The organism is Marinobacter lutaoensis (assembly GCF_001981305.1).
GTDB lineage: Bacteria > Pseudomonadota > Gammaproteobacteria > Pseudomonadales > Oleiphilaceae > Marinobacter > Marinobacter lutaoensis.
On sequence record NZ_MSCW01000012.1, the window covers coordinates 1 to 113,035 of the forward strand.

Annotated in this window: 100 protein-coding genes and 1 pseudogene (1 of these 101 cut by a window edge); 44 read left to right on the forward strand and 57 right to left on the reverse strand. The window is 65.2% G+C overall.

Features of this window, described 5'->3' with window-relative positions:
• Positions 1–212 precede the first annotated feature (212 nt).
• From BTO32_RS17860 to BTO32_RS16535, 9 genes and pseudogenes are all read left to right on the forward strand, one after another.
• Entirely contained in the window at positions 213–635 is a 423-nt protein-coding gene (locus tag BTO32_RS17860; protein ID WP_139339134.1) for a hypothetical protein, read from the forward strand.
• A gap of 269 nt (positions 636–904) precedes the next feature.
• A pseudogene (locus BTO32_RS16490) lies at positions 905–1,981 on the forward strand (IS3 family transposase).
• A 528-nt stretch (positions 1,982–2,509) separates the two neighbouring features.
• Complete coding sequence (locus BTO32_RS16500) at positions 2,510–2,767, forward strand: type II toxin-antitoxin system Phd/YefM family antitoxin (RefSeq protein ID WP_076725764.1); 258 nt, start codon at positions 2,510–2,512, stop codon at positions 2,765–2,767.
• Positions 2,755–3,057 carry a type II toxin-antitoxin system RelE/ParE family toxin gene (locus tag BTO32_RS16505; RefSeq protein ID WP_076725765.1) on the forward strand — a complete coding sequence of 101 codons (303 nt, stop codon included), beginning with the start codon at positions 2,755–2,757 and terminating at the stop codon, positions 3,055–3,057. Before BTO32_RS16500 ends, BTO32_RS16505 begins: the two co-directional genes overlap by 13 nt.
• A 414-nt stretch (positions 3,058–3,471) precedes the next feature.
• Entirely contained in the window at positions 3,472–4,404 is a 933-nt protein-coding gene (locus BTO32_RS16515; protein WP_076725766.1) for a LysR family transcriptional regulator, read from the forward strand.
• Between the two features lie 88 nt (positions 4,405–4,492).
• The gene (locus tag BTO32_RS16520; protein WP_076725767.1) at positions 4,493–5,521 is read left to right on the forward strand and encodes a TRAP transporter substrate-binding protein; all 1,029 of its coding nucleotides are present in this window, start codon (positions 4,493–4,495) and stop codon (positions 5,519–5,521) included.
• Between the two features lie 46 nt (positions 5,522–5,567).
• Positions 5,568–6,047: a TRAP transporter small permease gene (locus BTO32_RS16525; protein ID WP_139339135.1), complete on the forward strand. Its 480-nt coding sequence runs from the start codon at positions 5,568–5,570 to the stop codon at positions 6,045–6,047.
• 3 nt (positions 6,048–6,050) lie between these two features.
• Positions 6,051–7,331 (forward strand): TRAP transporter large permease, encoded by a 1,281-nt coding sequence (locus BTO32_RS16530; RefSeq protein ID WP_245820375.1) that lies wholly within the window; start codon positions 6,051–6,053, stop codon positions 7,329–7,331.
• 2 nt (positions 7,332–7,333) lie between these two features.
• Positions 7,334–8,104 (forward strand): M15 family metallopeptidase, encoded by a 771-nt coding sequence (locus BTO32_RS16535; RefSeq protein ID WP_076725768.1) that lies wholly within the window; start codon positions 7,334–7,336, stop codon positions 8,102–8,104.
• A 25-nt stretch (positions 8,105–8,129) separates the two neighbouring features.
• Here the strand turns inward: BTO32_RS16535 and BTO32_RS16540 are convergent, their stop codons facing one another.
• The gene (locus BTO32_RS16540; protein ID WP_076725769.1) at positions 8,130–8,627 is read right to left on the reverse strand and encodes an Lrp/AsnC ligand binding domain-containing protein; all 498 of its coding nucleotides are present in this window, start codon (positions 8,625–8,627) and stop codon (positions 8,130–8,132) included.
• A 139-nt stretch (positions 8,628–8,766) separates the two neighbouring features.
• Between BTO32_RS16540 and BTO32_RS16545 the strand changes: the two genes are divergently transcribed.
• The 3 genes from BTO32_RS16545 to BTO32_RS16555 all read left to right on the forward strand — a co-directional run bounded on the left by BTO32_RS16545 (position 8,767) and on the right by BTO32_RS16555 (position 12,558).
• Positions 8,767–10,026: a D-amino acid dehydrogenase gene (locus BTO32_RS16545; protein WP_076725770.1), complete on the forward strand. Its 1,260-nt coding sequence runs from the start codon at positions 8,767–8,769 to the stop codon at positions 10,024–10,026.
• A 33-nt stretch (positions 10,027–10,059) separates the two neighbouring features.
• Positions 10,060–11,136: an alanine racemase gene (alr, locus tag BTO32_RS16550; RefSeq protein WP_076725771.1), complete on the forward strand. Its 1,077-nt coding sequence runs from the start codon at positions 10,060–10,062 to the stop codon at positions 11,134–11,136.
• A 114-nt stretch (positions 11,137–11,250) separates the two neighbouring features.
• Positions 11,251–12,558: a short-chain fatty acid transporter gene (locus tag BTO32_RS16555; RefSeq protein WP_076725772.1), complete on the forward strand. Its 1,308-nt coding sequence runs from the start codon at positions 11,251–11,253 to the stop codon at positions 12,556–12,558.
• A 10-nt stretch (positions 12,559–12,568) separates the two neighbouring features.
• On the opposite strand, the gene BTO32_RS16560 is transcribed toward BTO32_RS16555, so the two are convergent.
• From BTO32_RS16560 to BTO32_RS16570, 3 genes are all read right to left on the reverse strand, one after another.
• Positions 12,569–14,452, reverse strand: coding sequence for a sensor histidine kinase (locus BTO32_RS16560; protein ID WP_076725773.1), 1,884 nt, complete (start codon positions 14,450–14,452; stop codon positions 12,569–12,571).
• The gene (locus BTO32_RS16565; protein ID WP_076725774.1) at positions 14,449–16,608 is read right to left on the reverse strand and encodes an EAL domain-containing protein; all 2,160 of its coding nucleotides are present in this window, start codon (positions 16,606–16,608) and stop codon (positions 14,449–14,451) included. The genes BTO32_RS16560 and BTO32_RS16565 overlap by 4 nt, the downstream gene beginning before the upstream one ends.
• A gap of 183 nt (positions 16,609–16,791) precedes the next feature.
• On the reverse strand, positions 16,792–17,745 hold the full coding sequence (locus BTO32_RS16570; protein WP_076725775.1) for a zinc metalloprotease HtpX: 954 nt from the start codon (positions 17,743–17,745) through the stop codon (positions 16,792–16,794).
• A gap of 178 nt (positions 17,746–17,923) precedes the next feature.
• On the opposite strand from BTO32_RS16570, the gene BTO32_RS16575 reads away from it, so the two are divergent.
• From BTO32_RS16575 to BTO32_RS16585, 3 genes are read left to right on the forward strand one after another with little or no spacing between them, the layout of a single operon-like run.
• Complete coding sequence (locus BTO32_RS16575) at positions 17,924–18,769, forward strand: peptidase associated/transthyretin-like domain-containing protein (RefSeq protein WP_076725776.1); 846 nt, start codon at positions 17,924–17,926, stop codon at positions 18,767–18,769.
• A gap of 11 nt (positions 18,770–18,780) precedes the next feature.
• Entirely contained in the window at positions 18,781–20,265 is a 1,485-nt protein-coding gene (locus BTO32_RS16580) for a lipoprotein N-acyltransferase Lnb domain-containing protein (RefSeq protein ID WP_076725777.1), read from the forward strand.
• Positions 20,265–21,458 carry a hypothetical protein gene (locus BTO32_RS16585; RefSeq protein WP_139339136.1) on the forward strand — a complete coding sequence of 398 codons (1,194 nt, stop codon included), beginning with the start codon at positions 20,265–20,267 and terminating at the stop codon, positions 21,456–21,458. The genes BTO32_RS16580 and BTO32_RS16585 overlap by 1 nt, the downstream gene beginning before the upstream one ends.
• Before the next feature lie 18 nt (positions 21,459–21,476).
• On the opposite strand, the gene BTO32_RS16590 is transcribed toward BTO32_RS16585, so the two are convergent.
• Positions 21,477–21,644 carry a DUF2897 family protein gene (locus BTO32_RS16590; RefSeq protein WP_076725779.1) on the reverse strand — a complete coding sequence of 56 codons (168 nt, stop codon included), beginning with the start codon at positions 21,642–21,644 and terminating at the stop codon, positions 21,477–21,479.
• Between the two features lie 11 nt (positions 21,645–21,655).
• Positions 21,656–22,477: a substrate-binding periplasmic protein gene (locus BTO32_RS16595; protein ID WP_084206893.1), complete on the reverse strand. Its 822-nt coding sequence runs from the start codon at positions 22,475–22,477 to the stop codon at positions 21,656–21,658.
• A 314-nt stretch (positions 22,478–22,791) separates the two neighbouring features.
• Between BTO32_RS16595 and ahpC the strand changes: the two genes are divergently transcribed.
• Positions 22,792–23,355, forward strand: coding sequence for an alkyl hydroperoxide reductase subunit C (gene ahpC, locus BTO32_RS16600; RefSeq protein WP_076725780.1), 564 nt, complete (start codon positions 22,792–22,794; stop codon positions 23,353–23,355).
• Between the two features lie 129 nt (positions 23,356–23,484).
• On the opposite strand, the gene BTO32_RS16605 is transcribed toward ahpC, so the two are convergent.
• Positions 23,485–24,192 carry a DUF3581 family protein gene (locus BTO32_RS16605; protein ID WP_076725781.1) on the reverse strand — a complete coding sequence of 236 codons (708 nt, stop codon included), beginning with the start codon at positions 24,190–24,192 and terminating at the stop codon, positions 23,485–23,487.
• A 135-nt stretch (positions 24,193–24,327) separates the two neighbouring features.
• Between BTO32_RS16605 and BTO32_RS16610 the strand changes: the two genes are divergently transcribed.
• Together BTO32_RS16610 and ahpF are read left to right on the forward strand one after the other, a co-directional pair.
• On the forward strand, positions 24,328–27,039 hold the full coding sequence (locus tag BTO32_RS16610) for a cation-transporting P-type ATPase (protein ID WP_076725782.1): 2,712 nt from the start codon (positions 24,328–24,330) through the stop codon (positions 27,037–27,039).
• A 135-nt stretch (positions 27,040–27,174) separates the two neighbouring features.
• A complete protein-coding gene (gene ahpF, locus BTO32_RS16615) occupies positions 27,175–28,743 on the forward strand; it encodes an alkyl hydroperoxide reductase subunit F (RefSeq protein ID WP_076725783.1) in 1,569 nt (522 codons plus the stop codon).
• 78 nt (positions 28,744–28,821) lie between these two features.
• On the opposite strand, the gene BTO32_RS16620 is transcribed toward ahpF, so the two are convergent.
• On the reverse strand, positions 28,822–29,493 hold the full coding sequence (locus tag BTO32_RS16620; protein ID WP_076725784.1) for a transglutaminase-like domain-containing protein: 672 nt from the start codon (positions 29,491–29,493) through the stop codon (positions 28,822–28,824).
• A 95-nt stretch (positions 29,494–29,588) separates the two neighbouring features.
• Positions 29,589–29,732: a hypothetical protein gene (locus tag BTO32_RS17865; RefSeq protein ID WP_175618686.1), complete on the reverse strand. Its 144-nt coding sequence runs from the start codon at positions 29,730–29,732 to the stop codon at positions 29,589–29,591.
• Between the two features lie 155 nt (positions 29,733–29,887).
• Between BTO32_RS17865 and BTO32_RS16625 the strand changes: the two genes are divergently transcribed.
• Both BTO32_RS16625 and BTO32_RS16630 read left to right on the forward strand, forming a co-directional pair.
• Complete coding sequence (locus tag BTO32_RS16625; protein ID WP_076725785.1) at positions 29,888–31,414, forward strand: flavin-containing monooxygenase; 1,527 nt, start codon at positions 29,888–29,890, stop codon at positions 31,412–31,414.
• 89 nt (positions 31,415–31,503) lie between these two features.
• Entirely contained in the window at positions 31,504–32,808 is a 1,305-nt protein-coding gene (locus BTO32_RS16630) for a hypothetical protein (RefSeq protein WP_076725786.1), read from the forward strand.
• Here the strand turns inward: BTO32_RS16630 and BTO32_RS16635 are convergent.
• From BTO32_RS16635 to BTO32_RS16645, 3 genes are all read right to left on the reverse strand, one after another.
• Positions 32,789–33,604 (reverse strand): TlpA family protein disulfide reductase, encoded by an 816-nt coding sequence (locus BTO32_RS16635; RefSeq protein WP_076725787.1) that lies wholly within the window; start codon positions 33,602–33,604, stop codon positions 32,789–32,791. The genes BTO32_RS16630 and BTO32_RS16635 overlap by 20 nt on opposite strands.
• A 197-nt stretch (positions 33,605–33,801) precedes the next feature.
• Positions 33,802–34,533, reverse strand: coding sequence for an OmpW/AlkL family protein (locus BTO32_RS16640; RefSeq protein WP_076725788.1), 732 nt, complete (start codon positions 34,531–34,533; stop codon positions 33,802–33,804).
• Positions 34,534–34,690: 157 nt separating this feature from the next.
• Positions 34,691–35,146, reverse strand: coding sequence for a winged helix-turn-helix transcriptional regulator (locus BTO32_RS16645; protein WP_076725789.1), 456 nt, complete (start codon positions 35,144–35,146; stop codon positions 34,691–34,693).
• A 90-nt stretch (positions 35,147–35,236) separates the two neighbouring features.
• Here BTO32_RS16645 and BTO32_RS16650 point away from each other — a divergent pair, with 90 nt between their 5' ends.
• Together BTO32_RS16650 and bamE are read left to right on the forward strand one after the other, a co-directional pair.
• The gene (locus BTO32_RS16650) at positions 35,237–36,349 is read left to right on the forward strand and encodes an NADH:flavin oxidoreductase (protein WP_076725790.1); all 1,113 of its coding nucleotides are present in this window, start codon (positions 35,237–35,239) and stop codon (positions 36,347–36,349) included.
• A gap of 144 nt (positions 36,350–36,493) precedes the next feature.
• Complete coding sequence (gene bamE, locus BTO32_RS16655; protein ID WP_076725791.1) at positions 36,494–36,805, forward strand: outer membrane protein assembly factor BamE domain-containing protein; 312 nt, start codon at positions 36,494–36,496, stop codon at positions 36,803–36,805.
• Between the two features lie 153 nt (positions 36,806–36,958).
• Here the strand turns inward: bamE and scpC are convergent, their stop codons facing one another.
• Complete coding sequence (scpC, locus tag BTO32_RS16660; protein WP_076725792.1) at positions 36,959–38,470, reverse strand: succinyl-CoA:acetate CoA-transferase ScpC; 1,512 nt, start codon at positions 38,468–38,470, stop codon at positions 36,959–36,961.
• 163 nt (positions 38,471–38,633) lie between these two features.
• On the opposite strand from scpC, the gene BTO32_RS16665 reads away from it, so the two are divergent.
• Positions 38,634–39,269, forward strand: coding sequence for a MarC family protein (locus BTO32_RS16665; protein ID WP_076725793.1), 636 nt, complete (start codon positions 38,634–38,636; stop codon positions 39,267–39,269).
• Between the two features lie 69 nt (positions 39,270–39,338).
• Here BTO32_RS16665 and BTO32_RS16670 read toward each other — a convergent pair whose 3' ends face one another.
• Complete coding sequence (locus BTO32_RS16670) at positions 39,339–40,220, reverse strand: DMT family transporter (RefSeq protein WP_076725794.1); 882 nt, start codon at positions 40,218–40,220, stop codon at positions 39,339–39,341.
• A gap of 142 nt (positions 40,221–40,362) precedes the next feature.
• Between BTO32_RS16670 and BTO32_RS16675 the strand changes: the two genes are divergently transcribed.
• Positions 40,363–41,316: a LysR family transcriptional regulator gene (locus tag BTO32_RS16675; RefSeq protein WP_076725795.1), complete on the forward strand. Its 954-nt coding sequence runs from the start codon at positions 40,363–40,365 to the stop codon at positions 41,314–41,316.
• 71 nt (positions 41,317–41,387) lie between these two features.
• A complete protein-coding gene (locus BTO32_RS16680) occupies positions 41,388–41,699 on the forward strand; it encodes a hypothetical protein (RefSeq protein ID WP_076725796.1) in 312 nt (103 codons plus the stop codon).
• Positions 41,700–41,719: 20 nt separating this feature from the next.
• On the opposite strand, the gene BTO32_RS16685 is transcribed toward BTO32_RS16680, so the two are convergent.
• The 3 genes from BTO32_RS16685 to BTO32_RS16695 form a co-directional block, all read right to left on the reverse strand.
• Positions 41,720–44,221 (reverse strand): acyl-CoA dehydrogenase, encoded by a 2,502-nt coding sequence (locus BTO32_RS16685; RefSeq protein ID WP_076725797.1) that lies wholly within the window; start codon positions 44,219–44,221, stop codon positions 41,720–41,722.
• Between the two features lie 113 nt (positions 44,222–44,334).
• Positions 44,335–45,225 (reverse strand): prenyltransferase, encoded by an 891-nt coding sequence (locus BTO32_RS16690; RefSeq protein WP_076725798.1) that lies wholly within the window; start codon positions 45,223–45,225, stop codon positions 44,335–44,337.
• Positions 45,226–45,235: 10 nt separating this feature from the next.
• Positions 45,236–46,123 (reverse strand): AEC family transporter, encoded by an 888-nt coding sequence (locus BTO32_RS16695; RefSeq protein ID WP_076725799.1) that lies wholly within the window; start codon positions 46,121–46,123, stop codon positions 45,236–45,238.
• 138 nt (positions 46,124–46,261) lie between these two features.
• On the opposite strand from BTO32_RS16695, the gene BTO32_RS16700 reads away from it, so the two are divergent.
• The gene (locus BTO32_RS16700; protein ID WP_076725800.1) at positions 46,262–47,455 is read left to right on the forward strand and encodes a MalY/PatB family protein; all 1,194 of its coding nucleotides are present in this window, start codon (positions 46,262–46,264) and stop codon (positions 47,453–47,455) included.
• On the opposite strand, the gene BTO32_RS16705 is transcribed toward BTO32_RS16700, so the two are convergent.
• The 8 genes from BTO32_RS16705 to BTO32_RS16740 form a co-directional block, all read right to left on the reverse strand.
• Entirely contained in the window at positions 47,367–48,344 is a 978-nt protein-coding gene (locus BTO32_RS16705) for a DMT family transporter (protein ID WP_084206894.1), read from the reverse strand. The genes BTO32_RS16700 and BTO32_RS16705 overlap by 89 nt on opposite strands.
• 50 nt (positions 48,345–48,394) lie before the next feature.
• On the reverse strand, positions 48,395–49,768 hold the full coding sequence (locus tag BTO32_RS16710; RefSeq protein WP_076725802.1) for a succinylglutamate desuccinylase/aspartoacylase family protein: 1,374 nt from the start codon (positions 49,766–49,768) through the stop codon (positions 48,395–48,397).
• A 107-nt stretch (positions 49,769–49,875) separates the two neighbouring features.
• Positions 49,876–51,522 (reverse strand): MBL fold metallo-hydrolase, encoded by a 1,647-nt coding sequence (locus tag BTO32_RS16715; protein WP_076725803.1) that lies wholly within the window; start codon positions 51,520–51,522, stop codon positions 49,876–49,878.
• A 93-nt stretch (positions 51,523–51,615) separates the two neighbouring features.
• Positions 51,616–52,905, reverse strand: coding sequence for an MATE family efflux transporter (locus BTO32_RS16720; RefSeq protein ID WP_076725804.1), 1,290 nt, complete (start codon positions 52,903–52,905; stop codon positions 51,616–51,618).
• Between the two features lie 135 nt (positions 52,906–53,040).
• Positions 53,041–53,538 (reverse strand): thiol peroxidase, encoded by a 498-nt coding sequence (gene tpx / locus BTO32_RS16725; RefSeq protein ID WP_076725805.1) that lies wholly within the window; start codon positions 53,536–53,538, stop codon positions 53,041–53,043.
• Between the two features lie 105 nt (positions 53,539–53,643).
• Positions 53,644–54,873 (reverse strand): multidrug effflux MFS transporter, encoded by a 1,230-nt coding sequence (locus BTO32_RS16730; protein WP_076725806.1) that lies wholly within the window; start codon positions 54,871–54,873, stop codon positions 53,644–53,646.
• A 102-nt stretch (positions 54,874–54,975) separates the two neighbouring features.
• Positions 54,976–55,887 (reverse strand): LysR family transcriptional regulator, encoded by a 912-nt coding sequence (locus tag BTO32_RS16735; protein WP_076725807.1) that lies wholly within the window; start codon positions 55,885–55,887, stop codon positions 54,976–54,978.
• Between the two features lie 44 nt (positions 55,888–55,931).
• A complete protein-coding gene (locus tag BTO32_RS16740) occupies positions 55,932–57,083 on the reverse strand; it encodes an alpha/beta fold hydrolase (protein ID WP_076725808.1) in 1,152 nt (383 codons plus the stop codon).
• A gap of 179 nt (positions 57,084–57,262) precedes the next feature.
• Between BTO32_RS16740 and BTO32_RS16745 the strand changes: the two genes are divergently transcribed.
• Entirely contained in the window at positions 57,263–58,162 is a 900-nt protein-coding gene (locus BTO32_RS16745; RefSeq protein ID WP_076725809.1) for an acyltransferase, read from the forward strand.
• Position 58,163: 1 nt separating this feature from the next.
• Here the strand turns inward: BTO32_RS16745 and BTO32_RS16750 are convergent, their stop codons facing one another.
• The 11 genes from BTO32_RS16750 to folE form a co-directional block, all read right to left on the reverse strand.
• Complete coding sequence (locus BTO32_RS16750; RefSeq protein ID WP_076725810.1) at positions 58,164–60,137, reverse strand: ribonuclease R family protein; 1,974 nt, start codon at positions 60,135–60,137, stop codon at positions 58,164–58,166.
• A 71-nt stretch (positions 60,138–60,208) separates the two neighbouring features.
• Positions 60,209–61,927 carry a GGDEF domain-containing protein gene (locus tag BTO32_RS16755; protein WP_076725811.1) on the reverse strand — a complete coding sequence of 573 codons (1,719 nt, stop codon included), beginning with the start codon at positions 61,925–61,927 and terminating at the stop codon, positions 60,209–60,211.
• Between the two features lie 87 nt (positions 61,928–62,014).
• Positions 62,015–63,757, reverse strand: a complete 1,743-nt coding sequence (gene ycaO / locus BTO32_RS16760; RefSeq protein ID WP_076725812.1) for a 30S ribosomal protein S12 methylthiotransferase accessory factor YcaO — start codon at positions 63,755–63,757, stop codon at positions 62,015–62,017.
• Positions 63,758–63,847: 90 nt separating this feature from the next.
• The gene (locus BTO32_RS16765) at positions 63,848–64,297 is read right to left on the reverse strand and encodes a DUF411 domain-containing protein (protein ID WP_076725813.1); all 450 of its coding nucleotides are present in this window, start codon (positions 64,295–64,297) and stop codon (positions 63,848–63,850) included.
• 128 nt (positions 64,298–64,425) lie between these two features.
• Positions 64,426–66,999, reverse strand: a complete 2,574-nt coding sequence (locus tag BTO32_RS16770) for a heavy metal translocating P-type ATPase (RefSeq protein WP_076725814.1) — start codon at positions 66,997–66,999, stop codon at positions 64,426–64,428.
• Positions 67,000–67,003: 4 nt separating this feature from the next.
• On the reverse strand, positions 67,004–67,432 hold the full coding sequence (locus BTO32_RS16775) for a MerR family transcriptional regulator (protein ID WP_076725815.1): 429 nt from the start codon (positions 67,430–67,432) through the stop codon (positions 67,004–67,006).
• A gap of 120 nt (positions 67,433–67,552) precedes the next feature.
• Complete coding sequence (locus BTO32_RS16780; protein WP_076725816.1) at positions 67,553–67,867, reverse strand: hypothetical protein; 315 nt, start codon at positions 67,865–67,867, stop codon at positions 67,553–67,555.
• 55 nt (positions 67,868–67,922) lie between these two features.
• A complete protein-coding gene (locus BTO32_RS16785) occupies positions 67,923–70,112 on the reverse strand; it encodes a putative bifunctional diguanylate cyclase/phosphodiesterase (protein WP_425435233.1) in 2,190 nt (729 codons plus the stop codon).
• A 67-nt stretch (positions 70,113–70,179) separates the two neighbouring features.
• Positions 70,180–70,605, reverse strand: coding sequence for a CoA-binding protein (locus BTO32_RS16790; protein ID WP_076725817.1), 426 nt, complete (start codon positions 70,603–70,605; stop codon positions 70,180–70,182).
• Between the two features lie 9 nt (positions 70,606–70,614).
• On the reverse strand, positions 70,615–70,998 hold the full coding sequence (gene folX, locus BTO32_RS16795) for a dihydroneopterin triphosphate 2'-epimerase (protein ID WP_076725818.1): 384 nt from the start codon (positions 70,996–70,998) through the stop codon (positions 70,615–70,617).
• A 25-nt stretch (positions 70,999–71,023) separates the two neighbouring features.
• Positions 71,024–71,593: a GTP cyclohydrolase I FolE gene (gene folE, locus BTO32_RS16800; protein WP_076725819.1), complete on the reverse strand. Its 570-nt coding sequence runs from the start codon at positions 71,591–71,593 to the stop codon at positions 71,024–71,026.
• A 179-nt stretch (positions 71,594–71,772) separates the two neighbouring features.
• Here folE and BTO32_RS16805 point away from each other — a divergent pair, with 179 nt between their 5' ends.
• Positions 71,773–72,693, forward strand: coding sequence for an alpha/beta fold hydrolase (locus BTO32_RS16805; protein WP_076725820.1), 921 nt, complete (start codon positions 71,773–71,775; stop codon positions 72,691–72,693).
• Here the strand turns inward: BTO32_RS16805 and BTO32_RS16810 are convergent.
• Positions 72,690–73,760, reverse strand: a complete 1,071-nt coding sequence (locus BTO32_RS16810) for a GGDEF domain-containing protein (protein ID WP_425435234.1) — start codon at positions 73,758–73,760, stop codon at positions 72,690–72,692. The two genes, BTO32_RS16805 and BTO32_RS16810, sit on opposite strands and share 4 nt — an antisense overlap.
• A 189-nt stretch (positions 73,761–73,949) precedes the next feature.
• Here BTO32_RS16810 and BTO32_RS16815 point away from each other — a divergent pair, with 189 nt between their 5' ends.
• The gene (locus BTO32_RS16815) at positions 73,950–75,032 is read left to right on the forward strand and encodes a patatin-like phospholipase domain-containing protein (RefSeq protein ID WP_076725822.1); all 1,083 of its coding nucleotides are present in this window, start codon (positions 73,950–73,952) and stop codon (positions 75,030–75,032) included.
• Positions 75,033–75,084: 52 nt separating this feature from the next.
• Positions 75,085–75,333, forward strand: a complete 249-nt coding sequence (locus BTO32_RS16820; protein WP_076725823.1) for a CDGSH iron-sulfur domain-containing protein — start codon at positions 75,085–75,087, stop codon at positions 75,331–75,333.
• Here BTO32_RS16820 and BTO32_RS16825 read toward each other — a convergent pair.
• The 12 genes from BTO32_RS16825 to pilG form a co-directional block, all read right to left on the reverse strand.
• Positions 75,330–76,322 (reverse strand): PAS domain-containing protein, encoded by a 993-nt coding sequence (locus tag BTO32_RS16825; protein ID WP_076725824.1) that lies wholly within the window; start codon positions 76,320–76,322, stop codon positions 75,330–75,332. The genes BTO32_RS16820 and BTO32_RS16825 overlap by 4 nt on opposite strands.
• A gap of 91 nt (positions 76,323–76,413) precedes the next feature.
• Positions 76,414–77,226, reverse strand: coding sequence for a zinc ABC transporter permease subunit ZnuB (gene znuB, locus BTO32_RS16830; RefSeq protein WP_076725825.1), 813 nt, complete (start codon positions 77,224–77,226; stop codon positions 76,414–76,416).
• Positions 77,213–78,001: a zinc ABC transporter ATP-binding protein ZnuC gene (gene znuC / locus BTO32_RS16835; protein ID WP_076725826.1), complete on the reverse strand. Its 789-nt coding sequence runs from the start codon at positions 77,999–78,001 to the stop codon at positions 77,213–77,215. Before znuC ends, znuB begins: the two co-directional genes overlap by 14 nt.
• Entirely contained in the window at positions 77,994–78,485 is a 492-nt protein-coding gene (locus BTO32_RS16840; protein ID WP_076725827.1) for a Fur family transcriptional regulator, read from the reverse strand. Before BTO32_RS16840 ends, znuC begins: the two co-directional genes overlap by 8 nt.
• Before the next feature lie 77 nt (positions 78,486–78,562).
• Positions 78,563–79,024: a chemotaxis protein CheW gene (locus BTO32_RS16845; RefSeq protein WP_076725828.1), complete on the reverse strand. Its 462-nt coding sequence runs from the start codon at positions 79,022–79,024 to the stop codon at positions 78,563–78,565.
• A gap of 11 nt (positions 79,025–79,035) precedes the next feature.
• The gene (locus BTO32_RS16850; RefSeq protein WP_076725829.1) at positions 79,036–80,088 is read right to left on the reverse strand and encodes a chemotaxis protein CheB; all 1,053 of its coding nucleotides are present in this window, start codon (positions 80,086–80,088) and stop codon (positions 79,036–79,038) included.
• Positions 80,088–87,428, reverse strand: a complete 7,341-nt coding sequence (locus BTO32_RS16855; RefSeq protein WP_076725830.1) for an Hpt domain-containing protein — start codon at positions 87,426–87,428, stop codon at positions 80,088–80,090. Before BTO32_RS16855 ends, BTO32_RS16850 begins: the two co-directional genes overlap by 1 nt.
• A gap of 11 nt (positions 87,429–87,439) precedes the next feature.
• Positions 87,440–88,339, reverse strand: a complete 900-nt coding sequence (locus tag BTO32_RS16860) for a CheR family methyltransferase (RefSeq protein WP_076725831.1) — start codon at positions 88,337–88,339, stop codon at positions 87,440–87,442.
• Positions 88,340–88,369: 30 nt separating this feature from the next.
• Complete coding sequence (locus tag BTO32_RS16865; protein WP_076725832.1) at positions 88,370–90,445, reverse strand: methyl-accepting chemotaxis protein; 2,076 nt, start codon at positions 90,443–90,445, stop codon at positions 88,370–88,372.
• Between the two features lie 89 nt (positions 90,446–90,534).
• A complete protein-coding gene (locus BTO32_RS16870; RefSeq protein WP_076725833.1) occupies positions 90,535–91,080 on the reverse strand; it encodes a chemotaxis protein CheW in 546 nt (181 codons plus the stop codon).
• Between the two features lie 20 nt (positions 91,081–91,100).
• Positions 91,101–91,463 carry a twitching motility response regulator PilH gene (gene pilH / locus BTO32_RS16875; RefSeq protein ID WP_076725834.1) on the reverse strand — a complete coding sequence of 121 codons (363 nt, stop codon included), beginning with the start codon at positions 91,461–91,463 and terminating at the stop codon, positions 91,101–91,103.
• Between the two features lie 32 nt (positions 91,464–91,495).
• Positions 91,496–91,888, reverse strand: coding sequence for a twitching motility response regulator PilG (pilG, locus tag BTO32_RS16880; RefSeq protein ID WP_076725835.1), 393 nt, complete (start codon positions 91,886–91,888; stop codon positions 91,496–91,498).
• A 296-nt stretch (positions 91,889–92,184) separates the two neighbouring features.
• Here pilG and gshB point away from each other — a divergent pair, with 296 nt between their 5' ends.
• The 8 genes from gshB (at position 92,185) to BTO32_RS16920 (ending at position 99,152) form a co-directional block, all read left to right on the forward strand.
• Positions 92,185–93,135 (forward strand): glutathione synthase, encoded by a 951-nt coding sequence (gene gshB / locus BTO32_RS16885; protein WP_076725836.1) that lies wholly within the window; start codon positions 92,185–92,187, stop codon positions 93,133–93,135.
• Between the two features lie 40 nt (positions 93,136–93,175).
• Positions 93,176–94,036: an energy transducer TonB gene (locus BTO32_RS16890; RefSeq protein ID WP_076725837.1), complete on the forward strand. Its 861-nt coding sequence runs from the start codon at positions 93,176–93,178 to the stop codon at positions 94,034–94,036.
• Positions 94,033–94,599, forward strand: a complete 567-nt coding sequence (locus BTO32_RS16895; RefSeq protein ID WP_076725838.1) for a YqgE/AlgH family protein — start codon at positions 94,033–94,035, stop codon at positions 94,597–94,599. The genes BTO32_RS16890 and BTO32_RS16895 overlap by 4 nt, the downstream gene beginning before the upstream one ends.
• The gene (ruvX, locus tag BTO32_RS16900) at positions 94,592–95,035 is read left to right on the forward strand and encodes a Holliday junction resolvase RuvX (RefSeq protein ID WP_076725839.1); all 444 of its coding nucleotides are present in this window, start codon (positions 94,592–94,594) and stop codon (positions 95,033–95,035) included. Before BTO32_RS16895 ends, ruvX begins: the two co-directional genes overlap by 8 nt.
• 27 nt (positions 95,036–95,062) lie before the next feature.
• Positions 95,063–95,572 carry a bifunctional pyr operon transcriptional regulator/uracil phosphoribosyltransferase PyrR gene (pyrR, locus tag BTO32_RS16905; protein WP_076725840.1) on the forward strand — a complete coding sequence of 170 codons (510 nt, stop codon included), beginning with the start codon at positions 95,063–95,065 and terminating at the stop codon, positions 95,570–95,572.
• Positions 95,573–95,600: 28 nt separating this feature from the next.
• Positions 95,601–96,614, forward strand: coding sequence for an aspartate carbamoyltransferase catalytic subunit (locus tag BTO32_RS16910; RefSeq protein WP_076725841.1), 1,014 nt, complete (start codon positions 95,601–95,603; stop codon positions 96,612–96,614).
• A complete protein-coding gene (locus tag BTO32_RS16915; RefSeq protein WP_076725842.1) occupies positions 96,611–97,924 on the forward strand; it encodes a dihydroorotase in 1,314 nt (437 codons plus the stop codon). Before BTO32_RS16910 ends, BTO32_RS16915 begins: the two co-directional genes overlap by 4 nt.
• Positions 97,925–98,120: 196 nt before the next feature.
• Positions 98,121–99,152: a putative solute-binding protein gene (locus BTO32_RS16920; protein ID WP_076725843.1), complete on the forward strand. Its 1,032-nt coding sequence runs from the start codon at positions 98,121–98,123 to the stop codon at positions 99,150–99,152.
• Positions 99,153–99,164: 12 nt separating this feature from the next.
• Here BTO32_RS16920 and BTO32_RS16925 read toward each other — a convergent pair whose 3' ends face one another.
• Positions 99,165–99,437, reverse strand: coding sequence for an HU family DNA-binding protein (locus BTO32_RS16925; protein WP_076725844.1), 273 nt, complete (start codon positions 99,435–99,437; stop codon positions 99,165–99,167).
• A 214-nt stretch (positions 99,438–99,651) separates the two neighbouring features.
• Between BTO32_RS16925 and BTO32_RS16930 the strand changes: the two genes are divergently transcribed.
• Both BTO32_RS16930 and BTO32_RS16935 read left to right on the forward strand, forming a co-directional pair.
• On the forward strand, positions 99,652–100,716 hold the full coding sequence (locus tag BTO32_RS16930; protein WP_175618687.1) for a hypothetical protein: 1,065 nt from the start codon (positions 99,652–99,654) through the stop codon (positions 100,714–100,716).
• A gap of 27 nt (positions 100,717–100,743) precedes the next feature.
• On the forward strand, positions 100,744–102,801 hold the full coding sequence (locus tag BTO32_RS16935) for a TRAP transporter large permease subunit (protein WP_076725884.1): 2,058 nt from the start codon (positions 100,744–100,746) through the stop codon (positions 102,799–102,801).
• 62 nt (positions 102,802–102,863) lie between these two features.
• Here the strand turns inward: BTO32_RS16935 and BTO32_RS16940 are convergent, their stop codons facing one another.
• The 6 genes from BTO32_RS16940 to mutM all read right to left on the reverse strand — a co-directional run bounded on the left by BTO32_RS16940 (position 102,864) and on the right by mutM (position 108,003).
• The gene (locus BTO32_RS16940) at positions 102,864–104,399 is read right to left on the reverse strand and encodes a phosphoenolpyruvate carboxykinase (RefSeq protein ID WP_076725845.1); all 1,536 of its coding nucleotides are present in this window, start codon (positions 104,397–104,399) and stop codon (positions 102,864–102,866) included.
• A gap of 172 nt (positions 104,400–104,571) precedes the next feature.
• Positions 104,572–105,426 (reverse strand): Hsp33 family molecular chaperone HslO, encoded by an 855-nt coding sequence (gene hslO / locus BTO32_RS16945; protein WP_076725846.1) that lies wholly within the window; start codon positions 105,424–105,426, stop codon positions 104,572–104,574.
• 34 nt (positions 105,427–105,460) lie between these two features.
• Positions 105,461–105,868, reverse strand: coding sequence for a ribosome-associated heat shock protein Hsp15 (gene hslR, locus BTO32_RS16950; protein WP_076725847.1), 408 nt, complete (start codon positions 105,866–105,868; stop codon positions 105,461–105,463).
• Positions 105,869–105,909: 41 nt separating this feature from the next.
• Positions 105,910–106,599 (reverse strand): GMP/IMP nucleotidase, encoded by a 690-nt coding sequence (gene yrfG / locus BTO32_RS16955; protein ID WP_076725848.1) that lies wholly within the window; start codon positions 106,597–106,599, stop codon positions 105,910–105,912.
• An 83-nt stretch (positions 106,600–106,682) separates the two neighbouring features.
• On the reverse strand, positions 106,683–107,012 hold the full coding sequence (locus BTO32_RS16960; protein WP_076725849.1) for a hypothetical protein: 330 nt from the start codon (positions 107,010–107,012) through the stop codon (positions 106,683–106,685).
• A gap of 175 nt (positions 107,013–107,187) precedes the next feature.
• On the reverse strand, positions 107,188–108,003 hold the full coding sequence (gene mutM / locus BTO32_RS16965; RefSeq protein WP_076725850.1) for a bifunctional DNA-formamidopyrimidine glycosylase/DNA-(apurinic or apyrimidinic site) lyase: 816 nt from the start codon (positions 108,001–108,003) through the stop codon (positions 107,188–107,190).
• Positions 108,004–108,182: 179 nt separating this feature from the next.
• Here mutM and BTO32_RS16970 point away from each other — a divergent pair, with 179 nt between their 5' ends.
• The gene (locus BTO32_RS16970; RefSeq protein WP_076725851.1) at positions 108,183–109,361 is read left to right on the forward strand and encodes a DesA family fatty acid desaturase; all 1,179 of its coding nucleotides are present in this window, start codon (positions 108,183–108,185) and stop codon (positions 109,359–109,361) included.
• On the opposite strand, the gene rsmD is transcribed toward BTO32_RS16970, so the two are convergent.
• Positions 109,358–110,008 (reverse strand): 16S rRNA (guanine(966)-N(2))-methyltransferase RsmD, encoded by a 651-nt coding sequence (rsmD, locus tag BTO32_RS16975; RefSeq protein ID WP_076725852.1) that lies wholly within the window; start codon positions 110,006–110,008, stop codon positions 109,358–109,360. The genes BTO32_RS16970 and rsmD overlap by 4 nt on opposite strands.
• Before the next feature lie 152 nt (positions 110,009–110,160).
• Here rsmD and ftsY point away from each other — a divergent pair, with 152 nt between their 5' ends.
• The 3 genes in view from ftsY to ftsX are tightly spaced (at most 29 nt apart) and all read left to right on the forward strand, a layout consistent with a single transcriptional unit that may run on beyond the window.
• Positions 110,161–111,333 (forward strand): signal recognition particle-docking protein FtsY, encoded by a 1,173-nt coding sequence (gene ftsY, locus BTO32_RS16980; RefSeq protein ID WP_076725853.1) that lies wholly within the window; start codon positions 110,161–110,163, stop codon positions 111,331–111,333.
• Positions 111,334–111,362: 29 nt separating this feature from the next.
• Entirely contained in the window at positions 111,363–112,052 is a 690-nt protein-coding gene (gene ftsE / locus BTO32_RS16985) for a cell division ATP-binding protein FtsE (RefSeq protein ID WP_076725854.1), read from the forward strand.
• Positions 112,042–113,035, forward strand: the 5' portion of a protein-coding gene (gene ftsX, locus BTO32_RS16990; RefSeq protein WP_076725855.1) for a permease-like cell division protein FtsX. Its footprint extends 11 nt past the window's final position; 994 of the gene's 1,005 nt are visible here — the first part of the coding sequence; its start codon is at positions 112,042–112,044; its stop codon lies off the right edge, out of view. The genes ftsE and ftsX overlap by 11 nt, the downstream gene beginning before the upstream one ends.

Genomic DNA, 113,035 nt, shown 5'->3' on the forward strand with positions numbered 1-113,035 from the left:
TGCTTTTATAACAGCCAACGGCTGCACAGTGGCCTTGGCTACCGAACTCCGATAGAGTTCGAGGGAATTAAATGATGGGGCGTGTCCAATTTATTGGGGGAAGTCCACGCCGCTTCGCGGCGCGGCTTAACTCAGGCGTTAGGCACCGAGTTACCCACGGACAGTAGATACCTTCTATGTTCAGTGCAATGAATCAGCATAAGTATCTCGATATGATTGAGATACAAGAGACCTATAAAGATTGTCTCAGGATAGTGATAGCTGAGGCTTGTGTATCTGGTGCTGCCCCAGCAACATCATCAGAAGACGAGCCAAATGAGGCTCTACGAAAGATATTAAACGAGAGCAAGCCCATAGAGGTGACCGACAGCAGTGCCCACTATGAAATTGTCTTCGATGACTACATAGCATATGCAGTAACGAATGAGAGTTATGCTGGAGGCATGGAAGAAAAATTCGAGGGAAGACTTGCACGGGTTTATTCGGAGTCAGCGTTTCTCAACTATATTAGCCAAGGTACATTCGCTACAGCAGAGTACCCAGGTCCGTTTGTACACTACGGCTTTTGCTGCCTAAACCAAATCATAGATATTGTTTCTGAAAAGCCTCCAACGGTGAAATTAATCAATGCCTAACAAAGGCAGGCATGGCGACGCCCATTACATTGCGCCTTCGGCTCCATTCCATGGGCGCGCATGCTGCAAGCGTTGAGGCTGTAGGAAAACGCCGGCGGTGCTGGGTTGATCGAATTTGATCAATAAATGAACTAAAAAATGGGGCTACTCTTAAAATCTGGAGTACTCGTCATCGAAAATGTACCCAGATTTTACGTAGTGTAATCCCCCCAGATAACAATCGAGGTTTTGAGTAGAGACTTTTACAATGATCGCAAAGGGAGCGACAGATGAAGAAGTCTCGATTCACCGACAGCCAAATCATGGCAATCTTGAAGCAGCACGAAGCCGGAGTTTCGGTGGCTGAGCTGGCACGGGAACACAATGTCAGCACGGCACTGATCTATCAGTGGCGCTCGAAGTTTGGCGGCATGGACGCGTCCATGATGAAGCGTCTGAAGGAACTGGAAGCAGAGAATGCCCGCCTGAAGAAGATGTACGCCGAAGAGAGACTCAAGGCCGAGTTGCGTCAGGAAGCCTTGGAGGGAAAGTTGTAAGGCCATCTCAACGCCGGGAGATGGCCAGGAAGGGCGTAGCCAGGCACGGCATCAGTATCCGGTTGGCCTGCGAGGTGTATGGCATCAGCGAGACCTGTTATCGCTACCGGGCGAAACTCAGTGGCGAGAACGCGCTGGTCGCTGACTGGCTGTTGCGACTTACTCAGACCCACAAACGCTGGGGCTTTGGCCTGTGCTTTCTGTATCTGCGCAATGTGAAGGGCTACAGCTGGAACCATAAGCGCGTGTATCGCATTTATCGGGAATTGGAGCTGAATTTACGCATCAAGCCCCGGCGCCGAATCCAGCGGGATTATCCGGGCGAACGGGATGTTCCAACGGCGCCCAACCAGGTCTGGTCGATGGACTTCATGAGTGATCAGCGGCAAGACGTTCCGGACATTCAATGTGATCGACGACTACAACCGGGAAGGCCTCGGCATTGAAGTCGACCTGTCCTTGCCCGCGCAACGGGTGATTCGTGCACTGGATCAGATCATTGAATGGCGCGGCAAGCCCGCCGCTATTCGTTGTGATAACGGGCCAGAATACATCTCACAATCACTGATCAACTGGGCTAACAGAAACCGGATTACGCTGATCTACATTCAGCCCGGCAAGCCCACTCAGAATGCCTACATTGAGCGCTTCAATCGGACCGCACGGCATGAGTGGCTGGATTTGCATCAGTTCGAAAGCATTGCTCATGCTCAGCTTCTGGCCACTCAGTGGCTTTGGCAGTACAACAACGAACGACCGAATACGGCTATTGGAGGAATACCCCCATCGAGGCTGTTGCAAGTGGCTTAACCTCTACTCTAAAAAGCGGTTAAAAATGGGGGGATTACAGTGCAAGTGTCAAAGAAACCGCTTTCGCTTAATGAACGGGCCTCGAGCCAGCACATAGTCTGATTCAAGCCCTCCAAGTCGGGGGCTGCCGTCTGACGCTTGTGTGATGAGCTGCCACTAAACGAAAAGGGCGATGCGGAAACCGAAGCCGAACTGGACCGCGATATCCGCCGGACCAAAAACACCCTCTCGCGGGATGAATCGCTGAACAAAGTCGACCGTTTCCTAAAGAAGAACCGCCCAAGGATGGGCCGCGGAGTCCGTCAAGGTCGAAGACCTGTTTCTAGTCGAAGCTGATCAATAAATGATCTAAAAATAGGGCCGATTCTTAAAATCTGGAGTATTCATCATTGAAAACACTTCCAGGTTTTGCATAGGCGCGGGATCAGACATTGGGGCGAGAGTTTTTCTACAGCCTCGTTAGCTGTGATTGCCGCACTCGTAAAGTGATACTATAGTGTCACTATCAATTTGGATCAGGGTGAGCCCATGAAAGTTGAGCTTGTCACGAACCTTAAGCGTCAAGCCACAAAGATTCTGGCAGATCTGCATGTGTCTAAAGAGCCGATACTGATCACGGAGCACGGTCAGCCATCCGCATACCTTGTCGATGTGCAAGATTACGAGTTTATGCAGCGCCGACTTGAGCTGCTTGAGGGGCTCTCACGAGGAGAGCGAGCTGTACTTGAGGGAAGAACGTACAGCCAAAGTGAGGCCAGGGAGAAAATGAGTAAGTGGCTGAAGTAATCTGGGCAGAGCCCGCCCTTCAAGAACTGGATGCCATCGCTGAGTACATTGCTCTAGACAATCCTGCTGCCGCAAGCGATCTGGTCCAACAGATTTTCTATAAGACCGAGCGTTTGGAAAACTTTCCTCAATCCGGGCGGATTCCTCCCGAACTCCCCAATTCGGTATACAGGGAGGTAGTGGTTCCACCGTGTCGTATTTTTTATCGTGAGGATGAGAAGCGGGCTCTCATCCTCTATGTCATGCGAGAGGAGCGGCAGCTTCGTGCGTACATGCTTGGAAGCAGCTAACCAGGCGCGTCACTTGGATGCGTTTGTCTCTAAGCCCACTGTAAGGGCAAGGATCATGGAGGTGCAGGAAATTGATTGATAGCTGGTCCATCGTGTTCGGCCTGATATTCGGTTCCATTGGGCTGGGATACTTTATCTACGGTAAGAAGCAATCAAACATCGTGGCGCGTTATAGCGGTATCGCGCTCATGTTCTATCCATATTTTATTGATAACAGGTATGCAGTTTTGATTGTAGGGGTAGTGCTAATGGCCCTGCCAAAATTTATAGAGTCTTAGCAACAGCTGGGTGACGCATGAAGAGGAATCGTGTCGACATGGGTCATGTCGAAGAGAGCCGGTCGGCGGCTCGTTGCTGTCCTCAGCAGGGATCTCGGTGTTGTTGGCCCGGCACCCGGTGTAACGGCGGATCACCATGCGGCAACTGAATCCCCGGGCTCTGGAATACCTCAACGCGCTCTCCCGGTTCGGCAGCCTGCGCAAGGCGGCCGCGCGCCTGAGCGTGGACCCGGCCACAGTCAGTCGGCTGTTGAACCAGCTGGAGCAATCCATAGGGTTGCCGGTCTGGGACCGCAGCAACAGTCGTAAGCCGATTACCGCCGCAGGCCACGAGCTGCTGCTGTACTACCGCCAGATGTGTGCCAACGAGGCGGCGGCTTTGTCTAGAATTCACGATCTGAAAGAGCTGCAGCGGGGCGAGGTCAGTATCGCGATCGGTGAAGGGTTCATCTCCGACCTGATTTCTCACTCATTGCAGAGTTTCCTGGCGTCCTATCCAGGGATCCGTCTCAACATTGAAATGGCTGGGGCCCTGGAGGCGGTACAGCTGTTGGAGGAGGATCAGATTGATTTTGCCGTGACCTATGCGTCCGCGCCCCATCCCAAGCTGCGGACCCATGTGGAAACCCTGCACCCTCTCGATCTGATTGTCCCTCCCGACCATCCCCTGAGCCTCAGGCCGGCTCCCATTGCACTCAATGAGATCGTCGACTACCCACTGGCGTTGATCGACAGCACCACGGGTATGGGGCGCTTGGTCAATCTGGCACAGGAAACCAATCATTTACGTCTTGAGCCGCGCTTGCGGACCAACTCTGTATCGGTTCTGAAGAGCTTTGTCTCGTCTGGCATTGGCATCACGTTCATGCCCGCGCTGACGGTCAGTACAGAGATTGAGGCCGGGCGAATCAAGGCGTTGCCCCTGGCCGACGCGGTATTGGCCAATGCACGTGCCCGGGTGATCAGTATCGCGGACCGGGAGATGACGTTGCCGGCCCAGGCGTTGCTCAACCACCTGCGTAGCCATGCCCACTTTTTGAACTGTGATGTCCCTGCACATTTGCGTTGATTTTTTGGCAACATAAACCGTATTGACTCGTCAACAAAGCAACAGCTACGGTCATCTCAAACGACACATAAGATGTTAAGGAGAGATCATGACCAAACAGCTATCTGTGAAAAATGTCCTGATACTGTTGAAAGGGCTTGTGCTCGGGGCGGGTTTGACGGTGGCCGGCACTCTGCAGGCGCAAACGATCAACCTCAGCTACAACGGTGCTCCGGATCCCGATAAAAATGCAGTACACCTGTTCGCCTCCAATCTGAAAAAGCTGGTGGAGGAGAAAACGGATGGTGATCTGACCTTGAATCTGTATCCCAACAGTATGCTGGGTGAAGAGCAAGAGCGGATGGAACAGGTGATGAACACGCCCAGCCTGAACATTGCCTCTTTCGCCGGCATTGCGCCGCAGTTCCCGGAGATTTTCGTTAGCGCCACGCCTTTCATGTTTGACGGCTTCGACAGTGCCCGCGCATTCTTTGACACGGGTGAATACTGGAAAGCTTCTCAAGAAGAGTTCTACAAGCGCACCGGTACCCGGATCTTGGCGGTTGTCGAAGAGGGCGGATTCCTGGCGTTCACCAACAGCAAGCGACCGATCCACAAACCGGCCGATTTCGAGGGGTTGCGTTTCCGGGCCATGGATAAGAGCCAGGTTGCCCTGTACGAGTCATTCGGCGCGTCCGGTACCCCAATTCCCTGGACCGAGGTCTATATGGCGCTGCGTACGGGCGTGGCTGATGGTCAGATGAACCCGCCCATGTACATCATTCTGGGCAGCCTGTTTGAGGTGCAGAAGTACCTGACACTGGCCAACATCCAATACTCCGACCAGTTTCTGGTCGCCAACGGTGAGTGGTTCGACAATTTGAGCGAGCGCGAACGCAAGGCGCTGGAAGAGGCGGTGGCTGAAGCCAATGCTCTCAACCGGCAAGCCGTCGAGTCCCAGGTCGAGGCGCGTATTCAGTTCCTCGCCGACAAGGGCATGGAGGTGTACCGCCCGACCGCCGAAGAGCTGGATGAGTTTCGTCGTATCAGTCGTCCATCCTATCTCCAGTGGCTGGAAGAGCAGGGCATCGATCAGAAGTGGATCGATCTGGCGCTCAAGGACGCCGGCCTGAAATAACCTTCAGAGTGGGCGGATACCGGGTATCCGCCCCGAGACCCGTCCCATGATTGAGTCCATACGTCGGCGCCTGTCCCAGGGGTTGCTGGTTCTTGCCAGTGCGATGCTGGTCGTCAACCTTCTGGTATTACTCTATGGCGTGTCTGCTCGCTATCTGTTTAATTTTTCACCGATATGGATGGATGAAGGCGCCCGGTATCTGGTCATCGGTAGTGTGATGCTCTGTGCCGGCACGGTTTACCTGGACGATGAGCACATGCGGGTGGCGATCATGCAGCGTTTCTTCAAGGGCCGCTGGGGGCTGCTGGTGTCGTTTTACCACTGGCTGGTCGTGCTGCTGCTGAGTGCTTTCATCACCTGGATCAGTGCGCGCTATGCCCTGTCTATCTCTCGCTTCATGACCCCAGGGCTTGGTATCAGCAAGAGCATTCCACTGTTCAGTCTGCCTATGGGTTTCGGGGCTCTGTGTCTGCTGACACTGCTCCGTGGTCCGGTCCTACACAGCGTGCCCCCAACAGAGAGCTGATCCATGATGTTAGCTGCAATGCTGGCGGCCTTCGTCGTCAATGTACTTCTAGGGCTTCCCCTGTTCGTGTGCTTGCTGCTGGCTGCGTTGACAGGGTTTCTGTTTGTTGACCCGGCGCTGATTCCGCGCATGCTGCCTCAACAGATGTTCGCCGGAATCGATGCGTTTTCGCTCATGGCCATCCCGCTGTTTATCCTGGCGGGCAACTTGATGAACGCCGCTGGACTCACTCCACGGCTGATCGACCTCGCCAAGGCTTTGGTGGGCCATTTGAAAGGGGGACTGGGTTATGTCAATGTCGTGTCCAGCGTATTTTTCGCCGGCGTGAATGGCTCGGCAGTGGCCGACACGTCGGCACTCGGCTCTCTGTTGGTGCCAGCCATGAAAAAAGAGGGCTACTCCAAGGCATACGCAGCCGGCCTGACTGCTGGCAGCTCTCTGATCGGGCCAATCATCCCCCCCAGTATTTTCATGATCCTGTATGCCTCGCTGACCAACACATCGGTTGGCGACCTGTTCCTGGCCGGTGTAATACCCGGGCTGATCCTGGGTTTGGCATTTATGATCATGAACGGAGTGTATGCTCACCGGGCGAACCTCCAAGTAACCGGCCGCAAACCCAGCCTCGGGGGGATTCTGGTTGCCCTGTATCGTTCCGCCCCGGCCCTGATGGCCCCCTTCATCATTGTGGCGGGCATTGTCTTCGGGTTTGTGACACCGACGGAGTCGGGGGCGTTGATCGTGGCCTATGCTGCGATTCTTGGCCTTGTTACCCGGAACCTGAACTGGCAGGGAATTCGACAGGCGGTTGCCGAAACCGTGCGCCTGACCAGCGCTATCTTCATGATCATTGCGGCCTCGGCCGTGGTCAGTTGGTTGCTGGCGTTCGGTCAGGTGCCAAGCCAGTTTTCGGTTCTGCTGGAACCGTTCGCCGATAGCCCGACACTGACGTTGCTGCTGTTGAGCCTGATCACCTTCGTTACCGGCATGTTGATGGAGGAAGTCTCTGCCCTGATGCTGTTAACCCCGGTGTTCGTACCGGTTGCCATGCAGGCGGGGGTCGACCCTGTCCACTTGGGAATTGTCATCACGATGAATATCACCATTGCCCTGATCACACCCCCGATGGGCGCCTGTGTCTTCGTCGCGGCCGCTGTCAGCAAAGTGGAGCTCAGCATGATGTTCCGGTCGATATGGCCGTTCGTGCTGGTTGCGATGTGCACGCTGGTGCTGCTCATCCTGATGCCCCAACTCACCCTGTTTTTACCCAACCTTCTTGAATAACCATGACCAACCCCAAAACCCCACTTGCCGAAGCCCCGATCCCCGATCACCCTCTGCCGGACTGGAGTGCCCTGCGTGACATCCCGATTGTGGAGCGGAACGACCCGCTGTTGCCGACCAGCCTGAGTCCGGGGCTGGCCACCTATCCCGCCTACTACAAGATGGGGGTTCCCCATGCGGTCGACGAGTGCTTTGTCCGCCGCGAGGTGTTTGACCGGCTGATGCTGGCGAGCCAACGGCTGCCCGCCGGCATGCGGCTGGTGGTTCTGGACGGCTGGCGCCCATTCATCGTGCAGCAGTACCTGTTCGATACCCTGATCAACCTGCTCCAGCACGCCCGACCGGACCTGGACGCCGATGCCCGGTATGCGTTCACCCGTACCTTGGTTTCACCCCCGAGTACGGATCCGGAGGCTCCCAGCCCGCACCTGACCGGAGGCTCGGTGGACGTCACCCTGAGTGACGCCGACGGGCGCCTGCTGGATATGGGCACGCTGTTTGATGAAGCCAGCCCGCTGTCCTGGAGCGCGGCCCTCGAAGACCCGGTGCACGACGACCGGTACGGTGAGGCGCGGGTCCATCGGCGCATTCTCTATAACGCAATGACCGGTGCCGGTTTCACCAATCTGCCCAGTGAATGGTGGCATTACGATTTTGGCAACCAGCTCTGGGCCCTGCACCGGGGCGAGCCCCGGGCCATCTACGGCGCCACGCGGCCGCCGGGTGTGGAGCGGCTGTGGCAGCATCAGCTGGGGCTGAAGGGGCACAGCTGACGCGGGTGCCCGGGGCCGCGCCGTGTCATTTCCCGGCCCGGCTGTCATCCAGCGGCAGGGCCAGGCTTTCCTTTACCTCTTCCATCACGATGTAGCTTTTGGAGTTCTTGACGCCGGGCAGGGTCAGCAGCATCTCTCCCAGCAGGGCCCGGTATTCGGAGATGTCGCTGATGCGGGCTTTGATCAGGTAGTCCGAGTCCCCGGACACCAGGTGGCACTCCAGAATGTAGGGCAGTCGCTCGACGGCCTGGCTGAACTCCTGAAAGGAATCCGGAGACTGGTAGGACAGGGAAATTTCCACGAACACCAGCATGTTGTAGCCCAGCAGCTTCGGGTTCAGGCGGGCGTAATAGCCTTCGATGTAGCCTTCCTTTTCCAGCCGCCGTACCCGTTCGATGCAGGGGGTGGAGCTCAGGCCGACCTTGTCGGCGAGGTCCACATAGCTGATCCGGCCATCGTTCTGCAGGGTTCTGAGGATGCGGATGTCCAGTTTGTCCAGGGGGCGTTTCCTGCTGTCGGGCATGAATTTATTTCCACTGTTAATGTGAGTTTGTTTGTTGTTTTAGCCTGATTATTCATGAAAAACAAAATTTTCTTCTGGCAATTTGGTAATACACTGGGGATATCACATGTTTTGATTTCCATTGTCAGGGAGCCGTTTCATGAACGTTCTGGTGATGGGCAGCGGCGTTATCGGAGTGACCACCGCTTGGTATCTGGCCCGGGCGGGGCACGAGGTGACTGTGGTCGACCGGCTGGACACCCCGGCCACGGAAACCAGTTACGCCAACGCCGGTATGCTGTCATTCGACTATTCCACGCCCTGGGGAGCTCCCGGTGTGCCGCTCAAGGCCGTCAAGTGGATGCTGCAGGACATCTCCCCGCTCTACTTCAGCCCGGGGGATCTGGACACCCGGGCCCTTGGCTGGATGCTGAAGATGCTGGGGCAGTGCACCGCCGAGGCCTTCGAGGTGAACAAGGAGCGCATGTTGCGGGTGGCCCGCTACAGTGCCGAGTGCTTCCGGGAATTGAACCGCGAGCTCAGCCTGGACTACGACATGCGCATGAAGGGGACCCTGGAAGTGTTCCGCAGCCACCGGGAACTGGATGCCGCCGCCAAGGACGTGGCGGTTCTGGAACGCTGCAACGTGCCCCATGAGATGGTGGATGTCGCCACCTGTATCCGGCACGAGCCGGCCCTGGCCAACGTGCAGGAAAAAATCGTCGGTGGTCTGTACCTGCCGGGGGATGGCACCGGCGACTGTTTCAAGTTCACCAACGCCCTGGCGAACGAGTGCCGGAAACTGGGCGTGGTCTTCCGGATGAACACGGAGATTCTGTCCATCGACGTTGTCGGGGGGCGGGTCATGTCCGTGACCACCTCCGCCGGTGCGCTCACCGCCGACAAATACGTGGTGGCCCTGGGCACCTACGCGCCGGCGCTGCTGGACAGCATCGGTATCCGCCTGCCGATCTATCCCCTCAAGGGCTACTCCCTGACCATGCCGATTCTGGACGAGCGCCGGGCTCCGGTTTCCACCGTCATGGACCAGAAGTACAAGGTCGCGGTGACCCGGTTCGACGACCGCATCCGGGTCGGTGGCATTGCCGAGATCGCCGGCTTCAACAAGGCCCTGACTCCGAAACGCCGCGGCGCCATCGAGTTTTCCGTCCGGGACCTGTTCCCGGGGGCCGGCGACCTGGAGCGGGCGGAATTCTGGACCGGCCTGCGCCCGATGACGCCGGACAGCGTGCCGATTCTGGGCGAGACCCGCTATGACAACTTGGTCCTCAACAGCGGCCACGGCACCCTGGGCTGGACCATGTCCCTGGGCGCATCCCGGTTCGTCGCGGATGTGGTGACCGGCCGAACGCCGGACATTGATCCGGACGGCCTGTCCGTCGCCCGCTACCACCGCTGATGCCAGAAACGTTCGAGTACGAGGTTCGTCACCATGGCCAGACCGGCAACCGTCACCATCGACCTGGACGCCATCGCCCACAACTACCGGGTCGCCAAATCCCAGGCGCCGGCGCGGAAAGCGCTGGCGGTCGTTAAAGCCAACGCCTATGGTCACGGTGCCATCGACGTCGCCCGGAAACTGGAGACGGAGGCCGACGGCTTTGCCGTTGCCTGCATCGAGGAAGCCTTGGAGTTGCGCGAGGCCGGCATCCGCAACCCGATCCTGCTGCTGGAAGGTTTTTTCCAGGCCGATGAGCTGGCCGACATCGGCCGCCACGATCTCTGGACGGTGGTACACAACCAGGCCCAGCTGGACGCCATCGCGCGGGCGGATCTGTCCGCGCCGCTGAACGTCTGGCTGAAGCTGGACACCGGCATGCACCGGCTGGGTTTCGCGCCGGACGCGTATCGGGCCGCGTACCGGCGCCTGAAGGCCCTGCCGCAGGTGCGTAGCCTGACCCTGATGAGTCATTTCACCTCGGCGGAAGACCCCGCCAGCCCGGCCACCCGGCATCAGCTGGAACGGTTCGAGCGCGTCAGCCGCGACTGCCCGTCGCCCAGAAGCTTTGCCAACTCCGCCGCCACCATGACGTTGCCCGAGGCGCACCACGACTGGCAGCGGCCGGGCATCATCCTGTACGGGGCGTCGCCGTTCGTGGCCGACCCGGAAGTGCAGGCCCAGCTGAAGCCGGCGATGACGCTCACCTCCGAAGTCATTGCCGTGCGTGAGCTGCGGCCCGGGGAGGCCATCGGCTACAACGGCACCTGGGTCTGCGAGGCGCCGACCCGTGTCGGCACGGTGGCCATGGGCTATGCCGACGGCTACCCTCGCCAGGCCCGAAATGGCACGCCGGTGCTGGTGAATGGCCAGCGCAGCCGGCTCCTTGGCCGGGTGTCCATGGATATGCTGATGGTGGACCTGACCGGTCTGGAGGCCGGTGTCGGGTCAAGCGTGGAATTCTGGGGCAGGAACCTCCTGGCCAATGAGGTGGCGCCCTGGTGCGACACCATCGCCTACACCCTGTTCACCGGCATCACCCGCCGGGTACACCGCCGGGTTCTGGGCTGACGGTCTCGGTACACCTCCCGGGCCCGTCGCTGCGACGGAATTGCCCCCTGGCCAAAGAGCAGGGATAATGCAGCCGGCTCTGAAATAACACAAAAACAACCGGAGAGGCTTGCCATGTTGAATCGTGCGTCTCAACCCCTGGTTCGTCTGGTGGAACGCTACCTGCCGGACCCCTACATCTTCGTTCTGATCCTGACCCTGGTGGCCGCCGTTGCCGCGATGCTGGTGGAAGGCCAGTCCCCCGTTGCCGTCATGGACATGTGGGGCAAGGGCTTCTGGGGGCTGCTCACCTTCTCGATGCAGATGCTGCTGGTGCTGGTGACCGGTTTCATGCTGGCCAGCACGCCGCTGGTGAAGGGGATTCTGGACCGGCTGGCCTCGATGGCCCGCAACCCGGGCCAGGCGATCCTGCTGGTGACCTACGTGTCCCTGGTGGCGAGCTGGATCAACTGGGGCTTTGGCCTGGTGGTCGGTGCCCTGTTCGCCAAGGCGCTGGCCCGGCGCATCCAGGTGCATTATCCGCTGCTGATCGCCAGTGCCTACGGCGGTTTCGTGGTCTGGCACGGCGGTCTGGCCGGCTCCATTCCGCTGACCATCGCCACGCCGGGGCACTTCACCGAAAGCCAGATTGGCGTGATCGGCACCGGTGACACCATTTTTGCGTTCTTCAACCTGGCCATTGTGGTGGCCCTGTTCATCGTGGTGCCGCTGATCAACCGGCTGATGCTGCCGCCCCAGGACGAGAGCGTGTTCGCGGACCCGAGCAAGATTCAGGACCCGGAGGTGCCGGAAGTGACACCGTCGCGGCCCGCCGAGCACCTGGAAAACAGTCGCCTGCTGGCCTGGCTGGTGGGCTTCAGCGGTGTGGCCTACGCGGTGTATTACTTTGTCCAGGGCGGTGGCCTGAACCTCAACATCGTCAACTTCATGTTCCTGTTCCTGGCGATCGTGCTGCACCAGACGCCCCACCGCCTGCTGGTCAGCCTCAACGAAGCGGTCAAGGGTGGGGCGGGGATCGTCATCCAGTTTCCGTTCTACGCCGGCATCATGGCGATCATGACCCAGTCCGGCCTGGCCGAGACCATTTCCCAGGGCTTTGTGTCCATCGCCACCGAACAGACCCTGCCGTTCTGGAGCTTCATCAGCGCCGGTGTGGTCAACCTGTTCGTGCCGTCCGGTGGTGGTCAATGGGCGGTGCAGGCCCCGGTGATGCTGCCCGCGGCCCTGGCCCTGGGCGCGGATGTGCCGCGGGTGGCGATGGCGGTGGCCTGGGGCGATGCCTGGACCAACCTGCTGCAACCGTTCTGGGCACTGCCGGTGCTGGCGATCGCCGGTCTCCGGGCCAAGGACATCATGGGCTACTGCCTGGTTCTGCTGATCGTCACCGGTGTGGTGATCAGTCTGGGCCTGAGTTTCCTGTAAGCGGCGACGGCTAGACGTCGACCTTGTCGAGCGCGACCGGCAGGCGCAGGGTGAACCGGGTGCCCCGGTCGTGGTCGCAGGGGGATTGCACGTCAAGGCTGCCCTGCAGCACCTGAGTGACCCACTGGTGCACGAAGTGCAGGCCCAGCCCGGTGTTGCCCTGGCCCCGGCGACTGGTCACGAACGGGTCGAACAACCGGGGCCGGATGCCCGGATCGATGCCGCGGCCGTTGTCTTCCACGGTGATCAGCAACCGCCGTCCCTCCGGCCGCGCTGTCAGGGTAATGGTGCCCGGCTCGGCCGCCTGGAACCCGTGCTCCAGAGCATTGACCAGGAGATTCTGTAACACCTGGGAGAGCACCCCGGGGTAGCCCTGCAGGGTCAGGGTGGGGTCGATCCGGTTGTCGATGGTCACCGAATGCTGCTTCAGTTGCGGCTTCAGGGAATGGATGAGGTCCTCGGCGACCTGCCGCGGCGAAAACTCGACGATGTCCTCGTTGCCCCGGTCAACGGCCAGGCGTTTGAAACTGTGCACCAGCTCGGCGCACCGGGTCAGGTTCTGCCGGATCAGCTCGATTCCCTGTTCGGTGTCCTCAAGGTAGGCCTTGAAGTCCGCGCGTGACAGGCCTTGCTCGAAGCCTTGGCGCAAGCTGTCCAGGTTCTGTTGCTGGCGGGCGGCGGCCAGCATGGCGCCGCCAATCGGCGTGTTCAGCTCATGGGCGACGCCGGCCACCATCATGCCCAGGGACGAAAGCTTGGAGGCCTGCACCAGATCCTGCTGCAACAGCTGCTGCTGGCCGAGCAGTTCCTGTTGGCGCTGGCCAGCCTGTTCCAGAGCGACCTTGTCCTGTGCCAGTTGCCGGTTCAGTTGGAGCATGGTCCGCTGCTGCCGGTATTCCCGCCACAACACCACACCCCCCACCGCCAGCAGGATCGCCGCCACCAGCGACGCCTGCATCAGCGCCCTGGACCGGTAACCCTGAATCAGGGACCGCGGGGTATGGGCCAGCAGGTAGGCGTCCACCTGTCCGGTTTCCGGCCGCAGCCGCAGGGATTGGGCGCTGACCACGCCGGTGTCGAACAGGTCCGTGAGCACCTCATGGGTTTGCAGTGCCTGCCAGAGCGCCGGACGGGTGCGCGCCAGGGTCGCTTCCGGGTGATTCAGCTGCTGCCCCCATTCCTGCGCCGGATCGGGGTGCAGCATCCAATAGCCGTCGGGGTTGGCGAGCCTCAGCTGCACCTGGTCGTCGTTCAGCTGCCGCAGGGCGGCCAGCATCGACGCCAGGTTGTAGTTCAGGATCAGCAGTCCGGGCGGCATCCGGCCGTCCTGGCCGGTTTGCAGGGAGACACGGACCGTCGGTTGGAGAGGAACCACCACCCGGCCCCATTCTTCATTGAGATCGATGGGCGAGAAATAGATGCGGTCCGGTGGGGTCTGGATGCCGGCTTGGAAGTAGTAGCGCTGGCTCTTGTCCTGCAACTGGTGCTCGGGGACCGGATAGGCAACCCGGTTGGCCACATCCACGCGGACTTGTTCCTGGCCGGTCGGGTCCAGCCAGCGAAGCTGGATCAGGTCTTCCACGGCATCGTTAAACGAGACCATGACCGCTTCTGCCCGGGCCCGGTCGATCGGTTCCTGCGACAGCGCCTCGGCCAGCTGCCGGTCGTGGGCCAGCAGGCGCAGGGTGTGGCGCATGTCGCCGAGCCGGCTGTGCACTATCGACAACGCCAGGCCAAGCTTACGGTCGTGCTGCTGTCTCAGGCTGTCCAGGGTGCCGGACATGCGGTCGTGGTAAACGATCGCCGCCACCAACAGCGGCAGCACCAGGACCGCGGCCAGCACCGGCAGGTGGAACAGGACGCGTTTTCTGAGGCCGTCCCGGACGACGCTCATGTCTGGGCCAGCCAGTCGACGACATCGTCAACGGACATGGGCCTGGCGAACAGGAAGCCCTGGCCGATGGCACACCCCATGTTGACCAGGTGTGCCCGCTGCGCTTCGGTCTCGATGCCTTCGGCCACCACCGTGTAGCCAAAGCGCCGGCCGAGGGCGATCACGATTTCGGTGACATGTTCGCCGATGCTGCCCGAGCCAAGTTCCTGCACAAAGGAGCGGTCGATCTTGATGGTATCGGCGGGCAGGGTGGCCAGGTAGGCGAGGGACGAATGCCCGGTGCCGAAGTCGTCGATGCTGACGGCCATGCCGCGCTCGCGCAGGGTAGCCAGCAGAGGGGCCACCTCATGGTAGCCCTGCATGGCCTGGGTCTCGGTGATCTCGATTTCCAGCCGGGCCGGATCGACCTGCCCGGAGTCCAGAATCGACAGCAGCTTGCCGACGTAGTCCGGGTTGCACAGGTCGCTCCAGGTGGCGTTGAAGGAGATCGGCAGCGCATGACCCAGACTGGACAGGTACTGCGTGGCGGCCACCGTCTTGCGCAGGATCTGCAGATCCAGAGCATTCAGCAGGCCGGAAGTCTCGGCCAGGGGCAGGAAGGCGCCCGGGGCAATGAAACTGCCGTCCTCTTGGGGCCAGCGCACCAGGGCTTCGAAGCCGACGACCTGGCGGTTGTTCAGGCGTATCTTGGGCTGCAGGAAGATCGTCAGCCGGTCTTCCTCCAAGGCCTGGATGAGCTGTTGCAGCAGGTCGAAATCATTCTGGATGCGGGTCAGCACCTCCGGACGGTAGACGCCGAGGGGCTGCTTTTCCCGCTTGGCGGTGTACAGCACCGTCTGCGCCAGGTGCAGCACCTCCTCGGCCGGGCATTCCCGTTCCACGTCCGCCAGGTTGAGCCGGGCCAGGGTCAGGCGGACCTTGCGGGTGGCACCCTCCAACGGAATGTCCACCAGCGATAGCCCGCGCAGCGCACCGTCGTCGGGCAACCGGTCGCTGGGGCTGAGGACCCCCAGAGTGTCCAGGCCAATGCGCACGAACGGCGTTCCCGGGGGCAATCGGGTGTTCAGGTGCCGGTACAGCTTGGTCATGAACTGCTCCACCGCGGCATGGCCAAAGGTCAGCGTGCGTTCGGCGTAGTCGTTGAGCGAGAACAGCAGAAGCGTGCCAGCCTGCCACTGGCGGCGGGACAGCCGGCGAAGTTCCCGAATCAGCCAGTTGCGATTGTAGATGTCCAGGGAGGCGTCGAAGTAGGACAGGGCGCGGAGCCGGTCAACCAGCATCAGATTGGTAAAGCCCGTTTTGATGTTTTCGCTGAACACGGACAGCAGGCGGATGGTGCTTTCGCTCAAGGGCCCCGGGGTTTTCAGGAGCACGGTATGGACGATCTCGTCTCCCGGTTCATGGAGCAGGGCATTCTGCGGGAAATACAGCACCACGTAGTTGTCCTGGAACTGGTGCCGGCGCGAGCGCAGGGCCTCGTCGATGGCCGGCGCGAACGTCGCCAGGGTGCCGCTGAGTTCGTCCGGCGACTGCCGGTGGCTGTGCCGGAAGGCTCCGAAGCTGCTCAGGACCCTCACGCCGCCGGCTTGCCGGGGGTTGTGCTCCAGGCACAGAATGCCCTCGCCGCCGGTTTCGCCAAGCCCGATGACCTGGGCAATCTGTTGCAGCACCGTGTCCGAGAAATGCTGCAGATCGTATCGGTCGGCAAGATGCTGGCTGGCTTCCACCACCATCTGCAGGCCCATGTGGGCCTGTTCCAGCTCCGCCATGGTCTGCCAGGTGCGCAGGTTGGTGGTGACGATGGAGGGCAGCCGGTCCTGGAGTTCGGACTTGTTCCAGTACTCGTTGATGTCGTATTCCTGAATCACCCGGGCCCGGGGCGCGACGCCGGGCTGGCCGGTCAGCAGCACGATGCGCACGGTCTGGTTGCCCAGGGTGTTGCGGATGGTCTCCACCAGGCGCAGCCCGGCGTCCTCCTCCTCCATCACCACATCCAGCAGGATCAGGCCGATGTCGGTCTGGTTGGCGAGCAGCACCGCCGCCTCCGTGGCGGAGTTGGCGCTGAGCAGCTCCACCGGCCGGCCCAGCACCGTGAGCCCGCGCAGGCCGTAGGTCAGGGACGCCTGGTACCCCCGGTCGTCCTCGACACTCAGCACTTTCCAGGGGGGGCGCCCTCTGGCCCCGCTCCCCGGTCGCGTCGGGTGGGGCCGTATCCTGTTCGTCGTCGATGAACGAAAACTGCTCGTCAGTGCCCGCCATTCCCTTGCCTTACCTCGCTCCCTGTTTCCTTGCAATTTAGCTGGTGTATACAAAATAGACAATCCCGATGGGTGGGGGGGCTAGCGCCAAATGCCGCCCGGCCGCCAACGGGGGGGCTGGAGGTGTTCCGGTGTGCGCGGCCAGGTGCGGGGGTGGTGCGGCCAGTCTCGGGCCGCGGGGGTGAGGGCCAGCAGGCGTCGGATGCGTTCGCTGGTGGCCGGGTGGGTGCGCAGCCAGGAGGGTTCGGGGTTACCCCAGCCGGGCAGCAGCCAGCCGCGCCAGGACAGGTTGGCCCGCTCGATTTTGGCCAGGGCCGAGGCCAGTCCTTCGGGGTCGCCGGTCAGCCGGGCGGCGGCCAGATCGGCGTCGAACTCCCGGACCCGGGATAGGCCCAGTTGCGCCAGCAACGCCAGCTGCGGAGCCACCGCCAATAGAATCAGAGCGATCCAGGGGATATCCACCGGCATCAGCAGCATCAGGGGCAGCGCCAGAATCAGCAACAGCAGGCCCGCCAGCGACAGCAGGCTGGTGAGGCGGCTGGCGGCATCGGCCAGGGTCATCACGAACAGGTCGCCGTGGGCGATGTGGGACATTTCGTGGGCCAGTACCCCGGTGATCTCCCGGGGCGTCAGGCTGCGCAGCAGACCTTCGGTGACCGCCACCGACGGCTCGTTACGGCTGCCCACCGCGAACGCGTTGATGGTGTGGCTGGGTACCACGTACAGGCGGGGGGTGCGGGGCAGTTCCGCCCGTTCCGCCAACCGCTGCAACAGGGCCCACAGGTCCGGGGCCAGCTGCGGCGGCAGGACGCGTGCCCGGTAGGCGGCCAGGGTCAGCCGTCCCCCGGCTGCCGGGGCGCTCAGCACCGCGATCAGGCCGGCGGCCAGGGCCAGCCAGCGGCCGCTTTCACCAAACAGCAACTCCCCCAACAGCGCCACCAGCCCCAGCAAAAACAGGATCAGCAGAATGCTCTGGATGCGGTTGCGCCAAGCGGAGCGTTGCCAGGTCGACGGTGTCCCTTGGTGTCCGGTCATGGCGTGCCTCGTGCATGGAGTCTCTCTCTCTGGTAGTGGGGGAGGACGCGGGTGTTTTCAACGGAACATGGTCATTCTCTGCCCAACTTACTAAGATGTCATGAACACAGGGTCTTCTCGGCGGTCATGGTGTCGGCGGGCGGGCGCTCTTCCTCACCTGGACTCTCGGGAACCCGATATGAAGTTTTTTGCCTCCCTGCTGTTGGCGGTGGTCACCCCGGCCGCCTACGCCGCCGACTCTTTGGTTCGAATCGACTGCCTGGACGAGACCGATGGGGCTGCCGTCTACCTCGACGGCGAGTACCAGTTCGACTGCGAGCCCTTTGCCAAACGCCCCATCCTGACCCAGGCCGGCGAGCATGAGGTGACGGTGGTCAAACCGCTGGACCGGGAGTACGAACGGGTGTTTACCCAGACCCTTGAGCTCCGTGCCGGTGAGCCGCAACGGGTACGGGTGTCGTTGCCAGCCCGGACCCTGACCGCATACGGCCGTGAGCAGGAGGCCCTGCGCCGTGAGCAGGCCCGGATCGCCGCGGAGAAGGCGGAACAGGAACGCCAGGAACGGGCGCGCCTGGCTGCAGAGGCCGCGGCCCGCGAGGCACTGGAGCAGGATCTGGCCCTGGCGCGCCAGGGCCAGGTGGCGGCGATGCAGCGCATGGCCGAGCGCTACGACAAGGGCGACGGCGTCGAGCAGGACCCGGACCAGGCGAGCCACTGGCGTGAGCAGTACCGGCGACAGCAGGAAATCAACCGGTTGGAAGCGAGCCGGATGGAATACCTCGACATGACCAAGTCGGCGTTGATGGCGATCTACGGGGACGACGGTGAGCCCAGTTTCACGGTGATCATGGTGGCGCCCACCCTTGTCGCGCCGACGTTTTTCGCCGAGGTGCTGTCCTCGCCCGTCACCACCACCCAGAACATGATGGTCGACAGTGACATTGAAGCCCTGCGGCAGCAGGCGCATGCCACCCGCTGGGCCAATCCGCAAGCCCTGGTGGCGAGGGTGGCGGACGGACACTGACGGGGTCGCCGATGTCCTGGTTGCGTGCGTGCTGCCTGCTGGTGCTGGCGGCCTTGACCGGTTGCGCCGGCCTCGGCCCGGTGTCGCCGCCGGCGCCGGACTCGCGGTTTCGCGAACTCGCCCGTTTGGTCGGGACGGATCCGGAGTCCGGCCCGGGGTTTGCCGCTGAGCTGGCCGCCTACCGAGCGGACCCGGCCTACGCCTGCCGTCGTCCCGCCTTTGCCTACTATTTTGCCCACCGGTTCGGCCACACACTGGACTACCGTGCCTGCCCCGCCACGGTGCCGTTCTTCCTGCTGGACCGTGATCGGGGTGGCTATCTGGTGCGGGTGGCGCCATCACGGGTGCGGCGCATTCACATCATGTTCGCCACCGCCGGCGACGGGGTGGCCTCGCGCTTTGGCCACGTATCTCTCCGACTGGTGGTCTGTCCCGACGTGGGAGCCAGCGATCAGGCGTGCGACGAGAACCTGCTTCAGCATGTGGTGCTCGGCTACGTGGCTCGGGTCAACGAGTTTCACCTGAGCCTGGTGAAGGGCGTGCTCGGGGGGTACGACGCCCACCTGAGCGGCTTCTCGTTCATGGAGGCGTACCGTGCCAACACGCTGCTGGCGGACCGGGATATCTATTCCGTGCCGCTGCGGCTGACCTCCGAACAAACCGAGCAGATCGTCCGCGAACTGTCCGAGATCCACTGGAGCTTCCGGGGCGACTACCGCTTCTTCACCAACAACTGCGCCACTCTGCTGCAGGACACGCTGGCCGCCGCACTGGCCGGGGCGGCGGAACCGGAGGCGCTGGCGGCTGGGTATCTGCGGCCGGACGCCTTCTTCTCCGCTTTGCGTGACAGCGATCTGGTGCAGTACGACGTCTTGAACTCGCTGACCGAGGCGGAGCGCCGGGGGTACTTTTTCCGCAGCGCCCGGCCTTACTACCAGCAGGCGTTCGAGACCGTCCGGCAGGCGCCGGGGTGGTCCGGTCCGGATTCCCTTCAGGCGTACCTGGCCACCCCGGCCCGCGAGCGCCGGCTGCAGCTGCTCACATCGGATCGTTTGCTGACCACCTATGCCCGGGACCGGCATGCCTGGGAGGCCCAGGTTCTGCTGGAGGAAAAGGCGCTGATGTCACTGGCCGATGCCCAGCGACACTCGGTGCTGGCGCTGGTCGCCGAAGAGGGCATGGTGGCACGCCTGGAACGCTACGTGTCGTCCCTTCCGGACCACGACGACCGCCAGCTGTTGGCACAGTGCTACCTTCGTCCCCTGGCCCGGTTCCGGCAGCGATTGCCGGTATCCGCGGGTATCCCGGGGCCGGACTTCCTTGACCGCTACCCGGTGCCTTCGGCCACCTGTGCCGACGGGCGCAACCTGCACCGGGCGAGACAGTTGCTGACGGACTGGCTGCCGGCTGACCACCATGCGGTGCAACGGTTGCGGATCATTGACCGGGAACTGGAGCAGACCCACGAGAATCTGGCGCAATTGAGGGCGATGTAATGAACGCACGACACCTATGCATGAGTCTGGTGGCGACCCTGTTGACCCTGTTGGCGGGCGTGCCGGCGGCACAGGCAGAGTCATCGGGAGAGGCGGGCGACATGGCCCGGATGCTGGAACAGCTGGACATGCTGGATCAACTGGACCAGCTGGACCGGCAGGACTTCGAGGCGGCCATCGCCAAGGTTTACGCCTGTTCGGATGCCCGTGACTTCGGATGCGCCGACGGCAGCCTGGCGACGGCCGGGACGCTGGTCTACGACGATGCCTCGCGCCAAGCCCTGGCCGACGCCCGCACATACCGTGGCGATATGCAGCGGATCGCGGAGCAGGAGCAACAGCGGCTGGCGCGGCAGGCGCGGATTCAGGAATGCAGTGACCGGTGCCCCATGCCCGATCAGTTCGAGGACTGCGTCGAGGGTGACCTCAGCCCCCGGTACTGTGATGAGCCCTCCTACGATCCCCCCGCCGGTTCCAACTCGAACGATACCTTCGTGGTGTTGAACCAAGCGTTGCAGGAGTTTCAGCGTCAGGCCGAGAACCAGCTGGCGCAGCGCCAGCAACAGCTGCAGCAGCAACAGCGCCTTTACGAGCAGCAACGGCGCCAGCAGGAGGAGCGGGAGCGCCAGCGTGAGGCCCAGCGCCGGGAGTGGGAACGCCAGCGGGCGCGGCAGGTGGCTGTGGCGGAGCAACAACAGGCGGAACTGGAGGCGATGCGGCAGCAGGCCGACCAGGCCCGCCGTCAGGCTGAGGCACGGCAACGGGCGGCCGAGGAAGCCCGGCGCCAGGAAGCGGCGCGCCGGCAAGCCGAGGAGGCGGCGCGACTGGCGCGGCAACAGGAGACACTGGAACGGCAACGGGCCCGGGAGCGGGAGCAGGCTGAGCGCGAGGCCCGGCGCACGGCGTATCTGGCCAGCCTGCAGCAGGGCATTCAGCTCGGTGGCAAGACCTGCTATGGGGAGAAGCACGTGCTGGGCGTCATTCCCAGGATCCGGCCGGAAGAGGTGGCCTGCATCGACGTCCATTTCAACGTTTATTGCCCAGGGTCGCCCAGCGTTCAGCACCAGGGCGTCATGCACAACATGGTGAGCAATGCCGGCGGCTGCTTTGGCGATACCACCGAAGTGCCCAAGGGCATCGGCTGCACGGCGGAAGAGTTCCGGGTCCGGGTGACCCGGGTCACCGGTTGCTGAGCGGCCACCGGGGCCGGCTCAGTCGTCTTCCTCCGCGTCCCGGGCTTCCATTTCCGCCTGGCGCCGCCGGATCTTTTCCAGCGTCTCCGGGGGCAGGCGGGTGCGGGCGGAGTCGCGCAACAACAACAGGTTGCCGACGATCAGCCCCAGCGCCAGCAGCAGGATGATCCAGCCAATGGTCGGCATGTCTTGGCTCCTCAGTGGTGGGTGTAACGGCTGATGTTTTCCTCGATCAGGGCGTCGATCCTGCCCTGATTCTGCGCCAGCCGCAGCGCGTTGGCGAAGGCCTCGCGCAGGGCCTGGGTGTTGCAGCGAGACCGCTTGGGAAAGGCAAAGTACAGGTTTTCCACGCTGACGACCTGATCCGAGGCGGTGAACTGGTCCTGCCAGTCGTTGCGGCCGAGTTTCACCCGCCCCTGGAGGGCTTCGTAGAGTACATAGTCGACCCGTCCGGCCATGGCCATCCGGAATGATTGTTCAATGGAACGGACCGTTTCCAGGCGCAGGTGATTGGCGGCGTAGTCATCGAACGCCTGGCCGAAGCTGTTGCCGATCAGGGTGGAGCCGACCTTTCCTTCCAGGTCCGACCAGCGGCGGAAGGGGAATTCCCGCCCCCGGGGGAACCAGACCACCGTCGGGATCCGGGTGATCGCCGGGCGCACGTAGTCCAGATAGCCGGCGCGTTCCTCGGTCATGAAGGCGCCGGCCACCAGATCGATGTCGCCGTTGCGGGCCAGCTTCTGGACCCGGGCCCAAGAGCCGATGTGGCGGACGTTGGCTGTCACCTCGAGCCCGTCGAAAATTTCTGTCAGCAGCTGCGGCAGAGCCCCCTTGAGCTCGTTGGAGTCGTCGTTCGGCTGCCAGAGAAAGGGGGGATACTCGGAGTTGCCCGCGATCAGCAGCCGTTCGCAAGGCCAGGGGCTGGCCAGCCCCGCGAGGGGAAGAACCAGGCAGACAGCCAGGAGACCGGGGGCGAGGACCCGGCGGACGCGGCAGGCAATCAAGGCTGGAATCGACATCGTGAACGGTTCCCGGAGCTGCAGGCGAATCGGTATGTTTCAATGTAGCAGGTATGAGCGCCGGGGCGTAAAAAACCCGTAACCTGCCCCTGGCACGCTTGGTTGAAGTTGTCTGGAACGTCCCCATATCAGCCCATGCGGTTTATTCAGGGGGGCGACCCCGGCGGTGGCGGGTTCGTTGGCCGGGTGGGCGGATAGACACTGCCTATCTGCAATTTGGAAATTATCAATTTTAACGAACCTGGAAAAATCCGTATCGTTGTCCCCGTATTGTCTTCACCCAAATACACCAACTGGAAACAGGAGTTTTCGACATGGGTATCATCAACAGCGAGATCAAGCCGTTCAAAGCGACCGCCTTCAAAGAGGGCGAGTTCGTTGAGATCACCGAAGCCGACGTGAAAGGCAAGTGGGCGGTCTTCTTCTTCTACCCGGCGGACTTCACCTTCGTGTGCCCGACCGAGCTGGGCGACCTGGCCGACAAGTACGAAGAGCTGCAGAAGCTGGGCGTTGAAGTGTTCTCCGTGTCCACCGACACGCACTTCACCCACAAAGCATGGCACGACACGTCCGAGACCATCGGCAAGATCAAGTACTACATGGTGGGCGACCAGACCGGCACCATCACCAACAACTTCGGTGTCATGCGTGAAGGTCAGGGCCTGGCCGACCGCGCCACCTTCCTGATCGACCCGGACGGCATCATCCAGGCCGTTGAGATCACTGCCGAAGGCATCGGCCGCGACGCCGACGACCTGCTGCGTAAGGTCAAGGCTGCTCAGTACGTCCGCAACCATCCGGGTGAAGTATGCCCGGCCAAGTGGAAAGAAGGCGAAGCGACCCTGGCTCCGTCCCTGGATCTGGTTGGCAAGATCTAAGCCTTCCTCGAACCACGGAAAACCCCGGTTCGGCCGGGGTTTAAGACGGCTGACGAACCCCGGTTTTCCGGGGTTCGTTGCGTTTGGGGCCCGCGCGCCATGTGAATTCCACGGGGTACCCGCGACGGTTTAGCGGATGCCACGAGCCTTGAGCCGGTAGAATTCCTCGATCACGCCGGCCATTGCCTCTGGGCTGTAGGGCCGCAGGCCGCCGAGCACCAGCTGCTTGGCCATGGTGCCGACCGGCCGCCCGTCGGCGTGCAGATGGTACTCCAGGGTCACGTGACCACGCTTGCCGGCGGCTTCCAGGGTGGCCTGGTGCAGCGTCAGTTCGGGGTTTCGGGCGTCGAGGTCGTCCAGGTTCACGCTCATGCTTTCATACATCACCATCGGCCGTTCTGGGTTGAACATCACGCCGTGGCGTTCCATCAGGGGCTTGAGGGTGTGGGGAAAGTTCTTGCCCGAGGCCGCCACATAGCAGCGGGTCACCGCTTCGAGAACCTCCGGGTCCCGGCTGCAGGCGCCGTTGCGGGTGACGTCCAGGTAGACTTTGCCGGCGTCGTCACACACCTCTATGCTGCCGTCGCCGTTCTCCCGGAAGGTGACCGGCACGCCGTCGCCGAGCAGGTTGCGGAACTTAAAGGTCATGTTGCCGGACAAACCAAAGCGAGACAGCACGAGGGCGAACAGCAGGTCTCCGGGCACGCAGAATCGGCGCGCGTCCGGGTCATGTATCGGGTTGAAGTCGCCGGCGATTTCCTTGGCGAACTGACTGGCCTGGACCGCGGAAATGTGGATGCGTCCATCCCGGACAGAATGAAAACGTTCAAGAAACATAGGCTACCTTTCCCGATGCCAGGTCTGGCGGGCAAGTGAACGGAACAAACCCGGCTATGATAGTGGAGTCGTCCGTTGGCCCCAATGCGCTATTTGTCCTAGTGTCCACGCACTCCAGCCGTCAGGGAACCTGCCATGAATCTTCCCCCCGGTGCCCACTGGCACACACTTCCCGAGCCGGAGGCACTGTCGCTGCTGGCCAGTTCGCCGGCCGGCCTGAGCCAGGCCGAAGCCGACCGCAGGCTGCGGCAGCAGGGGCCCAACCGCTTGCCGACGGCGCCGAAACCCGGTCGCATCCGGCGTTTCCTGGCTCAGTTTCAGAATGTCCTGATCTATGTCCTGCTGGGCGCGGCGGTGATCACCGGGGCCCTCGGCCATGCGGTGGACACCGGTGTGATCCTGGCGGTGGTGCTGGTCAACGCGCTGATCGGCTATCTCCAGGAGGGTCGGGCGGAGCAGGCCATGGCGGCGATCTCCGGGCTGCTGGCACAGCGGGCGGCGGTGTTGCGGGACGGCCACCGCCAGACGTTGCCGGTGGAGCAGCTGGTGCCGGGTGACATCGTGTTGCTGGAGGCCGGTGACAAGGTGCCCGCCGATCTGCGCCTGCTCAAAGCCCATGATCTGCGTATCCAGGAGGCCATCCTCACCGGAGAGTCGGTACCGGTGGAGAAGCAGACCGAACCGGTGCCGGCCGATGCCGCCCTGGGCGATCGCCGCTGCCTGGCCTTCAGCGGCACCTCGGTCAGCCACGGCCAGGGGATGGGGCTGGTGGTGGCCACCGGTACCCGCACGGAAATTGGCCGCATCAGTGGCCTGCTGGCGGGGGTGGAGCCGCTGACCACGCCGCTGGTGGCGCAAACCACCGTGTTCGCCCGCTGGCTGACCGCAGTCATTCTGGTGGTGGCGGCGAGCTTGCTGGCCTATGGCTACGGCGTTGCGAAGATGCCGTTCGACGACCTGTTTATGGCCGTGGTGGGGCTGTCGGTGGCGGCGATCCCGGAGGGGCTGCCGGCGGTGCTGACCATCACCCTGGCGGTCGGGGTCCAGGCCATGGCCCGGCGCAACGCCATTGTCCGCCGGTTGCCGGCGATCGAGACCCTCGGCGCGGTGTCGGTGATCTGTTCGGACAAGACCGGCACCCTGACCCGCAATGAAATGAGCGTGGTCACCGTGGCCCTGCCCGATCAGCAGCTGGTGGTGACGGGTGAGGGGTATGCACCGGAGGGGGCCCTGAGCCGGGACGGCGCGCCGGTGTCGGCCGACGCGATCCCGGGGCTTCAGTGGCTGGCCCGGGTGGCGGCGTTGTGCAACGACGCGGAACTCCAGTACGCGGACGGTCTCTGGCGTACCGAGGGGGATCCCATGGAGGGGGCCCTGCTGGCCCTGGCCGGCCGGGCGGCGCTGCCGCCCGGGGATCTGCGTGCCACGTGGCGGCGTTCGGACGTGATTCCATTCGATACCCGGCACCGGTTCATGGCAACCCTCAACCACGACCATGAGGGGCATGCCGCGATTCTGGTCAAGGGCGCGCCGGAGGCGATGCTGGCCTTGTGCCGGCAGTCGTTCACCGGCGAGGGGGCGGCCGAGCCTCTGGATCGGGAGGCCTGGCGGCGGCGGGCCGAGGCGATCGCCGGCGAAGGGCAGCGGGTTCTGGCGTTTGCCATGAAACCGGTGGCGCCGGAGCAGGTGGTGCTGGAACGCTCGGATCTCGATGACGGGCTGATGTTTCTGGGCATGGTCGGCCTGATGGACCCGCCCCGGCCGGAAGCCGTTGACGCCGTGGCGGAATGCCGGGCGGCGGGCATCCAGGTGAAGATGATCACCGGAGATCATGCCGCCACCGCACTCGCCATCGGTCGCCGGATCGGCCTGGCCGATACCGGCCGGGTCCTGACCGGCGCCGATCTGGACCGGCTGGACGACGCCGCGCTGCAGCAGTCGGCGCTCGAGACCGATGTCTTCGCCCGGACCAGCCCGGAGCACAAGCTGCGTCTGGTGACCGCGCTGCAGGCCCGGGGCCTGATCGTGGCGATGACCGGCGACGGCGTCAACGATGCGCCGGCGCTGAAACGGGCGGATGCCGGCATCGCCATGGGTCGCAACGGCAGCGAGGCGGCCCGGGAGGCGGCGGAGCTGGTACTGGCAGACGACAACTTTGCCTCCATCGTGGCGGCGGTCCGGGAAGGCCGCACCATCGACGACAACATCCGTAAGGTGATCAGCTGGACCCTGCCCACCAGCACCGGAGAAGCGGCGATCATCATTCTGGCCCTGCTGGTGGGTATGGTGCTGCCGGTGACGCCGATCCAGATTCTCTGGGTGAACATGGCGACGGCGGTCACCCTGGGCATTGCCCTGGCCTTTGAGCCGACCGACCCGATGGCCATGGCCCGTCCGCCCAGGCCCAGGTCTCAGCCACTGCTGACGGGCGCCCTGGCGTGGCACATCGTGCTGGTGACCGGGCTGTTCCTGGTGGGCGTGTTTGGGGTTTACCGCTACGCGATGGCGCAGGGGCACTCTCTGGAACTGGCCCGGACCCTGGCCATGAACACCCTGGTGACCATGGAAATCTTTCATTTGCTGTTCATCCGCAACCTGAACAGTGTTGCGCTCCGGTGGTCATCCCTGCGGGGTACGCCGGTGGTCTGGGCGGCGGTGGCGCTCGTGGTCGCCGGGCAGCTGGTGCTGACCTACCTGCCGTCGTTGCAGTCGGTCTTCGGCACCGAGGCGGTGCCGCTGGAGGCGCACCTCTGGCCCCTGGTTGCCGGTGTGCTGCTGTTCGTGCTGGTGGAGTCGGAGAAACAGCTGCGGTTGCGGCTGCGCCGGCAAGAACGTCGGGTTATATAGCAAGGCCCTATTAAACGGTTTGGGTCAATTAATTTGAGCCTTTCCTGGTGAGCCCTTATCGTTAGCGGCATCACACGTTTTTTCACCGAGTTCCACATTCACCGACTAAGACACCGTTTCAGGGGGAAGGACACTATGTTGGATGCCAACATCAAGGAACAACTGAAAGCCTACATGGCCAAGCTGCAGCAGCCGATCGAGCTGGTGGCAGCCTACGATGACAGCCCGAAATCCGCGGAACTGAAGGCGCTGCTCGAAGAGATCGAGCCGATGTCCGACAAGATCGGCCTGCGTACCGAGAGTGACGAGCGCGTTCGCCGCCCGTCCTTCGCCATCCAGCGGGTGGGCACGGACATCAGCGTGCGCTTCGCCGGTATCCCCATGGGCCATGAATTCACCTCGCTGGTACTGGCCCTGCTGCAGGTGGGCGGCCACCCGCCCAAGGTGTCCCAGGAGCTGATCGAGCAGATCCAGTCTCTGGACGGCGACTACGAGTTCGAAACCTACTTCTCGCTGTCCTGCCAGAACTGCCCGGACGTGGTGCAGGCGCTGAACCTGATGAGCGTGCTCAATCCGCGTATCAAGCACACCGCCATCGACGGTGCCCTGTTCCAGGACGAAGTGGAGCGGCGTGAAATCATGGCGGTGCCCAGCGTTTACCTGAACGGCGAGCCCTGGGCTCAGGGCCGGATGACCCTGGAAGAGATCGTGGCCCGGCTGGACACCCGCTCCGAGGAACGGGAAGCCGAGAAGCTGAACCAGAAGAACGCATTCGATGTGCTGGTGATCGGCGGTGGCCCGGCCGGTTCCGCGGCGGCCATCTACGCCGCCCGTAAAGGGATCGCCACCGGTATTGCCGCCGAGCGCTTCGGTGGCCAAGTGGGTGACACCATGGGCATCGAGAACCTGATTTCCGTGCCCTACACCGAGGGCCCGAAACTGGTGGCGGCGATGGAGCAGCACGTCAACGAATACAACGTCGACATCATGAACCTGCAGCGGGCCGAGAAACTGGTGCCGGCCTCCCGGGAAGGCGGTCTGCATGAGGTGCGTCTGGCCAATGGGGCGTCCCTGAAGTCCCGCACCGTCATCCTGGCCACCGGTGCCCGCTGGCGCCAGCTCGGCGTGCCGGGTGAGGCGGAATACCGCAACAAGGGCGTGGCCTACTGCCCGCACTGCGATGGCCCGCTGTTCAAGGGCAAACGCGTGGCGGTGATCGGTGGTGGCAACTCCGGCGTGGAGGCGGCCATCGACCTGGCCGGCATCGTTGGCCATGTCACCCTGATTGAGTTTGGTGCCGAGCTGCGGGCGGACGAAGTGCTGCAGAAAAAACTGCGCAGCCTGAACAACGTGGACATCATCACGTCCGGCCAGACCACCGAAATCACCGGTGAGAACGGCAAGGTGAGCGGCCTGAACTACAAGGACCGCAACACCGGAGAGATGCACCACGTCGCGCTGGAGGGTGTGTTCGTACAGATCGGCCTGGTGCCGAACACCGAGTGGCTGAAGGGCGATATCGAGCTGAGCCAGTACGGCGAGATCATCGTCAACGACCGCAACGAAACCTCCATTCCCGGTGTGTTCGCGGCGGGCGATGCCACCACCGTGCCCTACAAGCAGATTGTCATTTCCATGGGTGAGGGTGCGAAGGCGGCGCTGAGTGCCTTCGACTACCTGATCCGTCATTCAGCCGAGGGCTGAGACCGCGGGCCGGGCCCGCACGCTGACCCCGAACACCGGCGGCCACGGGATGTGGTCGCCGGTTTTTTTTGCCTGACATCAGCGCTGGGCGAGGTCCTGCTCCAGGCTGGCCGATGCCGGTTGTCGGGACTCCCCCTCCGGTGGGAACAGGTGGCCGTAGGCGGCACGGACGCCCGACACGATGAAGGCGTAGGGCAGGTCGTCGAAGGTACCGTGGTCGGCGATGTATTCCATGTGCGCCTGGCCGTCTTCGGTGTACTCCTGAAACAGGGAATCATGCACGCCGTCGAACGCCAGGGGGGCCACCTTCATCTTGTGGCACAGATCGGCGTTGAACGCCGGCGTGGCCTTGACCCAGCGCCCGTTCAGGTACAGCTCGATGTAACCGTGCATGCGGAAAATGTCCGAACGCAGCCATTCGATCAGCTTCGGGCTGGACAGGTGGTTGCGCACGTCAGCCAGGCCCAGCCGGCTGGGGATGCCGATGGCACGGGCGGCGGCGCCCAGCAGCACCGCCTTGGGGATGCAGTAGGTTTCGCCCTGGGCCAGGGCGTGGCTGGCTTTGAAGGTGGCCGGGTCGGTATGGAACACATAGGGGTTGTAGCGGATGCCGTCGCGTACCGCCAAGTACAACGCCCGGATCCGCGTCACCGGATCTTCGGGCAGACCTTCCAGCTGACGCGCCAGCCAGGCCTGCACTGCCGGGGTGTCGTAGTCGAAAAACTCGGTGGCTCGAAGGTAAAGGTCCATGATCTTGATCCGGAATCGGGAAACGAACGTTCATCTTTGCCAATGAGCGGGCCGGGGACAATGGCCGGATCGGTCAATGCCATTGCCCGGAGTGCTCAGGCCGCGCGGTCTTCCCAGGTGCCCTGGGCGATGGAGGTCTCGGCCCGGGAAGGCCGTTCATGGGGCTCGATCAGGATGCCGCCGTCCAGCTCCGTGGTGACGGCGCGCAGGGCGTGATCGGGAGAATACAGGGTTTTCATGGCTCTGCTCTCCTGGTTCCTGGTCTTGGTCATGGGGCACCGGCGGGCCTGACTGGCCGCGAATACCGCCGGCGCGGGTAGGGCGGGCCAATTGCACGCCCCGGGGGCCGGCGTAGGGTAAAACCATAACGACAAGGAACCGGGAGTTCTGAACCATGAGCCAACACCCTTTTGACGTACTGATCATCGGCGCTGGCGTGTCCGGCATCGGCATGGCCTGCCACCTGCGGCGGGCCTGTCCGGGCCGTTCATTCGCCATTCTGGAGCGGCGCCAGGCCATCGGCGGTACCTGGGACCTGTTCCGCTACCCGGGCATCCGCTCCGACTCGGACATGTTCACCTTCGGCTACAACTTCCGGCCCTGGACCGGCGGCAAGGTACTGGCCGATGGCGCCGCCATCAAACAGTACGTTACCGACACCGCCCGCGAACATGGGGTGACGCGGCACATCCGCTTCCAGCGGGCGGTCCAGCGCGCCGAGTGGTCCAGTGCCGATAAATGCTGGACGCTGACCGTCCGCGACGAGGCGTCCGGAAACACCGAAACCTATACCGCCCGGTTCCTGATCGGCTGCACCGGCTACTACAACTATGACCGGGGCTACAAACCCGACTTCCCCGGCGAGGCGGATTTTCGGGGGCAGGTGGTGCATCCGCAGCACTGGCCGGAGGATCTGGACTACAGTGGCAAGCGGGTGGTGGTGATCGGCAGTGGCGCCACCGCCGTCACGCTGGTGCCGACCCTGGCGGAGAAGGCCGCCCACGTGACCATGCTGCAGCGCTCGCCCACCTACCTGATGCCCCTGCCGTCCATCGACAAGGTGACCCTGGCCCTGCAGAAGGTGCTGCCGGAGAAGGTTGCCTATCGGCTGACCCGGGCCCGCAACATCTCCATCGCCCGCCTGCTGTACGAGCGTTCCCGCCGGAGCCCGAAAGCCATGCGCCGATTGCTGCTGGCCATCATCCGGCGGCAGCTCGGCGGCCAGGTGGACATGCGCCATTTCAGCCCCGACTACAACCCCTGGGATCAGCGCCTCTGTGTGGTCAAGGACGGCGACCTGTTCCAGGTGCTCAAGAGCGGCCGGGCCTCGATCGTCACCGATCGCATTGAGCGTTTCACCGAAACCGGTATCCGCCTGGCGTCCGGAACGGAACTGGAGGCCGACCTGATCGTCCCGGCCACCGGGCTGGACCTGCAGATGCTGGGAGGGGTGGCGGTATCGGTGGATGGCGAGCCGGTGGTGATGAAGGACAAGATCATCTACAAGAATGTCTTGGTGGAAGGGGTGCCCAACGCCGGCATGATCTTCGGCTACACCAACATCTCCTGGACCCTCAAGGTGGACATCGCCGCCGAGTACCTGTGCCGCCTGATGAACCTGATGGACCGGCGCGGGCACCAGGTGGTGGTGGCCCGGGACACTGAAAACAGCCGGGGTGAAGAGACCATCCTGGGCTCCCTGGACGCGGGCTACATCAAGCGGGCGGCGGATCGCCTGCCGAGGCAGGGCACCCACGGTCCGTGGAAGTCCAACCAGAACTATCTGGAGGACGTGAAGGTGCTGCGCTTCGAGCCCATCGAGGACGGTTACCTGGAGTTCGATGGGGTCCGCACCCGCGTCGGTCAGGGGCGGGCCGCCGGCGTGCTGGCGCCGCTGCGCTCCGCACTGTTCGGAACCTGAGCTTGGACGGGGCATCCCCATAATTGCGGATGGCCCCGGGTCGATAGCTTCCTTAACATCGGTGCTTCACCGGTTGAGGAAGCACGCCATTGCACGCACTCCGTTCATTCCTGGCCTATCTGGCCCTGTTTGCCGCGGTCCTGGCATTCTGGCCGGGCATGGCCCTGGCCGGTGCCCTGGCGGTTGGCCTGGCCGTGTTGCTGGGCTGGCGCGACATGCGTCGGGTGCCGCGGGTGGTGTTTTCGGTGGCGGGGCTGGCGCTGGTGTTCGCCCTGGGGCGGGATGCCGCCCTGGTGTCCGAGGCGGCGGGCAACATGACGCGCCTGGCGGGCCTGGTGCTGTCGGTGATGCTGCTGTCCTCGGTGCTGGGCCGGTCGCGGGATCTTCAGCGGATCTCCGCCAGCCTGTTCGGTGGCCGCCCCGGCAGCCGCTACCTGAGCCTGGCCTTCGGCACCGCCCTGGTGTCCATTCCCCTGAACTTTGGTGCCGTGGCGGTGGTTGGCAGCCTGGTGTCCGAGCGTCTGCGTCGTGACGGCGATTCGGCGGCGACCCGCAACGCCACCCGGGCGGTGCTGCGGGGCTTCGGGGCGTCCCCCACCTTTTCGCCCTTGTCCATTTCCGTGGTGCTGACCCTGACCCTGCTGCCGGGGCTGAGCAGCCTTCAGCTGCTGTCCCTGGCCATTCCCTTCGCTATCCTGATGGTGTTCGCCGGCCTGGTCTGGCGGGAGCCGGAAACGGAACCGGAGTCCGCGCCCGGGGCGGAAACCGCGGGGCTGGCCAGCTGGCTGCGTTTTGGCGGTCTGGTGCTGGCGATTTGCGCGGGCGTGTTCCTGCTCAGTCACGCCTACCCGATCAGCTACGCCCACGCGGTGACGCTCAGCTGCCTGGCGGTGGTCCTGGGCAGCCGCCTGTGGGCCTGGAGTCGTGGCCACAATCCCCCCCTGGTGAGCATGGCGAACGTGAGCAACGAGCTGGCCATCGTGGGCGGCTCGGCGTTCATCGGCTCGGTGATCAGCGGTGCGGTGCTTGGCCAGATTCAGGGGGGCTTGGTGCTGCCGGACGGGCTCTGGCCGGTGTTGGCGGCGGCGGTACCTTGGGTCTACTTTGTCGCTGGGTTGGGGGGAATCAACCCGATTGTGGCCGGGACGCTCCTGGGCGGCATCCTCGGCTCCCTGTGGCCGGAGAGCGCCCTGATCGGGCTGGGGATCGCGATGGTGACCGGCTGGGGCATCACCGCCTTCGGCACGCCCTTTGCCGCCAACGCCCTGATCATGGAACGGCTGACCGGCTATCGCGCGGTGGATGCCTCGTTCCGCTGGAGCTTGGGGCTGTCGCTGTTCGGGCTGACGCTGGCCAGCCTGCTGGCGGCCGGGCTTACGGCGTGGCTGGCCTGAGCCGCTCCAGGCCCCGGGCCAGGGTGGCCTGGGACAGGGCGCCCATATGGCTGGCCACCTGCTGGCCCCGGGCGTTGTAGAACAGGGTGGTGGGCAGGCCGTGGCTGCCGACCGCCCGGGCCAGTTCGCCCCGGGTGTCCAGGAGCACGTGCTCCAGCCTCAGTCCGTGGTTCTGGAGGAAACGGCGGATGGTTTCCGGGGGCTCTCCCTGATTGACGAACACGAAACGGATCTCCGGGTAGCGCTGCTGGGCCTCGGCCAGCACCGGCATTTCCCGGACACAGGGCGGGCACCAGGTGGCCCAGAGGTTGATCACCATGGGCTGCCCCTGCGCCAAGCCTGACAGCGGCACCGAAGCCTCGGACAGGGTGGGCAGCGACAGGGCAGGGAGTCCCCGTGCCTGCCGTTCGATCAGGGCGACGGTACCGGCGGTGAAGCTCCAGAACAGCAGGCCGGCGCCCGCCGCGAGGGTCAGCGGGCGGCGCACCGCCGGCTGTCGCCAGAGCTTGTAGGCGGTGGTGATGGCGGCACCGGTCAGCCCCCAGACCACATCGAATCCGCCGTCGCGAATGTCGATCACGCCCCATGGCTGGTCGCGGTAGTGTGGCCAATAGGCGATCACGAAGCCGATCCGGGCCAGCAGGATCGCCCCCCAGGCGATGTCCGCCACCTGGCCGGCCACCGGTTGCCGGTAGCGCCGGCCCAGCAGGCCGCCGACCAGCAGGGCCAGGACGAAGGCCAGCAGAACCAGCAGGTGGCCGAGGGCAAGGCTCAGGGGACCGAGGCTGACACTCATCGGGCGGACTCTCCATGGGCAGGGGATGGGACGTCGGAGCGCGGTTACGCGGGGGTAGGACGGGAAATCCGGTCACCGGTTCCGTCGCGATGCCAGGAGAAGGCGCATCCGCCACAAAAAAAGCGGAGCCGAGGCCCCGCACAGGAGAACGCACCCTCCGGCCGCCAACAGACCCAGGCGGCCGGAAGACACGGGGATCAGAAGGTGTAGGTGAAGCCCACCATGTAGACCATCGGGTCCAGCTCCACTTCGAATTCGTCGGTCTCCGCCGCGTAGTTGCCGGCCGCGTCGTACACCTTGACGGTGGCGTCGGTGTTGATGTCCGCCCACCAGATGGCGGCATTCAGGCCGAAGTTGTCGCTCAGCATGTAGTCCATGCCCAGCTCCAGGGCGACGCCGACACTGTCATCCAGTTCCAGCTCGGTGTCGGCTCCGGGGATGCCGTACTGGGTCGCCACCGCGCCGCTGAGCGCCGAGGTGGTCTTCTCTTCGAAAAACACCGTGTAGTTCACCCCGATGCCGGCGTAGGGCTGGAATTGGGAGCTGCTGGCCAGCGGGTAGTACTGCAGGGTCAGGGTCGGAGGCAGGTGCTTGGTTTCGCCCAGTTTCAGATCGCTGGGAAGGTCACCGCCGCCATAGATGTTGTGCCGGAACGGGGTGGCGCCAAGCACGCCCAGGCCCAGATGATCGGTGAACATGTAAGTGGCGCGCAGGCCCAGCTGGGTGTTGCTGTCCACCGTCACCCTGGAGTCAACGCCCGGGCCCAGCAGGGGGGCACCGCCCACGGTGATGGAGTCGCTGGAATCGTCCGGGGCCACGTGCACCGCGCCGGCGCGCACGACAAAGTCACCGGCTTCGAAGGCCTGGGCGGCGGGCGCCGCGGCCATCACGGCGGCGGCAAGGACTCCAAGTTTGAATGAACGGGACATAGCACATCTCCTTGACCATACATTGAATGGCTTCAGGGTAATGACCATGGGGCGGACAAACTTGATTTAGCGCAAGAATCGCCTGGGGCCGGCGGCGCTTTCGCAAGTGGATTGACGCAACTCAAAAAAACGGCGGGACGGTGGCGACTACGGATGGTCAGGCGGTGGGTTCGTTGTCCTCGGGTACGAACACGTCCCGGATGTCCAGGGGCTGGCCGTCGGCGTCGAGTACCTGGACGTCGCGGATCGGGCGGCCGCTGGCCCGGTCGCGGAGATCGAGCGGGCCCTGCTCGGGAGCGGGGTTCCAGCGATCGCCCCACTGCCGCAGCGCCACCACCACCGGGAACAGGTCCCGGCCCTTCTCGGTGAGGCGGTACTCGTAGCGGGAACCGTGCTCGCCCACGTCCACCTTGCGCAGCACGCCGTTATCCACCAGGCGGGTCAGACGGTCGCAGAGGATATTCTTGGCGATGCCCAGCTGCTGCTGAAAGTCCACGAAGCGGCGGGTACCGTACATCGCGTGCAATACGATCAGCAGGGACCACCAATCGCCCACTTCGTTCAGGGCGCGGGCGACGGAGCAGCGGGAGTCATCGAAACGTTTTCTGGCCATGGGCGGATTGTATCGAAAAGGGTTGCATTTTAAAACCAGATTGAATAGGGTTGCTTTACGAAACCAAATTGACGAGGTTGGACACCACATATGAGCATGAACCTGGGACCCTTGTTTGAACCGTTCGAAATCCACAACCTCACCCTGCGCAACCGTGTGGCGATGGCGCCCATGACCCGCAACTTCTCGCCCGGTGGCGTGCCCGGTGATGACGTGGTGGCCTACTATCGCCGTCGCGCCGAGGCCGGGGTCGGCCTGATCATCACCGAGGGCACCACCGTCAACCATCCGGCGGCCAACGGCTACCCCAACGTACCGGCGTTTCACGGCGAGCAGGCCCTGGCTGGCTGGAAGAAGGTGGTGGACGCGGTGCATGAGGCCGGTGGCGCCATCTTCCCGCAACTCTGGCACGTCGGTGCGGTGCGCAAGGAAGGCACCGAACCGGACCCGTCGGTGCCCGGTTACAGCCCGTCCGGCCTGTTCGCATCGGGTAAGCCCAACGGCAAGGCCATGACCAAGGAGGACATCCGGGATGTCATCCAGGCGTTCGGTGACGCCGCCCAGGATGCCAAGGCGTTGGGTTTCGATGGGGTCGAGATCCACGGTGCCCATGGCTACCTGCTGGACCAGTTCCTCTGGGAAGGCACCAACCAGCGGGACGACGAGTACGGCGGCAGCCTGGAAAACCGACTGCGTTTCGTGGTGGAGATCGTCGAGGAAGTGCGGCACCGGGTGGGGCCGGATTTCCCGATCATGCTGCGCTTTTCGCAATGGAAGCAGCAGGACTACGAGGCCCGTCTGGTGCACAGCCCGGATGAGCTTGAGCGGTTCCTGACACCGTTGGTGGCCGCCGGCGTGGACATTTTCCATGCCTCCACCCGCCGATTCTGGGAGCCGGAGTTCGAGGGCTCCCATCTGAACCTGGCCGGCTGGACCCAGAAGCTTTCCGGCAAGCCCACCATGTCCGTGGGCAGCGTCGGCCTGACCGAAGACTTCATCAGCGGCACCTTCGCCAGCACCCAGGCGGCGGTGGAGAAAGCCGGCATCGACGAGCTGGTGGAGCGCATGAACAACCACGAGTTCGAGCTGATCGCCGTGGGTCGCGCCCTGCTGCAGGACCCGGAGTGGCTGGTCAAAGTCCGGGATGGCCGTTTCGACGAAATCGAGGCCTTCGCCCGGAAATCCCTGGAAACCCTGTACTGATCGATCCCCTTCGATCCCACTGTGCCGCAGCACCGTAAGGGCTGCGGCTTTTTTTGTCCGGCGCTAGCTGTCCGCTTTGTAATCGCGGTATCCGCCGTCTTCGTTATCATGGCAAGGACAGTCTCAACGCAACAGGAGCATCCGATGACTGGAAAGCGTTTCCTTCAACCGGCCCTGCTGGCCCTGATGTTGGCGGTCCTGGCGGGCTGCGCCACCGTCGGTCGCGACTTCCCCACCCACAATGTCGACCAGATCCGGATTGGTGAAACCACGCGTGCCGACATCCAGGCCATGTTCGGCGAACCCTGGCGCACCGGCGTCGAGGATGGTCAGCGCACCTGGACCTACGGTAGATACCGCTGGTCGGCCTTCGGAGAGGCGCAGACCACCGATCTGGTGGTTCGTTTCAACGACGATGGCACCGTAGCGTCCTATGTGTTCAACACCACGGAATAGGCGCCCCGGGGCATTTGTCCGGCAACGAACGGGCCCGTCTGGAATTCCCGGCCTCAGCGTTTTTCCAGCCCATGCGGCCCCGCCTCTCCGGACGCCGGGCCCGTTGCCAAACCAACCTGAAGAGTGAGCCATGCGCGCACGCTGTGTTGCCGCTCACATCTGCCCGCTTTCCTCGAACCGCTGATGCCAGCTGAGGGCTTCGCTCAGCAGGTGCGGGGTGTGCATACCACGGCCACTGGCGCAGGCCCGCTCGAAATAGTCGAGCAGCCGGTCCCGGTAGTCCGGATGGGCGCAACGCTCGATGAGGGTGCGGGCCCGCTGCCGGGGGGACAGGCCGCGCAAGTCGGCCAGACCCTGTTCGGTGACGATGATCTGCACGTCGTGTTCGGTGTGGTCCACGTGGGACACCATTGGCACGATGGTGGAGATGGCGCCGCCCTTGGCGGTGGACGGGGTCATGAACACCGAGAGGTAGCCGTTGCGGGCGAAGTCCCCGGAGCCGCCAATGCCGTTCATGATACGGCTGCCCATGACGTGGGTGGAGTTCACGTTGCCATAGATGTCCGCCTCGATCATACCGTTCATGGCGATGACCCCCAGCCGGCGGATGACCTCCGGGTGGTTGCTGATTTCCTGGGGCCGCAGGATGATCCGGCTGCGGTAGAAGTCGATGTGGTCGGCCAGTTCCTGGTTCGCCTCGGGGCTTAGGGAAAAGGCGGTGGCCGAGGCCATGCTCAGTTTGCCCGAGCGCAGCAGGGCGAGCATGCCGTCCTGCAGCACCTCGGTGTAGGCGGTGAGATTCTCGAACGGGCCGTCATTCAGACCGATCATGACGGCGTTGGCGATGTTGCCAACGCCGGACTGCAGCGGCAGCAGGTTGGGGGGCAGTCGCCGTTGCGCCACTTCGTGCTCGAAGAAGTCCAGCAGGTGCCCGGCGATACGCCGCGAGGTTTCATCCGGTTCGCTGAAGCGTGAGTTACGATCCGGGGCGTTGGTTTCCACCACCGCGATCACCTTCTCCGGCGGACAGAACAGGTATTTCTCACCAATGCGGTCTTCCGGGCGGAGGATCTGGATCGGCCGCCGCCGGGGCGGCAGGGCGGTGCCGTAGTAGACATCGTGCATGCCTTCCAGGCCTGCGCTCTGGCCGTAATTCACTTCCAGAATGACCCGATCCGCCTGATCGATCCAGGTCTTGTTGTTGCCGATGGACGACGACGGAATGAGCCGCCCGTCCTCGGCAATGCCCGCCACCTCGATCACCGCGATATCCAGCTTGCCAAAGAAGCCGGACCAAGCGTGCTGGGCCACGTGGGAGAGGTGGATGTCGATGTAGTCCATGCGGCCTTCGTTGATTTTTTGCCGGCAGGTGGGGTCGCTCTGGTAAGGCAGGCGCAACTCGATGCCGTCGGCTTCGGCCAGGGCTCCGTCCAGCTCGGGGGCGGTGGAGGCGCCGGTCCAGATGCTGATGCGATGGCGCCGACCCTGGGCCTGCTGGGTACGGATGTGCTCGGCGAGTGCCTGAGGAACCGCTTTCGGGTAGCCGGCACCGGTGAAGCCGCTCATGCCGACGTTGGCGCCGGCGGGAATCAGGGCGGCGGCTTCGCGTGCGCTCATGATGCGATTCCGCAGTTTGGGGCAGAGAATACGGGTGGCGTTGGTCATGGCGGCTCCGGAAAACTACGTAGACGAGCTGGCAATCGTACCATGACATTAGGAAACTATGCTTAATACTTCTGGCGATACTCCTGGGTACGTTCTGTTGCGTACGGACGCCGTCGCGTGGCCGGACTATGCTTGTGGCTTTTCCTGGCCGGATTTCCCTGAGATGTTCGAAACCTTTTTTAGCACCTACCTCAACAGCACCATCCGCTTTGTGTTCCTGCTGGCTCCGTTCTTCGTCGTCACCATGTTCCTGGCGCTGACGCGCGGGCTGCCCGCGGCCGAGAAAGTGTCCATCATCCACCGGGCCATCGTGTCGGCTCTGGTTCTGGGACTGATTCTGTTCTTCGCCGGCCCGGTGCTGTTCGACGCCATCGGCATTACCCTGAACTCCTTCCGGATCGGTGCCGGCTGTCTGCTGTTCCTGACCGCGGTGAGCCTGGTCAGCAGTGGCACCCGGAGCCATGCCACCGGACTGCCGGAGGAAGAGCGTGACGATGTGGCGGTGGTGCCGCTGGCCATCCCGGTGATGATCGGTCCGGCCACCATCGGTGCCATCATGGTGTACGGGGCCGAGTTGAAATCGGTGCCGGAAGTGGCCGGCGGTTTGCTGGGCTTGGTGTCCGGGCTGCTGATCCTGGCGCTGCTGCTGCACCTGTCCGGGCGCCTGGAAACCCTGCTGGGCAAGACCGGCCTGAACATCATGTCCAAGGTCAGTGGCCTCATTCTGTCGGCGATGGCGGCGGAGATCGTGCTCACCGGCATCGCCGGTTTCCTGGCCACGACCGAAGCCCTGTCCTGAGCCAGCGGGCGCCTTTCGTGCTCGATATCTGAACGGCGGCTTACCTGAGCCTCATGAGGACAGGGGGGCTCAACCATTCGCCGGGTTGGCTTGGCGCACCCGTTGGCTCCGCTGACGGGAACGTAATCCCATCATGATCAGCGGCACCACAATCATGGCACTGCCTACGGCGAAGTAAAGGTCAGGCACCTCATTGAAACCGATCCAGCCGATGGCCACGGCCCAGATCAGGCCGGTGTATTCGGCGCTGGTGACTTGGTTGGCCGCCACTTGCCGGTAGGCCAGTAGCACCGTGACGTTGTAGCCCAGGATGAACAGTGACGAGCCGAAGGCACTGACCAGCAGGCCGCTGTCCCAGGGCGCGTTTTCCCACCATGCCAGGGCCCCAGCGGCCGGCAGGATCAGCAGATAGTTCAGAAACAGCGTGTGCACCGTCGACTGCTGGCCCGGCAGCTTGCGGACCAGCACGGCGTTGATCGCCAGCGCCAGTGCCGATCCCAGTGCCGCCAGCGCGGCCCAGTTCACCGCCACCGGGCGCAGGATCAGGAGGATACCGGCGAAGCCGCTCACCACCGCCACCACGCTCAGGGTGGACAGGGTTTCCCGGAACACCAGCACCGACAACACCATCACCAGGAAGGGGGCGGCGTAAAACACCGCGTTGGCGGTGGCCAGCGGCAGATGTTCCAGCGCCACCACCATGCACAGAATCCCAGCCAGATGGACGTGCGCGCGCAGCGCATGCACCCGGAACCCGGCAAACAGCGCCCGCCGGTTCAGCTGTCCCGCTAGGGGCAGCAACAGCAGCAGGGTGACGAGGCAGCGCAGGAACGCGAACTGAAACACCGGGGTACCCGGCTCCAGCAGCTTGATGAAGACATCGGAGACGATGGCCATGGCGTTGCCGATGACCAGCAGCAGGATGGCACTGTGGACGGTTTTGCCAGACATACCCTTGCACCTCGTTGAATTCCAGCGGGCCCGTTGAAGGCGTTGTGGCCTCCGTGTAGCCGGACCTGAGCAGAGGGAGTCTATGCCCGTCCATTTATCCGATAAAATGATATTTATTCACCAGCCATTAGGAAATTGGATAATGAAGCTGCCCCCCTTGCGGGCCCTGCCGGTGTTCGAGGCCGTAGCCCGGCTCAACAGTTTTTCCCTGGCGGCCGAGGAACTGTCGGTGAGTCAGAGCGCGGTCAGTCACCAGATCAAGCAGTTGGAAACCTATCTGGGAGAGAAACTGTTCTGGCGCCAGGGCCGGACGCTCACCCTTACCGACGAAGGCCGTCAGTATCTGGACGCCGTCGGATCCGCGCTGTTGCAGATTGAGCGGGCCAGCGAGCAGCTGCTGGGGCGCGAGGAGGCGCGCCTGCGACTGTCGGTGTTCAGCTCCTTCGCGGTGCGCTGGCTGGTGCCCCGGCTGCCGGAGCTGCAACGGCTGCACCCCCAGGTGGAGCTGTCGCTGGAAATGAGCACCGAGAACCCGGTGCTGTCGGATCGGGTGGCGGATTGTTTCATCACCATTCATCGCAACTCCCCGGCCTACAGTTACGAGCTGCTGTATGTCGAGCGCCTGTTCCCGGTCTGCAGCCAGGATTACTGGCAGCGTATGTGCCGGGAACTGGGGCGGGCCGAAGGGGAGGATGGTGCGCTGACGCCGGCGGATGTGGCGCGCTTCCCACTGCTGTCCACCCACAGCATTTTCGAGCGGGCGGCGGGGGACTGGCAGGCCTGGTTCCAGGCGGCGGAGCAGGCGTTACCCCCGGATGCGCGCCTCCAGCACTTCAGCCACATGCTGCTGGCGCTGGAGGCGGCCCGCTTCCATCAGGGCATCGCCCTGACCAATGACTACATGCTCTCCAGCCGCAAGGATTCCGAGGACTTCGTGCGCCTGCCCTGCCACCCCGTGGTCACCGGCGACCGTTTCTATTTCGCCTGGAAAACCAGCCGTCGTCGTGAACGGGGAATTCAGATCCTGCGGCGCTGGCTGGTGGACGAAGCCCGCCGCTCGGGGCTGAGAAACGTCGGTATAGACGGCGGTGCCTGAACGAATGGTAAGGAACGGGGGGCTGACGGCCGGCGTGTGATTGGCAAAGTCACTGCCATGCGAGGAAAGAGATGAAGGCTTTGTTGAAACCGGTTCTGTGCGCGATCCTGCTGTTCCCCACCGTTGCCCTGGCACATTCCGGCCACGACGCCGGCCTGCCGCCGGGGTTGCAGAAAAAGGTGCAGCGGGGTGAGCCGCTGCCGCCGGGCTGGCAGAAGAAACTGCATTACCGACGTGGCGACCACCTGGACCGTGAACTGCTCCGCTATGGTCGGGTCATCGACCTGGACGGCCGCCGCCAGCGGGTGGAACTCGAGGACCGGGTTTACACCATTCTCCGGGATACCCGGGAGATCGTGGACATCCTCAACGGTCGCGACTGACCGCCGCCGGCCGCCCGGGCTTATTCCCGGGGCGGTCGTTCCACCACCTTGCGCTTGCCCTTGGCGCACCGGGCCAGGGCCTTGAGGCCGTCGCCGTCGAACGCGTCCACCCGGATCACGTCGTACAGCGCGGTCAGCGCTGCCTCCAGTTTCGGGCACTCGTCCGCCGTCACGATTCCCTGGGCGCAGGCCCAGTCCACCAGTTCCTTGCGTTCGTGCCCCATCAGCAGGGCGATGTTGTCCAGCTCGTCTTCGTTGCGGTTGCGGATGGCTTCGTGCAGGCGTGCCCGCATGTCGGCGGTTTCCCGGGCCAGCCGGTAGGCATTGAGAACGCGGCCCAGCGGGTCGTCCGGCGCGGTGTTGATGTAGGTGCCTCGGCCGATACGCTCGCGCACCGGGGTGTCGTCGACGATGGTCCGGGCCACTTCGGTTCCCAGGCGGTCGTCGGGGCCGTTCAGGCCGGTGGCGCCGAGGGGGAAGACCAGCAGCCGTAGGGGCCAGCGCAACGCCGGTACCGGAAAGTTGAGGATGGCCGCGCGCAGGGACTGCTGCAGGTCGCGCAGGCAGGTTTGCAGGCACCAGGTCACCAGCGGTCGCTGATCCTCGGGATAGCCCTCGTCGTGCCACTGCTTGATCACCGCGCTGGCATAGTACATGTGCACCAGGGCATCTGCCATGCGGCCGGACAGGCGCTGGCGGGCCTTGAGACCGCCGCCGACGGTCAGCAAGGTCACGTCGGTGAGAAAGGCAAAGGCGGCGGAGAATCGAGCCAGCTGGCGATAGCAGCCGGCGATGCCGCCCTGCCGTGGCACCGGCTCCAGCCAGCCCCGGGTCAGGCCCAGCAGGAAGGCGCGCAGGGCGTTGCGGGTGGTGTGGGCCAGGTGCCGGTAGAAGGTGCCGTCGAACTGGCGGACCGCCCGTTCCTCGTCGTCCATGCCGGCCGCCTCGATTTCCTGGACGATGAAGGGGTGGCAGCGGATCGCCCCCTGGCCGAAGATCATCAGGCTGCGGGTCAGGATGTTGGCGCCTTCCACGGTGATGCCGATGGGCACCGCCTGGTAGGCCCGGGCCAGGAAGTTGCGCGGGCCGGTGATCACGCCCCGGCCGGCCACCACGTCCATGGCGTGATTGATCACCTCCCGCATCCGGTCGGTGTTGCGGTATTTCAGCACCGCCGACGGCACCGACGGCCGCACGCCCCGGTCCAGCATGCCACTGGTCAACAGGCGCGCGGCGTCCATCATGTAGGTGTAGCCGGCGATCGGTTCCAGCGCTTCCTGTACTCCCTCGAACTGGCTGATGGAGCGGCCGAACTGTTCCCGTGTGTAGGCATAGGCGCCGGTGGCCAGGCTGGCCAGCTTGCCGGCGCCGGTGCCCAGGGCCGGCAATGAGATGGAGCGGCCGATGGACAGGCACTCCAGCAGCATGGTCCAGCCCTTGCCAAGCATATCCTGGCCACCGATCACCTGGGACATGGGGATGAATACATCGGTGCCCCAGGTCGGTCCGTTCATGAACACCGTATTCATGGGCAGATGCCGGGCGCCGGCGTTGACGCCCTCGGTGTCTCGGGGCACCAGCACGCAGGTTACGCCGATCTCGTCGGTCTCGCCCAGCAGGTGGTCCGGGTCGTACACCTTGATGGCCAGGCCGATCAGGGTCGCCACCGGCGCCAGGGTGATGTAGCGCTTGTTCCAGGTCACCTTCAGACCCAGCACCGCCTCGCCGTTCCAGGTGCCCTTGCACACGATGCCCTTGTCCGGAATGGCGCCGGCATCGGAACCGGCCACCGGTGAGGTCAGGGCGAAGCAGGGGATTTCCTCACCTTTGGCCAGGCGCGGCAGGTAGTGCTGCTTCTGTTCGTCGGTGCCGTAGTGCATCAGCAGCTCGCCGGGACCCAGGGAGTTGGGCACCATCACCGTTACCGCGGTGGAGACGCTGCGGGTGGAGATCTTCATGACGATCTCGGAATGGGCGGTGGCGGAAAAGCCGAGACCGCCATCGGCCTTGGGAATCACCAGCCCGAAGAAGCCGTGCTCGCGGATGTACTTCCAGACCTTGTCCGGCAGGTCATAGTGCTCGTGGGTGATTTTCCAGTCATCGAGCATGGCACAGAGGGTTTCCACCGGCCCGTCCAGAAACGCCTGTTCCTCCTGGGTCAGGTGGGCTGGCTGCGCGTCCAGCAACCGGTTCCAGTCCGGGCGGCCGGAGAACAGCTCACCATCCCAGTCCACCGAGCCGGATTTCAGGGCTTCCCGCTCGGTGTCGGAGAGTTTGGGCAGGCGGCTGCGCACCCAGCCCAGCAGCGGCCGGCTGAGCTTGTTCCGGCGCAGGTCGCCGGGCAGCACCAGGATCAGCGCCAGGGCCAGCAGGACACCGCCGGCGAGAACGCTGAGCAGGTGCCAGTCGTCCTGAATCAGCCCGAGGACCGTGGCGACGGCCATCACCACCGCGGCGACGGTACCGCCGACGCCAAGGTAGATCAGGACCAACGCGCTGAGTAACAGCAGCAGAACACTCATGGGCGAACCTCCCTGTCATGGGTGAGGGAATGCGGGACCGTATGCCCTTACACCATCGGTCAAAGCGCGGGCAGTTGCAAGCCGGGGCCCGGTGGCACCGGGCCAAGCGGGGGTCAGAGACTCAGGCCGAGTGCCAGCAGGGCCAGGGTGGACAGCAGCACCGCCACGTTGGTGCCCAGGACCCGGTGCAGCCGTTCCGGCACCCGCCAGGCGCCGGGCAGCCGTGCCGCCAGCCACAGCGCTGCTGGCAGCGGCAGCAGGGCCAACAGCGTGGTGCCGGGCAGCACGCCGGCGGCAACCCCGGCGATGACCACCAGATAGCCGCCCAGCAACAGCAGGGCCACCACCCGGGCTGCCCGGTCCCGACCCGCCAGGATCACCAGGTGGCGGCGGCCAACCTGGCGGTCCGCCTCGGCGTCGGGGATCTGGTTGATCAGCAGCAGTTCGCTGACCAGCAACAGGGCAACCAGGGCAACCAGCAGGGCCATGGCGTCGATCCGGCCCCCCAGGGCCAGCACCGAGCCAAGCACCATGACCGGGCCGAACCCCAGTCCCGGCGCCAGCAGACACAACAGCGGGTGGCGGGTGAGCCAGCGGGTGTAGGTGAGGATCAGGGCAAGGCCGGCGATTCCGATCACCAGCATGGGCCAGCCGGCGTGCCAGAGAAAATACAGGCCGATGGCGACCACCAGGGCGAGGGTGCCGAGCGCGGCGGCCCGCACGCCGCCGGCCGCTTCCGGCGTTTCCGGCAAGGCACCGCTGCCGCCGGAGAACGGTGTCCGTCGGGTGAGCAGGTCGAGCCCGGAGCGGAAGTCGTCGTATTCATTGAACAGGTTGACCGCGGCGTGGGCCAGCAGGGCGCCGAGCAGTACCAGGCCGAGATCCAGCACGGACAGCGGCACGCCCTGGCGCCAGGCCACGGCAATGCCGCCGGCCGCGCACAGGGGGGCGAGGATCAGAAAGTTGGGACGGAAGGCGCGGACGACGGCAACCGCGTGCTGCATGTCGGATTCCTTACACGTAGCCGGCGGCGAACACCAGGCCGAGGACAATGGGCATCACCACCAAGCTGCCGAGATTGCTCAGCAGGACCAGCGACGCCACCTTATGCGGTTCCTGGCGGTACTGCTCCGCCACCATGTAGTTCAGTACCGCCGGCGGCAGCGCCGCGAACACCCACAGGCAGGCCACCTGCAACCCCGGCAGTTCCATCAGGGCAAGGAAAGGCCAGGCCAGCAGCAGGCCGCTGGCGGGGCAGGCCACGGCCCCCAGCAACCCCAGTTTCCAGTCACTGAAGTCCACATCGAGCATGCGTACGCCCAGGGCGAACAGCATCAGTGGAATGCACACGCCACCGAGCATGTTCAGCGACTCCAGCAGCCAGCCGGGCAGTGCGATCCCGCTGAAGTTTACCGCCAGGCCGGCGAGACTGGCAAAGACAATGGGCAGCTTCAGGCGCTGGACCAGGGACGAATGCGGGTCCAGCATGTACAGGCCGACTGAGAAGTGCAGCAGCATTTCCACGATGAACAGCACGATCGCCGCCGGCAGGGCGGCATCACCGAATGCCAGCACCAGCAGCGGAATCCCCATGTTGCCGGAGTTGTTGAACATCATCGGTGGCAGGAAGGTTTTCAGGTCCAGCTTCAGCCACCGGGCGAGGGGATACAGCAACAGCCCCGAACCCAGCACCACCAGAGTCCCGCCCAGGGCCAGCCAGCCGTAGTCCTGCAACGGCGCCTTCTGGTCCGCCAGCACCGCGAATACCAGCATCGGCACGAACAGCTCCATGTTCAGCAGGTTCAGGCCGCGGATGTCGGGGGTACGGTAGCGGCCGTACAGGGCGCCGCATCCGGCAATGACGAAAACGGGCAACAGGGTCGAGAGAATCTGGCCAATCATCGGGGGATGGCTCCGGCTGGTGTCGGGTCGGGTATCAAAACGGTTAGGTTCGCAAGTATCCGGCCGATTGGCAAATGGCTTGACGGCGCCTTCGACCAAAGGCCAAGGTTGGCCTTGACTCAGGGAGAAACCCGTACCATGTCCAGATTTGACGACCCCATCGACCGAGCGCAGACCGACTCGGTCAAGTACGATGCCCGCGCGGCTGTGTTCGGCCGTGCCGATGTCATCCCGGCCTGGGTGGCCGACATGGATTTCGCCGCGCCGGAGGCGGTGACCCGTGCCCTGCGGCAGCGGGCGGATCACCCCGTTTATGGCTACACCCTGTTCCCGGAGAGCCTGTACCAGGCCATGATCGACTGGTTTCGCGACCGCCATGGCTGGGCCATCGAGCGCGACTGGATACGGATGGCCCCGGGGGTGGTGCCGTCTCTGCACGCCGCCTGCCTGGCCTATGCCGGTGCCGGCGAGGGCGTGATCGTGCAGCCGCCGGTCTACCCGCCGTTCTTCGGCGCGGCACGCCTGACCGGGCGATCCCTGATTGAAAATCCGCTGGTGGCCGACACCGACCGGGACGGCCGGCTGCATTACCGCATGGATCTGGAACACCTGGAGGCCTGCGCCGCCCGGCCGGAGGCGCGGGTGCTGCTGCTGTGTTCCCCCCACAACCCGGTGGGCCGGGTGTGGCGCGAGGAGGAGCTGGCGGCGGTACTGGACATCGCCCGGCGCCACGACCTGGTGGTTCTCAGCGACGAGATTCACTGCGATCTGGTTTACCCGGGCGGCCCCCGCCACCGGATGCTGGCCAGCCTGCCGGGGGCCGCCGAACGGGTGGTCACGGCGGTGGCCCCGAGCAAGACCTTCAACATGCCCGGTCTGGGCCTGTCCGCCCTGGTGGTCCCCGATGCCGGGCTTCGGCGGGCCATCGCCTCGGTGTTTGAAGGCATGCACCTGCCCCAGTGCAACCCCTTCAGCGTGGCCGGCTTCGAGGCGGGCTACCGGCACGGTGGCCCCTGGCTGGACGAGCTGCTGGCTTACCTGCGGGACAACCGGGACTGGCTGGTGTCCCGGGTGAACCGGGACCTGCCGGGGCTGTCGGCGTGTGTGCCGGAGGGTACCTACCTGGTGTGGCTGGACTGCCGCGGACTGGCGCTGGAGGATGCCGCCCTCAAGCGCTTCTTCGTGCAGAACGCGGGTGTGGGCCTGAATCCGGGCGCCAGTTTTGGCGAGCCGGGCCGGGGCTTCATGCGTCTGAACATCGGGTGTCCACGCCGGACTCTGAAGACGGTGCTGCGGCGGATCGAGGCGGCGCTGGCCGGCCGATCCGGGTAGCCAGAACCAGGCCAAGCAGGATCAGGGCGCCGCCGGCCAGGTGATACCAGCTCAGGGACTCGTCCAGAAACAGACCCGCCAGCACCGAGGCGTACACCGGCGTCAGGTACATGAACAGGGCCGTGCTCCGTGGCCCAAGGGTGTGCACACCGTGATTCCAGAAGCCGTAGGCGAGAATGCCCGGAAAAATGGCGAAGTACAGCAGTGGCAGCAGGGTGCGGCCGGACAGCTCGAAGCCGCCACTGATGAACAGCAGGTCCACCAGGTAGACCGGCAGCAGCACCAGGGTACCCAGCAGCACCTGCGCGGTCAGGAAGGTCAGGGCGGGTACCGGCACCGCGTGGCGCCGCAGCAGCACCGAGAACAGGCCCCAGCAGAACACCGCCGCCACCATCAACAGGTCGCCGGCCTGCATCTGCAGACCGCTCAGCACCGACCACTGGCCCCGCGCCACCACCACCAGAATGCCCAGCACCGCGAGGGCGATCCCGAGAGCCTGCAGCGGTCGTGTCCGGTCCCCCAGCAGCAGCCATGCCAGCAGTGCCACGAAAATCGGAATGGTGGCGTTGATCAGGGCGATGTTGGTGGCGCTGGTGGTGATGGCCGCGTAGTACAGCAACGAATTGAAGGCGGCGACGCTGAAGGTGGACAGCACCAGCATGGTGCCGAGGTGTCGGCGCAGCACCGCGCGGTGCCGGAGCAGGCCCGGCAGTCCCGCCGGCAACAGGATGGCCAGGGCGATGACCCAGCGCCAGAACGACATGGACAGCGGCGGCAGCAGCGTGACCGTGCCGCGGGCCAGCACGGCATTGCCGGCCCAGAACAGGGGCGTGACCACCAGTCCGAAATAGGCCAGCCAGAGGGATTGGGTGGTGGTTTTGGATGTCACGGCAATCTCCTGCGAGTGTCAGGGGGTATCGCTGAAAATTGCCTAGGATACTACTCTCCTGGCACTTCCGCCTCTGTACCAATGTGGTAGGCGGCAAAACCGGCCATCACCACCTGGTCCACCGCCATGCCGATGATCCGGCCGTCGGCGGAGGAGCGGATCGGGTACTGGGCGTTGGTGATGGGGTCGGCTACGTAGCCCAGGATTTCACCCGCCGAGACGGTGTCGCCGAGGGCCACCTCGCTGAACAGGATGCCGCCGTGGTCGGCCCGGACCCAGGTGGAGTCGTAGTACACCGGCTCCGGCTCGCCCCAGACAAACATGCGCGAAATCATCCCCTCCTTTTCCATCAGGCTGGTGAGGCTGTTCACGCCGGCCTCGATCTGATGCTCCTGGATGCGGTGAGACTCCCCGGCTTCCAGAGTCACCGCGCGAATGCCGGCGGCCACCGCGGCGGTGCGCAGCATGCCGGGGGTACCGGTGCTGTGCACCACGGCCATGCGGTCGAAACCCCGGGTGAAGGCTGCCACCTCGGGGTTGTTCATGTCCGCCCGGATCTGGGGCAGGTTGGTCCGCTTGAGGGAGCCGGTGTGGATGTCCACCAGCATGTCGCAGTAGCGGATGATGTTTTCGAACAGCGAATGGGCAACACGGTCGGCGAGACTGCCGTCCGGCGAGCCGGGGAAATGCCGGTTCAGGTCGCGGCGGTCGGGCAGGTAGCGGCTGCCCTGGTGAAATCCGGTCAGGTTGACGATGGGGATGCCCACCACCCGCCCCCTCAGTTTCTCCGGATCCAGGTCATACAGGGTGCGGCGGACGATCTCGATGCCATTGAGTTCGTCGCCGTGGACGGCTGCCGTCAGGCACAGGGTGGGGCCGACATGGGCGCCGTTCACCACCAGCACCGGGGTGGTCTGGGACAGGCCGGCGATCTGGATGTTCGGGGTCCAGGCCAGGCGGGTGGATGTGCCCGGCAGCACTTCGTTGCCCAGCAGGGCGAAACGGCCGGCCGCAGCGGGCGGTGGCGGTTCGGCGGCCACCGGCGGGTCCGCCGGTGCCGGTGTTGTGTCGGTTCCGGCCGGCGGGGCGGCGGCCGGCGCCGGTGTCGATTCCGGCGCGGGTGCCGGAGCCACCTCTTTCAGGTCGACATGGGGCGCCACCCTGCGCGCCGGAGGCTCCGCCACCGGTTCGGCTTCGGCGGCGGGTGCCGGGGCATCGGCGGTGGTGTCACCGCCGGCCAGCGGCGCGGAGTGTTCCACGTCCTCGACATTTTCGTCCTCTGCCAGCTCGGCAATGGCCAGCGCCGGTGTCGCGGCGTTGGCCGGAGCACCGGCCTCGGCCCAGGCGCCACCGGTCGTGACCGGCAGCAGCCAGGCCAGCAGCAGCGGGGGTAGGGAGTGGGGGGTGCGGGTCGCATGGGGCATGGGGATTTCACCTCGGGTTGCGTCGGAGGCCAAGGATAGAGGCTTTCCGGCCGAACGGGATACCGCTGTGACAAAGGTTTAATACGACCGTCATGACGGCCCGGGGGCTAGGGTCGGCCCGCCGGCGCCAGATGCTGCCACAGGCCGTCCACTTCCCGGGCCCGGCCATCCGCCTGCAACTTGAGCAGGTGCGCCAGCGCCGAGCGCGCCGCCAAGCCGTGGATGGCGGCCGGGACATCGTCGTAGGCCTGGGCCGTTACGGCCTCGAGGGGAGCGGGCGAGAGTGCCGCCAGGGCCCGGGCGATCTTGTGTTCGCGGGACAGCCGGTGGCTGATCAGGAAATCAATCACCGACTCCGGCTGAGCCATGAGAAAACCATGGGCCGGGGCGAGGGTGCGCAGCGGTTCGGCCAGCAGGTCGTAGAGCGAGTCCAGATACGCCTTCATGTCACCGTCCGGCGGGTTGATCACGACCGTCGAGCCCTGCATGACGTGATCGCCGGAAAACAGCAGGCCCTGTTCGAGCAGCAGGTAGCAAAGGTGATTGGAGGCGTGCCCCGGCGTGTGCAGCACCTTCAGGATACCGGCCTCGGTGGCGATCAGGTCGCCATGCCCGGGCTGGTCGTCCGGCCGGAACCGGGTGTCCTGGGCACTGCCCGGCGGCGCCGGCCAGCCAAACAGGCGGCAACCGGTGCGGGCCTTCAGCGTGGCGGCGGCGGGGGAGTGGTCCCGGTGGGTGTGGGTGACCAGCACCTGATCGATGACGCCGCCGGTCAGTTCAAGGATGCGCGCCACATGGGTCGGGTCGTCCGGCCCCGGATCCAGCACCGTGAAACGGTCGTGGCCGAGCAGGTAGGTGTTGGTGCCGGGGCCGGTCATCAGCCCGGGGTTGGGGGCGGTCAGGCGGAGCACGCCGGCGGCGATGGCCACCGGTTCGCCCGGAAGAATCTCCGCCCGGGTGCTGCCTTCGCCTTCCGGGTCCAACTTGACCGCTTCGTCGTAGGCCGGGGCCCCTGGCTCCAGCAACACCGGCCGGCCCTGCTTTCGGGCCGGCCAGGGCTGGTTCGGGTGCGCCTCCGGTGGATGGGCGTGGGCGTAGCGCAGCAGGGCCTCGGTGCTGTCGAAGTCGCTGAGCAGGCGCAGCGTGCGCAGGGTGGGCAGCCCCAGCAGCCGGTGCCCCTCGCGGTGTTGCGCCAGGGCCTCGGTAGGCCGGATCCAGAGGTGGTCGATGGTCTCGACGCCGTCGTGACTGGCGATCTGGCCCTCCGGGGCACGGGCGACGAAGAAGCGGGTATCGAACCGGCGCGGTGGCCCCGGCGGTGTCACCCAGTGGCTCAGGTAGGCGAGCCGGTCCAGTGGCAGGATCAGGTCATGGCGCCGACACAGGTCGGCGAGGCTGAGGCGGCCCTCGAACAGGGCCTGGCGGTCACCGTGCACCGGGTGGTCGGCGTCGATGAGGCGGCCCCGGCGGTCCACCGCGAGCAGGATACCGGCCTCCTCGAAACACTCCCGTACGGCGGCCAGCATGTAGTCGGCCCCGCCCTCGTCCAAGCTCATGATCTGACTGATCTCGGCGTCGTCTGGGCCCAGGGCATGGGCTCGCCCCCCGGGCTCGTGTTCGTCCACGGCGCCGCCGGGAAATACGAAGTAACCGGGCAGGAACGCGGCGTTCCAGCTGCGTTGCAGTAACAGCACCTCCGGGCCTTCGGCGGTGTCCCGGGTCAGAACCAGCGTGGCGGCAGGGCGGATGTCCATGGTTTCCCCGTCTTTTGGCGATGGCGTGTTGGGTCCACTTCGCACGATACCGGATTTTGCCGGTTTCGTCTTGGCGCGCCCGCCGGGCGTGGCTCAGGCGTCGGCCGCAACCGGCGGCCGACGCAGGTGGGCCATGCCGGCCCGATACAGCCGGTAGGACAGCAGACCGGCGGCCAGGTTGCCCAGCAAAGCGCCGCTCATCAGCCCGGGCATGCCGCCCAGCCAGCCACCCAGCCAGAGCGCCGGCAGGAAGCACAGGAACAGCCGCAGGGCGGAGATGGTCAGTGCCCGCAGCGCCAGGCCCAGAGCGTTGCACACCGACACCATCAGCATGCACACGCCCAGGCCGCTGTAGCTGAGTGGCACCCGCAACAGATAGTCCTGCAGCACCGAGCGCACCGACACGTCGCTGCTGAACAGGTGCGCGGCGACCCCGGACAGCACCAGCCAGAGCAGGCCGATGGCCAGCTGCCAGGCCACCACGAAACGTACCGCGATCCGAACCAGCTGGCGGATGCGCTCGATCTCGCCGGCGCCGAGCATGCGCCCGATCATCGGTGGCATCGACATGGTCAGGGCCAGTACCACCACGATGGAGAAAAACTCCAGCCGGGTGCCCAGGCCCCAGGCGGCCACCGATGCGGACCCGAACCCGGCCACCAGGGCGGTGGCCAGCATCGCCGACACCGGCGGCATCAGCTGGCTGACCATGGCCGGTGCCATGATGCCGGTCAGCTGCCGCAGCGCCTGCCCCAAGTTCAGCCGGGCCAGGTCGAAGCGCAGCCAGTGGCGCCGGGCCAGGGCCGGGTAGATCACCAGCGCGCCGAGGGCGAAGGCGGTGACCGTGGCCCAGCCGGCCCCGGGCAGCCCCCAGCCGAACTCGAAGATGTACAGGTAGTCCAGGCCGATGTTGGCCAGGCTGGTGGCCATCATCAAGTATCCCGGCAGCCGGGTGTTGCCGTGGGAGCGGCAGACACTGTAGCCAAAGTACAGCATGGCGCCGCTCCAGGCCGCCACCAGCCAGGGTAGCCAGTAGCTCCGGACCAGCGGCAACAGCGCGGGCTCGGCGCCCAGGGCCGCCATGATCGGCTGTTGCAGGCACCAGAGTGCAAGGCAGAGCCCGAACACCAGCAGTCCCCCCAGCGCCACCACCAGGCCGCCCAGGCGTTCGGCCCGGAGAGGGTCGCCGGCACCAAGGGTACGGGCGATGATGGCGGTGGTGGCAATGCCCAGCCCCACCTGCAGGCCGATGATCAGCTGCTGCATCGGCAGGGTGAAACCGAGCGCCGCCAGCGGGTCGCGGCCCAGCTGGCCGATGAAGGCGCTGTCCACCAGCTGAAAGGTCATCAGCGACAGGACGCCGAACAGCATTGGCCAAGTCATGGCCGCCAGTTGCCGGCCCAGGCTGTGAGGGGGGTGTGTCGTGCTCAAGGGATGTGGTGTCGGGTCAGACGGTGTGGGGGCGCAGTATACGACGATCGGCACGCCACCGCGAGGCGGGGCGTGCCGGGGGCAGGATCAGAGCACCTGCAGGGCCGCGTCGTAGTCGGGCTCGTTCTTGATTTCGCTGACCAGCTCGCTGTGCAGGACCCGGTCGTTCTCGTCCAGCACCACCACCGCGCGGGCGCACAGGCCGGCGAGAGGGCCGGTCTGGATAGCGACGCCGTAGTCCTGCTGGAAGCTGTAATTGCGGAAGGTGGACAGGGTTTCCACGTTCTTCAGTCCCTCGGCACCACAGAAGCGGGAGGCGGCGAACGGCAGGTCGGCGGAAATCACCAGCACCACGGTGTTGTCCAGGCCTCCGGCCTTTTCATTGAACTTGCGAGTGGAGGTGGCGCAGACGCCGGTGTCAATGCTGGGGATGATGTTGAGGATCTTGCGCTTGCCGGCCCAGTGTTCGAGTTTCACGTCTTCCAGGCCGCTGTTGGTCAGGGTGAAGGGGGGCGCGTTGTCACCGGGCTGCGGGAAGGTGCCGCTCAGCTCGATGGGATTGCCGTCCAGGGTAACCTTGCTCATGGTGGCTCCTTGTTGATTCGGGTTGGCGTTGTGCCGTGCTACTCCCCATAGACTAGTGTGGAAGACGGGCACTGTCATCCCCGCCGTTCAGGGGCGCACGGCCGTTCACAGGGGCGACTGGCCCGGGGCCCGCCGTGGCTCGAAACCGCGCGCCGGGCGGCGCTGGACCAGGAGCATGTGGAAGGCCAGGGCGATGGCGGCGCAGGCGGCGATGATGCTGGCCATCACCAGGGGCGTGCCATCGTGCAGACGGCCCACCAGGGCGCCGGCGCCGGCGGCGACGGCCATCTGGATGAAACCGAACAGCGCCGAGGCGGAGCCGGCCATGGTGGGAAAGTTGGCCAGGGCACCGGCCAGGGCCTGGGGCAGCAGCATGCCGGCACCGATCATGAACAGGGTCTGGGGCAGGATGACCGCCCAGACCGTGTGAACGCCCTGGTACGCCAGAATGGCCATGGCGCCGCCGCCGGTCACTGCCACCAGCAGGCCACGGACCAGAATCTGGTCGGCCAGGAGCTGACGGCTCAGGCGGGCGGAGGCCAGATTGCCGAGAATGTAGCCCACCACCATACAGGCGAAATACAGCCCGAAATGCTGTGGCTCGACCCCGAGAAAATCAATCAGGACGAAGGAAGATCCGGACAGGAACGCGAACAGCCCGCCGTAGATGGCGGCGTTGGTGAGGGTGTAGCCGAGGAACCGGACATCAATGACCAGGGTCCGGTAGTTGCGCAGCAGGTGGCCGGGCCGCAGCGGCTGGCGATAGGCCCGGGGCAGGGGCTCGGGCATGCCCCAGGCGATCAGGCCGGTGACCAGCAGGCCATAGGCGGCCAGGGCCAGGAAGATGGACGGCCAGCCCAGCTGAGCCAGCAGCGCGCCGCCCAGGGTGGGGGCCAGCGCCGGTGCCAGGGCCATCAGGCTGGCCAGGATCGCCAGGATCCGGCCGGCCTCGCGCGGGGTATAGATGTCGCGCACCGCGGCGCGTCCGAGCACGGGCCCGGCGGAGCCACCCACGGCCTGCAGGAACCGGCACAGCTGCAGGGTCTCGATGCTGTCGGCCAGGGCACAGCCGACACTGGCCAGGGCAAAGATCAGAATGCCGCCGATCATGATGGGCTTGCGGCCGAAGCGGTCGGCCAGCGGGCCACACACCAGTTGCGCCAGGGCAAAGCCCACCAGGTACAGGCTCAGGGTCAGCTGCACCTGGTCGGTGCCGCTGTGAAAATCCGCGCCGATCTGCGGCAGCGCCGGCAGGTACATGTCCGTGGCCAGAGGCCCCAGGGCCACGGCGGCGGCGAGCAGCAGGGTTGTCCAGACACTGGTCAGTGCAAACATCGGAGTTCCGGTCGGGTGAGTCATGCGTTGGCAGTTTAGGGGCGGTCGCTGGGGAAAAGAATGGTGGGGCGGCTCATACAACGTATGAGCAAAATTGATTGATTATTCGTTCAGCCCGTTCATGGTGGCCGCCACCGCGTTCACCTGGTTGCGAAGCCAGCGGTGGGCCGGATCGTTCTGGTTGCGGCTGTGCCAAATCATCAGCAGGGTGAAGGGCTTGTGCTCGAACGGCAGCGGCACCCAGGCAAAGTCCCGCAGCAGGTGCCGGCTCATCCGCTCCGGCGCGGTGGCCAGCATATCGGTGCCACGCAGGAACTCGGGCAGGCCGGAGAAGTTGGACACCGTGACCACGTTGCGACGTTCCAGCCCGCGCGCCTTCAGCGCCCCCTCCAGGGCCGGTTTTTCACCGGTGCCGAACACCAGGGCGATGTGATCCGCCTTCAGGTAGTCGGTCAGGTCCCGCGGCGGCGGCCGCCGGGCCGGGTCGTAGAACACCACCATCCGGTCCGCCATCAGCCCCCGTTGCATGATGTCCGTGGCCTCGGGTGCGTGCGGCGAGATGATCAGGTCGCAGATGTCCCGGCGTAGCATCTCGGCGGAGGGAATGCCCGAGGGAATGACGTGCAGGCGGATGCCCGGTGCCTGCTGGCGCAGACTGCGGACCAGGCCCGGCAGCAGCAGGTCGCGCTGGTAGTCGTTGGCGGCGACGGTGAAGGTGAAGTCGGCGGTGGCGGGGCTGAACGGCGGGCCGGCCGGCAGCGCCTGCAGGTCGGCCAGGATCTGGCGGATGTGTGGGCCCACCAGCAAGGCATAGCGGGTGGGCGCGATGCCCCGGCCGGATTTGACGAACAGCGGGTCACCCAGGGCCTGGCGCAGCCGCTCCAGGGTATGGCTGACCGCCGACTGGGTCACGCCCAGGCGCACCGCCGCCCGGGATACGCTGCCTTCGTCCAGAACCGCGAGGAAGGTGCCCAGGGCGCGGAAATCCAGATTCAATGTATCAACAGGGTTCATGGATTGGAGTGTAACCCGCCGCCCGGGAGGCGCCAACCGGAGCGTCAGTCGGAGCGCGCCGCCAGCCAGTCCGCCAGGGCCAGCCAGCTTGCCTGGGGGGCCTTGCGGCCGGCGAGGATGCCCATGTGGCCGCCGGGGACCACCTGGAAGGTCTTGTCGGTGGACCGGACCAGGTCCATCACCCGCCGGGCTGCCGCCGGTGTCACCAGGGTGTCCTCCGAGCCGGCAATCGCCAGCAGGTTGGCGTTGACGTTGTCGAGCCGGGCCAGATCGTCGCCGATCTGGATCTCGCCCCGGGACAGCTGGTTGTCAATCCAGACTCGAACCACGGTGTCCTGAACGATGCCCCCCGGATAGGCCACCATGCGGTCCAGGAACGCCGAGGTGGTGGCGTGGCTGCTGACGAAGTCCCGGTCACCGAGGTGGACCACCAGCTGCCAGTAGCCCAGCAGGCTGTTGATGGGGTTGGTCAGTTTGAAACCGAGGGTGTTGGCCCAGCCGGGGGAATGGAACCATTCCGGTTTCAGGTTGTGCAGGCGAAAGCCGGTCCGCCGCCGGACCCGCTCGGCGATGCCCGCCAGGCCCTGGTTCAGGAGCCCGAGCACGCCGGAGGCGTGGCTGTCCACCGGCGCGCCCAGCACGATGGCGTTGCGCACGTGCTGGTCCCGGCTCAGGGCACAGTAGAACAGAGTGAACATGCCGCCCATGCTCCAGCCGTGCAGGGACAGTTCCCGCTCGCCACTGTGGGCCCGTACCCGGTTCAGGTAGGCGGGCAGCAATTCGGCAACGTAGGTGTGCAGGTTGTAGTGGCTGTGCTCCCGGCCCGGCACCCCCCAATCGATCAGGTAGACCTCGAATCCCTGGGCCCGCAGGAAGCGTACCAGACTGCGTTGGGGAAACAGGTCATAGATCAGCATGTTGACCGCCAGCGGCGGGACGATGACGACGGGGGTGCGGTGGCGCTGTTGCCGGACCGGCCGTTCCAGATCGTCGAGCTGGATGGTCGACTCGGTCAACGGCGGGTAGTAGCGCAGGCTGACCAGGCCGTCGTGGTGCAGGGTCTCGAACGGCGTCTGGCCGGCCTGTACCAGGCTGGCGGCGCGGAACATCCGGTCAAAGGCGTTGCTGGTATAGGTGGCGCTGCGCCGGTACGCGGTGGCGGCCAGGCGGGTGGCGTGTCTGACAGGGTTGGGCATGGTGTCTTTCCGGGCGCGTCGGTCCTGTGGGTCAACCGGCCAAGCCTAGTACGGACGGCGCCGCCGGGCTATGGCAGGGATGTCCCCGGCCCCGGGCAACCGGGTCAGTGGCTGTGCTTTGCGGGCGGGCTTGCTATCATCGGGACTCCGAATCGAAACGATAAAAGAACAGGGTTGCCATGCTCCGTTTCCTGCCTGCTCCGGTCAAGGGGGTGCTCAATGCGCTCCTGCTGGGACTCAACACGCTTTTCTGGTGTCTGCTGCTGTACATTCCGGCGCTGCTCAAGCTGATCGTGCCGATCCAGAGGTTCCGTGTGCTCTGCACTCGCCTGATCATTGCCATCGCCGAGGCCTGGGTGGCCGGCAACGTGGCCTGGATGACGCTCACCCAAGACACCCGGTGGCGGGTGGACGGGGCGGATCGTCTGGCCCGGGAGGGGTGGTATCTGGTGCTCAGCAATCACCAGAGCTGGGTGGACATCCTGGCGTTGCAGCGGGTGTTCAACCGACGCGCACCGTTCCTGAAGTTCTTTTTGAAGCAGCAGCTGATCTGGGTGCCGGTGATCGGCCTGGCTTGGTGGGGGCTGGATTTCCCGTTCATGAAACGGTACAGCCGAGAGTATCTGCTCCGGCATCCGGACAAGCGTGGCGAGGATCTTCGGGCCACCCGCCGGGCCTGCGAGCGTTTCCGCTACACTCCGGTGAGCGTGATGAATTTCGTCGAGGGGACCCGATTCACCCAGGCCAAGCACGACCGGCAGGCCTCGCCCTACCGGCACCTGCTGGTGCCCAAGGCCGGCGGAGTGGCGTTTGTGCTGGACGCCATGGGCGACGCCATCCACACCCTGGTGGACGTGACCATCGCCTACCCGGCGGGCGCGCCCACCTTCTGGCAGTTCCTGTGCGGTCGGGTGCCGGAGATTCATCTGGTCATCGACACCCGGGACATTCCCGCTCATCTGAAGGGGCGGGACTACACCGCCGACGCCGAGCACCGGCGCAACGTCAAGGAATGGCTGGCCGGGCTCTGGCAGGACAAGGACGCGCGCCTGGAGCGACTGCTGACTCGGCGCGACTGAGTCAGTCGCCGTCGGCGCCGACCGCCTCGGCGTCCACCAGCGTGAAGTGGATCTGACGCCGTTCCTCGTCAACCCCGGCAAAGGTGACGGTGACCCGCTGCTCCAGCTGGAAGATGCGGCCGTTCTTGTTGTGGATCAGGCGCAGGGTGACCGGGTCGAAGCTGTACTTGCCGTCCAGGTCCTTGCAGCTGACAAACCCTTCCAGGCCGTTGCTGTCGAGGCGCACGAAGAAGCCGGAGGGCAGGGTCCGGCTGATGGTGCCGGCCATGGGCTCCGGGGTCAGTGACTTGGCATAGTCGCTCTTGAGCCAGGTTTCCAGCGCGTTGGCCGCCTGCCGGGCCCGCAGCTGGCTGGCCTGCAGGGCCTCCAGCTGCTGGGCGTTGAGCGCCTTCATCGGGGTGTCCCAGAGGATCGACTTGATCAGCCGGTGCACGTAGAAGTCGGAAAACTTGCGCAGCGGCGAGGTAAAGGTGGTGTAGGCCTCCAGCCCCATGCCCTGGTGCGGTGCCGCCTCGAACCCCAGCTCGGCGCGGGCCAGCTGCCGGGACAGGATGGCCTTGACCGGCACCTCCGAGGCCAGTGTCTCGCTCTGTTTCATCAGGACCTTGAAGCCCTCGGCGCTGAGCGCGTCCAGCTCCGCCAGATGCGGGGCGTGGGATTCCAGCAGCTTGCGGATGTTGTCGGCGCGGTCGTCGCGCAGCCCGGGGTGCTGGATGAACAGGCCCTGGCCGTGGCGTTTCAGGAAGTCGGCGGCGCAGCGGTTGGCGGCCACCATGCATTCCTCGACCAGGCGGTGGGCCTCGTTCTGGATTGCCGGTTCGATCAGGCGGATGCGCTTGTTTTCGTCCAGCCGCAGCCGGAACTCCGGCCGGTCGGCGCTCAGCAGGGCGTGCTCGGCACGCCACTTGCGCAGGGCGGTGGCGGCCTGGTGCAGCTGATCGAGGCTGTTGGCCACCGCCTCCGGCAGCGCCTTGATGTCGTCGTCCTCGCGGCCTTCGATCAGGTGCGCCACCAGGTCGTAGCTGAGCTTGCCCCGGGAGCGGATCACCGCCTGCCGGAAGTGGTAGTTGCCCAGGCTGCCGTCGTTGTTCACCTGCAGGTCGCACACCAGGGCCAGGCGGTCCACCTCCGGCATCAGCGAGCACAGCCGGGTGCTGATGGCCTCCGGCAGCATGGGCAGGGGGTCGCCGGGAAAGTAGATGGCGGTGGCCCGATTGAACGCCTCCTCTTCGGCCGGTGAGCCGGGCTCGATCAGGGCGGTCGGGTCGGCGATGGCAATGGACAGGGTCCAGCCGGTGGCGTTGGGGGTGGCCATCAGGGCGTCGTCCATGTCCTGGGTGCCGGGGCTGTCGATGGTGACGTAGGGCTGATCTCGCCGGTCCTCCCGGCCCTCGATGTGAGCGCTCAGGCTGTCTTCGGAGAGGGCCTCGGCCTGGGCGCGCACGGGGTCCGGCCAAGTGTCCGCCAGGTCGAAGCTGGCCAGGGTCAGGGCCCGTTCGATGCCCGGTTCGTCCGCCTTACCGATGACCCGCAGCACCTTGGCCTGGCCCTTGCCGTCCCGGAACGGGTGCCGGTGGATCTGGCAGTAGATGAAATCCCCCGGTTCGGCGCCTTGGCGCTCCTGGGGCGGGATGAAAATCCAGCGGTTGATGCCGGGGGTGTCCGGCGCCACGAAGTGGCCCTTGCCCTTGACCAGGTAGCGGCCGACGAAGGTGGTCAGGTGGGTTTCCAGAAGTTCGTCCACCACCCCCTGCGTCTTGCCTTTTTCCACCTCCTGCTCGGTGATGTTGACCCGGTCCCCGGGCAGCACTTTCTGCATTTCCTCCGGCGGCAGGAACACGTCCCGACCTTCGTCCAGGGCGACGAAGCCAAAACGGCCGTTGGTGGCCTTGACGGTGCCGGAGTACACCACCTTGCGTTCCTTGATTTCCGATTTCAGCTGGCGCAACTGTTTGAGAGCGTCGGCATTGAGCATGAAGAGAACCTGGCTGTGAAAATGGATGTTGGGGCCGAGTATAACGGTTCTGCCGGGGGGAGTCAGATTCGTCAGGCGGGGCGGATGGGCTCGTTCTGCGGGCGCCGGATGAACACGCAGTTCCGGCCCCGTTGCTTGGCTTGATACAGCGCCTGGTCGGCGTGGCGCAGCAGGGTGTCCAGACCCTCGCCGGGCTGGCCGTAATAGCCGCCGACGCTGACCGTGACCGGGGTACCGGTGCGCTGGCTTTCCACTTCCACGTGGGCCCGGATGCGGTGCGCAATCTGGTCCAGGGTCTGGGGGTCGCAGGGTGACAGCACGATGACAAACTCATCGCCGCCCCAGCGCCCGGGGTGGTCGTAGGGGCGCAGGCAGGTTTTCAGCCACAGCGCCACCCGGCAGAGCACCTCGTCCCCGGCCTGGTGCCCGTAGTGGTCGTTGATGGCCTTGAAATGGTCGATGTCCAGCCAGATCAGGCCGAAGCCCTGGTTCTGCCGGGCGGCGCGCTGAATTTCCTGTTCCAGCAGTTCATCGATGCCTCGGCGGTTCTTGAGCCCGGTGAGGGCGTCGACGCGGGCCAGCCGGTGCAGCTCCTCGGTGCGCAGGTTGACCTCGGTTTCCAGCTCGTGGGTGTTGTACTGGAGCCGGTTGGCCATGGTTTCGAAGTGGTCCACCAGACGCCCGATCTCGTTGTCCGGTTTGGGCATGTAGGGCAGGTTGAAATCCCCCTCGCGCAGCCGCTTGACGCCGCCTTCCAACGCCAGCAGGGGGCGAAGGATGCGGGACTGGATGATGATATGAAACAGCAACAGCGACACCAGCAGGCTGATCAGGAACACGCCGATCAGGGGCCACAGGTAGCTGGCGGGCAACAGGGTGTCGAGGTCGATCAGGGTGATCTCGAACCAGCCGATGGTGGGCAGGAACGCCACGCCGGCGAGATGTTCCCGGCCATCGACCGTCACGAAGCCGCTTTCCACGGCGCCGGCCTGGCCCTGGCGGTGTTTGAGCAGCTGCAGCATGCCGAGGATTTTCTGCTTGTCCTGGGGGGTGTCGAACAGCAGGTCGACGGTGTTCTTCTGGCCCTCGGGCTTGATGATGCTGGCGAAATCGATGTAGTTGCGGTCCCGGTACAGCTGGATGGCGCCGTTGTAATCCACAAACAGCGTGGTGATGCCGGCCTGGCCGATGTCGACGATGTCCTGCAGGAAGCTGTCGAGGTTCAATCCGGTGCCCACCATGCCAAGAATCTCACCCTGGGGATCCCGCATCAGCACGTCGATCCAGAGTTTGGTCACGCCCAGCTCGGTGTCGGGGTTGACGTTGAGGTGAAAGTCCCGGCCTTCCGCAATCAGCTGGAAAAACCAGGCGTCGTCGGGGTTGTCCGGGTTCAGGGTGTAGCGGTACTGGTTGCCGGCGTATTCGTTGTTGGCGTTGTTGTAGAAATAGTGGCCGTTACTGCGTAGGGCGACGAAGTAGCTCTTGTCCCGGAAGTTGGTGCGGAAGCTCTCCATCTGGTGAATCGCTTCCGCCTGCCGCTGGGGGGCGTCGGGGTTCTGGGCCCACTGGACCAGAGCGGAGGACTTGGCCATCTGCCGGGCCAGGCCGATTTCCCGTTCCAGCGACTGCAGCAGCCGGGCACTGTCGTACCGGACCTGGATTTCCGCAACCTGCTGGCCCCACCGTTCGATGATGCTGGACGACAACTGGCGATAGGCCAGCCACGAGGCGGTCGCGGCGCTGATGATCAGGATGGCCGCGAGGCCGAGGATGCGGGTTTTGAGACTCAAGTCGTGTCCTTGCCGTGCGCTGTGGGGGCTTCAGCCCCCATCATAGAACATCGGCCGGATGTGGTGTAGAAAAAATAGACAGTCGTCTCAGCCGCCGCGTTGCCGGCGCTGGCCGTCCAGCACCTTGCGGTAAGCCAACAGCAGCTGACGGTGGCCTTCGGTGGGTGCCTCCGGGTCCAGTGCCGGCAGCCCGGGGAAGCGGACCTCGCCACGCACCCAGGCCAGGGCCTCCGTCACCTTCGCCTCGCCATGGTAGAAGTCCAGCGCGCGCCGGTAGGGGGACGGATCATCGCAGGCCAGATGCAGCTCCAGCACCGCGTGCAGGGCGGCGTAGTCCGCCCGGTCCGGTGCCGCCAGGTCGCCCGACGCAAGCACCGCGGGCAGGTGCTCGAAGGCGCCTTCCAGGTCACCCAGGGCCAGACGCAGCCAGACCTTGAACTCGCCCACCCGAATCCGGCCCCAGCGGCTTGCGTCGCCGACGATGCCGGCCCACTCCAGCACCTTGAGCTGGTCGTTCACGTGCTGTTCCTCAAGGGTGTCCAGCAGTTGCTGCCAGCCCTCGGGGCCGGCGTTGGGCAGGTGGAACAACACCGGCCGCACCGGCAGGCAGGCGTTGTTGTTGTTCAGCACCAGCTCGTCCGGCAGATAAATGTCGGAGAAGCCCGGGATCAGGATGCGGCAGGCGTAGGCGCCGAGACCGGTGTGCTCGGCGATGTACACTTCGTGGCCCTCGTCGTGCAGCTGGTCGATCAGCTGGGCGCAGGCGGTGTGGTTGTCGCTGGCCCAGGGGCGGTTGGCGTCCCAGTCGACGAACGGCAGATCCGGCTGGTCGCTGAGCAGGGCCCAGCTGACGTAACCGGAGGAATCGATGAAGTGCAGCTCCAGGTTATGGGGTTCGGCCACCATGTCCATGTCGGTGGTGGGGGCCGGGAAGCCTTCCAGTTCATCCAGCGCCCGCCCCTGCAGCAACTCGGTCAAGGCCCGCTCCAGGGCCACCGCGAAGGTGGGGTGGGCGCCGAAGGAGGCATAGACGCCGCCGTCCGGATGCTGCAGCAGCACGCACATGACCGGGTAGCGCCCGCCAAGGGAGGCGTCCAGCGCCCGGACCCCGAAGCCCGCCGCCTGCAGGGCCGCGATACCGGCACGGATGTGGGGGTAGCGCGCCAGCACCTCGGCCGGTACTTCCGGCAGGGCGATGGCCTCGCTGATGATGCGGTTCTTGATGGCCCGTTCGAACAGCTCGGACAGCCCCTGAACGATGGCTTCCTCCCGGTTGTTGCCGGCGCTCATGCCGTTGGAGACGAACAGGTTGGCAATCAGGTTGACCGGCACATAGACCGTTTCACCGTCTCGCTGGCGCACGTAGGGCAGGGCGCACAGGCCCTGGCCGGTGCCGCCACCGTTCATGTCCAGAAGCTGGTCCGGGCGCAGCCCCTGGGGTTCGATGTAACGCTCCAGCCAGTGCCGGTCCAGCAGGTCCGCCGGCCAACCGGCTGTCACCGGGAACCAGCGCTCGTCCGCCTGATGGATGTGGCCGTAGTCCCGGTAGACCGGGTCCAGCATGAAGTCGGCCCACAGGTAACGGGTCGACAGCCGCTCGATCAGCTCGCCGTAGGCACTGGCCAGCGCCGCCTGACGGCTGGCGCCCTTGCCGTTGGAGAACACCTGGGGACAGTCCCGGTCCCGGATGTGTACGGACCAGATGTAGGGGGCCGGGTTGAGCCAGCGGGCTTCCTCGATGTGGAAGCCGAGGTCTTGGATGGCTTGGCCGATGTTGGCAATGGAGGTTTCCAGGGCTTCGTCCTTGCCTGGAATGAAGGTCTTGGTCATAGGGGCGCTCGCCGGTTGCATCAACTCAGGACGGGCGATGCTAACAGGACCGGCCGCCGGAGACCACCGGCGCCGGCCCCGGGGCGGTGCCTAGCGGTACTCGGCGAATACGCGGGTTTGCCCGGCGTCATTGAACAGCAGCACCTGATAGGGATCCTGGCGTCCTCCCATCGTCATGCCGGGGGAGCCGGCGGGCATGCCCGGAACGCTGAGACCGCGGGCCTTGGGGGCCTCGGTGATCAGCCGCCGGATATCCGTGGCCGGGACATGGCCCTCGATCACGTAACCGTCGATGAAGGCCGTGTGACAGCTCGCCAGTGCGGGTGTGAGACCGGCACCGGCCTTGATCGGGTTGAGGTTCCCGGTTTCGCTGACGGTCACCTTGAAGCCGTGATCTTGCAGATGACGGACCCAGTCCGTGCAGCAGCCGCAACTGGGCGACTTGTAGACGTGAATGCCCCGGCCGGCGTCATCGGCCAGCAGTGGCGTGCTGGCGCCGAGCGTGGTGGCCAGCAGGGTGGCGAGTGTGACGGTTTTCATGTCGGCTTTCCTCGAGGTTCAGTGATGATGCGTGGGCGGCGAGTCCGGATCGTCCGGACCGGAGAGCCAGAACCACCAGACGATGGCGGCCATCAGGGCCAGGCCGCCCAGATTGACCAGCAGGGGAGTCATGATGCGCGTGCCTCCTGGGTGTCGGATTCGGCGGGCCGCCCGGGCCGGAACCGGCGCAGCCGGTTGGCGTTGCCGACCACGGTGACGGAGGACAGCGACATGGCCGCGCCCGCCAGGATCGGGTTCAGCAGGATGCCCCACAGCGGGTACAGCAGGCCGGCCGCGATGGGGATGCCCAGGGCGTTGTAGATAAAGGCGCCGAACAGGTTCTGATGGATGTTGCGGACGGTGGCCCGGGAGATTTCCAGGGCGTCCGGCACGCCGTGTAGTGAGCCCCGCATCAGGGTGATGGCGGCGCTTTCGATCGCCACGTCGGTGCCGGTGCCGATGGCAAAGCCGACGTCGGCGGCGGCCAGCGCCGGGGCGTCGTTGATGCCGTCCCCGACCATGGCCACGGTGTGGCCCCGGCGCCGCAGGCTGGTCACCACTTCCGCCTTGTCCCGGGGCAGCACCTCGGCCCGGTAGTCGTCGATGCCGGCCTGGGCGGCGATGGCTCGGGCAGTGGCGTCGACATCGCCGGTGACCATCATCACGCGGACGCCGGCCCGGTGCAGGCGTTCGATGGCGGCCCGGGTATCCGGCTTGAGAGCATCGGCGACGCCGATGACGCCCAGTACCCGATCCCCCCGAGCCAGGAACAGCGGCGTGCCGGCGGCGTCGGTGATGGTCCGGGCGACCTCCGTCACCTGTGCCAGAGACAGGCCCTCGGCCTCCAGCCAGCGCCGGTTGCCCAGGCGCAGGATGTCGCCGTCCAGGGTACCGCGCACGCCCTGGCCGTTGAGGGCCTCGAACGCGCTGACCGGCGCCGGTTCGATGCCGTTCCGACGCGCCCGTTCGAGAATGGCGCTGGCCAGGGGGTGCTCGGAGTGTTGTTCCAGTCCGGCGGCCAGGGCGAGCAGGGTGTCCTCCTGGCCATCCACGGCGTGCAGGTGGGTGACCGTGGGCCGCCCCTCGGTCAGGGTACCGGTTTTGTCCAGGATCACGAGATCGACCTGGCCGGCACGTTGGAGGGCCTCGCCCTGACGGATCAGGATGCCGTACTGGGCCGCCTTGCCCACCCCGACCATCACCGACATGGGCGTGGCCAGTCCCAGGGCGCAGGGGCAGGCAATGATCAGGACGGTGGTGGCGGCGACCATCATATGCACCACTTTCGGCTCGGGGCCCAGGTTGTACCAGGCCAGGGCCGCGGCCACCGCGATCAGCATGACGGAGGGGACGAACACCGACGAGATTCGGTCAGCCAGCCGGCCCAGGGGCGGCTTCGAGCCCTGGGCCTTTTTCACCAGCGCTATGATTTGGGCCAGGGCGGTGTCGCGTCCCACCCGGGTGGCCTGGTAGATCAGGCTGCCCTGGGTGTTCAGGGTGCCGGCGGCCACCTCGTCGCCGGCCCCCTTGGCCACCGGCATGGGTTCGCCGGTGAGCATGCTTTCGTCGATGCGGCTTTCCCCCTCCAGGACGATGCCGTCCACCGGCAGTTTCTCCCCGGGACGGACCCGGATGCGGTCGCCCCGGCGCACGTGCTCCACCGGCAGATCCTGCTCCCGGCCGTCGCGGATGACCCGAGCGGTCTTGGCGCGCAGGTCCAGCAGCCGGCGGACCGCCTCCGAGGTCTTGCCCTTGGCCCGCAGCTCCAGGGCCTGTCCGAGATTGATCAGACCGAGGATCATGGCCGCCGCCTCGAAGTAGACGTGCCGGGCCATCTCCGGCACGGCATCGGGCAGCAGCACCACGACCATGGAATAGAGCCAGGCAGTGCCGGTGCCGAGGGCGATCAGGGTGTCCATGTTGGCGTTGTGGTGGCGGCAGGCTTGGACGGCGCCGCGGTAGAAGTGACCGCCGGTACCGGCCATGACCACTAGGGTCAGCAGGCCCAGCACCAGCCAGGTCAGACGGTTGCCGTCGGTGACCGCCATGGCGCCAAAGCCCATGCCCCAGACCATCAGTCCAAGCCCCAAACCGAGGCTGATGGCTGTGTTGATCAGTCGTTGCCGGTACTGGCGCCGGTCCTGCAGCCGCTTGCGTTCGTCGGCCCGGTCCGGGTCTTCGATCAGCTCGGCGCCGTAACCGGCCCCTTCGACGGCGGAAACCAGGGCTTCCGGCTCAGCGTCGCCGGTGACGGTGGCCACCTGGTCGGCCAGGTTCATGTGGGCATCGCGGACGCCGGGTACCGAGCGCAAGGCACGTTCAATGGTGTGGACGCAGGAGGCGCAGGTGGCACCGGACACCGCGAGGGCGAGCGGCTCCCCGTCGTTGGCGGCCGGCTCCGGAGTGTCCACCGGGCCAGAGGTGGTGTCGGATGCTGGCGGTGTCGTCCGGGGCGTGTTCTGGCCGCAGGGTTGGGCATCGGCCAGGGGCTGCCCCGGATAACCGGCGTCGGTGACGCGCCGGGCGGCCTCCGCCAGATCCAATCCGGGGGGCAGGGCGACGGTCTGGTGCTCCAGGTCCACGGCGATCCGTTCCGGATCACCGGTCATCGGGGCCAGCGCCTGGCGAATCTTGCGGGCGCAGCCCTGGCAGGACGCGCCGGAAATGCTCAGGGCGGGCTGCGGGGCGGTGGTTTCGGTCATGGGCTCAGGCCTCCTGTCCGGTGTCGGTGGCGTCTTCCCAGTGTTCGATCAGCTGGCAGATGGTGTGGCCGTCGGGGGTGCCGTCGGGCATGCTCCGCCACACGTTCAGGGCGGTCCGCATGCGCTGACGCAGCTGCTGCAGCTGGGCGATCTCCCGTTCCACCTGCGCCAGACGCCGCTCAAACAGGTCCCGGACCATCGGGCAGGGGGAGTGGTGCTCGTCGGCCTGGTCCAGAATGGCGCGGATTTCCGACAGCGAAAACCCAAGTTGCCGGGCCTTGCGCGCGAACCGCAGCCGGCGCAGGTCGTCGGCGTCGTACTGCTGGTAACGGTTGTCCGGGTTGCGGCTGGGCCTCAGCAGCCCCTCACGGGTGTAGTAACGCACAGTGTCTGGCGTCACACCGGCCGCTTCGGCCAGTTCCTTGACTTTCATGGTCGGGACCTCCTGCAGTGCACCGGCGGTGGTGGCGGCCCACCGGGGGATATCATGCAGGTTAGCGTAAAACCTGTGAGTTGCTCACAAGTCAAAGGGGGATGTCGCCGACCGTGTCCGTCAATGGCCCCGGGCGCGCAGGAACACGCCGCAGCTGGGGCACTGGTCCGGCGCCATCAGCTTGGCCTGCCAGCCGATCCGGCGGCCGCAGGCGGGGCAGCGCAGGCGCAGTTGCAGGACGATGATCGGGGCGATCAGGGCCGCGAACAGGTAACCGAGAGGACTCCAGCGGTCGCCGCTGGACAGGCCCAAATGGCTGCTGAACACCAGCAGCAGGGTCAGGGCCGCGAAGGCGAAGAGGAAATAGAGGCGGTTGCAGCGCTCCCAGCGCCGCAGTTGCGCATCCTGTTCCGGGGTCAGGTAGTGGCTAGCCATGGCTCCCATCATGCAAGACTGTGAGGATCCCTATGATGCGGCGGTGGCCGCTGCATTACAATCCGCCGTCTTCCGGACCGGTCACCAGCAGCCCCGCGGCCAGGGCCCGTTCCAGCTCCGCGGCCGGCATCGGCCGGCTGATCAGGTAGCCCTGGGCCAGGTGGCAGCGATACCGTTTCAGGAATGCGAGCTGCTCCTCGGTTTCCACGCCCTCGGCAATGACCCGGATGCCCAGGTTGTGGGCCAGGCTGATCACCGCCCGGGTGATGATGCCGCTTTCGTGGCGCTGCGGGACATCGGTGATGAACGAGCGGTCGATCTTGAGAACATCCACCGGGAAGTCCCGGAGGTAGCCCAGGGAGGAGTAGCCCACGCCGAAGTCGTCGATGGCGAGATGGATGCCCAGGTCGTGGATGCGCGCCAGCTGGTTGTGGTTGTGCTCGATGTTGCGGATGTAGGACTCTTCCGTCAGCTCCACTTCCAGCCGGTTGGGGGCGATACCGGCGTTCAGCAGGGACTGGCGGAGATCATCCACCAGGTCTTCGTTTTCCAGTTCACGGCCGGACAGGTTGATGGCAATGCGCAGGTGTTCACAGGGCGTGCCCCGCCATTGTGCCAGCTGGTTGCAGGCGGCCTGGATGACCCAGCGGCCGATGTCCCGGATGCGCCCGCTTTCCTCGGCCAGGGGAATGAACTCGGCGGGCGGTACCAAGCCCCGGCGGGGGTGGTGCCAGCGAATCAGGGCCTCGACACTGTCGATGGCACCGGTCTCGAGGTTCAGCTGCGGCTGGTAGTACAGCGACAGTTCGTTGTTCGCCAGGGCCTGGCTGAGGTCCTTGTCCAGCTGCAGGCGCATCACTTCCCGCTCCTGCATGCCCTCGGTGTAGAACTGGTAACTGTTGCGGCCCTGCTCCTTGGCGCGGTAGAGGGCAATGTCGGCGTTTCGCAGCAGGGTGTCTGCGTCCAAGCCGCTCTGGGGGTAGACGGCAACACCGAGGGTTGCGGTAATCTGGTGCCGCTCGCCCTGCACCAGAAAAGGTTCCTGGAAACACTGCTTGACCTGCCCGATCAGGTTGATCACCTCGTCGATGTCGTCCAGCTGCTGCTGGCACAGCATGAACTCGTCGCCGCCAGAGTAGGCCACCAGCACGCATTCGTTGCTCAGGTGGTTGAGCCGTTCGGACACCTTGATCAACAGCTCGTCGCCAAATTGGTGGCCGAGGGAGTCGTTCAGCGTCTGGAAACGGTCCAGGTCGAGCATGATCAAGGCCACCTGCCGCATCTGCCGGTCGGCGATGCTGAGGGTGTGGGCCAGGTCTTCCATGAAAAAACGGCGGTTGGCCAAGCCGGTGAGGGTGTCGGTGGACTCCAGCCGGGCGAGGTCCTGCTGGATGCGCTTGCGTTGGTGGATTTCCCGCTCCAGTTCCTTGCGGGTTTTCAGCAGCGCTTGGTTGCGCTTGAGGATGAGCTGCACCAGCAGGGTGCTCAGGCTGGTGAGCACGCCTATGAACAGCAGGGAGAAAAAGGTGACCTGGGGCCAGTCGCTGCGCTGTTCCTCCACCCAGGGGAGGGGTGGGGACAAGGTCAGGGACCAGTCCAGGGTGGGCAGGTCCACCGATTCGGTGTGGGCGAAGCCGGTGTGGATGTTGTCGGACTGGTTGAGCTGATAGCTGAGCCTGCCCCGGTCCCGGATGTCGATCTGGAAGGTCTGCAGGACGCGACGGTCGAGCAGTTGCCGGGCGAGGGTCTCCATGCGGAAGACCCCGGCGATGAAGCCGTTGTTGTGGTCGCCGCGGCCGACCGGCGCATAGATGACCATGCCCTTGCCGCCCTGCTTCAGGTCGATGACGCCGGAAATGTCGTAGTGGCCGTCCCGGCGGGCCGACTCCAGAGCCTGTCGGCGCTGCTCGGAGAAGGCCACGTTGTAGCCGATGACCTCCTCGTTGCCAACGTAGGGTTCCAGCCAGCGGATGACAAAGTTGCGGTCGATCCACTCGATCGCCTGGAAGGTCCCGAAATCCCGAAGGTAGGCCCGGGCGTCGGCGCGCCAAGTGGCCTCGGTCATGTCGGCGTCGGCTTCGAGCCGTGCCGCCATCCGGTTGATGGCCTCGGCGTGAATGGTGAATTCACGCTCCAGGTGACGGGCCATGGCCTTCGCCTCGTTGGCCAGGCTGGCCTGGATCTGGCTGCTGTCCTGGTGGCTCAGGCCAAAACGGAGACCGGCGGCGAGGGCGAGGAAAATCAGGAGAATGAGAACCGGAAACGCCGGGCTCAGCAGCGCGAGGGCGAGGGCGCTGCTGGGCGCCGCCGTGTTATCCACGGCGCACTCCGAGCCGGGGAATCTCTTGCTTCGGGCACCGGTTCATCACCACGGTGAGACCGGCCGCCTCCGCCCGGGCGGCGCCGGCTTCGTTGATCACGCCGATCTGCAGCCAGAGCACCGGCACGCCCAGGGCGATGGCCTGATCGATGACCGGGTCGGTGCGTTCGGGGGCCAGGAACAGGTCCACCATGTCCACCGGTTCCGGCAGATCGTTCAGGTCCGCCACCACGGTTTCGCCCAGCAGGGTCTGGCCGGCCAGGCGTGGGTTGACGGGGATCACCCGGTAGCCATGCGACTGCAGGTAGGCCATCACCTGGTGCGAGGGGCGCGAGGTTTTTTCGCTGGCACCGACCAGGGCAATGGTACGCACCCGTTCGAGGATGCCGCGGAGCTGTTCAGGGGCTTCGGTGGGCATGGGGGTTCCTCAGTCCGGGGTGCGTTGGGCTTCGAGGGTGACCGAAACCGACTCGGCGTAGCGTAACGCGTGGGGCTTGTCGATTTCCACCCGGGCCCAGTGGACCGCCGGATGCGCCATCACGATGCTCAGCACCTCATGGGTCAGGCGCTCCAGCAGGGCGAAGCGGTTGCCGTCGACGTGGCGGATGACCTGTTTGGTGATGGTTCGGTAGTTCAGCGCGGCCTCGATTTCGTTGCGCGTAATGGCCTCGGTGGCGTCGTAGGTCAGCTCCACGTTGATCAGCACGTCCTGCTGATTGCGGATTTCCTCCTCCTTGATGCCGATGTAGGCCCTCAGCAGCAGGTTTTTGATCCGTACCCGCGCCGGTTTGCATGCGATGACTTCGCCCATGGCTACCTCCTGCAACGGTTCGGGGTCAGCGGTTGTGGCCGATCAAGTTCAGGAATTCGGTGCGTGTTGCCTGGGAGGTGCGGAACTGCCCCAGCATCACCGAGGTTTTCATCCGCGAGTTCTGTTTCTCGACGCCGCGCATCATCATGCACATGTGCTGGGCCTCGATCACCACCGCCACCCCCTTGGCCTTGGTGACACGCTCGATCGCCTCGGCGATTTCCCGGGTCAGGTTTTCCTGGATCTGCAGACGCCGCGCGTACATGTCGACGATGCGGGCGAACTTGGACAGCCCCAGTACCTTGCCCTGGGGCATGTAGGCAATGTGGCATTTGCCGATGAAGGGCAGCATGTGGTGCTCACACATGCTGTACAGCTCGATGTCCTGCACCACCACCATTTCGTCCATGCTGGATTCGAACACGGCGTTGTTCACCAGCTCGTCGAGGTCCTGTTGGTAACCCCGGGTCAGGAACTGCATGGCCTTGGCGGCGCGCATGGGGGTATCCCGCAGACCTTCGCGGTGGCTGTCTTCACCGAGGCCTTCGATAATGGCCCGGTAGTGGCCTGCGAGGTCATCAAGGAGTTTGCTCATAGATGTGTCCAACTGACTGTTTTACCGAATTGTGAAAGCTTAAGGGAATTCGCCCGTGATCTCCACGGTATACGGTGCCAAGGTGGCAATGGACGCCTGTCGGGTGGCGTTCCGGCCATGGCGGCACCGGCCGCTTTGCATTACAGTGGCAGAGTCTGATCGGAGGCAAGGGACGACGCATGGTTGAAGTGCTATCCGGACACGAGGGCGAGGTCGCCCGCCGGCACGAGGACGGCAGCCTGGAGGGCTGGCAGCAGGCGGGCAAGTGGTTCAGTTACGAGGGGCACGCCATTTTCTGCCGCATGGGCGGGATGGGCGAGCCGCTGGTTCTGCTGCACGGTTTCCCGACCGCCAGCTGGGACTGGAGCCGGATCTGGCCGATGCTGGCGCAACAGTACCGGGTGTTGGCGTTGGACATGCTTGGCTTCGGGTTTTCCGACAAACCCTGGAACTACGCCTACAGCATCGAGGACCAGGCCGACCTGGTCCAGGGCTGGCTCGAGGGCCTGGATCTGGGCCGGGTGCACCTGCTGGCGCACGACTACGGCTGCAGCGTGGCCCAGGAACTCCTGGCCCGGGACCAGGAAGGGCGCCTGCCGTTCGTCATCGGCTCCGTGTGTTTCCTCAACGGTGCGCTGTTCCCGGAAGTGCACAATCCCCTGCTGATCCAGCGCCTGCTGCGCAGCCCGCTGGGAGGGCTGATCAGCCGGGGGCTGACCCGGCGTGCCTTCGAGGTCAGTTTCCGGCGCCTGTTTGGCAGCCAAAACCCGCCCGGGCGGCAGGACCTGGAGGACTTCTGGCAGCTGCTGACCTACAACAACGGCCGCGGCATCCTGCACCACCTGATCCAGTTCATGGAAGAGCGCCGCTGCCATCGCAACCGTTGGGTGGGTGCGCTGCAGCAGGCCAGGCAGCCCATGCGCCTGGTCTCCGGCACGGCGGACCCGGTGTCCGGCGCGGCCATGGCCCGGCGCTACCGGGAGCTGGTGCCGGAGGCGGATGTGGTGAGCATTCGCAACGTCGGCCACTACCCTCATTTCGAGAGCCCCTGGGACGTGTTCAGCGCGTACCGGGATTTCCGCAAACTGGCCGGCCGTTAGCCCGAAACCGGGTCGGAGGCGTCGTCCCGGGCCGGCGCCTGCCCCTGCTCCTGTGAGTGGATTGGTCTGGGCGCGGTCACCACCTGATTGCGGCCACGGGACTTGGCTTCGTACAGGGCTTGATCCGCGCGCTTGAGCCAGATCGACCAGGTCTCACCCTGGCTGACCTCGGCGACGCTGGCGCTGGCGGTCAGGCTGATGTCGTCCAGAAACGGGCGCGCACTGATGCTGCTGAGCAGCTGGTGGGCCAGGCTGTCGGCGTCTTTCTGGCGGGTCTCCGGCAGGACGATCATGAACTCCTCGCCGCCAATGCGAAACAGCTGGTCACTCTCCCGCAGCCGCTTGCGCAGGCGCCGCGCCATTTCTGTCAGCACCCGGTCGCCGGCCAGGTGCCCCCACTGGTCGTTGATGGTCTTGAAATAGTCCAGGTCGATCAGAATCAGGCTGGACACCCGCTCGTACCTTTCCCGCATCTGGATATGGCTATTCAGGATGTCCGACAACTGGGTCCGGTTCAGGCAGCCGGTCAGGGGGTCGGTGGTGGCCAGGCGGGTCAGCTCCTGCTGCAGCTTGCCCACCAGCCAGGCGAAGATCATGGCGAACAGGCAGGTCAGCCCCAGGGAAAAGGTGATCCGCCAGAAGTCCGCTTCCGGGAACTTGACGAACGACACCACCGCCATGATCACCACGAACACCACGTTGCTGGCGATGGCCTCGCGCAGCGGCAGCAGGAAGAACAGCGCGGTGGCGGCGGGATAGGACCAATACAGGCCGGCATGGCCGTTGATGCTGGTGGAATAGGCGGCGCACACCACGGCCAGCAAGGGAAAAAGCCGCCCCTTCAGGAAATAGGTCTGCCGGAAGCGGAGGAAGGCGATGACCAGCAGGGCGTTGACGCAAAACAGCACCAACAGCCCGGCCAACAGCTCGTGGCCTTGCTGCCATTGCACCAGCACCAGCGGCGCAACGGCGACAAAGGCCCAGAAATGCAGGTGATAGACCAGTTGGCGTTTGAATCCCAGTACCGCCAGGGTGGGGGTCGGCGCAAGCGAGCCGGGGGTTGGCATGTAGTTCACAGCCTGCTCCTGCTGTTGTTGGTCTCTGGGTTCGTTCCGTGAGCCCGGTGGTCGGGTCTGGTATGCCCTGTTAGTAATAATGAAGCAGAAAGCGCCGTTTATGGCCACCATTAGTTTTGTTCAGTTGGCCGCGCTGACGGGGGTTGGTTACACTCGGCGGACTTGGATAGGGAGCTTACCATGACCGCCATACACATCCGGACGCCGGCCCTGACCCTCCGCGCCGGCCGGCGCGCGCTGCAACGGTTGCAGGAGAAACCCCTGGCGCCGGAGGACGTTCACGTCATCCCCGGTGCCGCCGGCGGCCCCAAGGCGCTGGGCATCTCGGGCCTGGACCGGGCCATCTTTGGCGACTGGCTGCCCCGGGTGCCCCAGGAGCGGGTGCTGATCGGATCGTCCATCGGCAGTTGGCGTTTTGCCGCGGTGGCGTCGTCCGACGATCCCGGGGCGCAGCTCGCCCGGCTGGCGGACCTCTATGTGAGCCAGCGCTTCGCCCGGGGGGTCAGCGCGGCTGAGGTGACCCGTAAGAGCCTGCTGTTCCTGGAAGCCCTGATCGGTGGCCGGGAGGAGGCGATTCTCAATCACCCCTATTATCGCCTGCACATCGTGGTGGTCCGCAGCCTCGGACTGCTGGCCCACGACAGCCGGGGCCGGCTGGGGCTGGGGTTGGTCAACGTGATTGCCGCCAACATGGTTAGCCGGCGCCACCTGGGGCGGTTCCTGGAGCGCGGCATCGTGCGCGATACCCGGGTGAAGATGCCAGTGGCCAAGTTGGTGGACTTTCCCAGCCACGAGGTGGCCCTGACCCGGGACAACCTGCTGCCGGCGCTGCTGGCCTCCGCCTCCATTCCGCTGGTGATGTCCGGGGTGCGTAACCTCCCGGGGGCACCGGAAGGCGTCTATCGGGACGGTGGCCTACTGGACTACCACTTGGACCTGCCGTACCAGCAGCCGGGTGTGATCCTCTATCCCCACTTCACCGACAAGGTGGTGCCGGGCTGGTTCGACAAATCACTGCCCTGGCGACGGGGCGACGCCCAACGCCTGAAGGATGTCCTGCTGATCGCCCCGTCCCGGGAATACCTGGCCAGCCTGCCGGATCGCAAGTTGCCGGACCGTAAGGATTTTGAACGGTATGCCGGCGACGACGATGGCCGGGAGCGGGCCTGGCGGCGGGCAATCGCCGAAAGTGAGCGCCTGGGCGATGAGTTCCTGGAACTGGTGGAAACGGGGCGCCTGGTGGAGCGGCTGCGACCGCTGTAGCCGCCAGCGTTGTCTATACTGGAGAGCACAGCCAGCGGATCCGGGAGGTCCCATGCCTGAGCAACAGCCTCTCATGGCCAGAAAAAGCCCCTACAGCGTGCAGGTGGAGGGCGGTAAGCGCTACTTCTGGTGCGCCTGTGGCCGCAGTGCCAGCCAGCCGTTCTGTGACGGCTCCCACCGCGGCACCGGCTTCAGCCCGGTGCCCTATATGGCGGAGAAGACCGAATGGGTCTGGTTCTGCGGCTGCAAGCAGACCGGTTCGCCGCCGTTGTGCGACGGCACCCACAAAACCCTGGACTAAGTGTCCCGGGATCCCACCGGTGTCGCGGTGACCCGGAAACCGGTCAGGCCGTGCACCGGGTCTTTGATCGCCTTCACCCGTACCGTGGCGGCGAGGTCGCCCGCCAGGGCAGCGCGCAGGCGCAGGTCCAGTCGTTGGGGCCGGGTCGTGGCCGCCGCCTCGGACAGGGTTCGCCGAAAGTTGTCTCGGTCCACGGCCGAGACCAACGCCTCGAACGGGGTGCCGGCGAGATCCGACGGCGCCCGGCCAAGCCAGTCGGCGCATTGCTCAGACATGAAATCGATCCTGCCCCGCTCGTCCAGCTCGCTGGTCAGCCCCCCCGAGAGCTGGACCAGGTCCCGGCTTCGGGTTTCACTGTCATCCAGGGCCTGGCGCAGGATCGACTGCTCCGTTTCCAGGTTGCTGATGCCCCGGCTGGCGCGGGTTTCGCTGGCGATCAGTGCCTGAATGCGGGCGGCCTGCCGGGCCAGTCGGCGGCACAGCAGCAGCGCCAAGCCGGACGCCAGCAGCGACAGCGTCAGCCCCGCCAACCACACCCGCGCACCGACCCGGCGTGATGCCCCCTCCAGCAGGGCCTCGGTGGGTACCGTGGTGAGCATCCAGTGGTAAGGGCCGGGTTGGACCTCGGTGCGCAGGGCGCGGGTGGGGTCGTCCAGATGCCGGGTTTGCAGTTCCAGCAGCGGGGTCTTGGTGTGTCGCTGAAGGGTGTCGATGCGCAGGCCGAGATCGTCCGGCAGGGCGTCGCCGAATAGGATCGGCAGCCAGCTGCTGGGAGGCGAGTCGTCACCGACATGCTCCGGCGCCAGGGTCAGCAAGCGGTTGACCAAAGCCAGGTGCTGCGCCTGGTAACGGGCCTCGGCGAGGGCCCGGGCCTGGGCCGATTCGAGCCGGGCCACGGCGGCGGTGGTGGCCAGGCCTGTGAGCAGGAGGGCCAGGGGCACCCAGAGTGACGGCCAGAGTCTGGCCCGGCAAGGCGTCTGACGTGGCATGGGCAAGGCTCCCCGGGAGCGGCGACACTCCCGACCGGTATCGGCATCGGAAGTGTCTACCATAGACCAGCGGTGGCGGGATGGAAAGGCGTCAGGCGGTGGCCTTGACGGTGGCCGCGTAGGTCAGCAGGAAGGTGGCGAAGGCGGTAACCACCACGGAGGGACCGGCGGGGGTGTCCAGGTACCAGGACAGCGCCAGGCCGCCGGCCACCGCCAGGCAGCCAAAGATCATCGCCAGGCCGACCATGTGCTCCGGGGTGCGGGCCAGGCGCCGGGCGGTGGCGGCCGGAATGATCAGCAGTGCCGTGATCAGCAGCACGCCCACGATTTTCATCGCCACCGCGATGACCAGCGAAAACATCACCATCAGGATCAGCCGCAACCGTTCCACCGGCACCCCTTCGACCCGGGCCAGTTCCTCGTGGATGGTACTCATCAGCAGGCCGCGCCAGAGCCGGACCAGCAGCGCCAGCACCAGCACCGCGCCGCCATAAATCCACAGCAGGTCGTCCCGCGACATCGCCAGCAGGTCGCCGAACAGCAGACCGGTGAGGTCGAGCCGGACCTCCGGCATGAAGCTGAGGGTCACCAGACCGATGGCCAGGGCACTGTGGGCCAGGATGCCGAGCAGGGTGTCGGTGGCCAGGGTCCGGGTGCGGGACAGCAGCACCAACAGCAGGGCGATGCAGACGCAGGTCAGGATAACCGCCAGGTTCAGCGGCAGGCTGATCAGGAAGCTCAGGGCAATGCCCAGCAGCGCGGAATGGGCCAGGGTGTCGCCAAAGTACGCCAGCCGGCGCCAGACCACGAAGCAGCCCAGGGGACCGGCCACCAGGGCGACCCCCACGCCGCCCAGCAGGGCGCGCCAGAAAAAATCGTTCAACAGACTGTCAATGAGGCTCATGGGAACAGCGGTGCCCGTGGCTATCGGAGGTTTCCGGGATCGTGGGAATGACATCGCCGTGCAGATTGTGGCGATGGTTGTGATGGTGGTGATAGACCGCCACCGACTCCGCCACCGAGCGCCCGAAGGTCTCGATGAAGGCGGGGTCGTGGGAAATGTCCGCCGGGTAGCCGCTGCAGCAGACATGCTGATTCAGGCAAATGACCTTGTCGGTGGCCGCCATCACCAGATGCAGGTCATGGGAAATCATGATCACGCCGCAGTTCAGCTGATCCCGCAGTTCCCGGATCAGGTGGTAAAGGGCCGCCTGGCCGTTGATGTCGACCCCCTGGGCGGGCTCATCCAGCACCAGCAGGTCCGGGCGCCGGGCCAGGGCCCGTGCCAACAGCAGGCGCTGCTTCTCGCCGCCGGACAGGTGATGGATGGAGGCGTCGGCCAGGTGGCCAATGCCGGTCCGCGCCAGCGCCTGGGCGCATTCCTCGGCGGGACGGCCGCTGAGTGCCATGAAGCGCCGGACGCTCAGGGGCAGGGTCGCCTCCATGTGCAGGTTCTGGGGTACGTAACCGATCACCAGGCCGGGCTGGCGCGTGACCGTGCCGGCGGTGGGCGGCTGCAGGCCCAGCAGCGCCTTGATCAGGGTGGTCTTGCCGGCACCGTTCGGGCCGATGATGGTGAGGATATCGCCGCGACGGATGCTGAGGGTGACCCGATCCACCGCGGTGCGGCCATCGAAGCGAACGGTCACGGCGTCCAGCGTGACCAGGGGCTCAGTCATCGGCCGGCTCCGCCTGGCAGCGGGGGCACACGCCGGAGATTTCCAGTGTCACCTCGTCGGTTCGGAACGACTCGCGGTCGGCGGCGGCCCGGACCGCCTCGGACACCGCCGGTGCGGACAACTCCAGTACGTTGCCGCACTGGTGGCAGATCAGGAACATGCCGGTGTGCGGCTTGCCCGGGTGGGCGCAGCCGACAAAGGCGTTCAGCGAGGCAATGCGGTGGACCAGACCGTGCTGTTGGAGAAAGTCCAGGGCCCGATACACCGTGGGCGGCGCCGCGTTCTGGCCTTCAGCCGCCAGCTGGGCGAGCACGTCGTAGGCCCCCAGAGGGCGGTGGGATTGCCAGATCAGCTCCAGCACCCGCTGCCGGGTCGGTGTCAGCCGGGCGTTGTGTTGCTGGCAAATGTGCCGGGCGTCATCCAGGGCCTGATTGACGCAGGCCTGGTGGTTATGGGGCCGATAGGGCAGGGCTCGGGTTACCATGGTGTCCGGGAATCCTGAAAAATTTGAAATACTATAACATTTTCAGGCCGGCCCGCCAGAGCCCGGGCTTCCTGCCGTCAGCGGCGCGCCTGCCGGGCCAGTCCCTCCAGATATTCCAGGTTTGGAATCCAGGCGGGTTCGTCCTGGACCGCTACCGGCATCAGGTCGGCGGGGCCGTTTTCATCCTCCCGCTGGCGGATGTCCGCTTCCGTGAGACGGGCCTGGCTGGGTATCCCCTGGGTCACCAGGGCCATGAACGGCATGTCGTGATGGTGTTCACCGATGGTGTTGAGCACCACCACCCGGCCCCGATTATCGCCGGGCACGGCAAGGTGGCCGCCGTTGGCGGCGTCGTAGGAAATCACCGGCAGGTCGAGGCCGCGCCAGTTGAGGTATCCCACCAGCCAGTCCGGCGTGCTGGCGCCGGCATCCTCGCCGGCGAAATCGACCACCTCGGCGATGGAAACGTTGGGCAGAAGCAGCTGCCGTCCACTCACGGGAATCATGACGCAGGAGAGGGTTTGGCTGTTATCGGGCATTGCTTGTGTCCTCAGGCGGAATCACGTTTCTGCCGGCTTTTCAGCAGGCAGGACTCTTCGATGGTTTTGACCAGTTCCCGGGCCAGCTCCTCGGGGGTGCCGCAAAAGCTGACGCAGCCGGTGGCGGCCACGGATTCGGGCATGGAACTGTTGCCGCAACTGCGGCTCTCCTGCACCCAGATCCGGCTGCCGTAGGCCTTCAGCATGGGCGCGGCGATGGCGCCGTCATTGCCCATGCCGGAAAAGAGGATGGCGTGACAGCGGTTGCCGAAGTGGTCGGCGGCATTCAGCAGCACCTGATCGATGGAGGGGCCATAGGGGCCGGGCCAGGGGTGATTGAGCTCGGTCAGGGCGCCGGTCTCGTCCAGTTTCCATTCTCGCTCCACCGGAATCAGGACGACATCCCCGTTTTTCAGCCGGTAGCCCTCCTCGGCGGCCCGGAGCGTGTAGTGAGAATGACGCCCCAGGACCCGGGCCAGCACTTCGGTGAAGTTGCCGTCGATATGCTGGGCGTACAGGAACGCCACTGGCAGGCCCGGGGGCAGGTGATCAAGAAAGGCCTTGACGGCGGCGGGGCCGCCCAGGGAGGCGCCCAGCACCCACACCTCCTCGGCCAGGCTGCCGGGGGTGGCAGGGACCAGCCAGCGGGGACTGGGGGGCACGCCGGCCGGCGTCGCTACCGTGTTGGCCAGTGCCTGGAGGTTGCTCTCGGACTCGAGCTCCTCGAGCGGGCCCAGCTGCTGTTCCAGTTTCCCCAGCAGCCGCCGTTCCCAGCGGAAATAGTCGGTGCTGCCGGGGCGTGGCGCCAGGTCCAGGCCAAACAGGACCGGGCCCTGCGCCTGCTCCAGCAGGTGGTCGAACAGCGCCGGATGATCCACTTCATCGGCCAGGGTCACCAGCCAGAGGTTGGCTTCCGGGAAGTCCGGGTATCCCAGCAGCCGCTCCGGATCCCCGGAAAAGCTGACGTCCAGGCCGAACTTGCCGGCGGCGGACTGAAGGCGGTGCCGTTGCAGCACCTTATCGGAGAGAATTCCGACCTTCGGCCGGCCGTTTCGGCCGGTCATCACTCGGCACCGGTCAGCCGCTTGATGGTGTCAAGCAGCTCGACTTCCTGGAACGGCTTGCCAAGGTATTCGTTCACGCCGATGGCCAGCGCCCGTTCCCGGTGCTTCTCCCCGGTCCGGGACGTGATCATGCAGATCGGTGTGTCCCGCAGGTTGTCGTCGTGACGCACGAAGCTTGCCACCTCGAAACCGTCCATCCGGGGCATCTCGATATCCAGCAGGATGATGTCCGGCTTGTGGTCCTGCAACTGGGCGACCGCGTCCAGGCCGTCTTTCGCGGTAATGACTTCCATGCCGTTGCGCTCCAGCAGACGGGAGGTCACCTTGCGTACCGTGACCGAGTCGTCCACCACCATGACCGTGGTGACGTGTTCCTGATACAGCGCTGCCTCCCGGGCTTTTTCCAGATTCGCCAGCCGCTGGCGCTCGGCCAGGATGTCGGAACGGATCATGGCCGGCAGGTCGAGGATCACCACCACGTTGCCGTCCCCGAGGATGGTGGCTCCGGACACGCCCCGCACCGAATTGAACTGGGGCCCGAGTGACTTCACCACGATTTCCCGGCTGCCCATCAGGCTGTCCACCTGCAGTGCCATGGGCTGCTCGGCACCCCGAACCAGGATCACCGGCAGCGGCAGGGCCTGGCCTTGCAGCTTCGGCTGATGGTCGCTGTTGAGCAGGCTGCCCAGATACTGCAGACGGTACTTCTGCCCGGCGTATTCGTACAGGGGCGCATCCGGCTTGTAGTACTCCTCCAGTTCATAGGTGCTGACCCGGACGATCCCCTCGATGGTATTCAGCGGAATGGCGTAGAAGTCCTCGCCGGTGGTCACCATCAGGGCCCGGTTCACCGACACCGTGAACGGCAGGCGGACCGTGAAGGTGGTGCCCCGGCCGGGGGCCGAGTCGATGTCCAGACTGCCCCCGAGCTGCTTGATCTCGCTGGCCACCACGTCCATGCCCACGCCCCGGCCGGAGATCTGGGTGACCTTCTCGGCGGTGGAGAAACCGGGTTGGAGAATGAACTGCAGGATCTCCCGTTCGCTCAGTTCCTCGTCCTCGCGCATCATGCCCAGGCGGATCGCCTTGTCACGGATGACCTCGGAGGGGATGCCCCGGCCGTCGTCCATCATGCGCAGAACCACGTCGCCGCCTTCGCGGGTCAGGGAAAGAACAACCTCCCCGGTTTCCGGTTTTCCGGCCTGGCGCCGGTCGGCGGGCGCCTCGATGCCATGGTCCAGGGCGTTGCGCAGCATGTGCTCAAGCGGCGCGATCATCCGCTCCAGGATGTTGCGGTCCATTTCGCCCTCGGCGTTGCGGACATCGAAGTCCACTTTCTTGCCGAGTTCGGTACTGATCTGGCGCACGATCCGGCGCAGTCGGGGAACCATCGAGGCAAACGGAATCATTCGGGTCTTCATCAGACCCTCCTGGAGCTCCGTGTTGATGCGGGACTGCTGCACCAGCAACGTCTCTGCGTCCCGCACCCGTTCCGCCAAGGTTTCCCTCAGGTCGGCCAGGTCCGAGGTGGACTCGGTCAGGGCCCGGGACAGCTGCTGGATGGAGGAGTAGCGGTCCATCTCCAGCGGGTCGAATTCGTCGCCGTAGTTGGGGCCGTGCTCCTGTTCGGCCCGAAACAGGATCTGGGCCTCGGTCTCGATCTCCATGCGGCGCAGTTGCTCCCGCAGACGCTCGATGGTGGCGGCCATTTCCTCAAGGGTATGGCTGAAGTCGCTGGTCTGCTGTTCCAGGCGACCACGGGTGATACTGGTTTCGCCCGCGAGGTTGACCAGCTCGTCCAGCAGGGGTGCGGATACCCGGATGGTTTCCTGTGAACGCTGGGGTTCCGGCGCCCGTTTGCGCGACTCGTTCCGGACCGGCGCGGGCCTGGGGGCCGGGGGCGGTGTTTCGGCCGCCGGGGCGGTGGTCGGGGTCGGTGCCGACGGAGCGGCGGGTGCGCCGCCCTGATAGCGCTCGCGAACCTCGGCCAGCAGGCTCATGATGGCGTCGTGATCCTGGGTGATGGCCTGCCACTGGCTCTCGTCGGGGGCGTTGCCGCCGAGGTCGATGAGGCGGGTTTCGAAGGCATGGGCCTGATCCCCCAGCGCCGTCAGCTGCGCCAGGCGTGCGCCCCCCTTCAGGGTGTGCAGCGCCCGCTGGGCTTCCTGGTTGAAATGGTAGTTCGTCGGCTCCTTGCGCCAGTCGTCCAGCAGCTGCTCCAGCTGGTCCATGATCTCGCCGGCTTCCTCCAGAAAGATTTCCAGCACTTCCGGATCCACGCTGTCCTCGGCTGGCGCTGGCTCGGTCGGGCCGGCGGCCGGGGCCGCCGGCGTCGCCGGTTCCCCGTCGGTGGCTTCCGAGACCGCCTGGGACAGCGCCTGGAGCAACGCCGGTTCCGGCTCCGGCCGCTGGCCCTCCTCCAGGGCCGCGAGCATGGCCCTGAGACGGGCACTGGCGCGGTCGCTCAGCGCCAGCAGGGTCTGCGGCGGGAGGTTACTGATGATCAGGGTCTCGAGGGCGTTATGCCAGGCTTCCGCCAGGTCCGCGACCGGGTCCACGTCGGCCAGCCGGGCGCCCCCCTTGAGGGTATGCAGCTCCTGTTGCAGCTGGGCCAGGCCGGACCACTGGTCCGGGGCCTCACGCCATTGCGCCAGGTATTCGTCAATGGCCTCGTGGATTTCCAGGCCCTCGTCGAGGAACAGGCCGATCAGGTCGTCGCCGGCGCCGGCCTCCGGTGTGTCGTCAGCGCTCGAGGCTGCCTCGTGGGAGGCCCGAGGGGGGACGCCACGCAGGATGGCCTGGACCTGTTCAATCAGGTCGGTGGCCGGTGCGCAGGGTTTGTGGGTGGCCACGTGTTCCACCATGTTGGCGAGCCGGTCGTGGCAGGCGAACAACAGGTCGAGCATGTCGTCGGTGGCGGCCAGACGGCCTTGAGCGACCCGCTCAAACAGATCCTCGAGTACGTGGCTGAGATCGCCAATGGCCTCGACACCGGCCATGCGGGCACCGCCCTTAAGGGTGTGGACGTCCCGCTGCAGTGCCGCGGCGACCTCGGTGTTGGCCGGGTCCTCGCTCCAGCTGTGCAGGGCGCTGCCGGTGGCGTTGATCAGGTCGTAAGCTTCCTCCAGGAAGATGCCGACCAGCTCGGGGTCCAGGGCTGCGGGCTCGGGAGTGGCTTCCGGCTCGGGCTCCGGAGTGGTGGCCTGGACATCGGTAACCGGGCGCTGCCCGGTGGCGTTGCCCATGTAGGCATGGATTTCTGCGATCAGGTCCGGCGCAGGGCGCGGTGTTTCGCCGTTGTCCAGGGCTTCGACCATGCCCGCCAGCCGGTCGTGGCAGCGGAACAGCAGGTCGGCCAGGGAATCGGTGATGGCTAGGCGTTGGTCGGTCAGGCCCTCGAACAGGGTTTCCAGCTCATGGGATAGGTCGCCGATCGCCGGGATGTCGGCCAGGCGGGCTCCGCCCTTGAGGGTGTGCAGGTCACGCTGGAGCAGGCGCAGGAGATCCAGGTTGCCGGTCTGCTCGCTCCAGCTCTGGAGGGCCTCGGCGGTGCTGTCGACCAGGTCGCGGGCTTCTTCCAAAAAGATGTCGGCCAGTTCCTGGTCCATGGTCGGGTCGGTTTCGTCGAGCTCCGGCAGGGGCCGCGGGCCGTTGTCGGAGGCGTCGCTGTCCACCGGCGCGGCCGGCTCCAGCTCGTCCTGATCCAGGCTCAGGTCGATCGCTTCCAAATCGTCGGTGAACGCCTGTTCGAAGGCATCCGGCGCCGGTGTTTCCGGTGCCAGGGCTTCCAGGCGGGCGTTCAGGTCCGGTGCCGGCTCCGTTGCTAGGCCGGCGGCCACCTGGTCCATCATGTTGATCAGCTGCTCGTGGGCCTCGCGCACGGTGCTGAAGAAGCCCTCGTCCGGCACGTCTTGCCGGTCCGCAATATGGCGGTAGACACGGGTCAGCGCGCCTGCCAGGGCGGAAACATCGGTTAGACCGGCCTCGGCCGCACCCTGGGTAAGCTGTTCCAGCTCCTGGCGCAGCGACTGTAGCGGTCCGGTTTCCTGGGGATTCCGGGCCCACTGGTCCAGGATCTGTTCGGCGTCGAGGACGATGTCGAGGCCCTCGCCCAGAAACAGCTGGACCAGCTGCGACCGGGGCCGAACCTCGGGGGGCTCGGCCAGGGTCTCGTCGTGGCTGCGCAACAGGTTCTGGCTGACCTCGTCGAGCCGTGTCAGGAAGTCCTCGGTGCCGGCCAGCGGTGCCTGGGGCGAGTGGCGGAGTTGGGCCAAGCCCTGTCCCAGGAACTCACAGGTCTGGGCGATCAGGTCCAGTATCGTGCGGTCCGCGCGCCGGTTCTGGGCCCGGGCTTCCTTGACAAAACGCTCCAGCGGCGTGATCACGGTGGCGATGGGCTCGATGCCGGCGGTGTGGGCACTGCCTTTGAGGGTGTGCAGAGCCCGGGACAGGTCGTCGGTGTAGGCCACCGAGGGCTTGTCGTTCGCGGCGGCCAGGAAGGCACGCAAGGTCTCCAGGTGAGTTTGCGCTTCGCTCTCGAAGATCTCCAGAAGAACCGGGTCGACGCCGCGCTCATCCTGGGCATCGTCGTCGGTTTCCGGCAGGGCATCGCCGTCGGGCATGGCGCTGGCGTCGGGGATCTCCCCGTTGGCGAGGGCGTTGGCCCGTGCCTCCATGGGCGCCACATCAACCGAGGTCGGGCGGCGTTTCTCGAAGTCGTCCACCAGCCCGGGCAGCGCTGCCGTGACGTCCTGCAGCAGGCCGGCGATGTCGTCGTTCATGAAGATGCTGCCGTCGATGACCCGGTTCAGCATGTTTTCCACGGCCCAGGCCAGCTCGCCGACCACGGTGGCGCCCACCATGCGACCGCTGCCCTTGAGGGTATGGAAGGCCCGCCGAACTTCCGCCAGGGCACTGCGGTCGTCGTGCTGACGCAGCAACATCGGCAGGTATTCGTGGATGGTGTCCAGGACTTCCCCGGCTTCCTCCACGAAAATTTCCAGGATTTCGTCGTCGATCAGGTCGTCGTCCCCACCGGTGTCCTCCTGGGGCATGCTGGCCGGTTCGGGGTCGATGTGGTCGTGCTCGCCGTCGTCATGCTGAACGGCCTCGGGGACCCCGGCGGCTGGGGCCTGGCCAGTCCCGGTTTCGGCCCGGCGGGTGTCGGCCATTGCCTCGGCGCGACGGATCAGGGCTTCGACGTCGCCATCGGGGTGGCCGGCGCGGAATTCCTGGATCAGCGAGGGAATGCGCGCGTTGACGTCGTCCACCAGGGTAAACAGGTCGTCGGTGGGCTTGAGTGTCTGGTCAATGACCCGGTTCAGCAGGTTCTCGATTGCCCAGGCCAGTTCACCGATGCTGGTGGCCCCCACCAAACGGCCGCTGCCCTTGAGGGTGTGGAACGCGCGCCGCACTTCCGTGAGCGCGTCCCGGTCGTCGTGGTTCTGCTTCAGGCGTGGGTAGTGTTCGCGGATGGTGTCCAGGACTTCCTCGGCTTCCTCCACGAAAATGCCGAGGATTTCGTCGTCCAGGAGTTCCTCGTCGGACGCCTTGGCGGGCTCGACGGCGGCGGCCGGCGCCTCCGCCTCCGCCAGCGGAGGCTCTGCCTCGGGCCCGCTGGCCTGCCAGGTCGGCTCGGCACCGACCGGGAAGCCCAGAGTGGCGAGGCTGTCCTCGGCGATACGCAGCACCGCCTCGTTGTCGTCGATGCCCTCGGCCAGGCGTTCCAGGTAGTACTCGATGCTGGTCACCGCGTCGGCCAGGGTATCCAGCTGTTTCCAGTCGGGCACCTGCCGGCCGGTCAGCAGCACGTCGGTGACGTAGCGCTCGGCGGAGGCAAGCATGCTGGCCACCCGCTCCAGGGGAATCAGGCCAAGGCCGCCGCGAATGCTGTGCAACAGGCCGGGGACATGCTCGATTTCCCGGGCATCCCACTGCGACGCGATGAAGTTGACGATTGCGGACTTCACCTGTTCCAGGGTGTTGCGGGATTCCCGGAGCAGGGCGGCATTGGCCTCGCCCAGCTCCCGGGAGCCCTCCGGCATGGTTCCGCCGTCGCCGCCGGCCCTCGGCTCGATCCGGCGATCGGCGTCGAGGCCGGCCAGGCTGGCCTCGACGTAGAGCAGGGCGCCGGCGATGTCCATCAGGGTACCGTCGTCGACCCGTTCGGTCTGGGCGATCAGTCGCTGTACCAGTTCGATCTGCTCGGTTACCACCTTGCGTGGAATGCCCAGACCCAGGACCGCCAGGGTGTTGGCCACCTGGCGCAGGCCCGGCAGCAGTTCGTCCAGTTCACGGTTCTGGCGCATCTCCGAGCGCACGAACAGGTCGAGCTGGTCCTTGAGCTTGGCCAACTCCTCGTTAAGGGCGCTGACCACGGAGTGGATGGCCTCGCGTCCAGGCCCGGACACCCGGCTGCGGGCGCTGTCGACGTCGTGTTCGGAGGGCAGCGCCAGATCCAGCCGATAGTCGCTGCGCAGGGCGTTGACCTGGGGGGTATCGAGGTCACGGGCGCGGGCTACGTAGTACAGCAGGTGCTTGAGCAGGGTTTCCGGGACCGGCTGCTGCAGGATGCGGTCGGGCTCTTCGGTCAGGCGCCGGATTTCGAGGTCCAGTTGCCGCAGCAAGGACTTGACCGCGGCGTTGACCGGGTTGACCTTGGCCTGGAGGGTTTCGACGAAGGCGCCGGCGGCTTTCCAGAGCTCGCCCTGGGGGGTTTTCTGGCACAGCCGGATCAGGCGCTGGAGGACCTTCTGCAGGTAGTCGAACTGTGCGTCCAGGTTTTCCTCGCGCACCACCCCGGCCAGTGCGAACTGGTACATCTGGCGCAGCTTGCGCACGTGGCCCTGAACGTTTGGGTCCCGCAGCCGCTGCCCGGCCCTGGGGTTGCCCGATGGTTGCCGGGCCCGGCTCAGGTCCGGTTTGAACAACGAGGTGTCGGACAACAGCGACTCGCCCCGGGCGGCCCGGAGGTCGTTCAGCAAGGGCAGCAGCACCATGGGGAAGTCGTCCCGGCTGCTGGCCAGGTGTTCCAGGTAATGGGGCAGCTGCAGGATGGCCTGCATCAGTACGTCCACGGCGTCATCGACGTTGCTGACCTGGTCGTTCAGGATTGCCTGGGTGAGCTTTTCCATTTCCTCGGTGAGCAGGGCCGCACCGTACAGCTCCACCATTTGCAGGGTGCCGTGCACCTGGTGGAGGTAGTTCAGGCAGAAGCGCAGGCGCGCGGTGTCGTCTCGGTTTTCGACATACGCTTCCAGTGCATGCTGGCCTTGGGTCAGCGTGTCCTGTATTTCCCCCCGAACCCAGTCGAGGGCGATGCTGTCATGGTGATTGCCCATAACCACTCCGGTTATTCTTCGTCGGCCTGGCGCTTGATCCACGCCAGGACATGTTCCGAGGGGACCCGTTGCAGGCCGGGTGGCTGCCAGTCGGTCAGCTCACCCTGGCCCAGCACCAGCAGTCCCCCGGGCGCCAGCCGTTCTGCAAGCCGTTTCACGATTTCCCGCCGGCGCCAGCGGCGGAAATAGATCAGCAGGTTCTGGCAAAAGATGATGTTCATGCCGTGCATGGGGGCCGTGTCCAGATCCAGTACGTTGAGTCTGGCAAAGCACACCCGCTCCCGGAGGCTGTCGACCACCTCCACGGTGTTGCGCTCGGCGGGACGGAAATAGCGCTGTTTCAGCGTTTCCTCCACGCCCTGCAACTTGCGGGCGTTGAACTGCCCGCGCCGGGCCTTTTCGATGGCCGGCTGGCTGATATCGGAGCCGGTTACCCCGAACAGCGGCTTGAGCGCCAGTTGGTTCATGCACTCGTTCAGTACCATCGCCAGTGTGTAAGGCTCCTCGCCGGTCGAGCAGCCCACGCTCCAGGCTTCCAGCGGGCGCCGGCGCAGCTGCTCACGCGGCCGCGTCAGGACATAGTCGGAAACCAGGCGAAAGGCGTCGGGGTCCCGGAAAAAGCGGGTTTCCTGAACGGTCAGCCGGTCGACCAGCGTGGCCCACTCCACGATCGCATCCGGTCCGGACACGATTTTCTCGTAGTAAGCCTGGTAGCTGGGACAGCCGATTTCCCGCATCCGGATCCCCAGGTTGGTCTCCAGAAACGAGCGGCGCTCGGGCGACAGGGTGATGCCGGTCCGATGTTCCAGCAGGGCCTGCCACTGGCTGAACTGTGCCTCGTCCATGTCGGGCGTCCGGCGCAGCGACCAGAGGCCGTCAGCCGGTGACAGGTTGTTATGCATGGGCGCCATAAGCCGTCAACAACCAGAGACCGGGTGCCGTCAACTCACCACCGGAACGTCGGTATCTTCCTTCAGCTCCTGGTCGGTCTCGTCCTCGTCCGGCAGGGTGAAGCCAGCCACGGAAGCCCGCAGTTCGGCGGCCATTTCTGCCAGGTTGCCGATGGACTTGGCGGTGGCGTTGGTACCGGCGGACGTCTGCGAGGTGATTTCCTGGATGACGTTCATGGTGTTGGAAATGTGCGCCGCGGAGGACGACTGCTGACGCGCCGCGTTGGAGATGTTCTGGATCAGTTCCGCCAGACTCATGGATACGTTCTCGATTTCCTCGAGCGCGATACCCGCGTCCTGGGCCAGGCGGGCTCCCCGGACCACCTCGGCGGTGGTGTGTTCCATGGAGATAACCGCCTCGTTGGTGTCGGACTGGATGGTCTTAACCAGAGCCTCGATCTGCTTGGTGGCGGCGGAGGAGCGTTCCGCCAGCCGTTGCACTTCGTCCGCGACCACCGCGAAGCCCCGGCCGGCGTCACCGGCCATGGACGCCTGGATCGCGGCGTTCAGGGACAGGATGTTGGTCTGGTCGGCGATGTCGTTGATCAGCGATACGATGTCGCCGATTTCCTGAGAGGATTCACCCAGCCGCTTGATCCGCTTGGACGTTTCCTGGATCTGCTCACGGATGTTGTCCATGCCGCGGATGGTGTTCTGCACCACCTCCGCACCTTTCTTCGCGATCGCAACCGACCGCTCCGCCACCGCGGACGATTCGGCGGCGTTGGAGGATACCTGGTCGATGGAAACCGCCATTTCGTTCACCGCCGCGGAGGCGCCGGCGATTTCCTGGGCTTGGTGCTCGGAGGCATCGGCCAGGTGCATGGCGGTGGCCTGGGTTTCCTGGGCTGCCGAGGCTACCCGCACCGCGGTGTTCCGGATGGCCTGTACCAGGCCGCGCATCTGGTCGATCGCGTAGTTGATGGAGTCGGCGATGGCGCCGGTGAAGTCCTCGGTAACCGTGGCTTCGGTGGTGAGGTCACCGTCGGCCAAGTCGGCCAATTCGTCCAGCAGTCGCAGGATCGCGTTCTGGTTCTGTTCGTTCTGGGCCTGGGTGGCGGCGAGGCGTGCCTGGGCTTCACGGTACAGGGCCAGGCCGATGATCACGACGATGGCGACCATGGCCGCGAGGATCACGAAGGCCAGGGTCGGGCTGACCAGCCGGGAGGAGGACTGGTTGCGGAAGCTTTCCGCCAGATCGGACAGCTCGGACAGCAGGATTTCGGAGTTCTGGAAGATCTCGCTGGCGGCGGTGCGTACCTTGAAGAGGTCCGGGGAGGCTTCCAGGATGGCGTCCACGTTCTGGGACACGAATTCGAACAGCTCATCCACAGCTTCCAGGCCGTAGATGGCGTCCTCGTCGGTCACCTTGGTGATGCCCATGGCATCGTTACCGTTCAGCTGGCCGTCCAGTACCCGGCCGAACAGGCTGGCGTCACGGCCGAAGCGGTCGGCGGCGATGACCGCGTCCTCATCACCCGACAGTACGTTGTTGACGGAGCGGACGATACGCTCGGCCAGCAGGGCCTGGCGCTGGGCCAGGGCCACCTGCTCGGCCGGAGCGTCGTTGTCCAGCAGAATCTGGACGATGTCGTCGTATTCTACCTGAAGCTGCGGGATGGTCTCGTTCAGGGTCCGGGCCACCTCATGCAGGCCCAGGACCGCGTCCCGGGTCGACAGGATGCTGTCGGCATTGGCCCGGACGGTGTCCCAGTTCTGCTGAACCCCGCTCTGCTTGGCCATGTCGCTGGCCGGCAGCCCGGTTTCCGGGTTGCCTTCGGTTACGTAGGACCAGAGCTGCTGGAATTCGTCACGGGAGCGACGCAGCTGGTCGAAGGCTTCCGCGGTGCCTCCGGCCGCTTCTGTCGCGTTCTTCGCGATGGCCTGCGAGAGTACCCGCAGTTCCGCGGTGTGGGCGATGTATCGCTGGTCGTTCTGGCTGTCCCGGTTGATGATGAACAGCACGACAACGAGCAGGACGGTAAGTGCGATCAGCGCCGCGATCAGGCCGGCAACCAGCTTGTTGCCTCCCTGTCCCCTACTGAATCTTCCGGCTCTGTTTTTCATTTTCTGGCTCCCGGCCTCTCCAAGGTTTTGGCAAGTCTGTCGAATGGCTTCGGACGGTCAGGGCGATGCACCTGCCAAAGTCGTCACCCTCACCACTGTGCGACGTCCAGAAAGCGCTCGTCGGTCACCAAGTCGGCGGCCGAGAACACGTTCCAGACTTCTTCGTTGCGTTCGTATCCGCCGGTCACGAACGGACGAACGGTATCGGGCACGCCGTCGGGCGTTTCCCGGAAACTGTCGGCGGCGAAATACTGCATGCCGAGCACGCTGTCGACCACCAGGCCGCTGAATATCTCGCCCTGCTCAACAACAAGAACCCGCCGTTCCCGCTGGCTGCGGGAAGAGCGGGGGATCTCGAAAAAACTGGCCAGGTCGACCAGGGGAAGCAGGCGGCCGCGGACGTTGGCGGCACCCAGCAGGAACGACCGGACGCCCGGAACCCGGGTGAACCTGGGCACATGGAGAATTTCCGTCACCTCGCCCATGGGCGCGACATAGCGCTGTCCCGAGAGCACGAAGCCAATGCCGTTCCAGAGTTCGACGACTTCCTGTTGTTCCGGCAGGCCGGCGGCCATGGACCGGCTGCGCTGGGCGATATCCGTCAGAACGGCGAAGGGGGCGGCCTGGGCGGACATGCTTACTCCATGGTTGGGGGTCAAGCGATCAGGCTGTTGATGGTCTTGATCAGGTCATCCTCGTCGACCGGCTTGACCAGGTAACCCTTGGCGCCCTGGCGAGTGCCCCAGACGCGATCGGTTTCCTGGTCCTTGGTGGTCACGATCACCACCGGAATGGACGCGGTTTCCGGGGCCCGGGTCAGTTGCCGGGTGGCCTGGAAGCCATTGAGACCGGGCATGACCACATCCATCAGCACCAGGTCCGGGGTTTCCGCCCGGGCCTTGGCCACGCCGTCGGCGCCGTTGTCGGCGGTCAGGACCTCGTGCTGGTGCTTTTCCAGAATGCTGGAGATTTTCTTCACCTCGGTGGGGGAGTCGTCAACAATCAGAATGCGGGCCATGGTTTCCTCGATGTTTCTAGCTGTCTGCAGGGTTACTTTTCCGCTTGAGGTACGTATTGGCGGATGGTATTGAGCAGTTCGTCCTTGCTGAACGGTTTCGTCAGGTACTGGTCGGAGCCGACGATGCGCCCCTTGGCCTTGTCGAACAGACCGTCCTTGCTGGAAAGCATGATAACCGGCGTTTTCTTGAAAGAGGAGTTGTTCTTGATCAGCGCGCAGGTCTGGTACCCGTCCAGGCGGGGCATCATGATGTCAACAAAGATGATGTCCGGTTGGGAGTCGGCGATCTTGGCCAGAGCGTCAAAGCCGTCGGTCGCGGTGATGACCTCACAGCCGACCTTCTTGAGGAGGGTTTCCGCGGTGCGACGGATGGTCTTGCTATCGTCGATCACCATGATCTTCAAGTTCTCGAAGTTGTCATCCATTGTCCAACTGCCTTGCGCTCAGCGACTGTCTTTGTTTGCAAGCGAGGGTTTTTAGCACAAACCTTAAGGTTCTTCTATAAACCCCGCTCAGTTATAGATTATGAACGGCGATATAAAAAGTGTTTGTTTGTGACCAAATGTACTTCTGCCCGCGTGGTCACGGCGTGATCGAAAGAGATCTCCGGATGCATTCCGGACTCGGGTACAATACCATCAGCTCATTCAGCATAGCATTGATGTCCGGTTTTCTCTGTTGACCGGTTCGTGTTTTTTCTTCCAGGTACCGACGAGGCGCTATGACTATCCGACTCGGGATCGTGATGGATCCCATTGCCGACATCCACTTCAAGAAAGACAGTTCCCTGGCCATGCTGCTGGCCGCCCAGAAGCGGGGCTGGTCACTGGAATACATGGAACTGCCGGACCTGTACCTGGAGGGGGGGCGGGCCATGGCCCACACCCGGGACCTGACGGTGCATCTGGATCCGGAAAACTGGTACAGCTTCGGTGGCAGCCAGGACCGGGCCCTGGGCGACCTGGACGTCATCCTGATGCGCAAGGACCCACCGGTGGACCGCGAGTTCCTGATGGCTACCTACATTCTGGAGGCGGCCGAACGGCAGGGCGCGTTGGTGGTCAATCCGGCCGCTGCACTGCGCGACTGCAATGAAAAGCTGTTCGCCACCCAGTTCGAGGACCTGACCCCGCCGCTGCTGGTGAGCCGCTCGGCCCGGCGCTTCCGGGAATTCCACGCCCGTCACGGTGACATCATCATGAAGCCGGTGGACGGCATGGGCGGCCACTCGATTTTCCGGGTGCGGGAGAACGACGCCAACCTGGGGGTCATCATCGAAACCCTGACCCAGTACGGTGCCCACCAGGCGATGGCGCAGAAGTTCATTCCCGAAATCCGCGACGGCGACAAGCGCATCCTGCTGATCGATGGCGAGCCGGTGCCCTACGCCCTGGCCCGGATCCCTTCCCAGGGCGAGAACCGGGGCAATCTGGCCGCCGGCGGTCGTGGCGAGGGGCGGGAGCTGACCGAGCGTGACCGGGAGATCTGTGCCCGGGTGGCCCCGGTGATCCGGGAAAAGGGGCTGATGTTCGTCGGCCTCGATGTCATCGGCGACTATCTGACCGAAATCAACGTCACCAGCCCGACCTGTATCCGTGAGCTGGATGCCGCCTTCGGCATCGATATCGCCGGGCTGCTGATGGACGCCATCGAGGCGCGGCTGCGAGGCTGACGGCCGCGGCCGGGTCATCACCAACGGATCGGAAACAGGCATGTCGGTTCAGGTAAGCGATTTCGACCGGTTTTCCTTCACGCTGTTCGTGGCGCTGGCGGTGCACGCGGTGATCGTGCTCGGGATCACTTTTTCCCCGGAGTCGCCCCGCGCCTCCGCGCAGACCATGGAGATCACGCTGTCTCAGTTCGATGACGCGGAAGCGCCGGACAAGGCGGATTTCCTGGCCCAGACCAACCAGCAGGGCAGTGGCACTGAGGAAACTGTGCAGGAGATGACCACGCCACAGCCGTCCGAGCTGAGCCAGCCGGAGCCGGCCCCGGTGCAGCCGGAACCCGCGTCTCGACCGGAGCCCGTGCCCCGGCAGGAGCGGGCGGTGGTCCGCACCACCGGGCCGTCGGAGCGCACCGCCGCCGACCCCTCGCCCCGCGTCGATGATGCGCCGCTGCCGGTCCGTGAAAAAAGGAGCCTGATGGAGCGCAGCCTGGAAATCGCCAGCCTGGAGGCGCGGTTCGATGCCCAGCAGCGGGCCTATGCCCGCAAACCCCGGGTGATGCGGGTGACCGCCGCCTCCACCCTGAAGTCATCCAACGCCTGGTATGTACAGAACTGGGTGAGCAAGGTCACCCGGGTCGGCAACATCAACTACCCCACCGAGGCACGCCGGGCCGGTATCTACGGAACGCTGAGAATGCTGGTATCCCTGAGGAAAGATGGCACAATCAAGGAAGTGGCCATCCTGCAGTCGTCGGGCAGCCGTATCCTGGATGATGCCGCCATTCGGATCGTGCGGATGGCCTCGCCCTTCGCGCCGTTCCCGGAAGACATGCGCAAGGAAGTGGATGAGCTTGAAATCATACGAACCTGGTCCTTCCAGAAACGGGGGCTGACATCCGGATGACCGCGACCCATGCAAACGCCGACAGCCTGCGCCATCATTTCCTGGTGGCCTCGCCCTGGCTCGCCGACCCCCGCTTCCACGGTGGCGTCATCTACCTGTGTGACCACTCGCAGGAGGGGGCCCTCGGGCTGATGGTGAACCACCCCATGAGCCTGGCTCTGGGTGAGATTTTGTCCCAGCTGGAAATGCCGGGTGCGGACCGGGCGGAGCCGGTATACAACGGAGGTCCGGTGCAACAGGAGCGGGGCTTCGTTCTGCATGTGCCGGGCAGTTTCTGGCAGAGCACGGCACCGGTTGCCGATGACGTTTGGCTGACCACCTCCCGGGACATCCTCGAGGCCATCGGCCGGGGCGAGGGGCCGTCGTCGTTTCTGGTGGCCCTGGGCTACTCCGGCTGGGCCGCCGGTCAGCTGGAGGAGGAACTGGCCGGCAATGCCTGGCTGACCTGCCCGGCGTCAGCCGACCTGCTGTTCGGTACGCCGCCGGAAAAGAAGTACCAGGCGGTGCTGGCGCGGCTTGGCATCGACCTGAATCAACTGACGGACACGGTGGGGCATGCCTGATACGGGGCTGCGCCGGGTGATGGCGTTCGATTTCGGCCTGCGCCGGATCGGCGTGGCGGTCGGCCAGGAGCTGCTGGGAACCGGCGAGCCCCTGGCGCTCATTCCCGCCCGGGACGGCATCCCGGACTGGGCCCGGATTCAGGGCCTGCTCGACGAATGGCGACCGGACAGGGTGCTGGTGGGATTGCCCCTGAACATGGACGGCAGCGAGAATGACATGTGCGCCCGGGCGCGCAAGTTTGGCAAGCGCCTGCACGGCCGCTTCCATTGTCCGGTGACGATGGTGGATGAGCGCTTGACCAGCTTCGAGGCCAAGGGCGAGGTGATCGCCGGCGGTGGCAGCCGCGACTTCGGCCGCCATGGTGTCGATGACCGGGCGGCGGTGCTGATTCTGGAAACCTGGTTCCGGGACCCCGGGGCCGGCGTCGCACCCTGAGCCAATGACAGAGCGAGAGAGAACACCATGACCGCACAGTTGGACATTGACCGGTTGCTGGATGAAATGGAAGCCGGGGTGCGCCGCATCCTCAGCGAACGCCAGGTGCACTCGCCGGTGGTGATCGGCATTCGTACCGGCGGCGTCTGGCTGGCGGATGTCCTGAGCAAACGCCTGGATATCCGGGAACCGTTCGGTGAACTGGACATCTCCTTTTATCGCGACGACTTCAGCCGGATCGGCCTGAACCCCCGGGTGAAGCCCTCCAGCCTGCCCTTCGACACCGAAGGCCGGGATATTCTCCTGATCGATGATGTGATCATGAGTGGCCGCACCATCCGTGCCGCGATGAATGAAATCTTCGACTATGGCCGTCCAGCCAGTATCATACTGGCGACCCTGATCGACCTCGGTGCGCGGGAGCTGCCGATCCAGCCGGATGTCACCGGCAAGGTACTGGCGCTGGACGCGCATCAGCGCATCAAACTGCGCGGCCCGGACCCCCTGCGCATCGAGCTTCAGGAAACAACCTCCTAAACACCGCGCGACAGCACACAGGCGAGCCATGACCGCGAACGAACCCTCCCCGCACCACTTGCAGCTGACCCGGGACGGTCAGTTGCGGCACTTCCTGACGCTGGACGGCCTGGGCCGTGAGCTCCTGACCGACATTCTGGATACCGCCGACTCCTTTATCGAAGTGGGCGAGCGCACCATCAAGAAGGTCCCCCTGCTGCGGGGGCGCACGGTGGTCAACCTGTTCTTTGAATCCAGCACCCGCACCCGCAGCACCTTCGAGCTGGCCGCCAAGCGGTTGTCCGCCGACGTCCTGAACCTGGACATCAGCACCTCGGCCACGTCCAAAGGAGAATCCCTGTCGGACACGCTGCTCAACCTCGAGGCCATGGCCAGCGACATGTTCGTGGTCCGCCACTCCCAAAGCGGCGCGCCCCATTTCATCGCCCAAAGCGTGACGCCGGGGGTGGCCATCATCAACGCGGGCGACGGTCGCCACGCCCACCCGACCCAGGCCATGCTCGACATGCTGACCATCCGGCAGCACAAGGGGGGATTCGAGGGGTTGAAGGTGGCCATCGTCGGGGACATTCTGCACTCGCGGGTGGCGCGCTCCCAGATTCGAGCGCTCAACGAGCTGGGCGTGGCGGAGGTCCGGGTGATCGGACCGGGCACGCTGCTGCCACGGGATGTGGAGAGTCTGGGGTGCACGGTGGAATATGACATGCGTAAGGGCATGAAGGATCTGGACGTGGTGATCATGCTCCGGCTCCAGAAGGAGCGAATGGAAGGTGCTCTGCTGCCCAGCGAGCGGGAGTTCTACCGGCTTTACGGTCTGAACCGGGAAAAATTGGCCCTGGCCCACCCGGACTGCATCGTCATGCATCCGGGACCGATCAACCGGGGGGTTGAAATCGAGTCCGCGGTGGCGGACGGGCCGCAATCGGTGATTCTGAATCAGGTGACCAACGGCATCGCCGTGCGCATGGCGGTCATGTCCATGGCCATGAGCGGCCAGCTGGCGGATCGCCAGGCGAAGCAGGCGGAGGAGGGACGAGCATGAATTCGGTGTCTTCCCAGGTATCCGGGGACCTGCTGATCACTGGTGGCCGCCTGGTGGATGGCGATGGCAGCCAGCGGGACAACCCGGGGGTGCGGGTGCGGGACGGGCGGCTGGTGGCGTTGGGGGCGGATGCCCTGGCGGCCACCCGTGCCGCAACCGAACGGGTGAACGCCGACGGTTGGGTGATCGCCCCCGGCTTTATCGACCTGTGTTGCAACCTGCGCGAGCCGGGCAACGGCCAGAAGGGCAACATTGCCTCGGAGGCCCGGGCGGCGGCCCACGGAGGGTTCACCACGGTGTGCGCTTCGCCGGAAACATCTCCGGTCAACGACTCCAGCGCCGTCACCCATCTGATCCGCGATGGCGCCGCCAGCCGGTCGCCGATCCGGGTTCTGCCCGTGGGCGCCATGACCCGGGGCCTGGAAGGGGAGCTGCTCAGTGACATGGCCGGTCTGCAGAATGCCGGCTGTGTCGCGGTCGGCCACGGCGCCCGGCCCGTTCGCAATGCCCGCATTCTGCGCCGGTGCATGGCCTATGCCCAGACCTTTGGGCTGACGGTGATGCTGCATCCTGAGAACGCCGCGCTGGCGGCCGACGGCTATGCCCACGATGGTCTGGTGGCGACCCGTCTGGGCCTGCTGGGGATCCCGGAGGTGGCAGAGACGGCGGCGGTGATGGAAATGCTGCTGCTGGCCGAGGAAACCGGGGTGCACCTGCACCTGAGCCAGCTGTCCTGTGGCCGCAGTGTCGACATGGTGGCGGAGGCCAAGGCCCGCGGCGTGCGGGTGACGGCGGACGTGGCGATGCACCAGCTGGTGTTTACCGAGGCGGCGTTGGCCGGCTTCGACGGGCGCTTTCACGTGCGCCCGCCGCTGCGCGCCGAATCCGATCGTCGGGCGCTGGTGGCCGGGGTACAGTCCGGGGTCATCGACGCCATCGTCAGCCAGCACCAGCCCCACGATCCGGCCGCCAAGCAGGCTCCGCTGGCGGCTACTGAGCCCGGCCTGTCGAGCGTGGAAAGCGTTCTGTCCCTGGGGTTGGAACTGGTGCAGCGCGGGGAACTTGCACTGGGCGCGCTGATCCGGGCGCTGACCGCCGGCCCGGCCGCGGTGATCGGGCGTAGCGCCCGCCTGGCCCAAGGCGAGGTGGCCGATCTCTGCCTGTTCGACCCGGAGGCCCACTGGCGGCCGGGCGAGGCCAGCCTGGTCTCCGCCGGCCGTCACGTTCCCGTGGATGACCGGGCGCTGCCCGGGGTGGTCCGCCTGACCCTGGTCGAGGGGCGCCGGGCCTGGGACGCGTTGCCGACCTGAACATCAAAAATGCGGCAGGGGTTGTTCAACCCCTGTCGACATCATCACAGATTCCTTCCCTCTTGCCGAAAAGGCCTTGATGACCGGCACCTGTGCCAACGTATCCTAGCGCCTGACGACCTATGGTCCGACAAGGAAAGCCCGTCCGGCCCCAGCGGGCTGGCCGGCGTCAAAAAAAATAAACAGGAGTCATCCCGTGAAAACGATCCCCATCCCCGCGCGGGTCGGCCTGGTGGCGGCGTTGCTCGCCGGCCTGTGGCTGCCGTCCCTGGGACAGGCCCAGGAGCCGGAATCCCCCGCCATTCTGGAACGCAGTTTCTGTGTCTTCGATCCGGTGGGCGCCAACGGCCCCCTGTTCGCCATCACCAAGACCTTCCAGCCGGTGGCCCTGAAGCACGGCATCCGTCTGGATCTTCGGGCCTACACCGACGAGAAGGTGGCTGCCGAGGACTTCAAGGCGGGCCAGTGCGACGCGGTTCTGCTGACGGGTACCCGGGCCCGGGAGTTCAACCGGTTCACCGGCAGTCTTGAGGCCATCGGCGCCGTCCCCGGCGAGGCTGAAATGCGGTTGCTGTACAACACCCTGAGCCAGCCCAAGGCGCGCCCGTTCCTGATCGAGGGGCCGTACGAGGTGGCCGGCCTGTTCCCGGGTGGGGCGATATACCTGTTCACCCGGGATCGCAGCATCGATACGGTGGAGAAGCTCCAGGGCAAGCGCATTGCCACCCTGGACTACGACGCGGCCTCGGTACGGATGGTCCGGCATGTGGGGGCGTCGGTGGTGGGTTCCAATTCCGCCAATTTCGCCGGCAAGTTCAACAACGGCAGTGTCGACCTGGCCTATGCGCCGGCGGTGGCCTACCAGCCGCTGGAACTGTACAAGGGCGTGACGCCCCATGGCGCGGTGGTGAAGTATGCGCTGGGATACATGAACTTTCAGGTGATCATCCGCCGGGACCGGTTCCCCGACGACGCCGGTCAGATGGTGCGTGACGAAGCCACGAAACGTCTGGACGAGGCTTACGACATCATTGCCAAAGCAGAGGCGGACATTCCGGCCTCGGTGTGGATGACGCTGCCTCAGGAAGACACTGCCGAGTACGACAAGATGCTGCGTCAGGTGCGCTTATCCCTGCTGGCGGACGGTGTGTACGACGAACGGGCCATCAAGCTGATGAAGGCCATCCGTTGCCGGGTGGACGCCAGCCGGGCTGAGTGCGCGTCCTGATTCGGAGCGGAGTCACCGCAGGGCGGCTTTCAGCCCCTTGCCGGCCCGAAATGCGACGGTACGTCCCTCGGGGACCTGAAGCGCTTCGCCGGTCTTCGGGTTGCGGCCGTTGCGGGCCGCGCGCTGACGCACGCAGAAGGAGCCGAAGCCCAGCAGGGTGACATCCTCGCCCCGGGCGGCGGCGGCCAGTATCTGATCCGTGAACGCCGTGATGATTTCGCCGGCCTTGTCCCGGCTGAGGCCGGTCCGGTCGGCGATGGCGGCGGCGAGTTCCGGCTTACGCATGGGGGCCCCCTGCTCTGTTGTGGTGTTTCCCCAATCTATAGTGGCTGGAGCGGGGATGTGCAAACCCGGGCGCTGGCACATTTGCGGCGCCGGTCTCATAACGCCGGTCCGGCGTGGGCCATAATGCAGGCTTTGTTTACATAAAATTACATTTCGTGCGGCGGGCCTGGCCATGGGCCCGGAGAACAAGAAGAACGCCAAAGGGGCAGACACCATGATGGAACTCCCGACGCTCTCCCATGACTTCCGGTTCCTGATCCGTGGCGCGCGGATCCTGGCCGTGCTCTGGCTGGTCACCGCCCTGGGCACCGGCTGCAGCGTGGTCGACCGGATGATGTACAGCGCCACCGGCGATGTCATGGAAGGCTTTTCGAGGGACCACACCATGCCCTACCTGCTGGCGACCGACGACCTGGCGATGGGCTGCGCCATGAGCGAGGCGACCGCGCCCCTGCTGATGTCCTTCGGCCGGGTGACGGACCAGCCGGACCAGCTCGCGGTCATGTTGTACCTGTCTGCGGGAAGTTGTGCGGAAGACCAGGCACGGGAACACGAGTTGACGGCCCTGGCGGCGCTTAAGGCGGTACGTGTCGACGATGCCGAAGACGCGATGATCCGGCAGAAGCGGGCCTACGAACGGGCCGCCAGCCGTTACTACCAAGCGTGGCGGCATCATAACGCCTTTTACGGCGAAGTGGGGTCCGGCGGGTGCCCGGAGTTCGACGACGACCTGGACGAGTTCATCTACCTGGCCGGGCTCTTGTCCGGGCTCCAGGCCTTGAACGCCCAGGTACAGTCCACCTCTGCCATTGGGGTTCCGGCCAACTTGGGGGCGGTGGTCGCCCGTGGCACGGCGTGCCTGTCCAACGACAAATGGTGGGGGGCTCCGATGGCATTGCGGGCCACTGTATGGGCGATGATTCCGGGCGCGCTGCCCCAGGGCGAGGACCCATTCCAACGCCTGGCCATGGCCGACGCCCAAGGCGAGGCGGCGGGTGTCCGCTTGGCCCACGTGTTCCACGCGATCGCCGCGCTGAACACCGGCGATGAAGCCCGGATTCGGGAGGTGATCCGTCGTCACGCCGAATCCCTGCAAACGGACAGCGCCAGCGATGACTGGCGGTTTGTGGACGCCATGGCCACCCACATGATGGTGGCGATTTCCGACCGGTTGTGGATGGAGAACACCGGCCACCGGACCCCGCTTGGGCGGTTCGGAAGCTTTTGGGACGACGCGCCGGCCGCGGTCGAGACCATGGACCTGGAAGGTCTGCTCTGAGCCATGAACCGCTCCCATTCCCCCTCCATGGCCGGACCGGCCTTTCGTCGCACCGGGCTCGAATGGTTTTCCTCGTTGCCCGCCTGCCTGTTGCTGCTCTCGGTTGTGCTCTTCTCCACCAGCAGTGATATCCACAACCGGATGTTGCAGCTGGGCGAGCAGCTCTGGAGCGGCTATTACAAGTTACGGATGGAGCCGGTGGCTCCCTCCTGCGACCCGAACCGGGACCTTGAGGCCGCGTTGGCGGCCGAACTCGCCGCCGCACCCGCGCCGGACGATCCCATGGCGGCGCTGCTGGGGGCGGCGGACAGGAACCCGGCTGACGTGCGGCTGGCGCTGGAACGGGCGTTGGCCGACTGCCGGGAGGCCCACCTCGGTTACCAGGCCCTGCAGGCGCAGTTGACGCCCGGAGTGCGGGCCTATCGGGCGGTGGAGCTGTTCGTCGCCGACCTGATCGCATTCGGACTGTCAGCACAAAAGCGCATTCTGGTGATTCTGGTGATGTTGTGCGCGGTAACGGCCACCCTGACCCGGCACCACATTGCCATGCGGGCCATGGAGACCCGGCTGGACTACACCGTGTCCCATACCCTGCAGACCATCGCCAATGTCATGTTGCTGGGTTCCAGTGTCATCTTCCGCCACGCCAGCCTGGCGGCGGACACCGGTATCACCTCCGAGGCCCTGCTGCTGCATGACCTGTGGATTCTGGGCTTTGCCGCCCTGGTTCTGGCCAGCCTGTACCGGCTGATCCGGGTGCCGGACGACCTCCGGCCCGGAGGCAGCCTGAACCAAGCGTTGCTGGCGGTTCCCCTGTATACGGTGATGTGCCTGATTTCGGGCACCTATTTCGCCGTCATCGGCCATGCCTCGGGCATCGGCATCTACCTCGGGAAAATGATGGAGCTGGCGGACATGTTCCTGAACGTCGGGCTCTACGTCTGGGTTGGCATGATGCTCAAGCAGACCCAGCTGGCAACGCGGGTGTTCAATGTGTTCCGGCCATGGCGTATGCCTCCCGAACTGCTCGCGGTGGTGGCGGTGCTGGTGGCGGCGGTGCCCACCGCCTATACCGGCGCCTCGGGCATTTTCGTCATTGCCGCCGGTGCCGTCATCTACGCCGAACTGCGGGCCGCCGGTGCCCGCCGGCAGCTGGCGTTGGCGGCGACGGCGATGTCCGGATCCCTCGGAGTGGTGCTGCGTCCCTGCCTGCTGGTGGTGGTGATTGCCTACCTCAACCGGGAAGTCACCACCGACGAGCTGTTCGGCTGGGGGCGCTGGGTGTTCCTGCTCACCGCCTCACTGTTTTGTCTGGTGGTCATGGGCCTGAACCGTCACAGCCGTCTAGCTCTGGCACCCGCATCGCAGGCATGGCCGGCGATGCGGGCGGCACTGAAGCCGTTGCTGCCCTACGTACTGGTGATTGCCGGTGTGGTGCTGGTGTACCGCGTCGCCTTGGATGTGCGCATGGACGAGTTCTCGGCGCCCCGGCTGTTGCCGGTGATCCTGCTGGCCATTCTCGGATACGAGCATGTGTGCCGGGGTCGGCAGCGGGAGCCGGGGGAGAGCCGTCATCAGGGACTGGAGTGGAGCCTGCGGAGTGCCACCAACGACACCACGGCGGAGATTGGTGCACTGCTGTTGCTGTTGGGCCTGTCCGTCAGCATCGGCGGAGTGATCGAGCGTTCTCACCTGATGCAGAGTTTTCCACAGGCCTTTGACAGCGCTTGGTCGGCGATGTTGCTGATGGTCCTGATCCTGGTGGTGCTGGGCATGATCATGGACGCCTTTGGCGCGGTGATCCTGGTGACCGCCACCGTGGCCAGCATCGCCTACGCCAGCGGCATCCACCCGGTGCATTTTTGGATGGTGACCCTGGTGGCTTTCGAGCTGGGCTATCTGAGCCCGCCGGTGGCCCTGAACCACCTGTTGGCCCGGCAGGTGGTGGGTGAGGCAGAAGTGAGTGCGGCGCTGCGGGAGGGTGAGAGCTTCTATCAGCGCCACGAGCGCATCATCATGCCCCTCATTGCCATGGGGCTCGCCCTGCTGCTGGTGGCGTTCGTGCCTCTGCTGTTCTACGCCTGAATCCGGTCGGAAAAAAAGCGCCGTGCCGGTGGGCAGGGCGCTTTTTTGTCTGGGGCGAAGGCTTACTGCAGCTTCGGACCGGCCTGGACGATGGCGTCGGCGACGTCGAACTTCTTGAAGTTCTCCGTGAACTGGGCGATCAGTTCCTGCGCCTTGGCATCGTAATACTCGGGGCTGACCCAGGTGTTGCGCGGATTCAGCAGCTCGGTGTCGACGCCCGGAACGTGTTTGGGGATATCCAGGTTCAGGGCCTCCAGGTGTTCGGTTTCGACATCGTCCAGGTCGCCGTTCTGGATGGCCGCGATGATCGCCCGGGTGGTCGGGATGCTGAAGCGCTGACCTTCTCCGTAAGGGCCGCCGGTCCAGCCGGTGTTGACCAGGAACACCTTGCTGCCGAATTCGTCGATCCGCTTCATCAGCAGTTCGGCGTAGACCCCGGCCGGGCGCGGGAAGAAGGGCGCGCCGAAGCAGGTCGAGAAGGTGGACTTGAGTTTGGCGGAGGAGCCCATCTCGGTGGATCCCACCAGCGCGGTGTACCCGCTCAGGAAGTGATAGGCGGCACCTTCACGGCTCAGGATGGACACCGGCGGCAGTACACCGGTCATGTCGCAGGTCAGGAACACGATGTGGGACGGCTCGCCGGCCCGGTTCTCGATGACCCGCTTCTCCACATGCTCCAGCGGGTAAGCGCAGCGGGAGTTTTCGGTGAGCGAGGTGTCGGTGTAGTCCGGCACTCGGGTTTCCGGGTCGATCACCACGTTCTCGACGATGGCGCCGAAGCGGATGGCGTCCCAGATGATGGGTTCGTTCTTGCGGCTCAGGTCGATGCACTTGGCGTAGCAGCCGCCCTCGATGTTGAACACGGTGCCCGGCCCCCAGCCGTGCTCGTCGTCACCGATCAGATAACGGTGCGGATCGGCGGACAGGGTGGTCTTGCCGGTGCCGGAGAGGCCAAAGAACAGGCAGGTCTCGCCGGTTTCGCTGACGTTGGCGGAGCAGTGCATGGGCAGCACGTCCTTCTCCGGCAGCAGGAAGTTCTGCACGGAGAACATGGCTTTCTTCATTTCGCCGGCGTAGTGCATGCCGGCCAGCAACACCTTGCGCTTGGCGAAGTTGATGATCACGCAGCCGTCGCTGTTGGTGCCGTCCCGTTCCGGAACACACTGGAAATTGGCAGCGTTGAGAATCTGCCACTCCTGTTTGTCGGCCGGGTTATAGGTTTCGGGGCGAATGAACAGGTTCTGGCCGAACAGGTTCTGCCAGGCGGTCTCGGTGACCATCTTCACCGGCAGGTAGTGCTCGGGGTCGGCGCCGACATGGACGTGGGCGATGAACTGGTCCTTCTCGGCGATGTAGGCCTCAACCCGATCCCAGAGGGCGTCGAACTTGTCGGCGTCGAACGGACGGTTGATGGGGCCCCAGTGGATGTCGTCGGCGGTGCTGGGCTCCTCGACGATGAAGCGGTCCATGGGGGAGCGGCCGGTGCGATCACCGGTTTTCACCACCAGGGAACCGTTGCAGGCCAGCTGGCCCTCGTTGCGTGCCAGTGCCAGCTCGACCAGTCGTGCTGTACTCAGATCTGTATAAGTGTTGCTCACTTCGACCTCGCCCTCGGGATGTCTTCGTGACTGCTCAGGTCGTCGCCCCAACATTGACGAAATTCTGAGCAATCGGGTCAATTCAGGCGCGCTATTATGCCAGAGATGCCGGTAAAAAACGACTGCCCGGGAAGCCGCGCCAGTTCTGGCCTCCCGGCAAATTCACCGGGCCTTAGTGTAACGTGTGGCCGGTGAAAAGGTGATCAATATCATTTCTATTGAAGCGATAGCTGGTGTGGCAGAACTGGCAGTCCATCTCGATGGCGCCCCGCTCGTCGAGGAGCTGATAACACTCGTCCTTGCCGATCGCCTCCAGCGCCCCCAGGGTACGCTCCCGGGAACAGCTGCAGCGAAAGGCCACCGGTTCCGGGTCGAACACGCGTACCGTTTCCTCGTGGAACAGGCGGAACAGTAGGGTCTCGCTGTCCAGCGTCAGCAGTTCCTCGGGCTCCACCGTACGGGCCAGGTGGTTGACCCGCTCCCACAGCTCGTCGTCCTCCGCCGTGTGTCCGGGCAGGCGCTGCAGCATGAGTCCAGCGGCCCGCTGTTCGTCGGCAAACAGGAACAGGCGGGTGGCAATCTGCTCGGAACGCTCGAAGTAGTCCTCCAGGCAACCGGCCAGGTCGTCCCGTTCCCGCGGTACCACGCCTTGGTAGCGCTTGCCGGTGGCCGGGGTGATGGTGATCGCCATGCGCCCCTCGCCGAGCAGGGCCCGGAAGCCGTCCTCGCCAATGGACTGCTCGTCGAAGCGGGCCAGCCCCCGGATGTGACGATCGTGGCTGCACTCGGCCATCAGAGTGCGTACCGGACCCTCACCCTGGGCCTGCAGGGACAGGGTGCCCTCGAACTTGAGCGAGGCGCTCATCAGCACGCTGGCCACCAGGGCCTGGCCCAGCAGTTGGCGGACGGAATCGGGGTAGGGCGCCTGATCGCCGATCTGGCGGTAGCTGTCGGACAGTTGCACCCAGGCGCCGCGCACCTGGCTGTGCTCGAACAGGAACCGTTGGAACTGGTCACGGGATGCCATGTGTATCTCCTGAAACGTCGGGACGAGCGGAGCCTTAGAGGCCCTGTTGCTCACGAAAACGGCGGATGTCCCGGCGGTCCTTCTTGTTCGGGCGCCGGGCCGGCGGCAATTGGGCGGCCTGCAGGGTCTTGCGCTGCCAGGCGAGTTCCTCCCGGCGTTTCACGCTGTCCTCGGTCTCGTGGTAGAGCTTCTGGGCCTCCGGCGCGCCGCGGCGGCGATCACTGACATCGTCGATCACCACCACCTTTTCCTGCCAGCCAAGCCGCAGCGTGACGGTGGCACCGGGTTCCACCAGTTTGCCAGGCTTGGTGCGCTGATGGTTGTAGTGGACCTTGCCGCCTTCGATGGCTTCCTTGGCCAGGGTCCGGGTCTTGTAGAACCGTGCGGCCCACAGCCATTTGTCGAGCCGTACCTTGTGGTCGTCAGCGGATGTTGCCGTCATGTCTCCTCACCGGATGTGCGCATGTCGTGATTATAGCGACCTCAGGGGCGGGTGGGCAGGGGCTGGTTCAGCAGGGCCGGCAACAGCTCGTCGAAATGGTGGATGCCGGGAAAGTCCGGGGTGGCCGGTCGGGCGGGCTGGCGGCTGTCTGGGGCGAGAATGGCCAGGCACTGGCCGATGCCGGCCCGGCGGGCGCTGGCCAGAACCGGCAGGCTGTCATCGATGAGCAGTGTTTCAGGCGCGGAGTAAGGGACCACTGACGCCAGGTCGCACCAAAATTGGGGATCCTCTTTCGGTTTGCCCAGTTGATGACTGGAAACCACGCAGTCCACCCAGCGGTCCAGGCCGGTCCGCTCCAGTTTCAGGGCCAGCGGGTTCGGGTGACAGTTGGTGACAATGACCGTGTGCAGTCCGGCCCCGCGTACCGCCGCCAGGAACGCCGGAACGTGCGGGCGGTAGCCGATGCGATCGCGGATCTCGGCTTTCAGCGCAGCGACATCCAGGGACAGCTTTTCGCTCCAGTAGTCGGTGCAGTACCAGTTCAGGGAGCCCCGCTCGGCCATGATCATGGGGATCAGGGTGTCCTTGGCCCGCCGGGGGCACAGCCCGTGCCGCTCCGCGTACCGGCGCGGCAGGTGTTCGAGCCAGAAGTGGTTGTCGAAATGCAGGTCGAGCAGGGTGCCGTCCATATCGAGAAACACTGTCTCGACCCGTGTCCAGTTCACCGTCATGGGTCACGTCGCCCGGGGAAATTTCCCTCAGGCTGCCGGAGTCGGGGCCGGCTGGCAAGCCGTAACACTACGGATTCTCGAACTCACTGGTCGGTTTCGACGGTGTCCTGCTTGCGGCCGGTGCGGCTGCACCCCAGGCAGCGCACGAAGGTGGCTTTGGCCGGACCGACCACCAGGACTTCCCCCGCTTCCGCGGCGTTGCCGCCCAGGGCGGAGAACGGCAGGGAGACCAGGTAGATCGCGCCGCCCACCAGGGTGGTGGCCAGCAGCACCGGGCGCACGAAGAGCGCATCTCCGGCCATTGCCAGGGCGGACGGCGTCTCGTCGATGGCCTGAGCGTGGCCCAGGCTGGAAAACGCCAGCAGGCAGGCGGCCATGGTGGCCATGAGTGTGCGGTAGATCTTGCGGGTCATCGTACTGTCTCCTGAGCTGAGTTGGCCCTGTGTTCGTGGCCCCGGTGTCACCGGTATCCGGACGTTCCCTGGATGAATCGACCTTAGTGTAGACCCTGAGCCTGAATTCTCTGTTAACTATGAATCATATTTGTGCATTTTCAAACGCTTTTCCATCCCGGAGCGGTGTGGCCCGTTAGCGTTGGCAGGCCGGGCAGTACACTGTGCTGCGGTTGCCGATCCGGACCTCCCGCAGCGGGGTTTGGCAGCGTGTGCAGGGTTGCCCGCCCCGGCCGTAGACTTGCAGGGACTGGGCGAAGTAGCCCGGCTTACCGTCGCTGTTGACGAAATCCCGCAGTGTTGTGCCGCCCATGAGTATGGCCGCGCTGAGGGTGTCCCGAATGGCCTCGGCCAGCCGCTGGTAACGGTCGAGGCTGATGCGGCCGGCGGCCCGGCGGGGGTGGATGCCCGCCTGGAACAGGGCCTCGTTGGCGTAAATGTTGCCGACGCCCACCACCACATGATGGTCCATAATGAACGCTTTCACCGGGGTTGATCGGCCCCGGGCCAGCCGGTGCAGATGGACGCCGTCAAACTCCGGTGCCAGGGGTTCCGGGCCCAAGCCTGCCAGCAACGGATGCTGTTCGGGGTTGGGGCTCCAGAGCCAGCAGCCGAAGCGCCGGGGGTCGTTGAACCGAAGGCAGGCGCCCGAGTCCAGCTGGAGGTCGATGTGATCGTGGCGCTGGGGTGGGCTGTGGTCGGTGATGACGCGCAGGCTGCCGGACATGCCGAGGTGCACGATGACGGTGCCGCCGTCGTCCAGATGCAGAAGCAGGTATTTGGCCCGGCGTGCCACTTGCTCGACGGTCCGGCCGGTCAGCCGCTGCGACAGATCGTCAGGCACTGGCCAGCGGAGCTGGCCGTTGCGGACGGTGACGCCGGCGATGCGCCGGCTTTCGCAATGGGGGGCGATACCCTGGCGGGTGGTTTCGACTTCGGGCAGTTCTGGCACTGGGATGGTCTCCGGTGGTTGGGGCTTCGCCATGACCGAGGGTGGCGCATCAGTGTACTTCGTTACAAATTGGCCACCAAATCCGGTTGTTTCGGTGAACAGGTGTACGCTAAATTGGCACGGCGGGTCGGCTGTGTGCCGTGCCCGCCCCCGAAACGACATCAAGGACAAAATGCCCCATGTGGTTCAACGGTCTCCTCGACCTCTCGGTCACCCAGCTGATTCTGGTAACGCTGGGCATGACCCACGTGACCATTGTCAGCGTCACCCTCTATCTGCACCGCCACTCCGCCCACAACGCGCTGGACCTGCACCCGGTACTGCAGCACGTGTTCCGGTTCTGGTTGTGGCTGACCACGGCCCAGAACACCAAGGCGTGGACGGCCATTCACCGTAAGCATCACGCCAAGTGCGAAACCGGCGAGGATCCCCACAGCCCGGTGGTGCTCGGGCTCCGTACGGTGCTGCTCGAGGGCGCCGAGCTCTACGCCCGGGCGGCCACCCCCGAGACGCTGGAACGCTACGGGCAGCGGACGCCGGACGACTGGATCGAGCGTCGTTTGTACACCCCCTATAAAAGCCTGGGCATTGTGCTGATGGCGGCCATCGACCTGCTGCTGTTCGGTGTCAATGGCATCTGGATCTGGGCCATACAGATGCTGTGGATTCCGGTATGGGCGGCCGGTGTGATCAACGGAATCGGCCACTCTCTGGGCTACCGCAATTTCGAATGCCTGGACAATGCCCGCAACATCCTGCCTTGGGGCATTCTCGTGGGCGGCGAGGAGCTGCACAACAACCATCACACCTATCCCAACTCGGCAAAGCTGTCCCGGCGCTGGTACGAGGTGGACATCGGCTGGGCCTACATTCGTCTGTTCCAGCTGTTTGGCCTAGCCCGGCCCAAGGGCGTCCGGCCGATTGCCCACCGGATTCCGGGCAAGCAGGAGCTGGACACCGACACGGTGATGGCCATCGCCAACAACCGTTTTGACATCATGCGGCAGTACCGCAAGCGGGTGATCGAGCCGGCACTGCGGCAGCAGAAAGCCCGTCTGGACGGCGAGCTTCGTGCCCGCTACCGGCGGCTGCGTAAGCTGCTGGCGCGGGAGGTCACGCTGCTTCCGGCCCGGGAACGGGCGCACCTCGACCAAGTGCTGGCGCAGAATGCCATGCTCCGGCAGGTGTACGACAAAAGCCACGAGCTGCAGCGCCTGTGGCGCCAGCGTGGCCTCAAGCCCCAGGAGAAGCTGCAGGCCCTGCTGGACTGGTGCCGGGAAGCCGAGGCCAGCGGCATCCGCTACCTGGCGGAGTTCGCCGAGCACCTGCGGGCTTACTCCCTGCGGCCCGCAGGCTAGCTGTCTGCCTCCGGGCCTGCCGCTGCTGCGCGGTCACCGTCGATCCGGTAAAGAGCGTAGGTCACCTGGCCGGCGGTCTTCTGCCGGTGCAGGTGCCAGTCAGCCGGTACCCGGGGCGGTGTCCGTTCGCTTTCGTATTCCAAGTAAATCCACCCGCCGGGCCGGAGCCATTGCCCCGCGTCCAGCAACGGAATCAGTCGTTCCAGCCAGCCCTGGCGAAACGGAGGGTCCATGAAGACGATGTCGAAGGGCGGTTGCCGGCGCTCGGCCAGAAACGCGGCCACATCCTGACAGACCACCTCGGCACGGCGGGCGCCGAGCTGTCGGAGATTGTCCCGCAATGCCTTGGCCAGCGCCGGGGTATGGTCCACCAGGGTGGCCGAGTCCGCGCCCCGGGACAGGGCCTCCAGCCCCAGAACCCCGGAGCCGGCGAACAGGTCCAGGCAGCGGGCGCCGGCCAGGTGGAAGTTCAGCCAGTTGAATAGGGTTTCCCGGGTTCGGGCCGGGGTCGGTCGAACGCCGCCGGCGTCGGGGAAACGCAGCTTGCGGCTGCGCCAGTCGCCACCAATGATGCGCAGCTCACCCTGGCCGGACATTCGGCCAGGGTCGGTGCCGGACGGTCGGTGCTTGGTGGGTTTGCGTGCCATGAACGGGCTCCGTGGGTCATTGCCTGGAAGTCCGTTATGGTACCGGAAGCCGGCCGGGCTTCGATACCGTGGGCCCCTCGCTTAGTCCCGTCAGTCTGCTAGAATGATCGCCTCGTTTTTTGCCCGCCCATGTTCAGACAAATGGAAAGACTATGACGGCAGAGTGGATTTCTATCGGCCTGTTGGCCCTTCTCGTGCTTTTCTTCGTGCTGGATGTCGCGAGCAACCGGCGCCGGATTCCCCGGCCCAGACCGGTGCCGCAGCGCAAGCCGGAGGTGGCCGTCGGCCCCGCGCCGGCCGAAGCGCCGAAGCCGGAAGTGCCCGCTGCCGATGCGGTGCCGGGGGAGACCGCGCCCGAGCCCGGAGACGCCCGTGTCGCCGAGGCGCCGGTCGAGGTCGAGACTCCCGAGGTCAGCGTGTTCGAGCGGATCCGGCAGGGGCTCGGCAAGACCCGCGCCAACTTGACCAGTGGCTTGGCCGACCTGTTCTCGGTCGGCAAGAAGATCGACGAAGAGCTGCTGGAGGAGATCGAGACCACGCTGCTGATGGCGGATGTCGGCGTGACCGCCACTTCTGAGATCATCGAGTCCCTCACCGACAAGCTGGAACGCAACCAGCTCAAAGACGGCGAGGCGTTGCGAAAAGCGCTGCGGGAGGAGCTGCACGGGTTGCTCCGGGACGTTGCCAAGCCCCTGCAACTCGACGCCGGCAAGAAACCGTTCGTTATCCTGATGGTCGGCGTCAACGGCGTCGGAAAGACCACCACCATCGGCAAGCTGGCCCGGAAGTTCCAGGCCGAGGGCAAGTCGGTGCTGCTGGCCGCTGGCGACACCTTCCGTGCCGCCGCCGTCGAGCAGTTGCAGGTCTGGGGCGAGCGCAACAACGTGCCGGTGGTTGCCCAGCACACCGGCGCCGACAGTGCCTCGGTGATTTATGATGCCATCCAGTCGGCCCAGTCCCGTGGCATTGATGTGGTTATCGCCGATACCGCCGGCCGCTTGCAAAATAAAGACAACCTGATGAACGAGCTGGCCAAGGTGGTGCGGGTGATGAAAAAGCTCGATGAATCGGCGCCCCATGAGGTGATGCTGGTACTGGACGCCGGAACCGGCCAGAACGCCCTGAGCCAGGCCCAGGTATTCCAGCAGGCGGTCGGTGTCAGCGGCATCACCCTGACGAAGCTCGATGGCACCGCCAAGGGGGGCATCGTGTTCGCCATCGCCCGTCAGCTGCAGCTGCCGATCCGCTTCATCGGGGTTGGCGAGCAGGCCGAGGACCTGCGCGGCTTTGACGCCGAAACCTTTGTGGACGCCCTGTTCGATTGACACTACCGATGCCGGAGCCCGGGCCCAGCATGATCGAATTCCGCCAGGTCACCAAACGTTACGACAGCGATCACACCGCGCTGGCCCAGGTCAATTTCCTGATTCACCGTGGCGAGATGGTGTTTCTGACCGGGCATTCCGGGGCCGGCAAGAGCACCCTGCTGAAACTGATCATGGTCATGGAGCGCCCCACTGCCGGAGAGGTCATCGTCGGTGGTCAGCGCCTCAACCAGTTGCCGCGCCGGCAGATTCCCTACCTGCGCAGGCACATTGGCGTGGTGTTCCAGAATCACCAACTGCTGTTTGACCGCACGGTGTTCGACAACGTCGCCATGCCCCTCGAAGTCATGGGTGTCCCTCACCGCGACATTGGCCGTCGGGTACGGGCAGCCCTGGACAAGGTGGGACTGCTCAGGAAGGAAAAGATGAACCCGATGCAGTTGTCCGGAGGCGAACAACAGCGGGTGGGCATCGCCCGGGCCGTGGTCAACAAGCCCCCGGTTCTGTTGGCGGACGAACCGACCGGCAACCTGGACCCGGAGCTGTCGGCCGACATCATGAACCTGTTTGCCCGTTTCAGCCAAGTGGGCGTTACCGTGCTTATTGCCAGCCACGACATCGCGCTGGTGAAGGCGATGGATCGGCGGGTCCTGACCCTGGATCACGGTCGTCTGGTGACCTCCGCCCCGGTCTCTTCCGGAGCATCCCATGGGCGCTGATAACCGTCGCCGCGCGGAGTCGCCCCGGGGCGCCGGGCGTCAGGTCATGCCCTGGCGCGAACAGGTCCGGAGCTATCTCCAGCACCATCGCAAGGTGGCCACCGACAGTGCCCGGCGGCTGTGGCGGGCGCCGGTTTCCGCGCTCATGACCTGGACCGTGATGGGGGTGGCCCTGGCTCTGCCGGTGGCATTGCTGTTGTTGTTGCTGAGCCTGCAGGGCGTGAGTTCGGGCTGGGAAAGCAGTGCTCGAATCACGGCCTATCTGGCCCTGGAAACCAGCGAATCGGCGGCCCGGGAGCTGGTGGCCGAGTTGCGGGCGGACAGCCGCGTCGCCGAGGTGGATTTGATCGACCGGGACCAGGCCCTGGCCGAGTTCCGGGCATCGTCCGGGCTGACGGATGCGCTCGATTTCCTGGACGAGAACCCTTTACCGCACACACTGCTGATCACCCCGGAGGAGCGCAGCCGCTCCGCTGCCGGTGTGCAGACCCTGGTCACCTATGTGGAGGGGTTGCCCGGTGTTGAGCGGGTGCAGGTGGATCTGGGCTGGCTGCAGCGCCTGAACGCCATCACCGAGTTGCTGACCCGGGCCACCTGGGCGCTTGCGGTGCTGCTGGGCGCCGCAGTGGTTCTGGTGATCGGCAACACCGTGCGGCTGGCGATCGAAAACCGGCGCGACGAGATCGTGGTGGCCAAGCTGGTGGGCGGCACCGACGCCTTCGTCCGTCGCCCCTTTTTGTACACCGGTGCTTGGTATGGGCTCGGTGGGGGGCTGGTGGCCTGGGTCCTGCTACAGGTGTCCCTGTGGTGGCTCGGTGGCCCGGTGGAACGGCTGGCCGGCTTGTATCAGAGCCGCTTTACCCTGGCCGGTCTCGGCATTGACGGCGGCCTTGCGTTGATTATTATGGCGATGGTGCTAGGCTGGTTGGGCGCCTGGGTCGCGGTCAAACGTCATCTGGATGACATCGAGCCCGGCGACACTG

Excerpts from the sequence above, each read along its gene's own strand:
- BTO32_RS17860 (WP_139339134.1), top strand. The coding sequence starts at position 213 with ATGATTGAGATACAAGAGACCTATAAAGATTGTCTCAGGATAGTGATA.
- BTO32_RS16500 (WP_076725764.1), top strand. The coding sequence starts at position 2,510 with ATGAAAGTTGAGCTTGTCACGAACCTTAAGCGTCAAGCCACAAAGATT.
- BTO32_RS16515 (WP_076725766.1), top strand. The coding sequence starts at position 3,472 with ATGCGGCAACTGAATCCCCGGGCTCTGGAATACCTCAACGCGCTCTCC.
- BTO32_RS16520 (WP_076725767.1), top strand. The coding sequence starts at position 4,493 with ATGACCAAACAGCTATCTGTGAAAAATGTCCTGATACTGTTGAAAGGG.
- BTO32_RS16525 (WP_139339135.1), top strand. The coding sequence starts at position 5,568 with ATGATTGAGTCCATACGTCGGCGCCTGTCCCAGGGGTTGCTGGTTCTT.
- BTO32_RS16530 (WP_245820375.1), top strand. The coding sequence starts at position 6,051 with ATGATGTTAGCTGCAATGCTGGCGGCCTTCGTCGTCAATGTACTTCTA.
- BTO32_RS16535 (WP_076725768.1), top strand. The coding sequence starts at position 7,334 with ATGACCAACCCCAAAACCCCACTTGCCGAAGCCCCGATCCCCGATCAC.
- BTO32_RS16540 (WP_076725769.1), bottom strand. The coding sequence starts at position 8,627 with ATGCCCGACAGCAGGAAACGCCCCCTGGACAAACTGGACATCCGCATC.
- BTO32_RS16545 (WP_076725770.1), top strand. The coding sequence starts at position 8,767 with ATGAACGTTCTGGTGATGGGCAGCGGCGTTATCGGAGTGACCACCGCT.
- alr (WP_076725771.1), top strand. The coding sequence starts at position 10,060 with ATGGCCAGACCGGCAACCGTCACCATCGACCTGGACGCCATCGCCCAC.
- BTO32_RS16555 (WP_076725772.1), top strand. The coding sequence starts at position 11,251 with ATGTTGAATCGTGCGTCTCAACCCCTGGTTCGTCTGGTGGAACGCTAC.
- BTO32_RS16560 (WP_076725773.1), bottom strand. The coding sequence starts at position 14,452 with ATGAGCGTCGTCCGGGACGGCCTCAGAAAACGCGTCCTGTTCCACCTG.
- BTO32_RS16570 (WP_076725775.1), bottom strand. The coding sequence starts at position 17,745 with ATGACCGGACACCAAGGGACACCGTCGACCTGGCAACGCTCCGCTTGG.
- BTO32_RS16575 (WP_076725776.1), top strand. The coding sequence starts at position 17,924 with ATGAAGTTTTTTGCCTCCCTGCTGTTGGCGGTGGTCACCCCGGCCGCC.
- BTO32_RS16580 (WP_076725777.1), top strand. The coding sequence starts at position 18,781 with ATGTCCTGGTTGCGTGCGTGCTGCCTGCTGGTGCTGGCGGCCTTGACC.
- BTO32_RS16585 (WP_139339136.1), top strand. The coding sequence starts at position 20,265 with ATGAACGCACGACACCTATGCATGAGTCTGGTGGCGACCCTGTTGACC.
- BTO32_RS16590 (WP_076725779.1), bottom strand. The coding sequence starts at position 21,644 with ATGCCGACCATTGGCTGGATCATCCTGCTGCTGGCGCTGGGGCTGATC.
- BTO32_RS16595 (WP_084206893.1), bottom strand. The coding sequence starts at position 22,477 with ATGTCGATTCCAGCCTTGATTGCCTGCCGCGTCCGCCGGGTCCTCGCC.
- ahpC (WP_076725780.1), top strand. The coding sequence starts at position 22,792 with ATGGGTATCATCAACAGCGAGATCAAGCCGTTCAAAGCGACCGCCTTC.
- BTO32_RS16605 (WP_076725781.1), bottom strand. The coding sequence starts at position 24,192 with ATGTTTCTTGAACGTTTTCATTCTGTCCGGGATGGACGCATCCACATT.
- BTO32_RS16610 (WP_076725782.1), top strand. The coding sequence starts at position 24,328 with ATGAATCTTCCCCCCGGTGCCCACTGGCACACACTTCCCGAGCCGGAG.
- ahpF (WP_076725783.1), top strand. The coding sequence starts at position 27,175 with ATGTTGGATGCCAACATCAAGGAACAACTGAAAGCCTACATGGCCAAG.
- BTO32_RS16620 (WP_076725784.1), bottom strand. The coding sequence starts at position 29,493 with ATGGACCTTTACCTTCGAGCCACCGAGTTTTTCGACTACGACACCCCG.
- BTO32_RS17865 (WP_175618686.1), bottom strand. The coding sequence starts at position 29,732 with ATGAAAACCCTGTATTCTCCCGATCACGCCCTGCGCGCCGTCACCACG.
- BTO32_RS16625 (WP_076725785.1), top strand. The coding sequence starts at position 29,888 with ATGAGCCAACACCCTTTTGACGTACTGATCATCGGCGCTGGCGTGTCC.
- BTO32_RS16635 (WP_076725787.1), bottom strand. The coding sequence starts at position 33,604 with ATGAGTGTCAGCCTCGGTCCCCTGAGCCTTGCCCTCGGCCACCTGCTG.
- BTO32_RS16640 (WP_076725788.1), bottom strand. The coding sequence starts at position 34,533 with ATGTCCCGTTCATTCAAACTTGGAGTCCTTGCCGCCGCCGTGATGGCC.
- BTO32_RS16645 (WP_076725789.1), bottom strand. The coding sequence starts at position 35,146 with ATGGCCAGAAAACGTTTCGATGACTCCCGCTGCTCCGTCGCCCGCGCC.
- BTO32_RS16650 (WP_076725790.1), top strand. The coding sequence starts at position 35,237 with ATGAGCATGAACCTGGGACCCTTGTTTGAACCGTTCGAAATCCACAAC.
- bamE (WP_076725791.1), top strand. The coding sequence starts at position 36,494 with ATGACTGGAAAGCGTTTCCTTCAACCGGCCCTGCTGGCCCTGATGTTG.
- scpC (WP_076725792.1), bottom strand. The coding sequence starts at position 38,470 with ATGACCAACGCCACCCGTATTCTCTGCCCCAAACTGCGGAATCGCATC.
- BTO32_RS16665 (WP_076725793.1), top strand. The coding sequence starts at position 38,634 with ATGTTCGAAACCTTTTTTAGCACCTACCTCAACAGCACCATCCGCTTT.
- BTO32_RS16670 (WP_076725794.1), bottom strand. The coding sequence starts at position 40,220 with ATGTCTGGCAAAACCGTCCACAGTGCCATCCTGCTGCTGGTCATCGGC.
- BTO32_RS16675 (WP_076725795.1), top strand. The coding sequence starts at position 40,363 with ATGAAGCTGCCCCCCTTGCGGGCCCTGCCGGTGTTCGAGGCCGTAGCC.
- BTO32_RS16680 (WP_076725796.1), top strand. The coding sequence starts at position 41,388 with ATGAAGGCTTTGTTGAAACCGGTTCTGTGCGCGATCCTGCTGTTCCCC.
- BTO32_RS16685 (WP_076725797.1), bottom strand. The coding sequence starts at position 44,221 with ATGAGTGTTCTGCTGCTGTTACTCAGCGCGTTGGTCCTGATCTACCTT.
- BTO32_RS16690 (WP_076725798.1), bottom strand. The coding sequence starts at position 45,225 with ATGCAGCACGCGGTTGCCGTCGTCCGCGCCTTCCGTCCCAACTTTCTG.
- BTO32_RS16695 (WP_076725799.1), bottom strand. The coding sequence starts at position 46,123 with ATGATTGGCCAGATTCTCTCGACCCTGTTGCCCGTTTTCGTCATTGCC.
- BTO32_RS16700 (WP_076725800.1), top strand. The coding sequence starts at position 46,262 with ATGTCCAGATTTGACGACCCCATCGACCGAGCGCAGACCGACTCGGTC.
- BTO32_RS16710 (WP_076725802.1), bottom strand. The coding sequence starts at position 49,768 with ATGCCCCATGCGACCCGCACCCCCCACTCCCTACCCCCGCTGCTGCTG.
- BTO32_RS16715 (WP_076725803.1), bottom strand. The coding sequence starts at position 51,522 with ATGGACATCCGCCCTGCCGCCACGCTGGTTCTGACCCGGGACACCGCC.
- BTO32_RS16720 (WP_076725804.1), bottom strand. The coding sequence starts at position 52,905 with ATGACTTGGCCAATGCTGTTCGGCGTCCTGTCGCTGATGACCTTTCAG.
- tpx (WP_076725805.1), bottom strand. The coding sequence starts at position 53,538 with ATGAGCAAGGTTACCCTGGACGGCAATCCCATCGAGCTGAGCGGCACC.
- BTO32_RS16730 (WP_076725806.1), bottom strand. The coding sequence starts at position 54,873 with ATGTTTGCACTGACCAGTGTCTGGACAACCCTGCTGCTCGCCGCCGCC.
- BTO32_RS16735 (WP_076725807.1), bottom strand. The coding sequence starts at position 55,887 with ATGAACCCTGTTGATACATTGAATCTGGATTTCCGCGCCCTGGGCACC.
- BTO32_RS16740 (WP_076725808.1), bottom strand. The coding sequence starts at position 57,083 with ATGCCCAACCCTGTCAGACACGCCACCCGCCTGGCCGCCACCGCGTAC.
- BTO32_RS16745 (WP_076725809.1), top strand. The coding sequence starts at position 57,263 with ATGCTCCGTTTCCTGCCTGCTCCGGTCAAGGGGGTGCTCAATGCGCTC.
- BTO32_RS16750 (WP_076725810.1), bottom strand. The coding sequence starts at position 60,137 with ATGCTCAATGCCGACGCTCTCAAACAGTTGCGCCAGCTGAAATCGGAA.
- ycaO (WP_076725812.1), bottom strand. The coding sequence starts at position 63,757 with ATGACCAAGACCTTCATTCCAGGCAAGGACGAAGCCCTGGAAACCTCC.
- BTO32_RS16765 (WP_076725813.1), bottom strand. The coding sequence starts at position 64,297 with ATGAAAACCGTCACACTCGCCACCCTGCTGGCCACCACGCTCGGCGCC.
- BTO32_RS16770 (WP_076725814.1), bottom strand. The coding sequence starts at position 66,999 with ATGACCGAAACCACCGCCCCGCAGCCCGCCCTGAGCATTTCCGGCGCG.
- BTO32_RS16775 (WP_076725815.1), bottom strand. The coding sequence starts at position 67,432 with ATGAAAGTCAAGGAACTGGCCGAAGCGGCCGGTGTGACGCCAGACACT.
- BTO32_RS16780 (WP_076725816.1), bottom strand. The coding sequence starts at position 67,867 with ATGGCTAGCCACTACCTGACCCCGGAACAGGATGCGCAACTGCGGCGC.
- BTO32_RS16790 (WP_076725817.1), bottom strand. The coding sequence starts at position 70,605 with ATGCCCACCGAAGCCCCTGAACAGCTCCGCGGCATCCTCGAACGGGTG.
- folX (WP_076725818.1), bottom strand. The coding sequence starts at position 70,998 with ATGGGCGAAGTCATCGCATGCAAACCGGCGCGGGTACGGATCAAAAAC.
- folE (WP_076725819.1), bottom strand. The coding sequence starts at position 71,593 with ATGAGCAAACTCCTTGATGACCTCGCAGGCCACTACCGGGCCATTATC.
- BTO32_RS16805 (WP_076725820.1), top strand. The coding sequence starts at position 71,773 with ATGGTTGAAGTGCTATCCGGACACGAGGGCGAGGTCGCCCGCCGGCAC.
- BTO32_RS16810 (WP_425435234.1), bottom strand. The coding sequence starts at position 73,760 with ATGCCAACCCCCGGCTCGCTTGCGCCGACCCCCACCCTGGCGGTACTG.
- BTO32_RS16815 (WP_076725822.1), top strand. The coding sequence starts at position 73,950 with ATGACCGCCATACACATCCGGACGCCGGCCCTGACCCTCCGCGCCGGC.
- BTO32_RS16820 (WP_076725823.1), top strand. The coding sequence starts at position 75,085 with ATGCCTGAGCAACAGCCTCTCATGGCCAGAAAAAGCCCCTACAGCGTG.
- BTO32_RS16825 (WP_076725824.1), bottom strand. The coding sequence starts at position 76,322 with ATGCCACGTCAGACGCCTTGCCGGGCCAGACTCTGGCCGTCACTCTGG.
- znuB (WP_076725825.1), bottom strand. The coding sequence starts at position 77,226 with ATGAGCCTCATTGACAGTCTGTTGAACGATTTTTTCTGGCGCGCCCTG.
- znuC (WP_076725826.1), bottom strand. The coding sequence starts at position 78,001 with ATGACTGAGCCCCTGGTCACGCTGGACGCCGTGACCGTTCGCTTCGAT.
- BTO32_RS16840 (WP_076725827.1), bottom strand. The coding sequence starts at position 78,485 with ATGGTAACCCGAGCCCTGCCCTATCGGCCCCATAACCACCAGGCCTGC.
- BTO32_RS16845 (WP_076725828.1), bottom strand. The coding sequence starts at position 79,024 with ATGCCCGATAACAGCCAAACCCTCTCCTGCGTCATGATTCCCGTGAGT.
- BTO32_RS16850 (WP_076725829.1), bottom strand. The coding sequence starts at position 80,088 with ATGACCGGCCGAAACGGCCGGCCGAAGGTCGGAATTCTCTCCGATAAG.
- BTO32_RS16855 (WP_076725830.1), bottom strand. The coding sequence starts at position 87,428 with ATGGGCAATCACCATGACAGCATCGCCCTCGACTGGGTTCGGGGGGAA.
- BTO32_RS16860 (WP_076725831.1), bottom strand. The coding sequence starts at position 88,339 with ATGGCGCCCATGCATAACAACCTGTCACCGGCTGACGGCCTCTGGTCG.
- BTO32_RS16865 (WP_076725832.1), bottom strand. The coding sequence starts at position 90,445 with ATGAAAAACAGAGCCGGAAGATTCAGTAGGGGACAGGGAGGCAACAAG.
- BTO32_RS16870 (WP_076725833.1), bottom strand. The coding sequence starts at position 91,080 with ATGTCCGCCCAGGCCGCCCCCTTCGCCGTTCTGACGGATATCGCCCAG.
- pilH (WP_076725834.1), bottom strand. The coding sequence starts at position 91,463 with ATGGCCCGCATTCTGATTGTTGACGACTCCCCCACCGAGGTGAAGAAA.
- pilG (WP_076725835.1), bottom strand. The coding sequence starts at position 91,888 with ATGGATGACAACTTCGAGAACTTGAAGATCATGGTGATCGACGATAGC.
- gshB (WP_076725836.1), top strand. The coding sequence starts at position 92,185 with ATGACTATCCGACTCGGGATCGTGATGGATCCCATTGCCGACATCCAC.
- BTO32_RS16890 (WP_076725837.1), top strand. The coding sequence starts at position 93,176 with ATGTCGGTTCAGGTAAGCGATTTCGACCGGTTTTCCTTCACGCTGTTC.
- BTO32_RS16895 (WP_076725838.1), top strand. The coding sequence starts at position 94,033 with ATGACCGCGACCCATGCAAACGCCGACAGCCTGCGCCATCATTTCCTG.
- ruvX (WP_076725839.1), top strand. The coding sequence starts at position 94,592 with ATGCCTGATACGGGGCTGCGCCGGGTGATGGCGTTCGATTTCGGCCTG.
- pyrR (WP_076725840.1), top strand. The coding sequence starts at position 95,063 with ATGACCGCACAGTTGGACATTGACCGGTTGCTGGATGAAATGGAAGCC.
- BTO32_RS16910 (WP_076725841.1), top strand. The coding sequence starts at position 95,601 with ATGACCGCGAACGAACCCTCCCCGCACCACTTGCAGCTGACCCGGGAC.
- BTO32_RS16915 (WP_076725842.1), top strand. The coding sequence starts at position 96,611 with ATGAATTCGGTGTCTTCCCAGGTATCCGGGGACCTGCTGATCACTGGT.
- BTO32_RS16925 (WP_076725844.1), bottom strand. The coding sequence starts at position 99,437 with ATGCGTAAGCCGGAACTCGCCGCCGCCATCGCCGACCGGACCGGCCTC.
- BTO32_RS16930 (WP_175618687.1), top strand. The coding sequence starts at position 99,652 with ATGATGGAACTCCCGACGCTCTCCCATGACTTCCGGTTCCTGATCCGT.
- BTO32_RS16935 (WP_076725884.1), top strand. The coding sequence starts at position 100,744 with ATGGCCGGACCGGCCTTTCGTCGCACCGGGCTCGAATGGTTTTCCTCG.
- hslO (WP_076725846.1), bottom strand. The coding sequence starts at position 105,426 with ATGGCATCCCGTGACCAGTTCCAACGGTTCCTGTTCGAGCACAGCCAG.
- hslR (WP_076725847.1), bottom strand. The coding sequence starts at position 105,868 with ATGACGGCAACATCCGCTGACGACCACAAGGTACGGCTCGACAAATGG.
- yrfG (WP_076725848.1), bottom strand. The coding sequence starts at position 106,599 with ATGACGGTGAACTGGACACGGGTCGAGACAGTGTTTCTCGATATGGAC.
- BTO32_RS16960 (WP_076725849.1), bottom strand. The coding sequence starts at position 107,012 with ATGACCCGCAAGATCTACCGCACACTCATGGCCACCATGGCCGCCTGC.
- BTO32_RS16970 (WP_076725851.1), top strand. The coding sequence starts at position 108,183 with ATGTGGTTCAACGGTCTCCTCGACCTCTCGGTCACCCAGCTGATTCTG.
- rsmD (WP_076725852.1), bottom strand. The coding sequence starts at position 110,008 with ATGGCACGCAAACCCACCAAGCACCGACCGTCCGGCACCGACCCTGGC.
- ftsY (WP_076725853.1), top strand. The coding sequence starts at position 110,161 with ATGACGGCAGAGTGGATTTCTATCGGCCTGTTGGCCCTTCTCGTGCTT.
- ftsE (WP_076725854.1), top strand. The coding sequence starts at position 111,363 with ATGATCGAATTCCGCCAGGTCACCAAACGTTACGACAGCGATCACACC.